The sequence below is a fragment of the Micromonospora hortensis genome (genome assembly GCF_022230935.1).
GTDB lineage: Bacteria > Actinomycetota > Actinomycetes > Mycobacteriales > Micromonosporaceae > Micromonospora > Micromonospora hortensis.
Map to the genome: position 1 here is coordinate 401,004 of NZ_JAKKFE010000012.1, position 115,343 is coordinate 516,346.

General features: G+C 69.9%; 92 protein-coding genes and 1 pseudogene (2 of these 93 cut by a window edge). 45 read left to right on the forward strand and 48 right to left on the reverse strand.

Translation table 11 applies throughout. From position 1 onward, the window contains the following. On the reverse strand, positions 1-803 hold the 5' portion of the coding sequence (locus tag NIE111_RS10415) for a low temperature requirement protein A (RefSeq protein WP_238684183.1). The gene continues 406 nt to the left of window position 1, outside the view; the window shows 803 of its 1,209 coding nt (coding positions 1-803); the start codon lies at positions 801-803; the stop codon falls past the left edge of the window. Between the two features lie 291 nt (positions 804-1,094). Between NIE111_RS10415 and NIE111_RS10420 the strand changes: the two genes are divergently transcribed. Together NIE111_RS10420 and NIE111_RS10425 are read left to right on the forward strand one after the other, a co-directional pair. Next, positions 1,095-3,305: a hypothetical protein gene (locus tag NIE111_RS10420; RefSeq protein WP_238684184.1), complete on the forward strand. Its 2,211-nt coding sequence runs from the start codon at positions 1,095-1,097 to the stop codon at positions 3,303-3,305. A gap of 205 nt (positions 3,306-3,510) precedes the next feature. Continuing rightward, positions 3,511-4,596 carry a hypothetical protein gene (locus tag NIE111_RS10425; protein WP_238684185.1) on the forward strand — a complete coding sequence of 362 codons (1,086 nt, stop codon included), beginning with the start codon at positions 3,511-3,513 and terminating at the stop codon, positions 4,594-4,596. 192 nt (positions 4,597-4,788) lie between these two features. On the opposite strand, the gene NIE111_RS10430 is transcribed toward NIE111_RS10425, so the two are convergent. The 4 genes from NIE111_RS10430 to NIE111_RS10445 form a co-directional block, all read right to left on the reverse strand. Further along, positions 4,789-5,331, reverse strand: coding sequence for a hypothetical protein (locus tag NIE111_RS10430; RefSeq protein ID WP_238684186.1), 543 nt, complete (start codon positions 5,329-5,331; stop codon positions 4,789-4,791). 186 nt (positions 5,332-5,517) lie between these two features. Further along, positions 5,518-6,345: a helix-turn-helix domain-containing protein gene (locus NIE111_RS10435; RefSeq protein WP_238684187.1), complete on the reverse strand. Its 828-nt coding sequence runs from the start codon at positions 6,343-6,345 to the stop codon at positions 5,518-5,520. Between the two features lie 103 nt (positions 6,346-6,448). Then, on the reverse strand, positions 6,449-6,802 hold the full coding sequence (locus NIE111_RS10440; RefSeq protein WP_238684188.1) for a hypothetical protein: 354 nt from the start codon (positions 6,800-6,802) through the stop codon (positions 6,449-6,451). A 198-nt stretch (positions 6,803-7,000) separates the two neighbouring features. Then, positions 7,001-8,194: a glycosyltransferase family 4 protein gene (locus NIE111_RS10445; RefSeq protein WP_238684189.1), complete on the reverse strand. Its 1,194-nt coding sequence runs from the start codon at positions 8,192-8,194 to the stop codon at positions 7,001-7,003. 68 nt (positions 8,195-8,262) lie between these two features. Here NIE111_RS10445 and NIE111_RS10450 point away from each other — a divergent pair, with 68 nt between their 5' ends. Then, complete coding sequence (locus tag NIE111_RS10450) at positions 8,263-9,987, forward strand: tetratricopeptide repeat-containing protein (protein WP_238684190.1); 1,725 nt, start codon at positions 8,263-8,265, stop codon at positions 9,985-9,987. A 258-nt stretch (positions 9,988-10,245) separates the two neighbouring features. Here NIE111_RS10450 and NIE111_RS10455 read toward each other — a convergent pair whose 3' ends face one another. The 5 genes from NIE111_RS10455 to NIE111_RS10475 form a co-directional block, all read right to left on the reverse strand. After that, positions 10,246-12,141, reverse strand: coding sequence for a CocE/NonD family hydrolase (locus NIE111_RS10455; RefSeq protein ID WP_238684191.1), 1,896 nt, complete (start codon positions 12,139-12,141; stop codon positions 10,246-10,248). Between the two features lie 121 nt (positions 12,142-12,262). Then, entirely contained in the window at positions 12,263-12,841 is a 579-nt protein-coding gene (locus tag NIE111_RS10460; RefSeq protein WP_238684192.1) for a TlpA family protein disulfide reductase, read from the reverse strand. After that, positions 12,838-13,272 (reverse strand): hypothetical protein, encoded by a 435-nt coding sequence (locus NIE111_RS10465; RefSeq protein WP_238684193.1) that lies wholly within the window; start codon positions 13,270-13,272, stop codon positions 12,838-12,840. Before NIE111_RS10465 ends, NIE111_RS10460 begins: the two co-directional genes overlap by 4 nt. Positions 13,273-13,357: 85 nt before the next feature. After that, a complete protein-coding gene (locus tag NIE111_RS10470; protein ID WP_238684194.1) occupies positions 13,358-15,403 on the reverse strand; it encodes a M6 family metalloprotease domain-containing protein in 2,046 nt (681 codons plus the stop codon). A gap of 178 nt (positions 15,404-15,581) precedes the next feature. Then, positions 15,582-16,499: a dihydrodipicolinate synthase family protein gene (locus NIE111_RS10475; protein ID WP_238684195.1), complete on the reverse strand. Its 918-nt coding sequence runs from the start codon at positions 16,497-16,499 to the stop codon at positions 15,582-15,584. A 241-nt stretch (positions 16,500-16,740) separates the two neighbouring features. Here NIE111_RS10475 and NIE111_RS10480 point away from each other — a divergent pair, with 241 nt between their 5' ends. Then, positions 16,741-17,970 carry a PucR family transcriptional regulator gene (locus tag NIE111_RS10480; protein ID WP_238684196.1) on the forward strand — a complete coding sequence of 410 codons (1,230 nt, stop codon included), beginning with the start codon at positions 16,741-16,743 and terminating at the stop codon, positions 17,968-17,970. A 54-nt stretch (positions 17,971-18,024) separates the two neighbouring features. On the opposite strand, the gene NIE111_RS10485 is transcribed toward NIE111_RS10480, so the two are convergent. Both NIE111_RS10485 and NIE111_RS10490 read right to left on the reverse strand, forming a co-directional pair. Then, entirely contained in the window at positions 18,025-19,110 is a 1,086-nt protein-coding gene (locus NIE111_RS10485; protein WP_238684197.1) for a branched-chain amino acid aminotransferase, read from the reverse strand. 594 nt (positions 19,111-19,704) lie between these two features. Continuing rightward, a complete protein-coding gene (locus tag NIE111_RS10490; RefSeq protein WP_238684198.1) occupies positions 19,705-21,051 on the reverse strand; it encodes a PP2C family protein-serine/threonine phosphatase in 1,347 nt (448 codons plus the stop codon). Positions 21,052-21,469: 418 nt separating this feature from the next. Here NIE111_RS10490 and NIE111_RS10495 point away from each other — a divergent pair, with 418 nt between their 5' ends. Further along, the gene (locus NIE111_RS10495; RefSeq protein WP_238684199.1) at positions 21,470-25,363 is read left to right on the forward strand and encodes a Pls/PosA family non-ribosomal peptide synthetase; all 3,894 of its coding nucleotides are present in this window, start codon (positions 21,470-21,472) and stop codon (positions 25,361-25,363) included. Beyond that, positions 25,360-26,700 carry a M1 family metallopeptidase gene (locus NIE111_RS10500; protein ID WP_238684200.1) on the forward strand — a complete coding sequence of 447 codons (1,341 nt, stop codon included), beginning with the start codon at positions 25,360-25,362 and terminating at the stop codon, positions 26,698-26,700. Before NIE111_RS10495 ends, NIE111_RS10500 begins: the two co-directional genes overlap by 4 nt. A 105-nt stretch (positions 26,701-26,805) precedes the next feature. Here the strand turns inward: NIE111_RS10500 and NIE111_RS10505 are convergent, their stop codons facing one another. Continuing rightward, the gene (locus NIE111_RS10505; RefSeq protein WP_238684201.1) at positions 26,806-28,077 is read right to left on the reverse strand and encodes a CehA/McbA family metallohydrolase; all 1,272 of its coding nucleotides are present in this window, start codon (positions 28,075-28,077) and stop codon (positions 26,806-26,808) included. A gap of 319 nt (positions 28,078-28,396) precedes the next feature. Between NIE111_RS10505 and NIE111_RS10510 the strand changes: the two genes are divergently transcribed. From NIE111_RS10510 to NIE111_RS10540, 7 genes are all read left to right on the forward strand, one after another. Then, the gene (locus NIE111_RS10510; RefSeq protein ID WP_238684202.1) at positions 28,397-29,737 is read left to right on the forward strand and encodes a carbohydrate-binding protein; all 1,341 of its coding nucleotides are present in this window, start codon (positions 28,397-28,399) and stop codon (positions 29,735-29,737) included. A 172-nt stretch (positions 29,738-29,909) separates the two neighbouring features. Then, positions 29,910-30,452: an RNA polymerase sigma factor gene (locus tag NIE111_RS10515; protein WP_238680895.1), complete on the forward strand. Its 543-nt coding sequence runs from the start codon at positions 29,910-29,912 to the stop codon at positions 30,450-30,452. Continuing rightward, positions 30,449-31,276 carry a hypothetical protein gene (locus NIE111_RS10520; RefSeq protein WP_238684203.1) on the forward strand — a complete coding sequence of 276 codons (828 nt, stop codon included), beginning with the start codon at positions 30,449-30,451 and terminating at the stop codon, positions 31,274-31,276. The genes NIE111_RS10515 and NIE111_RS10520 overlap by 4 nt, the downstream gene beginning before the upstream one ends. Further along, on the forward strand, positions 31,273-32,145 hold the full coding sequence (locus tag NIE111_RS10525) for an ATP-binding cassette domain-containing protein (RefSeq protein WP_238684204.1): 873 nt from the start codon (positions 31,273-31,275) through the stop codon (positions 32,143-32,145). The genes NIE111_RS10520 and NIE111_RS10525 overlap by 4 nt, the downstream gene beginning before the upstream one ends. Further along, positions 32,142-33,752, forward strand: a complete 1,611-nt coding sequence (locus NIE111_RS10530) for a hypothetical protein (protein ID WP_238684205.1) — start codon at positions 32,142-32,144, stop codon at positions 33,750-33,752. Before NIE111_RS10525 ends, NIE111_RS10530 begins: the two co-directional genes overlap by 4 nt. Then, a complete protein-coding gene (locus tag NIE111_RS10535; RefSeq protein ID WP_238684206.1) occupies positions 33,740-34,483 on the forward strand; it encodes a hypothetical protein in 744 nt (247 codons plus the stop codon). The genes NIE111_RS10530 and NIE111_RS10535 overlap by 13 nt, the downstream gene beginning before the upstream one ends. A gap of 110 nt (positions 34,484-34,593) precedes the next feature. Next, positions 34,594-35,805: an esterase-like activity of phytase family protein gene (locus NIE111_RS10540; protein ID WP_238684207.1), complete on the forward strand. Its 1,212-nt coding sequence runs from the start codon at positions 34,594-34,596 to the stop codon at positions 35,803-35,805. Between the two features lie 49 nt (positions 35,806-35,854). Here the strand turns inward: NIE111_RS10540 and NIE111_RS10545 are convergent, their stop codons facing one another. Continuing rightward, complete coding sequence (locus NIE111_RS10545; RefSeq protein WP_238684208.1) at positions 35,855-36,124, reverse strand: hypothetical protein; 270 nt, start codon at positions 36,122-36,124, stop codon at positions 35,855-35,857. A 415-nt stretch (positions 36,125-36,539) separates the two neighbouring features. Between NIE111_RS10545 and NIE111_RS10550 the strand changes: the two genes are divergently transcribed. Next, complete coding sequence (locus NIE111_RS10550; protein ID WP_238684209.1) at positions 36,540-37,667, forward strand: hypothetical protein; 1,128 nt, start codon at positions 36,540-36,542, stop codon at positions 37,665-37,667. A 23-nt stretch (positions 37,668-37,690) separates the two neighbouring features. On the opposite strand, the gene NIE111_RS10555 is transcribed toward NIE111_RS10550, so the two are convergent. Both NIE111_RS10555 and NIE111_RS10560 read right to left on the reverse strand, forming a co-directional pair. Further along, positions 37,691-38,701 carry a mechanosensitive ion channel family protein gene (locus tag NIE111_RS10555; RefSeq protein ID WP_238680915.1) on the reverse strand — a complete coding sequence of 337 codons (1,011 nt, stop codon included), beginning with the start codon at positions 38,699-38,701 and terminating at the stop codon, positions 37,691-37,693. Positions 38,702-38,943: 242 nt separating this feature from the next. Further along, positions 38,944-39,861, reverse strand: coding sequence for an NADP-dependent oxidoreductase (locus NIE111_RS10560; RefSeq protein WP_238684210.1), 918 nt, complete (start codon positions 39,859-39,861; stop codon positions 38,944-38,946). Between the two features lie 466 nt (positions 39,862-40,327). On the opposite strand from NIE111_RS10560, the gene msrA reads away from it, so the two are divergent. Together msrA and NIE111_RS10570 are read left to right on the forward strand one after the other, a co-directional pair. Further along, positions 40,328-40,834, forward strand: a complete 507-nt coding sequence (msrA, locus tag NIE111_RS10565; protein WP_238684211.1) for a peptide-methionine (S)-S-oxide reductase MsrA — start codon at positions 40,328-40,330, stop codon at positions 40,832-40,834. A 238-nt stretch (positions 40,835-41,072) separates the two neighbouring features. After that, positions 41,073-41,729 carry a TetR/AcrR family transcriptional regulator gene (locus NIE111_RS10570; protein WP_238684212.1) on the forward strand — a complete coding sequence of 219 codons (657 nt, stop codon included), beginning with the start codon at positions 41,073-41,075 and terminating at the stop codon, positions 41,727-41,729. Between the two features lie 59 nt (positions 41,730-41,788). On the opposite strand, the gene NIE111_RS10575 is transcribed toward NIE111_RS10570, so the two are convergent. The 3 genes from NIE111_RS10575 to NIE111_RS10585 all read right to left on the reverse strand — a co-directional run bounded on the left by NIE111_RS10575 (position 41,789) and on the right by NIE111_RS10585 (position 47,012). Further along, positions 41,789-44,974, reverse strand: a complete 3,186-nt coding sequence (locus tag NIE111_RS10575; protein ID WP_238684213.1) for a penicillin acylase family protein — start codon at positions 44,972-44,974, stop codon at positions 41,789-41,791. Between the two features lie 293 nt (positions 44,975-45,267). Continuing rightward, positions 45,268-45,756 (reverse strand): MarR family winged helix-turn-helix transcriptional regulator, encoded by a 489-nt coding sequence (locus NIE111_RS10580; RefSeq protein WP_238684214.1) that lies wholly within the window; start codon positions 45,754-45,756, stop codon positions 45,268-45,270. A gap of 8 nt (positions 45,757-45,764) precedes the next feature. After that, complete coding sequence (locus NIE111_RS10585; RefSeq protein ID WP_238684215.1) at positions 45,765-47,012, reverse strand: FAD-dependent oxidoreductase; 1,248 nt, start codon at positions 47,010-47,012, stop codon at positions 45,765-45,767. Between the two features lie 90 nt (positions 47,013-47,102). On the opposite strand from NIE111_RS10585, the gene NIE111_RS10590 reads away from it, so the two are divergent. Both NIE111_RS10590 and NIE111_RS10595 read left to right on the forward strand, forming a co-directional pair. Next, entirely contained in the window at positions 47,103-47,762 is a 660-nt protein-coding gene (locus NIE111_RS10590; protein ID WP_238684216.1) for an MSMEG_1061 family FMN-dependent PPOX-type flavoprotein, read from the forward strand. 212 nt (positions 47,763-47,974) lie between these two features. Then, positions 47,975-49,129, forward strand: coding sequence for a serpin family protein (locus NIE111_RS10595; protein WP_238684217.1), 1,155 nt, complete (start codon positions 47,975-47,977; stop codon positions 49,127-49,129). Between the two features lie 36 nt (positions 49,130-49,165). Here the strand turns inward: NIE111_RS10595 and NIE111_RS10600 are convergent, their stop codons facing one another. Then, positions 49,166-49,561: a VOC family protein gene (locus tag NIE111_RS10600; RefSeq protein ID WP_372488303.1), complete on the reverse strand. Its 396-nt coding sequence runs from the start codon at positions 49,559-49,561 to the stop codon at positions 49,166-49,168. Positions 49,562-49,710: 149 nt separating this feature from the next. Between NIE111_RS10600 and NIE111_RS32405 the strand changes: the two are divergent. Continuing rightward, positions 49,711-50,037 (forward strand): annotated as a pseudogene (locus tag NIE111_RS32405) (DUF7003 family protein); the annotation flags it as partial. Between the two features lie 120 nt (positions 50,038-50,157). Beyond that, on the forward strand, positions 50,158-50,640 hold the full coding sequence (locus NIE111_RS10605) for a GNAT family N-acetyltransferase (protein ID WP_238684219.1): 483 nt from the start codon (positions 50,158-50,160) through the stop codon (positions 50,638-50,640). Positions 50,641-50,684: 44 nt separating this feature from the next. Here the strand turns inward: NIE111_RS10605 and NIE111_RS10610 are convergent, their stop codons facing one another. From NIE111_RS10610 to NIE111_RS10630, 5 genes are all read right to left on the reverse strand, one after another. Further along, positions 50,685-51,266: a dihydrofolate reductase family protein gene (locus NIE111_RS10610; protein ID WP_238684220.1), complete on the reverse strand. Its 582-nt coding sequence runs from the start codon at positions 51,264-51,266 to the stop codon at positions 50,685-50,687. Positions 51,267-51,333: 67 nt separating this feature from the next. Next, positions 51,334-52,248 carry a helix-turn-helix domain-containing protein gene (locus tag NIE111_RS10615; RefSeq protein ID WP_238684221.1) on the reverse strand — a complete coding sequence of 305 codons (915 nt, stop codon included), beginning with the start codon at positions 52,246-52,248 and terminating at the stop codon, positions 51,334-51,336. A gap of 229 nt (positions 52,249-52,477) precedes the next feature. After that, positions 52,478-52,681, reverse strand: a complete 204-nt coding sequence (locus NIE111_RS10620) for a ferredoxin (RefSeq protein ID WP_238684222.1) — start codon at positions 52,679-52,681, stop codon at positions 52,478-52,480. Positions 52,682-52,701: 20 nt separating this feature from the next. Then, on the reverse strand, positions 52,702-53,931 hold the full coding sequence (locus tag NIE111_RS10625) for a cytochrome P450 (protein WP_238684223.1): 1,230 nt from the start codon (positions 53,929-53,931) through the stop codon (positions 52,702-52,704). A 229-nt stretch (positions 53,932-54,160) separates the two neighbouring features. Beyond that, positions 54,161-54,934 carry a hypothetical protein gene (locus NIE111_RS10630; protein ID WP_238684224.1) on the reverse strand — a complete coding sequence of 258 codons (774 nt, stop codon included), beginning with the start codon at positions 54,932-54,934 and terminating at the stop codon, positions 54,161-54,163. 297 nt (positions 54,935-55,231) lie between these two features. Here NIE111_RS10630 and NIE111_RS10635 point away from each other — a divergent pair, with 297 nt between their 5' ends. Further along, complete coding sequence (locus NIE111_RS10635; RefSeq protein ID WP_238684225.1) at positions 55,232-57,508, forward strand: glycoside hydrolase family 44 protein; 2,277 nt, start codon at positions 55,232-55,234, stop codon at positions 57,506-57,508. Positions 57,509-57,619: 111 nt separating this feature from the next. On the opposite strand, the gene NIE111_RS10640 is transcribed toward NIE111_RS10635, so the two are convergent. From NIE111_RS10640 to NIE111_RS10650, 3 genes are all read right to left on the reverse strand, one after another. Continuing rightward, a complete protein-coding gene (locus NIE111_RS10640; protein WP_238684226.1) occupies positions 57,620-57,970 on the reverse strand; it encodes a DUF1801 domain-containing protein in 351 nt (116 codons plus the stop codon). Positions 57,971-58,272: 302 nt separating this feature from the next. Beyond that, positions 58,273-58,890 carry a hypothetical protein gene (locus NIE111_RS10645; protein ID WP_238684227.1) on the reverse strand — a complete coding sequence of 206 codons (618 nt, stop codon included), beginning with the start codon at positions 58,888-58,890 and terminating at the stop codon, positions 58,273-58,275. Positions 58,891-59,111: 221 nt separating this feature from the next. Beyond that, positions 59,112-59,612: an LURP-one-related/scramblase family protein gene (locus tag NIE111_RS10650; protein ID WP_238684228.1), complete on the reverse strand. Its 501-nt coding sequence runs from the start codon at positions 59,610-59,612 to the stop codon at positions 59,112-59,114. A 193-nt stretch (positions 59,613-59,805) separates the two neighbouring features. Here NIE111_RS10650 and NIE111_RS10655 point away from each other — a divergent pair, with 193 nt between their 5' ends. Then, complete coding sequence (locus NIE111_RS10655; RefSeq protein ID WP_238684393.1) at positions 59,806-61,305, forward strand: protein kinase domain-containing protein; 1,500 nt, start codon at positions 59,806-59,808, stop codon at positions 61,303-61,305. 128 nt (positions 61,306-61,433) lie between these two features. On the opposite strand, the gene NIE111_RS10660 is transcribed toward NIE111_RS10655, so the two are convergent. Together NIE111_RS10660 and NIE111_RS10665 are read right to left on the reverse strand one after the other, a co-directional pair. Continuing rightward, positions 61,434-62,333 carry an AraC family transcriptional regulator gene (locus NIE111_RS10660; protein WP_238684229.1) on the reverse strand — a complete coding sequence of 300 codons (900 nt, stop codon included), beginning with the start codon at positions 62,331-62,333 and terminating at the stop codon, positions 61,434-61,436. Positions 62,334-62,394: 61 nt separating this feature from the next. Next, positions 62,395-63,153, reverse strand: coding sequence for an SDR family NAD(P)-dependent oxidoreductase (locus NIE111_RS10665; RefSeq protein ID WP_238684230.1), 759 nt, complete (start codon positions 63,151-63,153; stop codon positions 62,395-62,397). A gap of 271 nt (positions 63,154-63,424) precedes the next feature. Here NIE111_RS10665 and NIE111_RS10670 point away from each other — a divergent pair, with 271 nt between their 5' ends. Then, positions 63,425-63,880, forward strand: coding sequence for a nitroreductase/quinone reductase family protein (locus NIE111_RS10670; protein ID WP_238684231.1), 456 nt, complete (start codon positions 63,425-63,427; stop codon positions 63,878-63,880). Between the two features lie 44 nt (positions 63,881-63,924). On the opposite strand, the gene NIE111_RS10675 is transcribed toward NIE111_RS10670, so the two are convergent. The 3 genes from NIE111_RS10675 to NIE111_RS10685 all read right to left on the reverse strand — a co-directional run bounded on the left by NIE111_RS10675 (position 63,925) and on the right by NIE111_RS10685 (position 65,520). Continuing rightward, positions 63,925-64,422 (reverse strand): hypothetical protein, encoded by a 498-nt coding sequence (locus tag NIE111_RS10675; protein ID WP_238684232.1) that lies wholly within the window; start codon positions 64,420-64,422, stop codon positions 63,925-63,927. Further along, complete coding sequence (locus tag NIE111_RS10680) at positions 64,422-64,940, reverse strand: SigE family RNA polymerase sigma factor (protein ID WP_238684233.1); 519 nt, start codon at positions 64,938-64,940, stop codon at positions 64,422-64,424. The genes NIE111_RS10675 and NIE111_RS10680 overlap by 1 nt, the downstream gene beginning before the upstream one ends. A gap of 121 nt (positions 64,941-65,061) precedes the next feature. Continuing rightward, on the reverse strand, positions 65,062-65,520 hold the full coding sequence (locus tag NIE111_RS10685) for a hypothetical protein (protein ID WP_238684234.1): 459 nt from the start codon (positions 65,518-65,520) through the stop codon (positions 65,062-65,064). A gap of 598 nt (positions 65,521-66,118) precedes the next feature. Between NIE111_RS10685 and NIE111_RS10690 the strand changes: the two genes are divergently transcribed. The 6 genes from NIE111_RS10690 to NIE111_RS10715 all read left to right on the forward strand — a co-directional run bounded on the left by NIE111_RS10690 (position 66,119) and on the right by NIE111_RS10715 (position 74,207). Further along, positions 66,119-69,091, forward strand: a complete 2,973-nt coding sequence (locus NIE111_RS10690; RefSeq protein ID WP_238684235.1) for a CHAT domain-containing tetratricopeptide repeat protein — start codon at positions 66,119-66,121, stop codon at positions 69,089-69,091. A gap of 183 nt (positions 69,092-69,274) precedes the next feature. Beyond that, on the forward strand, positions 69,275-69,835 hold the full coding sequence (locus NIE111_RS10695; protein WP_238684236.1) for a hypothetical protein: 561 nt from the start codon (positions 69,275-69,277) through the stop codon (positions 69,833-69,835). Between the two features lie 298 nt (positions 69,836-70,133). After that, a complete protein-coding gene (locus NIE111_RS10700; protein WP_238684237.1) occupies positions 70,134-71,381 on the forward strand; it encodes a S1 family peptidase in 1,248 nt (415 codons plus the stop codon). A gap of 28 nt (positions 71,382-71,409) precedes the next feature. After that, positions 71,410-71,970 (forward strand): hypothetical protein, encoded by a 561-nt coding sequence (locus NIE111_RS10705; RefSeq protein WP_238684238.1) that lies wholly within the window; start codon positions 71,410-71,412, stop codon positions 71,968-71,970. Positions 71,971-72,320: 350 nt separating this feature from the next. Continuing rightward, entirely contained in the window at positions 72,321-72,524 is a 204-nt protein-coding gene (gene cspE, locus NIE111_RS10710) for a transcription antiterminator/RNA stability regulator CspE (RefSeq protein ID WP_013283833.1), read from the forward strand. Between the two features lie 168 nt (positions 72,525-72,692). After that, positions 72,693-74,207, forward strand: a complete 1,515-nt coding sequence (locus tag NIE111_RS10715) for a cellulose binding domain-containing protein (RefSeq protein ID WP_238684239.1) — start codon at positions 72,693-72,695, stop codon at positions 74,205-74,207. A gap of 61 nt (positions 74,208-74,268) precedes the next feature. Here NIE111_RS10715 and NIE111_RS10720 read toward each other — a convergent pair whose 3' ends face one another. Further along, the gene (locus NIE111_RS10720) at positions 74,269-76,779 is read right to left on the reverse strand and encodes an ATP-binding protein (protein WP_238684240.1); all 2,511 of its coding nucleotides are present in this window, start codon (positions 76,777-76,779) and stop codon (positions 74,269-74,271) included. Between the two features lie 547 nt (positions 76,780-77,326). On the opposite strand from NIE111_RS10720, the gene NIE111_RS10725 reads away from it, so the two are divergent. Further along, positions 77,327-78,370, forward strand: a complete 1,044-nt coding sequence (locus NIE111_RS10725) for an NAD(P)-dependent alcohol dehydrogenase (RefSeq protein ID WP_238684394.1) — start codon at positions 77,327-77,329, stop codon at positions 78,368-78,370. A gap of 183 nt (positions 78,371-78,553) precedes the next feature. Here the strand turns inward: NIE111_RS10725 and NIE111_RS10730 are convergent, their stop codons facing one another. Next, complete coding sequence (locus NIE111_RS10730) at positions 78,554-79,783, reverse strand: trypsin-like serine peptidase (protein WP_238684241.1); 1,230 nt, start codon at positions 79,781-79,783, stop codon at positions 78,554-78,556. A 232-nt stretch (positions 79,784-80,015) separates the two neighbouring features. Between NIE111_RS10730 and NIE111_RS32230 the strand changes: the two genes are divergently transcribed. Next, on the forward strand, positions 80,016-83,099 hold the full coding sequence (locus NIE111_RS32230) for a hypothetical protein (protein WP_238684242.1): 3,084 nt from the start codon (positions 80,016-80,018) through the stop codon (positions 83,097-83,099). A 173-nt stretch (positions 83,100-83,272) separates the two neighbouring features. Here the strand turns inward: NIE111_RS32230 and NIE111_RS10740 are convergent, their stop codons facing one another. Beyond that, the gene (locus NIE111_RS10740) at positions 83,273-83,446 is read right to left on the reverse strand and encodes a hypothetical protein (protein WP_238684243.1); all 174 of its coding nucleotides are present in this window, start codon (positions 83,444-83,446) and stop codon (positions 83,273-83,275) included. A gap of 191 nt (positions 83,447-83,637) precedes the next feature. Between NIE111_RS10740 and NIE111_RS10745 the strand changes: the two genes are divergently transcribed. The 5 genes from NIE111_RS10745 (at position 83,638) to NIE111_RS10765 (ending at position 90,903) form a co-directional block, all read left to right on the forward strand. After that, complete coding sequence (locus NIE111_RS10745; protein WP_238684244.1) at positions 83,638-85,011, forward strand: serine hydrolase domain-containing protein; 1,374 nt, start codon at positions 83,638-83,640, stop codon at positions 85,009-85,011. Between the two features lie 132 nt (positions 85,012-85,143). Further along, on the forward strand, positions 85,144-85,863 hold the full coding sequence (locus tag NIE111_RS10750; RefSeq protein ID WP_238684245.1) for a DUF8817 family protein: 720 nt from the start codon (positions 85,144-85,146) through the stop codon (positions 85,861-85,863). A gap of 278 nt (positions 85,864-86,141) precedes the next feature. Continuing rightward, complete coding sequence (locus NIE111_RS10755) at positions 86,142-87,032, forward strand: ABC transporter ATP-binding protein (protein WP_238684246.1); 891 nt, start codon at positions 86,142-86,144, stop codon at positions 87,030-87,032. Beyond that, complete coding sequence (locus NIE111_RS10760; RefSeq protein ID WP_504858721.1) at positions 87,029-88,630, forward strand: ABC transporter permease; 1,602 nt, start codon at positions 87,029-87,031, stop codon at positions 88,628-88,630. Before NIE111_RS10755 ends, NIE111_RS10760 begins: the two co-directional genes overlap by 4 nt. Before the next feature lie 284 nt (positions 88,631-88,914). Further along, the gene (locus NIE111_RS10765) at positions 88,915-90,903 is read left to right on the forward strand and encodes an acyl-CoA dehydrogenase family protein (protein WP_238684248.1); all 1,989 of its coding nucleotides are present in this window, start codon (positions 88,915-88,917) and stop codon (positions 90,901-90,903) included. Positions 90,904-91,087: 184 nt separating this feature from the next. Here the strand turns inward: NIE111_RS10765 and NIE111_RS10770 are convergent, their stop codons facing one another. From NIE111_RS10770 to NIE111_RS10805, 8 genes are all read right to left on the reverse strand, one after another. Further along, positions 91,088-92,437 carry a cytochrome P450 gene (locus NIE111_RS10770; protein ID WP_238684249.1) on the reverse strand — a complete coding sequence of 450 codons (1,350 nt, stop codon included), beginning with the start codon at positions 92,435-92,437 and terminating at the stop codon, positions 91,088-91,090. Continuing rightward, positions 92,434-92,985 (reverse strand): flavin reductase family protein, encoded by a 552-nt coding sequence (locus tag NIE111_RS10775; protein ID WP_238684250.1) that lies wholly within the window; start codon positions 92,983-92,985, stop codon positions 92,434-92,436. Before NIE111_RS10775 ends, NIE111_RS10770 begins: the two co-directional genes overlap by 4 nt. Beyond that, entirely contained in the window at positions 92,982-93,422 is a 441-nt protein-coding gene (locus tag NIE111_RS10780) for an acyl-CoA thioesterase (protein ID WP_238684251.1), read from the reverse strand. The genes NIE111_RS10775 and NIE111_RS10780 overlap by 4 nt, the downstream gene beginning before the upstream one ends. Further along, entirely contained in the window at positions 93,419-99,184 is a 5,766-nt protein-coding gene (locus tag NIE111_RS10785; RefSeq protein WP_238684252.1) for a type I polyketide synthase, read from the reverse strand. The genes NIE111_RS10780 and NIE111_RS10785 overlap by 4 nt, the downstream gene beginning before the upstream one ends. After that, entirely contained in the window at positions 99,181-100,176 is a 996-nt protein-coding gene (locus tag NIE111_RS10790; RefSeq protein WP_238684253.1) for an RnfABCDGE type electron transport complex subunit D, read from the reverse strand. The genes NIE111_RS10785 and NIE111_RS10790 overlap by 4 nt, the downstream gene beginning before the upstream one ends. A gap of 5 nt (positions 100,177-100,181) precedes the next feature. Beyond that, positions 100,182-102,146, reverse strand: coding sequence for a CRTAC1 family protein (locus NIE111_RS10795; protein ID WP_238684254.1), 1,965 nt, complete (start codon positions 102,144-102,146; stop codon positions 100,182-100,184). A 361-nt stretch (positions 102,147-102,507) separates the two neighbouring features. Further along, on the reverse strand, positions 102,508-103,563 hold the full coding sequence (locus NIE111_RS10800; protein WP_238684255.1) for a carboxymuconolactone decarboxylase family protein: 1,056 nt from the start codon (positions 103,561-103,563) through the stop codon (positions 102,508-102,510). A gap of 46 nt (positions 103,564-103,609) precedes the next feature. Next, positions 103,610-104,656: a carboxymuconolactone decarboxylase family protein gene (locus NIE111_RS10805; protein WP_238684256.1), complete on the reverse strand. Its 1,047-nt coding sequence runs from the start codon at positions 104,654-104,656 to the stop codon at positions 103,610-103,612. A gap of 236 nt (positions 104,657-104,892) precedes the next feature. Here NIE111_RS10805 and NIE111_RS10810 point away from each other — a divergent pair, with 236 nt between their 5' ends. Beyond that, positions 104,893-105,462 carry a hypothetical protein gene (locus NIE111_RS10810; protein WP_238684257.1) on the forward strand — a complete coding sequence of 190 codons (570 nt, stop codon included), beginning with the start codon at positions 104,893-104,895 and terminating at the stop codon, positions 105,460-105,462. Between the two features lies 1 nt (position 105,463). Further along, positions 105,464-106,021 carry a copper resistance protein CopC gene (locus NIE111_RS10815; protein ID WP_238684258.1) on the forward strand — a complete coding sequence of 186 codons (558 nt, stop codon included), beginning with the start codon at positions 105,464-105,466 and terminating at the stop codon, positions 106,019-106,021. Positions 106,022-106,149: 128 nt separating this feature from the next. On the opposite strand, the gene NIE111_RS10820 is transcribed toward NIE111_RS10815, so the two are convergent. Together NIE111_RS10820 and NIE111_RS10825 are read right to left on the reverse strand one after the other, a co-directional pair. Then, positions 106,150-107,112 carry a DUF1702 family protein gene (locus NIE111_RS10820; protein ID WP_238684259.1) on the reverse strand — a complete coding sequence of 321 codons (963 nt, stop codon included), beginning with the start codon at positions 107,110-107,112 and terminating at the stop codon, positions 106,150-106,152. After that, the gene (locus NIE111_RS10825) at positions 107,109-108,107 is read right to left on the reverse strand and encodes a DUF1702 family protein (protein ID WP_238684260.1); all 999 of its coding nucleotides are present in this window, start codon (positions 108,105-108,107) and stop codon (positions 107,109-107,111) included. The genes NIE111_RS10820 and NIE111_RS10825 overlap by 4 nt, the downstream gene beginning before the upstream one ends. A 161-nt stretch (positions 108,108-108,268) precedes the next feature. Here NIE111_RS10825 and NIE111_RS10830 point away from each other — a divergent pair, with 161 nt between their 5' ends. From NIE111_RS10830 to NIE111_RS10850, 5 genes are all read left to right on the forward strand, one after another. Next, positions 108,269-108,820 carry a DUF5987 family protein gene (locus NIE111_RS10830; protein ID WP_238684261.1) on the forward strand — a complete coding sequence of 184 codons (552 nt, stop codon included), beginning with the start codon at positions 108,269-108,271 and terminating at the stop codon, positions 108,818-108,820. Next, a complete protein-coding gene (locus NIE111_RS10835) occupies positions 108,817-110,451 on the forward strand; it encodes a GMC family oxidoreductase N-terminal domain-containing protein (RefSeq protein ID WP_238684262.1) in 1,635 nt (544 codons plus the stop codon). The genes NIE111_RS10830 and NIE111_RS10835 overlap by 4 nt, the downstream gene beginning before the upstream one ends. A gap of 350 nt (positions 110,452-110,801) precedes the next feature. Continuing rightward, positions 110,802-111,593: a helix-turn-helix domain-containing protein gene (locus NIE111_RS10840; RefSeq protein WP_274530878.1), complete on the forward strand. Its 792-nt coding sequence runs from the start codon at positions 110,802-110,804 to the stop codon at positions 111,591-111,593. Between the two features lie 121 nt (positions 111,594-111,714). Then, on the forward strand, positions 111,715-112,368 hold the full coding sequence (locus NIE111_RS10845; RefSeq protein ID WP_238684264.1) for a MerR family transcriptional regulator: 654 nt from the start codon (positions 111,715-111,717) through the stop codon (positions 112,366-112,368). 377 nt (positions 112,369-112,745) lie between these two features. Then, complete coding sequence (locus tag NIE111_RS10850; RefSeq protein WP_238684265.1) at positions 112,746-113,180, forward strand: SgcJ/EcaC family oxidoreductase; 435 nt, start codon at positions 112,746-112,748, stop codon at positions 113,178-113,180. 70 nt (positions 113,181-113,250) lie between these two features. Here the strand turns inward: NIE111_RS10850 and NIE111_RS10855 are convergent, their stop codons facing one another. Then, positions 113,251-113,688, reverse strand: a complete 438-nt coding sequence (locus NIE111_RS10855; protein WP_210780586.1) for an SCP2 sterol-binding domain-containing protein — start codon at positions 113,686-113,688, stop codon at positions 113,251-113,253. 229 nt (positions 113,689-113,917) lie between these two features. Here NIE111_RS10855 and NIE111_RS10860 point away from each other — a divergent pair, with 229 nt between their 5' ends. Then, positions 113,918-114,721, forward strand: coding sequence for a TIGR03084 family metal-binding protein (locus tag NIE111_RS10860; RefSeq protein WP_238684266.1), 804 nt, complete (start codon positions 113,918-113,920; stop codon positions 114,719-114,721). A 16-nt stretch (positions 114,722-114,737) separates the two neighbouring features. Then, on the forward strand, positions 114,738-115,166 hold the full coding sequence (aroH, locus tag NIE111_RS10865) for a chorismate mutase (protein WP_238661001.1): 429 nt from the start codon (positions 114,738-114,740) through the stop codon (positions 115,164-115,166). On the opposite strand, the gene NIE111_RS10870 is transcribed toward aroH, so the two are convergent. Beyond that, positions 115,101-115,343: the end of an SDR family oxidoreductase gene (locus tag NIE111_RS10870; protein WP_238684395.1), read on the reverse strand. It continues 534 nt past the right edge of the window; only the last 243 of its 777 coding nucleotides appear in the window; its start codon lies beyond the right edge, outside the window; the stop codon is at positions 115,101-115,103. The two genes, aroH and NIE111_RS10870, sit on opposite strands and share 66 nt — an antisense overlap.

Consider the following 115,343-nt stretch of genomic DNA (forward strand, 5'->3'; position numbering starts at 1 on the left):
ATGGCTTCGGGCAACAACTGGCCCGCCCTGAAGACGTAGACGCGAAACAGCAGCACGGTGGTGATGAATGACACCGCGAAGGCTGCCGCGGCTCCGCCGTGCCGAAACGAGGTGTCGCTGTAGGCCGAGCCGGTCGTCAAAATAAGTTCGCCGAGAGCGATGATGAAGAACTGTCGGTAGCGCTCAGACAGGTATTCGGCCAGGACGGGCCACTGCCGTTGCGTGGGACGGGACCACGGCGCGGGATAGAACAGCAGCAGTGCCGCGCCGTCGATGGCGATCGCGAGCGTCCACAACAGGCTGCGGGCCAGATCCGTCACGATCGCGCCGGCGATCCACGGCACTGCCGACAACGTGAACCAGAAGAACACCCCAGCCGCTCGGCGCTGAGCTTCGTGGCCACGCAGCAGCGGCACGATGACCAGCCCACGAATGATGTGGACGGCGACGTAGGCCCCAGCGAAGGCCAGACCTCTGTCCCCGAACGCGTGCGGCACCGCGACCGCCATCACCAGCGCGCCGAGCATGGCCGTGTAGACCAGCACCTGAAGCTGCGGCCGCTGCGGATCGTAGAGGTCGGTGACCCACGCCGTGACGAACCACAGCACGATGAAGGCCAGCAGCAACAGGAGCGTCTCGCCGACGTCGATGAGGACGACGCGCTGCTCGGTAAGCTCCGCGACCAGTCGCTGTGAGACCCGATTGAGGGCGAAGATGAAGACGAGGTCGAAGAAGAGTTCCAGAAGGCTCGGACGCTGCGGTTGCCCGGGTTTTCGAAGCAGCGCTGCTGCCCTTGTCGACATGGGCCGCCCATTCCTGCCGGCTTCGCCTATCCGGGTATTGGTACCACGCCGGAAGGGTCGTCGAGTCGATACCCGAAGAATGCCGGTGGGCCACAACCTCTTTTGGTAGGCGTCGCGATCCCCATTCCTCCGACGGGTTGGTCCGCCACCTCTAATGGGCACGATTCGGCGCGCTACGAGCGCGGGGTTGTATCCCCCTTCGAGGGGTACGCCCGTTGCGCCACGCGGGCGCCGTCGGATCAGCCGAGCGGGTCGGTGTGAGCCGCGTACGCGCCGGAGGGCCGGTACCGGATGGATCAGCGAGACGCTGGCGGGCGCGCCAGGGCCGACGGCTTCGTGGAACTGCGGGTGCACGGGGTCTCCGCCACCGGACCGGACGACCTCCTGGATCGACAGCACGTGCAGCAGGTGGCGGGGGACCACAGGGGCGGCTTCTATCGACCCCGGCCGGGAAACCACGAGGGCGCCGAGACGGACGGGGTGACGCTGGAGGCCTACCGCTGGAACAACCTGCCCGCCGGCAACGCGGTGCGAACGCTGTCGATGGTGATCCTGTTGCCCTTCATGCTGATCAACCTCGCCATCTGGATGCGTCCGGCCACAGCCGGCTCCGACCCGGTGATCAAGGCCCTGTGCCGGTTGTTGGCGCTCACCCTGACCGGGATGTACGTGCTGAGCATGGTGGGCATCGCGCTGGATGTGATTGCGTGGAAGTGCATGTCCTCACCGGAGTGCCTGGCGGGACGCAGTTGGCTCTCCTGGCTCGGGGGGCGTCCTGCCGGACTGCGCCTGGCGGTACTCGCGCTGGTGCCGGCTGCGGCCATCAGCCTGGTGTGGGGGCTCAGCGCTCGCCCGGCACTCCCGTCTCACGTCTTCCGCTCGGCCGACCAGCCTCTTGCGTCGAATCGGCTCACCGCCGTCGGCCGGTGGGACAATGAGCCGCTGGTCGGTCGACTGCGCTCGATTCACGTCGCGGCGGCATTTGCCACGCTGGACCTCAGCCTGCTCGGTGCCCGGGCCGCACAGGGTTTGTCGATCGGCACCGTCGCGCTGGCGGCAACTTGCGGACTCCTGCTGATCATGAGTGCGGTTCTGCTCTGCATCCCACCCCTGACCAGGCCAACGGAGTGGCGGCTCGACCGGTTGGTCAGCGCGCTGCGCACGATCGCCCTCGGTCTGACCGTGCTGGTCTGGATCCACGTCCTGACCAGTTCAGCCTCCTGGCCGGAACGGAACGGGCTGCCCGGCTACAACCTGACCGTCGTCGGGCTGTTCATCGGTCAGGCGGTGCTGCTGGCTGCCCTGGGGGTGGTGCTGTTCTGGCATCGGCGTCGAGAGCCGGGTGTCGCGCCCGCGCTCGGATTCGGCGCCCTGGCGACCTCCGTAGCCGCGATCAGCCTGGCGCTCACGTTCTCCGCCGAACTGGTCTATCGGGTGTCCGACGTCCTGAACAGGGGGGCGCCGACCGCGGAGGCGTTGATTACCAGCCCACCGCGTGCCTGTATCTGGGCGATCCTCGGCTTCTCGCTGGCGGTGCTGGTGACGCTTGCCGTCGCCGGTGTGGTGTCGGTGGCATCACGACCGGGACGGATCCGGGCCGCGTCGGCAGTCGTTGCTCGTGACTTCCCGGACGCGCCTGCCGATGCCACGCCGCGGCTGCGGCAGGTGCGCAAGAGCATGGCCCGCGCCCGGTTCACCGAGCGGCTGGTGCCGCTCGCGGTTCTCTACGCCTGCCTGGCCGGGATCGGCATAGCAGCGGTCGCGCTCGGCCTGCTGCCGACGCCTCCCAGCGAACTGGTCCAGCGCTACGTCGGGCTGCCGGCCGGCTTCGTCAACTTCGGCATCGGTGTCGGCAGTTATCTGATCGCCGCCCTCATCGTCGGCCTGGTCGTCGGCGGAATCTTCGCCTACCGCACCCCCGGATTCCGCCGGTACGTCGGCGTGCTGTGGGACCTGGGCACCTTCTGGCCGAGAGCCGCGCACCCGTTCGCCCCACCGTGTTACGCCGAACGGGCCGTTCCCGAACTGACCTGCCGGATCACTCACCTCGTCGACTCCGGCAACGCTGTGGTGCTCACCGGGCACAGCCACGGCTCCGTCCTGCTCGCCGCGACAGTGCTCCAACTGCCGCCACGGGTCACCGACCGGGTCGCGCTGCTGACCCACGGTTCGCCGCTGCGTCGGTTGTACGCCCGCCTCTTTCCCGCATACGTCAGCGACGAGGTGATCCACGAGATCGCCGACCGGGTGGACTGGCGGTGGGTGAATCTGTGGCGGGACACCGACCCCATCGGCGGCCGCGTCTTTCCGCCGCATGGCCCCGACGAGACGCCCGCGGCGTACGACCGAGAGGCGACTGTGGACCGACGGCTTCGCGACCCGTACGGCGTCACGCCTCCGTCCGGCGACATCTTCCCGCCACCGATCAAAGGGCACCGGCCCTGCGAATCCGAGGAGTCGTTCACCGAGGCGGTGCGTCACCTGGCCGACCACCTCCGCTGAGGGCACCGATCGCAGGGTGCCTGGGTCTCGGTGTGATGCGGTCAGCGACAGCAGACCCGAGACGTCCCCCATGTGCTCGCACTGCGCAGAAGTGCGGTCACGAGTAGCGGACAGCCGACACCAGACCACGATGTAGCCGACTGTGACCATCAGATCACTACGCGCACACTCCTCTTCGACATGTTCCCGTCGACTGGAGGAACAGATGCGTCTCCGATCGTTCGTCACCACGGCGCTGGCCGCCGTCCTGGCCGCCAGCGCACTCGCGCCGCCGGCACCGGCGGCGGCGGCCACCGCCGACCGCTGGGGCTTCGCGTACGTCAAGGACCCCACCGTGTCGGTCTGGACCGTGCTGGACACCAGCCGGCAGTGGGGTAGCTGGAAGACCGCGTTCCCGGCCGCCTGGGCCGACGGCATCAAGCTCGCACCGGGCCGGTTCCAGGTCCGTTTCCCGCAGATCGGCGCCGGTTCCCGGGGCGTGCCGCACGTGACCCCGGTGAACCGGACCGGTCACTACTGCGAGGTCGTTCGCTGGTTCCAGTCCGGCGCCGACGAGATCGTCGACGTGCAGTGCCACAAGCCGGGCGGCGCGCGCGATGACTCTCCGTTCACAGTGCTCTGGACGACCAGCTCGGGCGTGCTTCCAGCCGGCACCGCCCACGCGTACGCGCAGTGGAGCAGCGGCCTGGTGGCGCAGTCGTACAACTCCACGGGTGCGGTGAACACTGTCGGGCCGCTCGGCGTCGGGCAGTATCTGGTGCGGCTGCCCGGGGTGGGACTGGCCGGAGTGCTCGCCGGCAACGTGCAGGTCACCGCCGTGCAGCCGAACGCCGGTCCGCGTCGCTGCAAGGTCTACTCCTGGAGCGCGGTCGGCACCGGCGTGCAGGTGTACGTCTTCTGCTACGACCAGGCCGGCGCGTTCGTCAACACCGACTTCGCGTTCTCGTACCACCGTCGGCGGCCGGTGATCGGCTCGCTCGGACCGCCGTCGTACTTCGGTTATCTGGGCACCGCCGTCGGCGGGCCGACCAACGACAACTCGGTGCTCGGCGTCGGCGCGAACACTGTGGCACCGCTGGCGCCCGCCGGCCGTTACCTGGCGACCTTCCCGCAGGTCGGCCTCAAGGAGACGCACGCCCAGGTGGTGGCGCAGGGCACCGGTAACAACTACTGCCACCTCACCCAACCCTGGCCGTACACCACAAACGCCGACGTCGACGTCATCTGCTTCGACAACGCCGGCGTCGTCACCCCGCACCGCTTCCTGGCCACCTTCACCTCCCGGCTGTGATGTCGGGCCGCGCCGGCGGTGACGGTTTCCGTTGCCGCCGGCGCGGTCAAGGGCCAGCAATCGTGGTAAGTCCGCTGAGTCTTCGAGATCCGGCGGACCCGAGTGTCTAGAACCCGGTGCCGTGCGCAGCCCGCCTGGCCGTCCATCGAAGCGTCGCGGTGCTGGGGTCACGCTCCATTCGTGGCCGCCAGATCATCGTCCTGCCAACTCGAGACACCCACGACAATCCTCCCGCTCGGACCAGCTTCGTCGGTTCAGGTCGGCTGGCTCCAATCGGGCCTGGTCGAACTCTGAGCGCACCGCCATCCGGAACTGCCAGATCGCCTCGGCGAACTCGTGGTAGGCGCGGTGGTACTCCTCCGACGAGAGCGTCACGCCGGAGCGGATCGCGTTCCGCACCCCGATCAACCCCTGGTAGGCCATCTCCCCGGCCTTGACGATCTCTTTGGTACCGGCGACGAGTAGACGTTCTCGCGCGGTAAACACGTTCGCCTCGTGGACGACGCGGCTGGCGGAACGGAGACCATGTGACGCGCCCTCACCGCTTTGGGCGATCTCCCGAAGCGCGCTGTGGGCGGTGTCGAGCGCCACGGCAAAGTCCAGGTAATAGCCGATGCGCTCCCCCTCACGGCCGCGTCGACGCTCGGCACGGTTGCGCTGTACCTCGACGCTCACCGCACTGGCGAGGGCAATAGCGGCTCCGCAGATCGCACCGACGAATGGTATCCATTCCACGTCTTCAGTATCCGCCGACGATGTGTCCGGCCAACCATGTGTTCCTGTCTCCGGTATGACTGGGGTCAGGAAACACCGGCGGAGGGTGTTACCGGAATCGTGGCGGGATTACCGGCGCGTCCAGACGACACAGAGACCCGCCTTACTGGCCTCTCTGCGCGTCGCCCAATGCCGTCACCACCGGGTCTACGCGGAGGGAAATCCCTGCTGCTCACAGTCGCGGCACCGTTCACGGTCCGACCAGTCTCGCCGGCCGATCGCATCCGGGGTCAACGGCGACTGCCCCAGGTCGGCCCGCAAAGCCATCCGGAAGGTCCACAGCGCCTCGGCAAACGGGTGGTAGACCTGATGGTAGGCCGCCTCCTCCAAACGCGCCCCGGTCCGGATCGCGTCCCGAACCGCGATGAGCCGCAGGAACGCCGCTTCGGCCGCGCTCACCAACGGCACGGTGCCGAGCACGAGGAGCCGCTCACGGAGCGCGTACACCCGTGCGTCATGGAGCACCTCATTGGCTGGGCCACGTCGGGCCGAGGGCGGCAGGTCGGCACGGGCGACGGCGCGCAGGGCGTTGTGCGCTTCGTCGAGAGCGAGCATGAACGCGACGGCTGTGGCCGACGAGACCGGCAGCTCAGCCTCGGCGAATGGCTCGTCGGTGCGGTGCCGAGATGTCGCGACGTCGCGGCGACGCTGGCGGGGCCACCCGAGCGGCGAGTCCGGCGCGGGATCGCGTGGCCCCGTCCGTTCGGGCGGGTGCGGGTCACGCAGCTGCGCCCGCGCGAGCTTGGCCAACGCGCCTCCGGTCCCCAGCGCCTCGTCGCAACGCTCCGCCAACTGGATGTTGCCCGGTGCACGGCCTGTCTCCACCTTGCTGAGATAGCCGCGGCTGTAGTTGACTTTTCGGGCGAGCCCGGATAGCGACAGCCCGGCGGCCTTACGGCGTCGGCGGAGGCACTCTCCCAGCCGTTCCACGGTGTCGTTAGGCGGTTCGCATTCCTCGTCGCGGGCGGCCATCATGGCGCAGCGTCGCCTTGGCAGGACACATCGTAACTGTATCAAGGTCAACCTTCGCACGGCGGTGGTCCGGCGGCCGGAGGTGACCGCCGGACCACCGCCACGATCAGCACACGGGCGTCGACACCTGGGCCGCGACCAGCGAGGAGTGGATGAAGCCGCCCGTCGGGGCACTGACCCTGAACCAGCGGTTGGACGCGTAGTTGGAACTCGGCGGGTAGACCCACTGGGTGTCGGTCCAGCAGACCATCGTGACGGACGTGCCGTTGCCGTAGTACCCGTTGGACGAGCACCCGGTGTAGGCGCAGCTTCGGATGTTGGCGCCTCCGGAGTTCGAGCTGATGTATGGACCGGCGGCGGATGCCGGCACACTCGTCGCCGCCACGAGAGCCCCAGCCGCACCGACGATCGCGGTCATCCGCCCGAGACGGCGGTGGAAGGCAACCCTGGTTTCTGACATCGCGCACTCTCCCCTGCACTCTGGACTGGTAGGAGGACCAGCCGACTGCCATGAGCGTCAACCGTCCGAACCTCTTTCCGGAACGTGTTTCCTGTTGCATCCGACAGGAGGAGACGGCGCACGTTCATCTCCGCCGAAGCCTGGCCAGACGTCTCCCGTGTGCGGCCGCACGCGAGAACAGACGTCGGTCGTCCAGGTTCAGTCCAGGTCTGGCAGTTGTGCTCGGATCGCGGATCCGAGCGTCGCGACCGCCGCTGACCAGGAGAAGCGGAGGAGCAGCCGCTCGCGCAGGCGGTGGATCTCCGCGAAGGCGGTGGGCAGGTCGTCCAACACTCGCTGCACCGCGTTTGACCACGTCCGAATGTCACGGTCGCGGTCGTCGGTGATGTCGACAATCAAGCTGTCAGCGGAGGCCCCCAGTTGTTCCCGCAGCAACTCCGCCAGCCCGCTCTGCGCGCTGACGAGGATCGGGGTGCCCACCGCGAGCGCCTCCCACGCCGCCAGACCGAAGCCTTCAGCCCGGGAAGGCATCAGGCACAGCGCCGCACGCCGAAGGTCCCGGCGCACCGCCACGCCGTCCTCCGAGAACGGGCGTACGTCGACTCGACCTCGGGCCAGGTCGGTAAGGCCGACGAGCGTGGCGCGCACCTGCTCGCACTGCTCGGCTGGGGCGCCGCGAACGTACAGCAGCGGAGCCAGGCGGTCGGGCCTGTCTGGCAGGGCGGCGACAGCGCCAGCCGCGATGTCGAGGCCCTTGAGTTCTATGTCTCCGGTACGGCCGAGGACCATCACATTCGCGCGTACCGGAATCCGGCGTGCCCGGTCGAGGGGGTCCGGGTCCAGCCCTGGGTCGAGGCGGAACACAGGGCGACCCCCGTAGCCGTCGTCGAGGAGGTGTGTGGCGTACCGGGCCAGACGGGGCCCCACGCCGACGACGACGTCAGCCTGCCCCGCTAGATCAACGGTGTATGCCTCGCGCGCCTCCACCCGGGCAGACGCCTCACCGCTACCCTTGTACGGTTCAATCTCAGCAGGGGCGGTGTGCACTATGTGGACCATCGCGGCGGCACCGAACTTACGGGCATAGAGCCAGCCGATGTGCCCGGTCACGCGGTCATGCCCTACGACAACGTCGGGTTGCCGTGCGACGACCTCAGCAACTGGCAGGTGGAGGTCCGGACCCGCAGGCGTGCGGTCGGCGACGAACAGCCGGACGCCATGTCGGGCAGCGTCGGCGCGCTCGGCATCCGTGGCCTGCGCGACAAGGCACAGCACAGCGTCGCCGCACCCGGCGAACGCGACGGCCAGGGCTCGGTTGAGCACGGAGATGCCACCTTTTGCAGGCGACCACTCGTCGCAAACGAACAAGATGGTCAGCGGTGTCTCGGTCATGGCGGCAGCCGACCAGCACAAAAGAATGAATTCAACACCGATCGAATGAAGATCGTTTGGAGTCACTGATGCCGGATGAGGCGGCGTGGCGGACGATGGCCACCGGGCTGGTGACCGTCCGAGACGTCATTCGCAAGGTCAACCGCGGTTGCACCCGATCGGTCGAGCGGGCGGCGCTGGCCAAGGTCGCCGACAGCGCCGCGTTCGTGGGGCTCGGTCCGTCCTCACCGAACCGCGCGAGTTGGATCGTCGGACGCATCCGAGGCTGCCTCCTCGACCTCGAACGCGCCGTCGCCGGGGCAGCCGCGGACCGGGCGATCCGCTGCTGGGCCCGATACATCGACGAGGGCCTGACCCCGGTTGAGCTGTACGGCGCGTATCCCCACCTCATCGTGAACGACATACCCACAGACAGGGCTACTGCCCAACGTCAACGCGTGCAGAGCCTCATGTGGGCTGGCGGCGCACGGGGGGACAAGGATTCCCTCCCGGGCGTCCTGAGGCTCGCCGCCGAACTGCGCACCGCGCTCTCCACGGATCTACCCGACGGACCCCGAATGGACGCCACGACCTTCGAATACGAGTGGAAGCGCCTCGCCACCGCGGCACCGAATGGCCGTGACCTACTCCAGGTGCTGGCCCGGCTGGCTCCGGCCAACCCGTTCCCGAACTCGCTGCTGCGCGAGGCGGGTGACTGTCTACCCGGCCGCGCCGAGGTCGCATGCGCTTCCCCCACCGCGCTACGAGAGGCGTGCACAGCGCTGCGGACCCGGGGCCTGCTGGACATAGATGGCGGTCACGTATCAGTGCCGACGAATATCGCCGTCCATGTGAGAGAGCAGGTGACGCCTCAGCAGGATGCTCACTGGACCGCTGCCGTGCTGCGTTTCCTCACCCATGCGCTGCGGTCCGATACCCACCACAGCGACTCATGGACGGAGTGGGAGTCCGGGTACCCCCACGTGCTGGCCGTTTGCCGGGCGGCGGAGCGGCACCAGGTGCAGTTGGGTGATGTTGCCTACCTACTCGACCGTGCATCGGTGTACGTGCGCGAGGGTGTCGAGGACCCGGACGCGGCGACCGTGCTCGCGGAGCGCGCCGTCGCGATCGCCCTGGCCGTGCAGGATCGCGAACTGACTGGCGACAGCTTGGGAAATCTGGCACTGGCACACCGCGCGGCCAACCGGACAGCAGATGCCATCCGTACCTCGACAGAGTCGCTGGACCACGTCGCCGCGGCGTACGGCACCGGCTGCGAGACGTACGCCGAAAGCCTCACGGTGCATGCCAACATCCTTGCCGCGGCAGGACGCGCTGCGGACGCCGCCGCGGCTCACGAGCAGGCGGTCGGAATCCTACGGACGTTGTACGGGACATGTTCGACGGACCACATTCGTGGGCTGCTGGTCGATGCCCTCAACGACCACGCGGCGCACCTGCTGTCCAGCGGTGCGCCTACCGCTGCCGCTCGGAAGCTGCTGGATGAGGCGAACAAGCTGGTGCGACACGGCGATTACGGCTGGACGCAGATCACGTTGAACCTCGCCCGGGCATGCCGTGCGGCCGGTGATCTGACTGAGGCGCGGGACTACCTTGAATCTCTGCGGGAACACTGCGTCAAGACCAGACTCAGTGTGTCGACCACCCATGTGTGCACAGTGGTGGACCTGGCCGAGGTCTACAGCGATCTGGGCGACCCCCGCGCCGACGCCACGTTGCGCGAGGCACACCGCCTCGACAACGCGCTGGCGAACGCCTTGAATCGGCCGCTGCGCCACGGCCGGAGCAGGTGAGACACGCCAGAGCGACCCGGCGTCCGGCCACCAGGTGTCCCATGACCAACAGGCCGGTCCCCTGACCATCGCCGCCAGACCCGAGCAGCATCCCGGCGAAGGTCGTCCGGTGTCGTCAGTGACCTGCCGGTCCAGGCGACCTTCGGGTGCAGGCCGTTCAGGCAGCGGGGCGGCCCGGCGATCGAAGCCCTCCGTGAGGGATTGATCGCCGGGCCGCACCGGTGACGAGCCGCGCGCGGCGGCCCGCCGGTCAGCCGGTCAGAGGCCGGCGGCGTGCGCGGCGGCGGTGCCGCCGACCACGGGGAGGACGATGTTGCTGCTCTTCAGCGCGACCTGCAGGTTCGCGGCGGCCGTGTCCGCCTGGCTGGAGTACTGCGGGTAGCTGGCCACGATGATCACGCCGATCCGGTGGCCGGGCTTGAAGACGTAGTCCTCCGGCAGCAGCGGGAAGCTGAAGTTGTACGACTCCCCCTGCACCAGTGGCACGGCGACGCGGATCGACTGCCGGTTCTGGGCGTCCATGATGCCCTTGGTGACCAGCTCGTAGTCGGCAGTGGCCACCCGCTTCGTCGTCTGCTTGTAGCAGCCGTCGTCGGTCGGGCTGCTCTGGCCCCAGCAGTCCTCGGTGGTCAGGGTGATGATTCCCTCGCCGGAGGCCCGGTGCGCGACCCGCTCGTCGGTGCCGTAGTCGACAAGGATCGCCCCGAGGTTGGTGTCGGTCTGGTCGGCGGAGGCCCGCAGTTGCACTGTGGGTGTGCCGGAGATGTGCAGCGGCGCGGTGAGTGGCGCGGAGAGGAAGGCCAGCCGGTTGGGCTGCACCACGTCCGGGTTGAGGATCATGGTGTTCTGGCTCTGCGTGCGGCTGTCCTGGAACGCGCCGGTCGCCGGCTTCGTGGTGGGCACCAGCCCGAGACCGCCCGCGCCGGTGGTGCCGGGCTGGAGGAACACCTCCGTGTCGGCCTTGCCGGGGATCGGCCAGTCGGCGTGGGTCTCCCACACGTCGGCGGAGCGTTCCAGGTCCACCCGCGGCTCATCCATGATGCCGTTGGCGACGTTCTGCAGCCAGAAGTCGAACCACCGGTGCAGCGTCGACACCCACACCGCGCGGCGCGAGTCGAACGGGTCGACGTGGCCCTCCTGCGACAGCCACAGCTTGCGCGGCACGTTGTTCTCCGCCAGGGCGTACCAGAACTTGCTGAAGTGGTCCGGCCGGACGTTGTCGTCGTTGAGGCCGTGGTAGAGCAGGACGCTGGCGGTGACGTTGGGGACCTTCTTGACGTAGCTGCGCTCGTTCCAGAAGGCCGTGTAGTCGCCGTGCTCGTCGCCGTCGGCGGCGCCTATCGCGTCGCGCACCGGCTTGCAGTAGTCCCGGCGCTCGGGGTTGGTGACCGTGTTGGCCAGCGAGGACACGTAGCTGTTGCCACGGGTGACCACGCCGTTGCTGCGCACGTAGTCGTAGTACTCGGTCGGTCCGCTGATGGGCACGACAGTGGTCAGGCCCTTCACGCCGGTCACCGCCGTGGCCATGGCCAGCGAGCCGTCGTACGACTTGCCGATCATCCCGGTCTTGCCGTTGTGCCAGTCCGCCTTGACGACCTCGCCGGCGGCGTTACGGGCGGTGGCCCGGCCGTTGAGCCAGTTGATGGCCTGCTTGGCGCTCAGGTTGTCCTGGTTGGCGTTTGTGGTCGGGCAGCCGGTGGAGTTGTTGGTGCCGACCATGTCCAGCAGGATGACCGCGTAGCCGCGCGGCACGAAGTAGTTGTCGTAGAACAGCGGCCACTTGTCGAGCAGCCCGTCGCCGTCGAGGTCCGCCTTGCACTCGGACTCGTTGCCTCGGCAGACCGTCGAGTAGTAGGGGCTGGCGTCCATCACCACGGGGGCCTTGAGCCCCTGCGCGGTGGCCGCCGGCCGCATCAGGTCGAACGCGATGATGTCGCGCAGACCATCGTTGTCGCTGTCGAAGGTGGAGTCGATGAACAGGCGTTCCCGAATGGCGTCGGCGTAGCCGAACACCGGCTGGGTGACGCCGTCCTGGACGACGATCGACGGCGGGCCGTCCGCCGCCTGCGCCTGCGGCGCCGCGCCGAGGGCGGCGAGCACAGTCGCGGACAGTACGGCCACGCCTGTGCGCCAGCGCGTTCCCACTGTAGGCATGCAGTCTCCTTGATGTGTCCGAGGCTGCGTACGCTACGAGCCGGTGGCCTGCGCCACCACCTGCACCTGTAGGAACTTCGCCGGGTGTGCTTCGACGCGGGCCGTACCCGGGCGACGGGACTTACGGCGTGTCGGCCAGCACCAGTTCCCGCAGCCGCCGGTCGAGTGTCGGGGCGTCCAGACCGCCCGGCCAGCCGCGGAGCAGGGCGCCACCCTTGGCCACCAGCACAACGGTCGGCGGCTCCCGCACCGCGTACGAGCGCCAGATCGTCTGCTGGTCGTCCAGGACGACCGGGTACTCCACCCGGTGAGCGCGGAGATAGTCCTGGACCTCGTCGGCCTGGTCCGCGCCGGCCACGCCGACGAAGACCACCCGGTCCCGATAGCTGCGGGCCAGCTCACCGAGGGCGGCCTGGCTGCTGGCGCAGGTGGTGCACCAGGAGTTGAAGAAGGTGAGCACCACGGGTCGCTGCGCCCACAGCTCGGCGGCGACGAACGGTGTGCCGTCGGTCAGCGCGCCGGTGAACGCCGGGGCGGCCGGGGCGGTGCCGGGCGCCGGGCGCAACGCCAGGTCGGCGGGGACCGGCCCGGGCAGTGTCGCCGCCCCTCCGGCGGGCGTCGGCGCGGGCGCGGGCTCGGGCGTGCTGCATCCGCCCAGCAGCGCCGCCGCCAGCACCAGCGGCAGGAACACCCGCCTCATGACGGCACCACCGCCACCAGCGCCGGGCCCTCGCTGCTGTCCGGCGTCAGGTCGAGCGCCGGGCGCCCATCCACCTCCAGCCGGTAGGAGGTCCGCTGCGGCACACGCACTCCGACGGCGAACTCGCAGTAGGTGGGCAGGCGCTCGACCCCCAGATCCTCGGCGAAGGCGGCCACCGCGGTCCCCGCCGGCAGCTGCCCGCTGGCCAGCGCCACCCCGTCCGGGTCGAGCACGCGGAACGGCGCCCGGTTGTGGAAGTGCTGGTACGGGCCGGTGCCGGCGCAGTCCACGCCCGCGGCCCGGATGTTGATGTCACGAACCAGGACCCGGACGGTCGTCGGATCGCCGGCCTCCTGGGCGGCGCCGACGGTGCCGCAGCCGGTCGCGCCGGCCAGCAGCAGGGAGAGCAGAGTCACGATGCTTCGCCGCACGTCATCCTCCTTCCGTCCGCCTGCCGGGTCCGTGGCGGCCTACCGCCGCGGACCCGGCAGGAACGGGGTCAACCTCGGACGCCGGTCAGGACTTCTCGACCCGGCACTGCTTGGTCACCGTCTTCGTCGGGTCGCTCTCCGAGGTCGCGATGAGCTTCACGAAACCGGTGTTCGCGGCGGCGGCGGTGGCACCCACCGACACCTTGACCGTGGTGGCCTTGCCGAACTGCGCGGTGGCGAGCTGGTTGGGCAACCAGGTTCGCCAGCCCTTGCCGGCCACCTCCGCCGACAGGCGATAGACGTCCGACTTCAGGTACGCGCTGACGTCCTCCGGGTGCTGCTGCCCGCCGGCCGAGTAGGAACCGGTGTTGGTCAGCTCGAACGAGCAGGTCACCCCGCGGTTGGTCGGCTTGCCGCCGCCGGTCACCTCGCCCTTGCCCAGCAGGACGTCGTGGCTGCTCGGCCCGCCGGTGCCGTCCAGCGAACGCACCGCCACCGTGTAGGAGAGCGAGCCGGCCGAGTCCCGCTTGAGGTCGATGATGTAGAAGTGCAGTCGGTTGGCCTCGTCGACGTACTCGTACTGGCTGCCGGTGTCCGCGCCGGCGTGGAACAGCGCGTCGGAGAGCTGCCGGTAGTCACCCATGGTGATCTTCTGCGGGGTGCCGTCGGGCCGATAGAAGTCGATCATGTCGATGTCCTGCGGGTTGGCGTCCACCACCCACTGGAACGGCGCGCTGTCGGCGTTCTTCGTCTTGCTGACCAGCACGCCGCTGTCCGGGGTGAAGGAGTCCGCGCCCATCCGGTCGACGACCTCGACCGTGTAGTTGTTGAAGCTGCCACCGTCGCACAACGGGTCGGTGGTGACACCGCATGTCGGCGACAGGTCCTTGTTCAGCGCGATGTTGACGCCGCTCAGACCCTTCGGGCCGGCGTCGACCGCCCGGGCCGTGACCTGCGCGACCACCAGGCCCGAGGAGGCCAGCGACTCCCGCGAGAGCCGCAGCACGTGTTCCTCACCGAGTAGGCCGATCTTGAGCTTGTCCCGCACCGTGTGCAGCGAGCCCATCGAGCCGCCGTTTGTCGGCGGGATCTGCCAGCGGGTGTGCGGACCGCCCGGGCCGTTGAACGACCCGCGCGACATCATGCTCCAGATCCCGGTGTACGCCCTGCGCAGCGGCTCGCCGTACGGGTTGTTGTAGTTGTCGCCGATGCCCAGCAGGTGGGTCAGCTCGTGAGCGTAGACGCCCATGCCGGAACTCTCCCCCTGCGTCGAGGAACCGCCGCCGGCGTTCGGCCACAGTGTCGCCGCAGCCTTCCACGAGGTCCAGTCCACGTAGCGGGTCTTCGCCCAGTTCGGCAGGGTGGGGTCCGGCGGGCCCCAGGCGTCGGGCACATCCTCCTTGTTCTGGAAGATCATCTGCCCGAACTCCTGCCAGGTCGACGACTCGTCCTGGCCGGCGCTGAGGATGAACACCAGCTCGTACTGGTTGGCGACCTCCTCGCCGACGGCAGCCCGCCAGGCGCCCAGGCCGTCGGTGCGGATGTTCTTGCCGCACACGTCCCCGCTCGGGCAGGCGCCCGGGTTGAACCCGTTGTCCAGCCCGTACTGGTAGGACTTGGCCGGCATCTGGTACGGCCCGAACCCGGTGAGGTCGACGCCGTAGCGACCGTTGGAGTCCTGCATCCAGTACTCGTGCAGCGTGTGGCCCTTGTTGAGGGTGTTCGGGGTGTTCAGGAAGTCCTGGTAGAACGTCGGCACGTCCGTCCGGGGAATGTTTGTCGCGACGGACTGAGGGTTGCCGAAGACCGTCGAGCGGGCCCGCTGGGACACCGCGAACGTCTCGTCCGGATAGTCGAGCGCCACCAGGGCGATCTTGAAGTTGCGGACCGAGCCGGACACGCTCGGGTCGGCCCAGTTCTTGCCGGGCACGGCCTTGTAGTCGTTCCAGGTCATCGTGTCCGGGTTCTGCCAGGCCTGCGGATCGAGGACCTGGAACGGCGCGGTGCCGCCGGCCGGGTTGGCCGGGGCCGCGGCGGCCTGCGCCGCGCCGGTCGCCACGAGCGTGGTCACCGCGGCTGCGGCCAGCACGGCCCGCCTCAGCCGGGTGCGGTGGGGGGTAGCACGGTGCACGGAACCACCTCTCGTCGGAGGAAACGCGGCGCCGGCGTTCCGGTGGGGGTGGAGGGGAACACCTGTCAGCAGGCCGCGCAGCGAATCTAGGAGTACGGGCCGGTGCCGGTCACTGTGCAGATGTCGGCAGGTGGGCCGGCGACTTCCGACACCTGAATGACCGGCGCCCACCGGAGGATCAGCCAGGGCCCGTCCCGGAAGCCGGATCGGCAGTTGCCGCGAGGGCCCGCAGCACGTCGCGGCGCACCCGGTCGGCGGCAGTCCCGGACAGCGGTCCGCGCGGTGGGCGGCACCGCCCACCGAACCGTCCGGCGCACTCCATGGCGAGCTTGACGGCCTGCACGGCTTCCGGCCGGGAGGCCCAGCCGAGGATCGGGTGCAGCTCGGCGTAGAGCGGCAGCGCCCGGCCCAGGTCGCGGGCGGTGCACAGCTCGTACAGGCGCACGGCCTGGCGGGGCAGCGCGTTGGGCAGGGTGGCGACCCATCCGGTGGCGCCACACAGCACCAGTTCGAGCACCACGTCGTCCGCGCCGACCAGCACGTCCACGTGCGGGCAGAGGTCCCGCAGGCGGTGCAACCTGCGTACGTCGCCGGTGACCTCCTTGACGGCGACGATCCCGTCGATCTCGGCGACGGTCGCCAGCAGGTCCGGTGTGAGGTCCAACCGGGAGTCGTACGGGTCATTGTGGGCGACGACCGGCAGGCCGACCGCCGCCACCTCCCGGTAGTGGGCGACCACGTCGGCGGCGCGAGCGGCGGGTCCGTCGGGTGGCCGCGCGAGCACGCCGTGGGCGCCGGCCTCGGCGGCCTGCTCCGCCCAACGGCGGGCCTGCCTGCTGCCGTAGCCACCGACGCCCGGCACCACGGCGCAGCCGGACGGCGCGGCCTGCACCGTCGCCCGCACCACTGCGGCCCGCTCATCGTCGGAGAGGGCCCGGTACTCCCCCATCGACACGCACGGCGCGAATCCGTCACACCCCTCGGAGGCGAGCCAACTGACGTGTTCCTGGAGCTTGTCGAAGTCGACCGACAGGTCGGCGCGAAACGGCGTGGCGATGGCGACCAGCACGCCCCGCCAGGGCCTACCAGCTCCCACTCGGCGATCCCCCGCCCGTCATCCCACCCGCACCGTGCGCGGCGGCGCTGGTGCGGTCCGTACCGGAACCCTAGGAACGCCCGTCGCCCCCGGTCTTCGGACAGATGCCGGAACAGTCGGGGCGACGTCCGTCTTTTTGTCGTGACTTCGACAGTGGACCTTGCGCGATGACCCACCGGCACCGGAGGGTAAGGACTGGCGGTCGCGCGATCCCTGTCAGCAGCGCAACCTGGGGAGTTACATGCACGGTGAGCTCCAGCGAATCGTCGACGCCGTCGCCGCCCGGGTGGGGCGACCCGCCCTCATCGAGGACCGGCGGCAGCGGGTGGTCGCCTACAGCGAGCACGACGGCCCGATGGACGACGTCCGCCGGACGTCGATCCTGCGCCGGCAGACGACGCCGGAGGTGATCGCCTGGTTCCGGGACAAGGGCGTGCTCACGGCGCACGCGCCGGTCCGCACCCCCGCGTGCGCCGAGCTGGACCTGCTGGCGAGGGTGTGCGTGCCGATCCGGCACGACGACCTGCTGCTCGGGTTCGTCTGGTTCATCGACGCGGACGGTTCGATGACCGACGCCGACATCGCCACCGCGACCGGCCCCTTCACCGACCTGTCGTTGGCCCTGTACCGGGAGAACCTGCTCGGTGAGCTCGCCTCACAGCGCGAGACCGAGGCCACCCGCACCCTGCTGGTGGAGAGCCGGCAGGCGCGCGAGCACGCGGCGCGGGCGCTGGTGGAGGAGGGGGTGGTCATCGCCGACGGGTCGACAGTCGCGCTCGTCGCCCAGCTCGTGCCGGCTCCCGGGCGGCAGCCCGACGAGGTGGCCCGGATCGCATTGGAACAGGCCCTGGTCGCCACCCGCCGATGGATCGGCGTGCGGGAGACGCTGCACCTGGTCTGGCACGACCACGGGGTGCTGCTGGTCTGCGGCGACCGGGTCGCCGGCCGCCCCTCGGCGGAAGCCTCCGCCGGGCACCTCAACGACGCGTTGGGCACCGCGACCCGGGGCCTGGCCTCGGTGGGCCGGACGGTCACCGGGATCGGCCAGCCTCGCGCAGGGCTGTCCAGCGCTGTGGAGTCCTACCAGGAGGCTGCGCAGGCCGCCCGGGTCGGTGTGCAACTGCCCGCGTTGGGCGGGGTGGTCTCCTGGGCCGGCCTGGGCATCTACCGGGTGTTGTCTCAACTGGACAGCCAGCAGCTCGACGTCGCGGGTGTTCATCCCGGGTTGGAGCGGCTGCTGCGCGACGATGCCCACCAGGTGCTGCTGGAGACCCTGGAGGCCTACCTTGACCTGGCGGGCAACGCGCACGCGACCGCCGAGAAGCTCCGACTGCACCGGACGACCCTCTACTACCGGCTGCAACGGGTGGAGCAGCTCGCCGGGACCGACCTCAAGGACGGCAACGAACGGCTGTGCCTGCACCTGGCCATGAAGCTCGGTCGGCTCACCGGTCACTACCGCACGCCGTGAGGCGGCCGCCCGCCCGTGGTGCCACCGCGGACAGCCGGTCGCGGGCGTTCCTCGTCAGACGAGGCGGGTCATCCAGCCGTACGGGTCGGCGGCCCGGCCGTACTGGATGTCGAGCAGATGGCGGCGCAGCCGCATGGTCACCGAGTCCTCGGCGCCGGCCTTCGGGGCCGTCACCTCGCCGCCGTCCCAGACCAGGCGCCCGACCGGCGTGACCACCGCGCCGGTGCCACACGCGAAGACCTCGGTGATCGCGCCGGAGGCCACCCCCTCCTTCCATTCCCTGATCTCCACCGGGCGCTCCTCGACCTCCAGGCCCAGGTCCTTGGCCAGGATGAGGATCGATCCCCGGGTGACGCCCTCGAGGATCGTGCCGAGTTCCGGGGTGATGATCCGGCCGTCGGCCGTGATGAAGTAGACGTTCATGCCGCCGAGCTCCTCCACGTAGCGGCCCTCGGCGGCGTCCAGGAAACAGACCTGCTCACAGCCGTGCTCGGCGGCCTCGACCATCGGCGCCAGGCTGGAGGCGTAGTTGCCGCCGCACTTCGCCTCGCCCGTGCCGCCCCGCGCCGCCCGGGTGTACTCGGTGGAGAGCCAGATGGAGACCGGCTTGACGCCACCGGAGAAGTACGCGCCGACCGGGCAGGCGATCACCATGTAGGTGATCTCCTTCGCCGGGCGAACCCCCAGGAACGGCTCGGAGGCGAACATGAACGGCCGCAGATAGACGCTGTATTCGTCCTCGTCCGGCACCCACACCTGATCGGCACGGACCAGGCCCTCGACCGAGGCCATGAAGTCCGGCACCGGCAGTTCGGGCAGTGCCAGCCGCCGGGCGGACCGGGCGAAGCGCTCGCCGTTGGCCTGCGGCCGGAACGACCAGATCGAGCCGTCACGGTGCCGGTACGCCTTCATCCCCTCGAAGATCTCCTGGGCGTAGTGCAGTACGGCAGCCGCCGGGTGCATGAGGATCGGACCGAAGGGGACGATCTCGGAGTCCTGCCAGCCGCCGTCCGGCCTCCACACCGCCCGTGCCATGTGGTCGGTGAAGTGCCTGCCGAACCCCGGATTCGCCATGATCTCGGCTCGCCGCTGCGCGCTCGCCGGGCTCGGATTCTGGTGCAACGGGAACGACAGGCTCATCGCCGGGTCCTCTCAATGGCCGCATCCCTGGGCGCTCAGGTCACCGAGAACGAACACGCCGGGGGGGAAGGTTGTCGGATGACCGGTGCAGAATACCGACCGTAGTGTCTCCGGCCGTAGACCGCCGAGCCGCCGCCCCACTTCGTCGAGATCGCGCATCGCACCGGCGTCCAACTCGACCACGAGGCCGCCGCCGAGGTCACGAAATTCTGCGCCGCGGTCGTCGCACGGCGAATGGTTGGACGCGGGCGTCCTTGCCCGACTGCTTGACCGAGGACACCCGCCGGATCACCCTGGCAACGGCGCGAGCGGCGATCTACCTGCTGCATATCCGCGGCCGGGGCCCTAGTCCCTTCGTCGGTTCGGTCTACACGGGTGACCTACCCGGTGCCGGCCGACGAAACCGTGCGAGCTCGACCCGCGCGCCCTTTCAGGCGGTGAGGGAAGCCGTACGACGGGAGGATGGTGTTCTTGCCGTGGGCGGCCACTCTCGACCCTGTGATGGACGGCCAACCTGGCGTCGAGGCAGTGTCGCGGGAGCCAGCATGGGCGGCATGGGTTTTCGGGAGGAGGCGGACGCGATCTGCTGGATCGCTATCCGCTGGCGGGTAGGTGGATGACGAGGATGACGGTGTCGTCGTGAACGTGACCGGCGGTGAAGGTGGTGACGGCGTTGTCGATCGCGTCGACGAGCCGACCGGCGGAGGTGGCGCCGTTGCCAGCGAGGACGTGGTGTAGTCGCTCGATGCCGAACAGTTCACTGCTGTCGGCGCGGCGGCCTTCGGTGACCCCGTCGGTGTAGAGGATGAGGCTGTCGCCGGGGCGTAACACGGTGCGCTTGTCCCGTAGGACGGGGTGGTCTATGAGGCCGATGGCCACGCCGTGATGGCCGAAGGACTCCACCCGGCCGTCAGCGCGGCGGATCAGGGCGGGTTCGTGTCCGGCGCAGCTGATCTGGGCGCTGATGCCCTCGGGGTGCAGGCGCAGGGTGGCATAGGCGGCGGTGAGGAAACGAGGATCCTTGGTCTGCCAGGCACGCAGTGTGGTGTTGAGGGTGGCGAGGTTGCGGCTCGGGGTGATGAAGCGACCCGCTGTCGCGCGCAGGGTGTAGCGGGCCAGTGCGGTGGTCTTGGCCGCTTGCGGACCCTTGCCGCACACGTCGCCCACGACGACGGCCCAGGTGTCGCGCGCCGATGGGAAGACGTCGTAGAAGTCGCCGAGGACTTCGGCGGTGCCGCCGGCGCCGCGCCGGTAGCGGACGGCGATCTCGACGCCGGGCACCTGTGGCAGGTGTGGGGGCAGCAGGCTTTCCTGCAGCGTGTCGGCCAGTTGTTGCGCCTGGTCGGCGGCGGCGCGCGCGTCAGCGGTCGCCTCGTTGGCCCGGGTCGTCGCGGCCTGAGCGTGGATGGTCGCCGTTTCGGCGTTCTCGACGGCTTCTCGCAGTGCGATCTCGCCGGCTGCCGCCAGCGCGAGAGTCTTGAGGACTTCGATGTCGTGGGGGGTCCAGTGCCGTGTCGAGGTGTCGACGGCGCAGAAGGTGCCCAGCACGTGACCGTCCGGGGAGCGCACCGGGAAGCCCGCCCACGCGGCGACTCCCATCAGCTCGATGGAAGGGTTGTCAGCGGTCCGCGGATCCACGCGGGCGTCGTCGACGATGAGTTCGGCGTCGGCCTCGATGACGTATCGGCAGAACGACTGCTGCACGCTGTTCTGCCGGTCGGCGAGGTGGGTGCTGCTGACGCCGATGCAGCTCTTCCAGAATGATCGGGTCTCGTCGACCAATGTCACGAACGCGAATGGGGTGCCCAGCAGGGTCGCCGCCAGACCTGTCAGCCGGTCGAACGCCACTTCCGGCCCGGTGTCCAGCAGCCGGGTGCGGTACACCGCGGAGATGCGGGCCGGGTCGAGGACACGGGGGTGGTCCTGCGTCGACCGGGTCACCGGCCCGCCTGATTCACCACTGCGAGCTGCGTGACCAACGGTGCGGGCAGCGGGCGGTCGCGGCGCTGCCGGTGTCAGCATGATCAGCTTCCGGCATGGGGTCATTGTGACCACACCGCCGCCACTGGTGGTAGCGGCCGATCGGCTCTGCCGCTGAGCGATCTGTCACCGGTGTCGCCGGAAGTTGCCTGACCCGTACCGGCGGCTCAGGCCGTGGGCCGTGTGGGGCACTGTTCGGTGTTCTCGGAACGCATCGTGTGGTGGTGGACACGAAGCCGATGCTTCGCCGTCAAATTCGGCCGGTGCGACGTAGCGTTGAGGGCTGCCCGGGGCGGGTCCGCTTGCCGCACGCCTGGTTGACGCTGATCCGCGAGCTGAAGATGGTGAACGCCCGGTGCCCGTAACGAGTGATCCACAGATGGTCGCGCTACCGCCGACAGCTGCCGCACCGGTGATCCCGGCGGTGTTCCGATCCTCCACGGCCCCGCCCCGCCGCACGCTGGTCGACATTCTCGACGACTCCGTGCGCGCGCATCCTGAGGCTCTTGCTCTCGACAACGGTGCTACGGCGCTGACGTACCGCGACCTGGCCGATGAGGTCGAGGCCTTACGGAGGTCGCTCGCCGGGTACGGAATCGGTGTCGGCGATCGGGTTGGCGTCCGGATCTCCTCCGGTAGGGCAGAGCTGTACCTGGCTATCCTCGGCGTTCTCGCGGCGGGCGCGGCCTACGTGCCGGTCGACGCGGACGATCCCGAGGAACGCGCCGAGCTCGTGTTCGCCGAGGCGGGGGTCGTGGCGGTCCTCGGTGACGGGCTGGCGGTGTCGCTGCGCCGTACCCCCGCGGGTCGATGCGGCCGGCCCGGCCCGGACCACGACGCCTGGATCATCTTCACCTCCGGTTCGACGGGCACCCCGAAGGGTGTGGCGGTCAGCCACGGCGCGGCGGCGGCTTTCGTGGACGCCGAGGCGCAGTTGTTCCTCACCGACGAGGCCAGTGAGCCGATCGGCCCACAGGATCGGGTCCTGGCCGGGCTGTCGGTGGCATTCGACGCGTCCTGCGAGGAGATGTGGCTGGCGTGGCGACACGGCGGGTGTCTGGTGCCGGCCGCGCGGTCACTCGTCCGTAGTGGCGTCGACCTCGGTCCGTGGTTGGCCGAGCAGCGCATCTCGGTGGTGTCCACGGTGCCGACGCTCGCTGCGCTGTGGCCGGTCGACGCGCTGGAGGAGGTCCGGCTGCTGATCTTCGGTGGGGAGGCCTGCCCACCGGAGCTGGCGCAGCGCCTGGCCGTCGAGGGTCGCGAGGTCTGGAACACCTATGGACCGACCGAGGCGACGGTGGTCGCCTGCGCCGCGCGGTTGACCGGCGAGGAACCGGTACGCATCGGGCTGCCGCTGGCCGGCTGGGAGCTCGCCGTGGTCGACGGCTTCGGTGTTCCGGTCGAGATGGGTGAGACCGGTGAGCTGGTCATCGGTGGGGTGGGACTCGCCCGCTACCTGGACGAGGCCAAGGACGCCGAGAAGTTCGCGACGCTGCCCGCGCTCGGCTGGCAGCGGGCGTACCGCAGTGGGGACATCGTCCGGGCGGAGCCAGAAGGGCTCCTGTTCGTCGGTCGCGGTGACGAGCAGGTGAAACTCGGCGGACGTCGGATCGAGTTGGGTGAGATAGACGCCGCACTGCAGGCGCTGCCCACCGTCGCCGGTGCGGCTGCGGCGGTGCAGCGCACCGCCGCGGGCAATCAACTGCTGGTGGGGTACGTGGTTCCGCACGACGGCGCCGCATTCGATGCCGCGGCGGCGGCGCTGCGGATCCGTGAGCAACTGCCGGCCGCGCTCGTGCCGCTGCTGGCCGTGGTGGATGCGCTGCCGACCCGGACATCAGGCAAGGTTGATCGAGCCGCGCTGCCGTGGCCGCTGGCCACCGCGGGCGCCACGGTGGCTGAGCTGACCGCGACGCAGGAATGGCTCGCCGGCGGTTGGGCGGAGATCCTGGGCGTACGCCCCACCGAGGCGGACGCGGACTTCTTCACCTGTGGCGGCGGCAGCCTGAACGCGGCGCAACTGGTGGCGTGGATCCGGCACCGGCACCCGCGCGTCTCGGTGGCCGACATCTACCTCCACCCGAAATTGTCGCGGCTCGCGGCCGTGCTCGACGCGCTCGACAGTTCGGCGGTGACGCGCCGTGAGGTCCGGCCGGTGCCGAGGCGCGCCGGGCTGATCCAGGCCGCGATGATGGTGCCGATGCTCGCGCTGGTCGGGCTTCGCTGGTTGACCGTTCTGGCCGCCCTCGGCAACGTCCTCGCCCTGTTCGCTCCGGCACCTTGGGCACCGGTCGTTTCCTGGTGGTGGGTGGCCCTGGGCTGGCTTGTGCTGTTCAGTCCGCCGGGCCGGATAACCCTGGCCGCCGCGGGAGCGCGACTGCTGCTTCGTGGGGTCCGCCCCGGCAGCTACCCGCGCGGCGGCGGTGTGCACCTGCGGCTGTGGGCCGCCGAACGCCTCGCCGAGCTGAGCGGCGCCACCAGCGTCGCCGGAGCATCCTGGATGATCACTTACGCCCGGGCCCTTGGCGCGCAGATCGGGGCCGACGTCGACCTGCACTCCGCGCCGCCGGTGACCGGCCTGCTGAAGCTCGGCCGAGGCGCGGCGATCGAGCCGGAGGTCGATCTGTCCGGCCACTGGGTCGACGGCGATGTCGTCCGCATCGGCAGGGTTCGCGTCGGGGCCGACGCCCGGGTCGGGTCCCGCAGCACCCTGATGCCGGGCGCTCGGGTCGGCAAGGGTGCCCGGGTCGCTGCGGGCTCGACGGTGGCCGGCGCCGTACCGCCGAACCACCATTGGGCCGGCTCACCGGCCGCCGCCGCTGGCAAGAAGGATTCGAACGGGTGGCCCGGCCGGCGTCCCCCTCGATCGCGGATGGGCGCACGCCTCTGGCCGCTCGCGTATGGGATGACCGCCCAGGTGCTGGGGCTGGTTCCGGTCGTGGCGGCCCTGCCGGCGCTCGCCCTGCTCGGCTGGACGCTCGCCGTCCGACCGACGGTCGGCGCCATGCTGGGTGCCGTCGCGGTGGCGACCGTCGCCTACGTGGTGGGCTACGCGCTGCTGGTGCTCGGAGCGGTCCGGGCGCTCAGCGTCGGTCTGCGCGCCGGCTATCACCGGGTGCAGGGGCGGGTGGCGTGGCAGGTCTGGACGACCGAGCGGCTGATGGGGATGGCCCGGGTCGGACTGTTTCCGCTCTACGCCAGCCTCTTCACACCGGTGTGGTTGCGGCTGCTGGGCGCGAAGGTGGGACGCGGAGTGGAGGCATCCACAGTGCTCGCGCTGCCGGCGATGACCACTGTGGCTGACGGGGCCTTCCTGGCCGACGACACAATGGTCGCGACCTACGAGCTGAGCCACGGGTGGCTGCGGGTCGCCCCGGCCCGCATCGGTAAGCAGGCGTTCCTCGGCAACTCAGGAATGGCGGCGCCAGGGCGTTCGGTGCCCAAGCGTGGACTTGTCGGCGTGTTGTCGTCGGCGCCGTTCAAGGCGAAGAAGGGCTCGTCGTGGCTCGGCGCACCGCCGATGCCGCTGCGCCGGACCGTGGAGGCAGCCGACACCAGCCGCACCGTCGACCCGCCGGTCCGGTTGAAGCTTGCCCGGGCGGCGATCGAGTTGTGCCGGATCGTTCCGGTGATGTGCGCCGGTGCCCTGGCGGTCGGCGTCCTGGCCGTACTCGCGCTCGTGTGGCGCGCTGTCGGGTGGTGGGCGGCCGCGCTCGGGGCCGGGCCGGTGCTGCTGGGTGCGGCGCTCGTCGCCGCCGCCATCGCAACGGCCGCGAAGTGGCTGCTGGTCGGGCGTTTCCGGGTGGCCGAGCGCGCGCTGTGGACCTCCTTCGTGTGGCGCAACGAGCTTGCCGACACGTTCGTCGAGGTCCTCGCCGCGCCGTGGTTGGTGCGCTTCGCGACCGGCACGCCACTGCTCGCGGCGTGGCTGCGCACGCTCGGCGCGAAGATCGGCCGGGGTGTGTGGCTGGAGACCTACTGGCTGCCCGAGTACGACCTGGTGCGCCTCGGCGACGGCGCGACGGTGAACCGCGGTTGTGTGGTGCAGACCCACCTGTTCCATGATCGTGTGATGAGTATGGACGAGGTGACACTGGGCGCGGGAGCCGCGCTGGGCCCACACGGCATCATCCTGCCGGGCGCGAGCATCGGCGCGCGGACCACCGTCGGGCCCGGTTCGCTGGTGACCCGCGGTGACGCCGTGCCGTGCGACAGCCGGTGGTTGGGGAATCCGATCACCACCTGGCCGGCGCCAGCGGCACGGTCGGCATGAGTCCGAAGGCGTCGGCGTCGAGCGGCGCAACGTCCGGCGCCAGCCACTCCGGCGACTCCTACCTGCCCGAGCACGGCAACGGCGGCTACCGGGTGCTGCACTACGACCTCGACCTCGACTACCGGGTCGTGTCGAACCGCCTCGGCGGGCGGGCGGACATCACCGCGGTGGCCGTGCAGTCGTTGTCGCGGTTCACTTTCGATCTCGGTCGGCTCCGCGTCCAGGACGTCCGGGTGGACGGGCGACCGGCGAAGTACCTGCACCGGCCGGACAAACTGCAGATCAAACCCGAGCGGCCGATCGGTGCCGGGGACACTTTCCGGGTGGAGGTCCGGTACGCGGGAAAGCCGGTGCCCATCTCCGGCCGTTGGGGCGAACTCGGGTGGGAGGAACTCACCGACGGGGCGCTCGTGGCCAGCCAGCCGAACGGATCGCCGTCCTGGTTTCCGTGTGACGACCAGCCGGGCGCCAAGGCCACCTTCCGGGTGGCGGTCACGACCTCCTCCCCGTACACAGTGCTGGTGACTGGCGATCCGGTGCTCCAGCGCCGGGGCGCGGGCAGCACGACCTGGCTGTACGAGCGACGCGAGCCCACCTCGCCGTACCTGATGAGCGTGCAGATCGGACGCTACGAGGTGGTGGACCTGACCGTCGGTGCGGTGGTGCAACGCGCCGCGATCCCGCCCGCGCTGCGCAGGAACGTCGCCCACGACTTCGGTCGGCACGGCGAGATCATGTCGGCGCTGCAGCGGCTCTTCGGACCGTACCCGTTCCGCGAGTACGTCGTCGTGGTCGCCGACGACGACCTCGACGATCCCGTCGAAGCGCAGGGCATGGCCGTCTTCGGCCGGAACCACGTCGACGGGCGGCGCACACACGAACGGCTTGTCGTCCATGAACTGGCCCACCAGTGGTTCGGCAACAGCCTGACGGTGGCGGACTGGCGGCACATCTGGCTCAACGAGGGCTTCGCCACGTACGCCGAGTGGTTGTGGTCGGGCGTCTGCGGCGGCCTGCCCACTGACGCCCTTGCCGCACAGTGGTACGCGTGGGTCGCGGATCGTCCGCGCGAGGTCGTCGTCGCGGATCCCGGCGTCGACCGGATGTTCGACCCGCTGGTCTACAAGCGTGGCGCGCTCGCGGTGCACGCCCTGCGGAAGAGGGTCGGTGACGACTCGTTCTTCGCGTTGCTGCGAGCCTGGGTCGCCGAGCACCAGCACGCGACGGTGACGACCGAGCAGTTCCGGCTGCACGCCCAGCGCTTCGCCCGCGAGCCACTGGATGATTTGTTCGCTGCCTGGCTCGACAGCCCGACGCTGCCCCCGCCACCCCGCTGACCGGGGCCGAGACGCGACCGCCTCGCGAAACCGAATGCCGGTCCCGCAACGACCGACGCAGCCGCCCGCGGCTGGCCGGCTGGGCCGGGACCGGCACCTCGACGGTCACTGCCGGAGCCACCAGGGGCTGGTGTAGGCCACGCCGAAGTCGTTACACGGGTGGCCGGCTGGGCCGGGGGTGCCGTTGGGCACTGACGGGTCGGAGATCCGGAGCACCACCCAGTCGCCGTCGGTGACGTTGAGTGGCACTGTGAAGTCGGTGACCTGGCCGTTGACGGTGTCGATGACGTCGACGACGGTCGGCGCCGAGGTGCCGGGGCGGAGGACCTGGATCCGCAGGGGTTTGCCGTCCCACGCCGAGCCGCGGTCCAGGTCCAGCAGGAACCGGACGTCGCCGGAGGCCACGTTCAGCACCCCGCCCATGCGTACGCCGTTGGCGGTGGCGTCCACCCGTAGCCCCGAGACGCGGGTGGCGAAGGAACGGCGGGAGGCCATCGCCTCGAACACCGCCGCGCGGGTGTTCTCGGCGACCCACAGGCCGCTGCGGCCCTTGCCCTCGTGGAAGCCCCACGTGGTGCCGTGCTCGTCGGTGACACCGGTCAGAGCGGGCCGCCAACCGGCGTTCAGGCAGGCCACCAGCGGCGACGCCACGCCTGACGACCAGCCCTCGAACAGGAAGTCGTCGGTCCGGTTGAACATCTCCAGCCCCACGAGCTGATCGCGGACCGAGGCGTTGAGGGAGAAGTTGTTGAACCGGCCCGCCTCCCGACCGGGGTGGTTGAAGCTCGCCAGACCCCCGGGCCGGCCGGCGAGCCAGTTGTACAGGCTGCCGGGGCTGCCGGCCCGCAACAGGTCGGCGAAGTCGGAGGTGTTCCAGACGTTGATGTGGCCCTGCAACGGATGCGACCACTCGAATCCGCGGATCGCTGTGAACTGACCGGGGTCGTTGGCCGCGTTGGCCAGTTCACCGGTGGTCCGCCACTCGGACGAGCTGAGCCCGTCGATGGCGAAGAGGGTGGCGTGATCGGTCAGCGCGGCGACGTCCAGGCCGGCCTCGCGCATCGAGGCGAACGCGGCCTCGGCGCTGCCGTCGCCGTCCGACATGACCGTGTGGTTGTGCATGTCGGCGTGGACCAGCGTGGTGCCCTGGGTGATCAGGGACGACCGGCCGGCGCCGACCGCAGCGGTCGGGGCGCCGGCCATCGTCGTGTTGGTCGCCCTGGCGGCGGTCGGCAGCGCGGCCAGCATCAACGTTCCGCCGGCACCGGCCAGGAGCGCCCGTCGGCCGAGGCCCGCGGGAATCTCCACCTGGCCGTACGGCACGTCGTCGTCGGATCCGTTGTCGTGGTGGCAGTGGTGTGGGTGATGTGCGGTCATGGCTATATGGATGTAGATGGATCTGGCCGAGACGTCAAGCCGAGTCGTCGGTCAGGCGAACACTGCGGTACGCGTCGTGTTGCTGGGTGAGGGTTGGTCGCCGGACCAGGTCGGACGCCGTTCGTGCGTCCCGGGGCTCCCTCGACCGGCCGGTGGACGCGACGACCGGCCCCCGCGAAGAGTCGCCGCACGCAGGTTCGTGGCCACGAGGGTCGGCCACTCCCCCGACTTCCCGGCATCTGTAAACAACCCTTGATATTAACTCTCATGAACGTCAATATGTGGAGGTCGCGGGTCATCGAAGCCTGGGGAGTGAGCCATGAGAAGCCGTCGAATATTCGCAGTGGTAGCCGGGGCGGCGATGACCGTCACGGCCGCCGTCGCCTTCGTCCCCAGCAGCATGGCGGCCGTGCCCTCGGCCAACGCCGTCCCGATGGTCGCCTGCACCGCCCCCACCTGGGCCGAAGGCCCCACTTACCAGACGGGCACCCAGGTCACCTACGGCGGCCGGCTCTACCAGGCGCTGGTCACCCACACCGCACACCCCGGCGCCGGCTGGAACCCCGCCTCGACCCCATCGCTGTGGCGTGACCTCGGCGCGTGCTCGGGAACCACGCCACCGCCCACCACCCCACCACCGACGACCCCGCCGCCCACCACCCCACCACCAACCACACCTCCCCCCACCACACCGCCGCCGACCGGTGGGACCTGTGCGGTGAAGTCGCGGCCCACCGGCAAGGTGTTGCAGGGCTACTGGGAGAACTGGGACGGAGCCTCCAACGGCGTACACCCCGGCCTCGGCTGGATCCCGATCACCGACAGCCGGCTCAACCAGCACGGCTACAACGTGATCAACGCGGCGTTCCCGGTGATCCGCTCGGACGGCACCGTCCTCTGGGAGAACGGCATGGACGTCGGCGTGAAGGTGGCCACCCCGGCCGAGATGTGCCAGGCCAAAGCGGCCGGCGCCACCATCCTGATGTCGATCGGCGGAGCCGCAGCGGGCATCGACCTGAGCTCCGCCGCCGTCGCCGACCGGTTCATCGCGACGATCGTGCCGATCCTGACGGCCTACCACTTCGACGGCATCGACATCGACATCGAGACCGGCCTGACCGGCAGCGGCAACATCAACACCCTGTCCACGTCGCAGGCCAACCTGATCCGGATCATCGACGGCGTGCTGGCCCGGATGCCGTCGAACTTCGGCCTGACCATGGCACCGGAGACGGCCTACGTCACCGGCGGCAGCGTGGTCTACGGCTCGATCTGGGGCTCGTACCTGCCGATCATCAAGAAGTACGTGGACAACGGCCGGCTCTGGTGGCTGAACATGCAGTACTACAACGGCAGCATGTACGGCTGCGCCGGCGACTCGTACCCGGCGGGCACCGTGCAGGGCTTCACCGTGCAGACGCAGTGCCTGAACAACGGGCTCACCATCCAGGGCACCACCATCCGGGTGCCGTACGACAAGCAGGTCCCGGGTCTGCCGGCGCAGATTGGGGCGGGCGGCGGCTACCTGCCGACGTCGCTTGTCACGCAGGCCTGGAACTCCGTGCCCGGCCTCAAGGGCCTGATGACCTGGTCGGCGAACTGGGACGGGTCGAAGGGCTGGACCTTCGGCGACAACGTGAAGCGCCTGCAGGGCCGCTGACGGGTGACGGCGCCGGGCCTACCGCCAGCCGGTCTTTCCGGCGGGCGGTAGGCCCGGCGCTTCGAATGGTCGGCACACCGGAATCGCACTCGGTCGTGCGGCGCGCCGACCAGGAACGAGAAGTCGTGCCACCATTGCGAACCAAAGTTCGGTGCCGCTGCGATAGGTAGGCATGACCGTCCAGGACGACGTCGGCCTCCTGGCCCTGATCGCAGGCGGCGACCGGAACGCGTTCGAGGCGTTCTACCGCCGGCACGCGCCGTGGCTGCGTCTGCGCCTGTGCTACCGCTGCGCCGACGACGCCCTCATCGACGATGTCGTGCAGGAGACGTTCCTCGCCGTGTGGACCGGCGCCGCGGCTTCCTTCCGCCCTCGCGACACCGACGCCGCTGCCTGGCTGTGGCGAATCGGGTCGCGCCGGCTCATCGACGCGCTGCGTCGCCGCACGTCCCGCGACCGGCTCGGCCGGCTTCTGGCCCGCCTGCGCGGCCGCGACGAGTCGTCCGCCGAGGAGCAGGTCCTCATCGGTCTCGAGCACGGCGACCTCGGCGGCGCCCTCGCCCGTCTCTCCCCGGAGCTACGCGCCGTCATCCGCGCCACCGTCCTCGACGGCCTCTCCACCGCCGAGGCCGCCGTCCTGCTCGGCATCCCCGCCGGCACCGTCAAGACCCGGGCGATGCGCGCCCGCCGGCAGCTGCGAGAGGAGTTGACATGACCTGGCATCTACTCGACGAGGACCTACGGGCCTACGCCACCCGTACCCTCGCCGCCCCTGGTCTGTGGTCCACGGAAGCGCACCTGGTCGCGTGCGGTGAGTGCCGCGAACGCCTCGCCGCCGCCGCGACAGTCGACCTCCGGTGGGCGGTCGACGGCGGCTGGGCCCGCCTCGACGCCACCCTGGACGCGCCGCGACCGGGGCCTGTCGAACGCTTGATGACCACGGTGGGCGTGCCTGACCACACCGCGCGGCTGCTCGCGGCGACGCCGGCGCTGCGACTGTCGTGGCTGCTGGCGATCGCGGTCACTGCCGCGTTGACGGCGACGGTCGCCGTGTTCACCGACCCGGTCGTCTTTCTCGCCGTAGCCCCGCTGTTGCCGCTGGTCGCTGTCGCGATGTCCTTCGCGCCCGGCATCGACCCCACCGACGAGATCACTGTGGTCGCTCCGATCCGCTCGTTCCGGTTACTGCTGTTGCGGTGCCTCGCTGTCCTGTCCGCGACCACCGCGCTGTCCGCCGTGGCCAGCCTCTTCATCTACGAGTACGGGCTGCGCGCGACCGGCTGGTTCCTGCCCTCGCTCGCCCTGACAGTGCTGTCGGTGCTGCTCTCGCCTCGGCTCGGCGCGGTGCCGGCCGCGGTCGTCGTCGGCGTCGGCTGGGCGGCGGTGGTCGCCGTCACCGTCGGCGACCGGCTCATCTTCACAGTGGCCGGGCAGGTCGGCGTCGTGATCGTTGGCGGGATCGCCGCGGTGGCGCTGTCCCGTCAGCGCGGCACCTACGACCGCTACCACGTCCCCAACTTCATGAGGAGGGTTTCATGACTGCCGTTCAGGCAACCGGTCTGGCGCTGCGGTACGGGCGCACCACAGCGCTGGAGGACGTGTCGTTCACGTTGCGCACCGGGGTGACCGGGTTGCTCGGCCCGAACGGCGCGGGCAAGACGACGCTGCTGCGGATCGTGGCGACCGCCCTGCCGGCCGACGGCGGATCGCTGCGGGTCTTCGGCCACGACCCGAGCACACCACCAGGGCGGCTCGCGGTCCGGCGGCTGCTGGGCTACCTGCCGCAGGACCCGGGCTTCCACCCGTCGTTCACCGCGTTCGAGTTCGTCGACTACGTCGCGATCCTCAAGGAGCTCACCCACCGGGCTACGCGGCACACCGAGGTCGCCCGGGTGCTCTCCGCCGTCGGCCTCGACGACCGACGGCGATCCCGGATCCGGACCCTGTCCGGCGGCATGAGGCAACGGCTCGCGCTGGCGGCCGCCCTGGTCGGCGACCCGGACCTGGTCATCCTCGACGAGCCGACGGTCGGCCTCGACCCGGAGCAGCGGCTGCGGTTCCGGGAGCTGATCGCGGACCTCGGCGAGCGCAAGACGGTGCTGCTGTCCACCCATCAGACCGAGGACGTCATGTCGCTGTGCCAGGAGGTGATCGTCCTCGACCGGGGCCGAGTGCGGTTCGAGGGCACCCCGGTGGAGCTGGCCGGGCTGGCCGCCGGTCGGGTGTGGACGAGCGCGGCGCGCCAGGCAGGGGCGTTGGCGTCGTGGCGGACGGGCACGGGGCTGCACCGCCACGTTGGCGACCCACCACCCGGGGCCGCGCTGGTGCAGCCGTCGATCGAGGACGGCTACCTGACGCTTGTCGGCGTCGTCACCGAGGCATCGGCGGTCGCGGGCGGCACGCGATGACCGCGACCCTGACGGTGGCCGCGTCGGCCCGTCCGACGCCGTCGTCCACGCACGGGCGTCGGCGAGCGATGCTCGCCCTCACCCGGTTCGAGTCGGTCCGGATGTTGCGACACCCGCTCACCATCGCGGCCGCGCTGCTGTTCCTCGGCCCGTGGCTGTGGGGCTCGTTGTCCGGCTCGGCCAACCGATATCCGGTGCTCCCCGACGAGCTGATCACCATCCAGCTGCTCGCGTTGCCGGTCCTCGGCGGGTCGGCGCTGATCGTGGCGAACCTCGTCACGCTACGGGCGCACCGACACCACGTCGACGCGTCCTACGACGTGCTGGTCCTGCCGCCGGCCTGGCGGGTCGGCGGGTTCCTGCTGGCACTGCTGCCGCTGGCCGGCCTCAGCCTCGTGCTCGTCGGCGTCCGGGTCGGGGTCTCCGCGGCGCTCCCGGGCGCTGCCGGGTCGGTCGACGTCGCCACGTTGCTGACCCCGTCGGCGCTGACGCTGCTCCTCGGCGCCGTCGGGGTGCTCGCCGGGGTGCTGATCCGCTCCGTGCTGGTCGCCCCCCTGCTCGCCCTGCTCGTCCTCGTGCTGGAGTACGCGGCGATCATGGTGACCACCCTGATGCTCATCGGGACCGGCTGGCGCTTCCTGTTTCCGGTCTACATCAGTGAGTTCCCGGCTCCGGTGCCCGCCGGTGTCTCCGACCGGCCCGCGGCCCGGCACCTGGTCTACCTGCTCGGGATCACCGTGCTGCTCGTCGCGGCCGCCGTGGCTCGGGCCCACGCACGGCGGTCGGTCGTCGCGGCCGGGCTCGCCGTCGGGCTGATCCTCACCGTCGGCGGCGGGCTGGCCCAGTCGCGACCCGACCCCGACATCGCGGTGGCCCGCGCGACCGTCAGAGACCGGCCGGCGAGCATCCAGTCGTGCACCATGCGAAGCGACGTCACCTACTGCTACTTCGACGGGTTCGACGGGTTCGTTCCCGGGTGGGAGTCGGTGGTCACCGCCGTACGCGCGGTCGTGCCGGACAGCGCCGCCTCGTCCGGGCCACCGCTCGCGGTGCGGCAGCGGGCCCTCGCCGAGGAGATCTCGGCCGGGGGTTCCGGGTCCGTCGCCGAGGCCATGCAGGCGGTGGCCGCTTGGAAGGTCGAGGACGCGGCGGCGGGCACCCCGGAGGCGGTCCGGGTCGACACCGCGTGGGGCGACGATCGGGCAGCGGCCGCCCTGGCCGCCGAGGTTGCCTACCGGCTGATGGCCGCGAAGGCGTACGACGGGGGGAACTTCCTCTGCGGGGCGCGGGCGGCGCTCCTGGTGTGGCTGGTCGGGCAGGCGTCGCCGACCACCCTGGCCGGGATGCGTTCGCTGGACGAGACGAGCACCGGTGCGCTCGTCTTCAGCGACATATCGGGCTTGTACGGCATCCTGGCACCCGACCGGGCGGCGGCACCGGCGTTGGAGTTGCTGAAACGGCAGTCCGACGAGGTGCCACCACTCGTCGAGCGGCACTGGGCCGAGCTGACGGCGCCCGACACACCGTTGGAGCGTTTCGGCGCCATCTTCGGGGTGCCGATCCAGCCGCTCGCGCCGGACGACGAGGCGCCGCCGTGCGTCCCGTGAGCGACGTGCCCGCCGTCAGCGCGTCGGGGCCGGCGGCCGGTGGGCCCGCGCGGCGGCGGGCCGGGCGACTGCGGACGGCGGCGGCGCTGCTCTGGCCGACGCTGCGGGCGACGCGCATCTCGCCGCTGCTGGCGGCCGGGGTCGTCGGCGCGGCGATCGTGACCCCACCGGCCGTGACCGGGTCGGTCCTGCCTCCCGACGAGCACCTCACGTTGCTGCGGTTGGTGATGGCCTGCATCGGCCTCGGCGTCACGTTCACGCTCGACGACCCGGCGAAGCCGACCACGGAGACCGTGCCGGTTCCGGCCTGGCTCGGCGCGCTGATCCGAGCGGCCCTCGCCGCGGTCGTCGGCGGTGCGTGCTGGGCGGCAGCGCTGCTGGTGACACGGTCCGGGCCAGAAACGGCATCGCTGCCGTACACGGACCTGACCCGTGAGGCCGCGACCGTCGCGGCGGTCGCGTTCCTCGCGTCGGCAATCGGCTGGCGGCGTTCGCCGCGCGGGATCGGCAGTCCACTCGCCGCGCCGATGCTGCTGCTCGGGATGGCGGTGGTGGCACTGCTGCCGACCCCGGTGGCACTACTCGTCGGCGTGGGCGACGGCTGGGGCGCGGCTCACGACCGCTGGACGTACCTCCTGGCGGGGACGCTGGTGGCGAGCGCCGGGGTGCTCACCGTCCGCCGGTACCCCCGGGTGCGGCTGACAGCCGTGCGGCATTCGCCGGCAAAGTGACAGCACGGTTTGAGCGCGCATTCCCCTGTGGCCAGTTCGAATTCACCACGTCGCTCTACGGTGCCAGCGGACCGAGAACACCCTGCTCGTACGTGGAGAGATGAGGATTGATGGCAGTAAGCAAGCGGGTGGGACTGACCGCTGCGGTGGTCGCCCTGACCCTGACGCTGCCGGGCGCCGCGACAGCGGCCGCGGCCGAGCGGAACACGTGGGGCCAGGCCGAGTTGTTGAGGTTCGCCGCGCTGCCAGCGGCAACCTTCGTTCCCGGCAGCGAACCGTCCGGCTCGTCGCTCGGCAGTGCCCCCGTCAATGGGATCACCCCGCCGTTCGCCGACCAACCGATCCAGGGGTTCAGCGGCGTCCTGCGCAACACCGACGGCACCTTCGACGTGTTGTCCGACAACGGCTTCGGCAACAAGGCCAACAGTGCCGACTTCGTGCTGCGCGTTCAGCGGGTCGCGCCCGACTTCGGCAGCGGCGCCGTGGACGTGCTCGGTGGCATCAACCTGACCGACCCGTATGGCAAGGTGCGCTTCCCGCTCACTCGTGCCGACCGCGTGCTCACCGGAGCCGACTTCGACGTCGAGTCGATCACCCGGACGGCGGATGGCACGTACTGGCTCGGTGACGAGTTCGGTCCGTACCTGCTGCACTTCGACCGGGCGGGCCGCTTGCTACAGGCACCGGTGCCGCTGCCCGGGGTGTTCGCCCCCGAGAACCCAGGCCGCGGTGCGACCCCGGCCAACCTCGCCAGCAGCAAGGGCTTCGAGGGCATGGCCCAGTCGCCAGACGGTCGCACGCTCTACCCGCTGCTCGAGGGCACGACCACTGGGGACCCGGCCGGCACCCTCCGGCTGAACGAGTTCGACACCCGGACCAACACCTACACCGGCCGGCGCTGGGCCTACGCGCTCGACTCTCCCGCTCACGCGATCGGTGACGCCATCATGGTCGATCGCGACCGCTTCCTGATCATCGAACGCGACAACGGCCAGGGCGAGACGGCAAAGGTCAAGAAGATCTATCTCGCCGACAAGCGCGACCGGAACCGCGACGGACTGCTCGACAAGACGCTGGTCGCCGACCTGATGGCAATCGGCAACCCTCGGCACGTCGGCGGGTTCGGTGACCCGTTCACATTCCCGTTCCAGACGATCGAGGACGTGGTAATCCTCGACGACCGCACGCTCGCCGTCCTGAACGACAACAACTTCCCGTCATCGGCGGGCCGGACGGCCGGACAGGCGGACAACAACGAGTTCATCGTGATCAAACTCGACCGCCACCTGGACGCGGACAAGCGCGTCCTGCGTCGCTACTGACCCGATGCCAGGGGTGGGCAGCCGACCGGCTGTCCACCCCGTCCGTGGGTCATCCCTCGGCAGTGGGCCGGCTGTGCACCACCAACTCGTCGATCTCCAACCGGCCGACGCGCAACTCCCGCACGACCGCCCGGCGGATCGCCAGCCGCCCGATGACCAGCGCCCCGACGGCCACGGCTCCCACAGCCAGCGCCCCCACGGCGAGGGCACCGAGCGACGCCGCCCCCGCAGCCCTGGCGCCGGTAGCCGCCGCGCCCGTCGCCACCGCGCCGTTGGCGCGCGTACCAGTCAACCGCATCAGGCTCACGTCTCGCTTCATCGCCCCATTGTCCGGTGGTCTCCCCCCGCCGGCCTCAGCGGCACACTGCTGGGTGCCGATCAGGCCACCGTTGGCCATCAGCATGAGGACAAGGTCGTCCAGGACCACATCGGGCCGCAGGTGGCCCATGGGCCAGGCGCATCAGTTCGGCGAGCGAGGCGGGCGGTGGTGGCGGCGGCGGAGCCCTTCAACTGAATCCGCTGCACCGATCGGGGCGGTCTCTTAGGCTGCGTGGGCGGGGTGCCCGGTTCGACGAGTGCGGTTCGCGGTGGCGCTGTACGGGCTGGTCGGGTGCTCCTCCCGGCGGCCTGGCGGTACCGCTACCTCAGTCGACACGGGAGCCGCCGCGACGGCGCCTGAGGCCCCGGTTTGTTCGCCGTCAGCGGCCGAGCCTGGCTACCGGTGAGGAGCACCGATGACGCAGAGTGAACAGGACCGCCCGGAGATCGTCGTCGGACTGGTGGCAACCCCGCCGGACCACCCGGCCCGGGTGGCCGCGCGGCTCACCGCCGAGCTGACCAGCGGGCTCGCCGAGCGGGTGAACGCGGACGTGCGGTGGATCGTCCGGGAAGGCTGGGGCGACGTGGCGCCGCGCCGCGACGGCGGCGTTGAGGCGCTACTCGATGATCTCGCCCAACGGCGTGCCGACGACCAGTGGGACGTCGCCGTCTGCCTGACCGACCTGCCGCTGCATGCCGAGCGGGTGCCGCTGGTCGCGCAGACCTCCGCTCGGCGTCGAGTCGCTGTGGTGTCCCTGCCCGCGCTGGGACTGCACCAGCTGCGAGCGGCCCGCGCAGCCGTTCCGGATCTGGTGAGCCGGCTGCTGACCGACGCAACCGACCAGCGAGTGCCGCCTGGCGGCTGGGCACCGGCCGAGACGGCAAGCCGGGTTCCCGCCGTCCACCGGGTCGTCGGCGAGGCCGACACCGGTGAGCGGCGCTACGTCGCCTCGCGGCTCATCGGCCGGTTACGGCTGTTGATCGGCATGGTTCGCGCCAACCGTCCGGGGCGAGCCCTGCTGGGCCTGTCGAAGCTGCTGGTGGGCGCGTTCGGCACTGCCGCGTTCGCACTCACCACGGACACCATCTGGCAGATGGGCGCTGCGCTCGGCGGACTGCGGCTCGCCGTGATCATGGTGCTCGGGCTGACAGCGTTGGTGGCCTGGTTGATCGTCGCGCACGACCTGTGGGAGAAACCGAGCCGCGAGACGCCGACCGAGCTGGCACGGCTGTTCAACCTGGGTACGATCCTCACCCTCACTCTGGCCACGGTGCTGTCCTACGTGGTGTTGTTCGTGGGAACGGTGCTCGTCGCGGCGCTGCTGATCGACACATCAGTCCTGGAACAGACCTTGCAGCGGCCGGTCGACGTCACCGACTATCTGACGCTCGCCTGGATCACCAGCTCGCTGGCCACCGTCGGCGGCGCGATCGGCTCCGGGCTCGAGAACGAGGAGACGGTTCGGGCCGCCGCTTACGGCTATCACCCGCAACCCGATGGCTGGCGGGACGAGAAGAGCGGGCAGTCCCGCGGCGGGAGGTAAGCGGGCCGTCGGGCCCGCCCTACTCAAGGCTGATACTGACCGCGGGTGCGGGGCAACCACTGCGGATGATGGTCGCGAAGGTAGCTGACCAGCCCTTCGCGCAGATCGCAGCGCAGGTCCCAGGCGCTGGCGCCGTCGGCGGCCGAGGCCTGCACCTGGATGACCGCTGTCTGTGGAGTGGAGTCGACCATCTGGAGCACCCACTGGTCGCGATCCCACAGCGGTGAGGACTCGACCAGCCGGCGCGCCTCCCGGCGCAGGTCGTCCAGGTCGGCGGTGTGGTCGACATGAATCTGGATCTTGCCGACAACCCGGGACTCGTTCCGGGTCCAGTTCTGGAACGGCCGCTCGGTGAAGTACGTGGTCGGCAGGATGAGCATCCGCTCGTCCCAGAGCCGGATCACCACGTTGGTCAGCTTCACCTCCTCAACTCGGCCCCATTCGCCGTCCACCACCAGCACGTCGCCGACGTGCAGGCCGTCGGCGAAGGCGACCTGGACACCGGCGAACGCGTTGCCGAGCGCGGTACGGGCCGAGAGGCCGATCAACGCGCCGACCACGCCCGCCGACGTCAGCACGGAGACGCCGAAGAGGCGTACCGGCCGGAAGGTGATGAGGATCAGGCCGATCGCGACGATCGTGACCACGGCGACCGTGAGCCGCCGCATGGGCCGAATCTGCGTCCGGGCCCGCCGGACCCGCCGGCTGGCGACCGCGTCACCAGGCAGTCGACTGAACGCGACCGCCTCGGCCACGTGCAACGCCTTGTTCACCAACCATGCCCCGGATATCACCAACGCCACCCGGGCGACGTGCCGCAGATGAGGCTGCCATTCGGCCGGACCCAACGGCAGCGCGTAGTACAGCGCCCCGACCAGCAGCAGCGCCGCCGCCGGGCGGCGGCAGGCATGCCGCAGGGGCTCCAGCAGCCACCGGTAACGGCCGCGGGCTACCCGGCGGACGACCATGCCAGAGACCAGGTCCACGACCACCGCCGTCGCCAGCGCGGCCACTACGATCAACGCGGTACGCATCAGAGGCCGCTCACCGTAGTCCCGATGCCAGCTTCCCCCGGCTCACTGCCCAGTCCACGTGCTCAGGGTGCCACCCCGTCCAGTGGCAGGCGGCCAACATCGGCGAACAACAGCTGACCGCAACCGCGTCAGCCGCTCGACGATCGCTTCACCGGAGCAGTTGCACTCGTGCGGCCGGGGAGCCGGCGCCGGCAAGCGGAGTGGTGGCGAGGCGCTGACCGCGACTGTCGCTGTGCCCGAACCTAGGAGCGAGCGCGGATGATCGTCTTTCCGGTGATCCGCTTGGTCGGGTTGAGAGCGGCGACGGCGTCGTCGAGGTCTGCGACGTTGCCGATGTTCGTCCGCAGTCGCCCGTCCCGTACCCGCTGGACGATTTCCCCCAGTTGGGTGCGATCGGGCATCACGACGAAATCTATCGCCAGGCCGCCCGCCGGCCGCGCCTCGGACGGTCCGACAACGGACACCAGTGTTCCTCCGGCTCGAATCAGGCCTGCCGACCGCTTCCCGATGTCACCGCCGATGACGTCGAAAACCAGGTCGACCCCACCGACGTCTTCCACTGCCTCGTTGCCGAGGTCGACGAACTCGTGTGCGCCGAAGTCGAGCGCCCTCTGACGGTCGGCGGCGCGCCCGGTGCCGATGACGTAGGCGCCGAACTCCCGGGCGAGCTGCGTCACCATCGACCCGACTGCGCCGGCCGCGCCGTGCACGAGGACGCTCTGCCCCGCCTGCAGGCGGCCGTGCTCGAACAACCCCTGCCAGGCGGTCAGGCCAGAGATCGGCAGGCTCGCTCCCACAGTGAAGTCGACGTCGCCGGGCAGCGGCGCGAGGTTGCGCGCCTCGACGGCCACGTATTCCGCCAGGGTGCCGTCGCGGGTCCAGTCCGTCAGGCCGAACACCCGCTGTCCCACCGACAGCCCCGTGGTGCCATACCCGAGAGCGCTGACCACCCCGGCCAGCTCGTGCCCGGGTATCGACGGAGTCCGGTCACGGCCGAGGCGATCGGTCCAGGTCGAGGGCCACGCCATCTCGGTCGGGACGAACCCCGACGCGTGAACCTGAACGACGACGTCGTTGAGTGCCGGTTCCGGCTCAGGCCGCTCCACCAGCGTCATCCCGGCCGTTCCCGCAGCCTCGTCCGTCACCACTATCGCCTTCATCAGATATCTCCCTGCATCCAGCCCTCGTCTGCACTGGCACGAGGAGCGCATGTCCGTTTCCCCGCATTGACGGCGCCAAGCCTCGACGCCGTGCACACCACGCTGATCGGCAGTGGTTGGGGCGCGAGGACATCGCCGAGAGGGGCGGGGACGTGTGTCGAACTGACGCCGACGGGTAAGTCGGGCTCCTCGTCGCTACCGGAGCCGCCCGTCGGTCATCCCGAACCTAGCTACGGTAAAACTGGTCTGTCAAGTCCACTATTGGGGCGCGGGGTTACTGCTGTGGCCGAGCAGGAAGTGCCAGTTCAACCTCATCAGCGGCGCGGGCGCCTGGCACGGCTGGACAGGATCGTTCCTGGACTCAAGAGTCCAGATAGAATCGAGGGTGCGGGAATATGACCGACCAGGAGAGCGTCTGTACCTACGTGTCCAGGTGGGCTGGCACGACGACAGGCAAGGAGACGACGTGAACACCGAAAAGGCAATCCTCGCCGGCGGCTGCTTCTGGGGCATGGAGGAGTTGTTCCGCCGCCAGCCCGGCATCGTGTCCACGCGCGTCGGCTACAGCGGCGGCGACGTCCCGAACGCCACCTACCGCAACCACGGCACCCACGCGGAGTCCATCGAGGTCGTCTACGACACCGACAAGACCGACTTCCGCGCGCTGCTCGAGTTCTTCTTCCAGATCCACGACCCGTCGACGAAGAACCGCCAAGGTAACGACATCGGCATCAGCTACCGCTCGGCGATCTTCTACACCAGCGACGAGCAGAAGCGGGTCGCCGAGGACACCATCGCCGACGTCGACGCCTCGGGCCTGTGGCCCGGCACTGTCGTTACCGAGGTCACGGCGGCAGGCGACTTCTGGGAAGCAGAGCCTGAGCACCAGAACTACCTGCAGACCTACCCCAACGGATACACCTGCCACTTCCCCCGGCCCGGGTGGAAGCTTCCGAAGCGGGCGACGGCCTGACACCTCCGGCGCGCGGACCCCGGTCCGCGCGCCGGTCCGGCGAGCCCTTCGCGCTCTAGGACCGAAGGGTCCAGGTGAGGTCGTACCAATGATTGATCTGGGGATAGTGGTGCCCCCGTCCACCAAGCCATGGGAACGCGTGCCCGCCCTTCACCAGCACGCAATGCGCCATGACGCATGATGGACTCCGAGGTCCAACTCCACCTAGATCATCTGGTGTGCCGGATAGACTTGACAGATGAGCGACGAGCAGCTGGCTGCGCCGACGAACAGGCGGCGGATCAGTCAACGGGGCATCGCGACGCGAAAGCGGATCCTCGAGGCAGCGAACCGGCTCATGCTCGTGCGCGGAGTGAACGCGACGACCCTCGACGACATCCGCGAGGCAAGCCAGACGAGCAAGTCTCAGCTCTACCACCACTTCGCCGACAAGCAGGAACTCGTGCGCGCCTTGGTCAAACATCGAGGCGCGCTCGTGCTTCAGCGTGAACGCGCGGGGCTCGAACGACTCAGATCGTTCTCAGGGCTGGTCCGGTGGCGTAACGCGCTGGTCCAGGCCAACTCGCTGAACAACGGCAAGTACGGGTGCGGCCTCGGGTCGATGACTCTGGAGCTGTCTGATCAAGATGAGCAGGCTCGATCGTCCCTGTCGGAGACGTTCGCGGCATGGGAAAAGCTGATCAGTGATGGTCTGCACCGGATGCGCGACAGCGGCCTACTGCGCCAGGACGCCGACCCGGAGAAATTGGCCACGGGATTGATGGCCGCTCTGCAGGGCGGCTACCTGCTGGCGAACGCCGCACACGACGTCGCTCCCATGGAAGTCGCTCTGGACATGGCGCTGGAACACATCAGATCGTTCCTGGTGCCGCCGTCCGAGGACCCGACGCGCTAGGGCCCCGCTGTGCACCGAAAGGGCCGGCGAGTGATTCCCGCCGACCCCTCCCGGCACTGTCACTTTCCGTACAGCTCGAATTCGTAGAGCGAGAACCCGTACGAGGTGGCCCGCTTGACCCCGTACACCCGCACGTAGCGGGCGGTGACCGGGGCGAAGGTGGCGTTGTCGACGCCGCCGTTGCCGGCGGTAGTGGCGAACACCGGCGTCCATGAATTGCCGTCGCCGGAGACCTCGATCCGGTACGAGGTGGCGTGAGCGGACTCCCACCGCAGCACCGCCCGGTTGACGCTGCGGGCCGCGCCGAGGTCGACCCGGAGCCACTGGTTGTCGTTGTAGCTGCTCGCCCACCGGCTGCCGAGGCTGCCGTCGACCGCCTTGCCCGGGGTGTGGCCGGTCAGGAACTGTGTGCTCGACGCGGTGGCCGGGCGGCCCTGCGCCAGGTTGGTGACGTCGTCGCCCCGGCGCGCCGGGAACGAGACGACCTGCTGGTAGGTGGGGCGGTTCTGCCAGGCGATCACCGGGTGGGTGATGCCGCCGAGCCCGGACTGGGCGATCGAGTCGGCACACCACTGGTCGCCGGCACCGCAGGACTTGTCACCCGGGTAGACAGTGGTGACCGGCACCACGGCGGCCTGGCCGAGCGCGTCGAGCAGCGCCTGCCGGCACGCGGCGAGGTTGCCGTTGCCGCAGTACGCGCGGCCCAGCCCACCGGCCACCGGGTCGCCGAGCACGGTCCGCAGGTCCTTGTCGACGTAACCCCACCAGCCGTGCTGGAACGACGAGCCCTTGTGCGCCTGACCCTGCAACGCCCAGCTCACGGCGCCGTCGCGCCCCCCGTTCTGGCCGCCCGACGGCGCCTCGTTCACCTCGATGGCGTCGACCAGCGCGGCGTAGAGATCCGGCCCGAGGCCGGGGCGGAACTGCGCCGAGGCCAGCAGCGGCCACCAGGCGTCGAAGATCCGGATGGCGTCGGCGTGCTGGTAGACCTTCGAGCCGGGTGACGTCTCCACCCGGCGGGTCCCGGCCTGCTGCCAGGCGCGCAGCTTGCCCACCGCGTCGACCAGCGCCGGAGCGGTGACCGGCGTGCTGTCCAGCACCCGCAGCAGGTCGCCGAGGACCTGCTGGCCGCGCAGGTCGGTCACCGCCGCATCCGCCGTGATCGTGACGACGTCGGCGCGGCCGAGCTTGCGCTGGGCGATCGCGGCGCGCACCGGGCCGTCGAGCAGCTGAGCCCGGTGTACGGAGCCGAAGCTGAAGTTGCCGTCCGCCGCCCCGAAGTCCCGCGCCTGCTTGTTGTTCCAGCTGACGTAGTAGTCCTGGTTGACCGACTGCGGATGCGCCGACGCCGGGGTGTAGGTGGCGTCGTTGGTGTCCGGGTTCCAGCCGGCCCACTCGTACGCCGGGTCCGCCCTGGTGGGCAGGTTCGGGTCGGCGGTGGCCGGACGGACCGGGTTCGAGCCGGAGTTGTAGTACGCCGCCTCGGTCGAGTTGACGTAGAACCAGTTGAACGCGTACCCGACATCGGCCGCGGACGCCTGGAAGGCCGCGGCGCTGCCCATCGCCGACGGGTCGTTGAACGCCTGGAAGCCGATCGCCGAGTCAGCCTCGTGCCGGTAGGTCGAGCGCAGTTTGGTGAACGCCGTCGGCTGCCCGTTCACCAGGCCCCGGTGGGCCACCAGCCCGTACTTGGTGCGCAGCGCGCGCAGTGTGTACGAGCCGGCCGGGGTGGAGTCGGCCAGCGTCGGCGTCCAGGAGTTGCGCTGCTCCAGCGCCTCCATGGCGAGGCACTGCCCGTGGTAGAGGTAGCGGTTGGTGCGCAGCGTCGGGGCGCTGCCGTCGGTGGTGCACAGCGGCACCGCGTACGTGTCGGTGAGGTCCTGGGAGGCGGAGGTAGCGCTCCACGCGTAGTCCTGGCCCCGGCCGAGCAGCACGTAGAGGTTGAGCCCGGCGAACGCGGCGCCCCGAGCGCTGATGCCCGGGCCCTGCAACTCCTGGAGCATCAGCAACTGCGGCGCGAAGTAGCCGGTCTGCGGCCCGAACACGGCCACCGGGTTGCCGGTGGTGGTGTGCCGTCCGGAGACCACCACCGCGTTGGACATGCCGTGCGCGCGCAGGTTGGCCAGGCCGCCGAGCAGTTCCTTGGTGGCGGTGCTGGCGCCGGTGCGGGCGGCGGCCCCGCCGGTGGCGTCGTAGGCCAGGGGTTCGGCGACCACCGAGCCGGCGTCGGGGAGCACCGCGCTGGTCGCGCCGGGCGACGTCGCCCCGTACGGGAAGCTCTGCCCGTCGTGCAGGGTGAGCATGGTCTCCGGGTCGTTCTGCGAGCGGAAGGCCGCCCACACCCGGTCGCCCTCGGTCGCGCCGTACTTGGCGCGGGCGGCCACCCGGACCAGCGCGGACTGGATCTCGCTGCCGCCGCCCCCGCCGAAGAGTCCGCCGATCACGCCGGCGGTGGCGATCAGATCGGTCATGGTGAAGTGCTTCGGCTTACCGGCGCCGGCGAGCACGTACTCACCCGGGTAGTTGTCCTCGGCGATCGACCTGTCGATGTAGGCGTTGATGCCGGCGATGTAGTCGACCACGTCGGTGTAGAGCTGCTGGCCGCGGGCGCCCTTGGTGCGCAGCGCGTCCACCTGGGCCTGGAGGTCCGCCTCGGTGTACGGCGAGTTGGCCCAGACGCTCTGCTCCAGCTCACGGTTGCCAGGGGCGCCGCCGGCGAACGAGGTGACGTTGCCGCGGCCGACGTGCCGCAGCAGGTCCATCACCCAGAGCCGGTCCTGTGCCCCGGCGTAGCCGGCGCCGAACATGGTGCCGGCGCGGGTGGTGCCGGTGACGTGCGGGACGCCGGTGGCCTTGTCCCGCACGATGGTGACGTCCGCGCGCGGTGAGACGGTGCTCTCCACCTGTGCGGCCGGGACACCGAACGAGGCGTCGTTGTAGAAGTGGGCGATCTGTTCGTCGGTCAGCCCGGCGTAGTTGTAGACCAGGTTCGCGTACTCGTCGAGTTGGTCGCTGGAGTGCGCCGGGCGGGTGCCGAGCGCCTGGTGCGCCAGGATGGCGACCAGCGTGGCGTTGCCGTTCTGCCCAGGGGGCAGGATGTCGGCGCACTGGCCGAGGCAGTAGTCGTTGGCGGCGAACGTCGTGGCGGCCAGCGCCGGTGACGGCGGGGTCACCGTCAGGACGCTCGCGGTCAGGACTGCGGCGGTGAACGCCGCGAGCCGGTTACGGAGAGCGGGACGGGGCATGGCGATCCTCCGGGGACGCGGAGTCGGGCCGTTCGGTCACGCCCGGCTTCCGGTGCCGACGTCTCGCCCTCCGCGCCCGGGCGTTCCGCCAGGAGGTGAGAGTGACTCGCATCTATCTTCGGGCAATGATCGACGCAGGACCCCCGCGCGGGATACCCGTCGTTCACCACGCGCCAATGCCGACGTTTCACCGCCTTTCGCCAGCGGCAACACTGTCACCCTGTGGGTTCCCGACACGATCGCGGGTGGGAGGCCTCCAGCGTCGCCAGCGGCGCATCAGCCGCGACGCCGGCTCAGGCGGTTCGCTGCGCGGTGTCGCCACCGCGGAGGCTGTCCAACTCGGCGAGGTACATCGCCTGCATACGGTCATAGTGCCGGACCAGGAGCGTGACCTCCTCGACGCTGTAGCCCTCGACGAGCCGCTCCGCCCGCTCGGCGAACCGCTCGTACGGTCGCTCCAACTCGGCCATCCGCTCCGGCCGCAGAGCGACGATCAACCGCCGCCGGTCCGCCGGATCGCGCTCGGCCGTCACGTAGCCCGCCTGCTGGAGCCGGCGGAGCATGCTGGTCACGGCCCCAGTGGTGAGGTTGGTCCGCTCGGCGACCTGCCCAGCGCTGGCGGACCCGACGTCCGCCAGGTAGTCGAGGCACTCCAGGTCGCTCACGGTGAGACCCAGCCGCTCCGCGATGGCGTACCGGAACACCATGGACAGCCGCGACGTCTCCCGTCCGGCGCGCATGAGGTCGTCGATCACGGACGCACGGGCCGGCTGGTGGGACATGCCCGCAATCATCCCTCCGGGACGGTGACTCGGTGCAGCCGAGGTAGCACGCGGGTCAGCACCCAGTGGGGTGCGGCCGCTCCCCCGGTGAGGCGGCGCATCAGCCTGGCGGCGGTGTCGACGGCGCGGAAGGCGTAGGGCACCATCTCGTCCTGGTAGCTGGCTATCGCCGCCTCCACCGGCGTGCCGCTGGCCTGGGCCTCGACCAGCCTGCGGCCGAGCAGGGCGGCATCGCGCAGCGCGGTGTTGCCGCCGTGAGCGCCGAACGGCGGCATGACGTGCACGGCGTCGCCCATCATCGTCGCCCGGGGCACTGCCCACCGGCGCGGACGCTGGCCGGTGGCGAAGAGGTTGAGCACCGTGGCGTCCAGCTCGGCCGTGCCGACCAGCCGCCGGATGACCGTGTGGAAGTCCATGCTCATCCGGGAGGCCAGTCGCCACAGCGCCAGCAGGTCGCCCCGGATGCCCACGGGCACCTCCTCCTGCCGGAGCAACAGTCCCCACATGACGTAGTCGTCGCCCGTGGGCGCATAACTGCCCGGGGCCAGGCGCGCGAACGCCTCCGGCGGGCTCTCGCCGAACCGCATGGAGGTGAAGAAGAAGGCGCGGCCCGGCTGGTCGGCGATGGCCAGGACCCCGCTGGTACGCAGCGCGTCCGGGATGACGCTCTCGCCGTTGCGCCGCAGGGGCGATCGGCCGTAGATGCCCGCCATCGGGGTGTTCGCGGGGTCCGCGTCCGGCATGATCTGCGCGCGCAGCGCCGAGCCGACGCCGTCCGCGCCCACGACGACGGTTGCCGCCGCGGCCCCGCCGTCGGAGAACAGCAGCCGCGGCCGTGTCGGGTCGCCACTGTCCACCGCGACGGCGTCCTTGCCGTAGTGGATGCGCCCGTTCAGCCCGGACTGCAGGATCGACCGCAGGGTCAGCCGGTCGACCTGGCGGGTCGCGTGCGGCTCGTCCTTGAAGGTGATGGCGAACGCGTCCCGCAGCCGGCCGTCGGTAAAGCGTAGCTGCCCACCGGGCTCGTCGCCGGTGGTCAGCGCCAGGTTGTACAGCGAGCGTGGCAGGCTCTCGCGCAGCGCCTCGATGCCGTACCGGTCGAGAATGATCCGGTAGCCCTGCCGCCGGACGAAGGGACCCGAATCCCGCTCGTAGACGTGCACGTCGATGCCGGCGCGCATCAGGTACTGGGCGAGGCAGAGGCCGGAGAGGCCGGCGCCGGCGATCGCCACCGAGAAGTCCGTCGATGTGACCATGCGGTTTATCTTAATGACTAAGATGATTTCGGCAAGGCCGTCGCCGCGACGATGGCTGGACCGGTCAGCTTGGTCGATTAGTGTCGATGCATGACGCCAGCCCTCGCCACCAGTGCCTTCGACTCGCTGCGCCTCGACGCCGTGCCCGACCAGGAGTCGCTGCGCCGGGCCTACGAACTCCCCAGTGACGCGGCCGTGCGGAAGCAGATGACCGAACTCACCGAGCAGACCCGGCGGTTGATCGGCTGTTCGTCGCTGGTCCTGGTCGCCACAGTCGACGCCACTGGCAACTGTGACGTCTCCCCGCGCGGCGGCCCCGCCGGCTTCGTCGCCGTCCTGGACGCACGGACGGTGGCAATACCGGACGCCACCGGCAACAAGCGTCTGGACAGTCTGCAGAACGTCGTCGCGACGGGGCGGGCCGGGCTGCTGTTCATCATTCCGGGGCGTACCACGACGCTCAGGGTGAACGGCCGGGCCTGCGTCTCCACTCGCCCCGAGCTGCTGTCGCAGCTGACCGCCGTGGGCAAGCCACCGGCCAGCGCGCTGGTGCTGGGGATCGATGAGGTCTACCCACACTGCCCCAAGGCGCTGTTGCGCAGCGGGGCCTGGAAGCCCGAGCAGTGGCTGCCGGCGGACGCCCAGCCGACCTCGGCCGAGGTGACGCTGGCCCAGCTACGAATGCCCGAGCTGACGATTGCCGACATCGAGAAGGCCGAGGCGGACTCGCTGAAGTACCGGTACGAATGACAGACATAGCCGAGTTTCGATGAAAGTGGGTTTACGCCTGGTGGGTTTCCGTGGGACTGCTCTAACCTCAAGACATGGTCTCGCGTCGATCTCTTCTTCGGGCGGTCCCGCTTGCGGCCGCTGCCCTTACCGCCGCCCCAGGTGATCTCCGTTGGACCGGCACGCCGTCCACCGCGACGAATGCGGTCCGCGTACCACCCGACCCGGCCACGATGCAGGCCGCCGCTACCGCCGTTCGCGGCTTCACGGCCGACCTCTACCGCACCGTGGCATCGACCCGGGCAGGCGACAATGTGGTGTGCGCGCCGTACTCGGTCGCGATCGCGCTCGCGATGACCAGGGCGGGCGCCGGCTCGACCACGGCAGGCGAGATGGACACTGTGCTCCACGCGCCGCATCCGCGCCCTCGCGCACTCGACAGCGGGCTCAACACCGTCGAGCAGGCGCTCGCCGGCCGCTACCAGGACGGCGACGGAGTCAAGCAACCCCGGCTGACCACGGCCAATGCGCTGTGGACACGACTCGATCTGTGTCTGCGGCCCCGGTTCCGGGACGCCCTGGCCGGCTACTACGGCGCCACGCCGCGACCGGTCGACTTCCGCGGCGCGCCGGAGGTGGCCCGCCAGGAGATCAACACCTGGGTGTCCGATCGGACCAACGCGAAGATTCCGGAGCTGTTGCAGTCCGACGCCGTGAGCCCCAACACCAGCCTGATACTGACCAACGCGATCTACCTCAAGGCGGCCTGGAAGTACCCGTTCACCGCGGCGGCAACGGCGGTAGGACCCTTCACAAGGGATGACGGAACCGTTGTCGACGTCCCGATGATGCGCGGGCCGTTCGACAGAATGGGCTACCTCGAGGGGGACGGGTGGCGCGCCGTCGACGTGCCGTACGCGGGCGACGGCCTTGCCATGGCCATCGTCATGCCGACCCGGGACGATCTCAGCGCTGTCGAGGCGAGCCTCGACGCGACCTGGCTGGGAGCGTTGCTGGCCGGGTTCCAGATCACCGACGTCGAACTGCGCCTGCCCCGGTGGACGTTCCGCCTGCCGGCCGAGCTGGGTGCCGCGCTGAGCAGCCTCGGCATGCCCACGGCATTCACGTCACAGGCCGACTTCACCCGCATGAGCACCGAGCCCGCCCTGTGCATCGACGACGTGGTGCACGAGACGTTCATCGGGGTGGACGAGAAGGGTACCGAGGCGGCAGCCGCATCGGCCGTCATCGTCCGACCGCCGTCGATCCCGCAAGGGCCGCAGTTCTTCGCCAACCGGCCATTCCTGTACGTCATCCACGACCGGCTCACCGGCGTACCACTGTTCCTCGGCCGCGTCCACGACCCGCTGGTCAACGGCCCAGCCTGACCCGACGACACCAGACGACATCGTCGGTGCGCGACGTCAATTGGCCCCGAGCAGGTCCCACCGGTTGCCGGCGATGTCGAGGAAGACCGCGACTCGGCCATAGGGCTCGGTCCGCGGCTCCCGGACGAAGGTGACATCGGCCTCGACCATCCGTCGATAAGCGGCGTCGAAGTCGTCGACGCGGAAGAAGAACCCGACTCGGCCGGCTACCTGGTTACCGATTGCGGCGCGCTGGTGTTCTCCGTCGCCGCGAGCGAGGAGGATCCCGGTCTGAGCGCCCGGCGGCCGAACGACGACCCACCGCTTGGCTCGACCGTCATTGGTCAGTGCTGGGGAGTCCTCGACGAGGTCGAAGCCGAGGACGTCGATGAAGAACGCGATCGCGGGGTCGTACTCGTCGACAATCAGCGCAACCAAGTCGATCTGCACCACGGCAGCGTACCTGGGACGAGGTCCTGCTGGCCTGCGGCGAGAACGGCCGGTCGCACCTGCGGGACGAGCGCCTGGTTCATCCGTCGCAGGCTCGGCGGCAGTTGCGCGCACCCGAACCTCGTGGATAAGCCGTCTCCTACCGTGACGCGCAGCGGTGGGCGCTCATCGTCGAGGCGTTGGGATACTCCCCCAGGGCCGACAACCTCACCGACGTCCTTCACGTCTTCGGCAACTGTCTGACCGAGGGCGAACCAGGCTACGCCAGCGAGGACTTCCTCGACCGGATCGACAACTGGGACGAGATCGAGGACGTTGACCAGCCGGAGACTTATGACGGAGGGTCGATTGTGGTGCGAGGCCGGCGGGTGTCCACGCGATGTGATGGCGGCTGCCCTCTGAGATCTGTCTCCCGCGGCCTTGGCGGACGCTCTGTGCCAGGAATGCGGTTGCGGCGGCCCGTAGGATTCCTGCCATGAGTTGCTTCGCCGCTTGGCGCACGCGCCACTGAGGGTCGGCTCGCCGCCGTTCCGGCCGCCGGCTGACCACCTGACGCCCGATTTGTTGGCTTTCAGGATCTCAGCTCGAGAGGCACTCTCATGCGTATCCGCTCGTTTCTTCAGCATGACCTGGCCCAGCTCACCGAACTGACCATCGAGACGTTCGGACCGTTCTACGAAGACTCCTTCCGCCCTCTCGTGGGCGAGGCCGTCTTCGCCAACCAGCACGGCAGGTGGCGCGACGACTACGTCGAGCAGGTTGCCGAGCTCCACGACCCCGCCAAGCACCGGTACGTCGCGGTAGCCGAGATCAACGGCGCCATCGCTGGCTACGTGGCCTGGACGGTCGAGCCTGAGCGCCGAAACGCCAGCGTCACCATCCTCGCTGTGTCCGCCTCGCATCGCCGGCTCGGCACGGGCACCGTGCTGTGCGAGCATGCGTTCGCCGCGATGCGGGACCTCGGCGCCGAGGTCGTCACGATCGGCACGGGCGGGGACGGATTCCATGCGCCCGCCCGAGCCCTGTACGAAGCACTGGGCTGCACGCCGCTGCCGGTGGCTGTCTACTACCGGCAACTCTGATCAGATCCGGGGCGGGTTGCGGCGACGCAGCCCGCCCTGGTCAGTCAACGGCGCACCCGATAGCGCAGGTGAAGCACCCGGTTGCCCTGAATCACCACGTCAGGATCCTCCAACAGGTGCTGCGGGCGGACCGACCCGAAGTAGCGCTTGCCGGACCCGAAAACCACGGGTACGACGTCCATGCGTACCTCGTCGACCAGGCCGGCGGCGAGCGCCTGGCCGCCGACGTCGCCAGCGGCGACCTCGACGACGCGGTCACCCGCGAGCTCCTGCGCCCTGGCCACGGCTGCCGTGACGCCGTCGACGAAGTGAAACGGCGCCTCGGGGTCCCAGCCCTCGGGCTTCGGCCGGTGCGTCACGACGACCACGTGGTCGATCCCGCTCGGAGGCTTTCCATCCCAGCCGTCCGTCATGTCGAAGACGTGGCGGCCGGCGATCGTCACCCCGATCTGGTCCCAGTACGGCCGGATGTAGTCGTGGGACGTCTGTGACACCTTCAACACGCCGCTCTCGTCCAATGGGACGTCGCCGCTGGTCAACCAGTCGAACAGGGGTCCGGGCTGGTCGTTCTCGTCCGCGATGAAGCCGTCCACCGACACTGAGCCGTACATGACGACGCCGCCCATGAGCGTGCTCCTCTGCTTGGGGATGCCCTCAGGTTAGAGTTTCGTGGGCTGTCGTTCTTGTAAGAAATCAATCGGTCGGCAGCGGCCAGCCATCCAGCACGTGGCCGGGATGTTCGCGCAGGAACCGCCGCCTGACCTCGACGTACCGGGTCGGTGTGAGCCCGGTGAAGGCCCGGAACTCGTGGCCGAAGTGGGCCTGGTCGAAGTAGCCGGCGCCACCGGCGAGGTCGGCCCAGTCGATCGGTTCGGCGGGGTTGATCGAGAGCACTGTGGCGGCGAAGCGGTAGGTGCGGGCCAACCGTTTCGGCGTGACGCCGATGAGCTCCTTGAATCGCTGTGCCAGGTGCGTGCTGCTGACACCGGCGGAAACCCTCAGGTCGTCGATCGCCACCGCCCCGCTGGTCGCGGCGATGATGCGGCTCGTATGTCGGACCAGCCCCAGGCCGGCCGCATCGCTCAGCCGTCGCATCAGCTCCCCCTCGAGCAGCGTCAGCATCTCGTGAGGTCCCTCGGCCGTGGCCAGCCGGTCTCGCAGCTCGGCAGTGGCGGGCCTCCCCCACACCTGCTCTACGGTCGCCGGCCGGTCACACAGCTCCGTCGCGGGCATCGGCAGGAACGGTGCCGGCCCCCACGGCTTGAAGTGCACGCCGACGGACCGGGTCCGGAGTGGGTAGCCGAATTCGAACGCGCGGGTGGGCGTGGTGACCACGCAGCCGTCGGCGTACTCGGCGGTCTCGATGTCAGTGCCGGCACGGATGCGAAACGGTGCGCCGAGGTTGACGATGAGGAACGCCGCCGGACTTGCCGGAAGCGTCAGTCGGGCGTACGGCGGCGCACCCTCCAGGTAGTAAAGGTCGTCGATCAGCCCGTCCAGTGGCGGTCGCGGCACTCTGGACACGTACTCCACGCCGACAGTATCGTCGACGTGGCCGCTGACCGGGCAGTCGCCGCTGGGTGAGGTGCTGGCGAGTCCTCCGGCCACCGAGATCGACGGGATCGCGTCGTGCGTGCTGGACGCACGGCAGGCGTACGGCGCCGGAGCTGTGCTACCGGTCCAGCCACGGCGCCGCCGGTTGGCAGGGGTCGACGGCTTGCGGTGGTGGTGACTCGGACCGGCCGAGGGTTCCGAGGGTGGTGTCGAAGGTGGTTTGCCAGCCGTACTCCAGAAAGTCGGTGATCACCTTGCCGAGACGGCCGGGCTCGATCTCGGGTTACTCCTGCGGCGCGATCAGCCGGTCGTCGGTGACGTCGTGGACCGTGATCGCCTCCACCGGGCACGAGTCGGCGGCGTCGAGGATGACGTCGGCCGGGGCGACGACGTCCGCCAGCGGCGCGGACAGGCCGCCGACCAGGTGGAAGTGCTCGGGCGCGGTGCCGGCGCAGATGCTCGTGCCGATGCAACGGCGCGTGTCCACCCCGATTCGCCAGGCGGCACTCACCAGGCCACCGGCATGCCGAGCAGGCCCCGCACCAACATGCCCCGCTTCCACTCCAGCTCGGCTTCCGGTACGGCGAGCCGCAGTCCGGGCAGTCGAGTCACGAGGGTGGCTACGGCGACCTGCAACTCCATGCGGGCCAACTGCGCGCCGACGCAGTGGTGGACGCCGTGCCCGAAACCCAGGTGCGGGTTCTGCTCGCGCTCGAGATCCAGCCGGTCCGGGTCGGCGAAGACAGTGCCGTCCCGATTCGCCGATGACAGTGAGCCGAGAACCGGCTCACCTGCCCGGACAAGCACCCCGCCGACCTCGACGTCCTCCTTGGCGTACCTGGCGAAGGAGGAGCCGACGCCGAGCGGCACGTACCGCAGCAGTTCCTCGACCGCGGCCGGCGCCAGCGACGGGTCGGCCCGCAGCCGAGCGAGCTGGTCCGGATTGTGCAGCAGGACGTAGACGAAGTTGGGGATCTGGGTCACAGTGGTTTCGTGGCCGGCCGCGAGCAGCCCTCCGGCAAGCTCCACCAGCTCGGTCTCGCTGAGCCGATCCTGATTCTCGTCGCGGGCCCGCACCAACGCGCCGAGCAGGTCGTCGATCCCCGGCTCGCGGCGGCGCTCGGCGACCAGACCACCGATGTAGCCCCAGAGGTTGTTCAGGTACTCCTGGATCGTTTCCATGGGCAGCGAGGTGGTCGAGACGATCGCCTCGGACCAGATGTGGAAGCGGTCGCGGTCGGCGTACGGGACCCCGAGCAGCTCGCAGATCACCTGGATCGGCAGCGGCGTGGCGACGTGCTCCACAAGGTCGGCCGGAGGACCGAGCCGGACCATGTCGTCGACCAGTTCGTCGGCGATCTCCTGGGTTCGGGGTCGTAGTGCCTCTACCCGACGTGCCGTGAACGCCTTCGCCACCAGCCGGCGCAGCCGAGTGTGATCGGGCGGGTCCAGGGTCAGCATGCCGCTGTTCTGCTGGCGTGGGGTGAGCCTGGGCTCGTCGCGGTGGACGGCCGGGGCGCGGCCGAACCGCACGTCGCCGAGGACCGTGCGGACGTCCTCGTACCGGGTGGCGAGCCACGCCTCCTCGCCGTAGGGGAGCTTGACCCGGGTCATCGGCTCGCTCTCGCGCAGCTCGCCGTAGGTCGGGTCGACGACGAGGCGGTCGGGCACACTGAACGGGTACGACCGGGCCGGCGGAACGGTTCGGCTATCGGTGGTCTGCGCGCTCTCCGTCATCCGAGTTCCCTTCGTCGAGACGGCGTGATCCTCAGGCCGGCACCTCGTTCGTAGCGGCGCCGGACTGCCAGCGTCCGGGACGTGCCGACACACACATCAACGCTCAGTAGTCTGTCGATGTCGGATCGTAGCGGCAGATATCGATGATCGCCATGGAGGCCGGTCCGTCGCCGGGGTGCGGCAGCAAAGCCACACCCCGGCAGGGACTTTCATCGGGACTGGCCCCGGATCAGCAGCCGAGCCGCTTGCTCGAAAGGGCGATGTCGTCGATCCAGAGGTCGAACTCGCCCGGTGTCGTGCCGCCCTGGTAGAGCTGCCAGCCGATCTTCACCGTGTCGACGGTCGGCAGGACGAAGGGAACGTCGTTGCCACCGTGGTCGCTCGTGGAGGCTGTCAACTCCGGGTTCGCCACGCCATCGATCCATACAGCGACGCGGTTGTCCGCCGGGTCGATCTTCCACTCGAAGCACTGCCAGGTGTCCTCGACGACCGGGGCGGACTCCCGCCAGTTGGTCCAGTCGCCGGTCGGACCGCCGTCGGCGCCGACGCCCCAGAAGGTCCCGGGGACCGTTGGCGCGTACTGCCCACCGATCGGACGGACGACCTCCGTGCTGCCGGTGCCGGTCGCTTCCACCAGCGTGAAGTGCGCCCAGTCCGGTGCCGTGGGGAAGGCGTCGACGCGCAGGCGCATGCGGCCGTAGAAGCGGTTGCCCGGCGCGGCGAAGTCGTCGACGCGCAGGAAGGCGCGTCCGTTGTCAACGGTGTGGACGTGCAGCACCTGGTTGCCACGACGGGCACGTTCGACGGTGAGCGTGCCGTTCCGGGTGTCGACACCCCAGTTCAACGTGCTGGGCCCCCCGAGAGGCAGTCGCTCGAAGTCCTCACAGAAGAGCAGGCCACGGGGGCACGAGGGCGGGGAGGCCCCCGCTGCCCCGGCCGGAACGCTGCCGACCGCGGCGCCGAGGATCAGGGCGGCGCTGAACACCGCCAGAACACTGCGCATTGTCATCCTCCAAGACGGCTGGTCGCCGACCACAGGGGCCGGGCCAGCAGGAACTGTCCGGCCATGCGACGCTGGGTGCTCCCGCCTGCCCCGTTGCGGCGCGGTTGCCTCCGCGCTGCGGCGATCCGAGCCATTCCGGCACGCCGCATCAGCTACAGCCACATTGATGAACGTCATCATATGTGAAGAGGTTGGCTTCGGTCGGCCGGCAGCGTACCGCCCTGCGGCATTGACTCGGAGACAGGAAGACGTAACGCTGTGGAAGCGCTCCCATCGTCGAGCTCCTCTGCGAAAGGAATGCTCGTGCGTCCCACCACAGCTCTACTTCCGGTCGTGCTCGCCACGGCCCTCGGCGGTCTGGTCCTGCCGGAGCCGGCCCTGGCCGCAGCCGGCCCGGCACTGGCCGTGGACACCACTGCCGCCCGGCACCAGATCAGCCCGTACGTCTACGGCATGAACTTCGCCGACCAGGCCCTCGCCCTCGACCTGCGGTTGCCGGTGCACCGCTACGGCGGCAACGCCACCACCCGCTACAACTTCCGTGCCGACACCACCAATCGCGCGTCGGACTGGTACTTCGAGAACATCCCCAACGACAACCCGAGTCCGGAGAACCTCCCGGAGGGCTCGGAGTCCGACCGGTTCGTGCAGCAGAACAAGGCCATCGGCGCCGCCACGGTCATGACGATTCCGATGCTCGGCTGGATCGCCAAGGATCGGTCGCGGGCGTGTGGCTTCAGCGTCGCCAAGTACGGCCCGCAGCAGTCCACCGACCAGTGGGCACCGGACTGCGGCAACGGCATCAAGCCGGACGGCTCACCGGTCACCGGCAACGACCCGGAGGACACCAGCGTCGCGGTGGGTCCGGAGTACGCCACCGACTTCGTCAACCACCTCAAGGGGCAGTTTGGCGCTGCCGCCGACGGTGGGGTCCAGTTCTACAACCTGGACAACGAGCCGGACTTGTGGCACTCCACCCACCGCGACGTCCGCCCGACCGGGCTGGGCTACGACGAGCTACGCGACCGCACCTACGAGTACGCCGCCGCGATCAAGGCTGCCGACCCCGGCGCGAAGACGCTCGGCCCGGTCGGCTGGGGCCTGAACTCGATCCTCTATTCGGGACTCGACCAGGACACCTGCTCGCGCACCGGCTGCTGGTCTAACCCGCCGGACAAGGCCGCGCACGGCGGCCAGGACCTCGGCCCGTGGTACCTGGACCGGATGCGCGAGTACGAGCAGCAGCACGGCACACGCATCCTCGACTACTTCGACGTCCACCTCTACCCGCAGCAGTCGGGTGTTCTGGGCGAAGCGGCCGGCGACGCCGACACCCAGGCGCTGCGACTGCGCTCGACCCGCCAGCTCTGGGACCCGACCTATGTGGACGAGAGCTGGATCAACAGTCCGGTCCGGCACATCCCGCGCCTGCGCGAGTTGGTCGACCAGCACTACCCGGGCACGAAGATCGCGATGACCGAGTACAACTGGGGTGCCTTCGGGTCGCTCAACGGCGCGCTCGCCCAGGCTGACGTTCTCGGCATCTTCGGCCGCGAAAGGCTCGACCTGGCCACCCTCTGGACCGCACCCACGGCCGACCAGCCGGTGGCCAACGCCTTCCGCGTCTACCGCAACTACGACGGCAAGGGCGGCGCGTTCGGCGAGACTTCCGTCGGGGCGACCAGTGCCGACCAGGGCAAGCTGGCCGTGTACGCCGCCGAGCGCAGCGCCGACAAGGCGCTCACAGTGGTCGTCGTCAACAAGACCGGCGACGACCTGACCAGCCCGGTCGCCCTCGCCGGCGCCTCCGCCAGCACCGCCCAGGTCTACCGTTACAGCGGGGCGAACCTCGCCGGCGTCGTCCGGGAGGCCGACCTGCCGGTGACCGCCAGCGGCCTCACGGCCACGTTCCCGGCCAACTCGATCACCCACCTGGTGCTGCCGCGCAGCACCACGCCCGGCGACACCCAGGCACCGACCGCCCCGGGTAAGCCGACCGCCGGCACGATCACCGGCGACACCGTCGCGCTGACCTGGACGCCGTCCACCGACGACACCGCCGTCACCGGCTACGACGTGCACCGGGTCGACGCCGCCGGCCCCGTTAAGGTGGGCAACGCCACCGGCACCACGTACACAGTGACCGGACTGACGCCGGACACCCCGTACACCTTCGTGGTGACCGCGCGGGACGCGGCGGGCAACGTCTCGGCGGCCTCCCCCGGCCTGACCGTACGGACCGCGCCCACCGCCCCGACCACCGTCTGCGCGGTCGGCTACACGGCGAACAGTTGGCCGGGCGGCTTCACCGCGACCGTGACGATCAAGAACACCGGCACCACCGCGATCAACGGCTGGAAACTCGCCTTCGATTTCCCCACCACCGGCCAGAAGGTCGGCCAGGGTTGGTCGGCCACCTGGAAACAGAACGGAACGAGCGTCACAGCGGACAGCATGAGTTGGAACGGCACACTCGCCCCCGGCGCGTCCACCAGCACTGGCTTCAACGGCACGTGGAGCGGCACCAACCCGGCACCGACCGCCTTCACCCTCAACGGTCAACGCTGCGGGTGAGCGAAGAGGCCCCACTCCGTACCTGACGGAGCAGGCCTGAGGGGTCCGGGGCGCAGCGGCGCCCCGGACTCCTCACTCCCGAGCGAGGGGGCCGGGGCGGGCGGGCTGCGCCTACAGGGCCGCCGTGGTCTTGCTCAGGAAACTGGCAAGTTGGCCATAGTCGACGTCTTGCCCATCCGTGATGTCGACAGTCTTGCGTTCACCGTTGCCCATCGACCGCAGGAATCCCTTGACCTCGGGGATGTCGGTCGCGTTGAAGACCATGAACGAGACCTTGGCCTTGGCTACCGCGATGACGGCGGCGTAATGGCCGTTCTTGAGGTAGTGCGGCTTGCCGTACTGAAGCCGCTCCTCGACACCTGGAACAGTTTCGTCGATCATCGCACGCAGCTTTTGGCACACGTCGATCTGCCACGGCTGCGTCTTGTTGATGTATTCGGTGACGTCGTCGTTCACGGTCATCCCCTTCATGGTGCTCAGTAGATATCGCGTGTGTGGTGGACAAGGGTGCGGTGCCGCCGCGCTCCCACCCTTCACCACTTGGGGGCCTCGGGCTCCTGACCCGCCCGGCGAGCTCCTCCCCGGCCGGAGCGTAGGCCAGCAGGCCCACTCCGCGTTCGCCCACGGGCTGAGCCGCGAACCTAGGCGTGCTCGCCCCGGCGACACTCGACGCACTGCGACAGTTCATGAGCGGCGGCGCCAGGTAGGCGAGATCCGCGCTCAAGACCCCACGTTCCCCGGTCGGTCCTCGCACCGCGACATCATCAGCGAGTGCCCCTGAGTCGGAGTGTCCGACGAGCGATCAGCACGGCGGCGACCACTGCCGCGGCCCAGACGCTCACCCGCACCGGCCAGGCCATCGCGCTCTCCGGCGGCGGGGGCAGCAGCACCATCTGCAACGCCGCACCGGCGGGCACAAGGAGGACAGCGAGCGTTCCGACCGGACCAGAGCGCTGGATCAACGCCCCGACAGTCCCGAGCGGAGGGCCGAGACACACACTAGCGATCAGCCAGTACCGGGTCGCCATGTCCCACCAGATGCCGCCGTCGAAGATCACGTCCACGCCGTAGTACGCGATGGTGGCGGAGATCAGCGTGCAGCCGCCCGCGAGGGCGCCGCGCAGCATTCCCGCCGCCAGTCGTACGCCTCGACTCACCAGCCAGCCCACCAGCACGGCCATCGCCGCCCAGGCCCATCCGGCGTCGAGGATGAGACTGGCGAACTCCGCGGCCTGTGACCAGCCGCCCCGCTCAGCACGCGCGGTGCCGACCTCGCCCCGCAGCACCGGCACATGGTTGACGATCGAGTCGACGGCACCCAGCGCCACACCGGCCACCGGACCGACCACCACCCACCACAGCCCATCACGCCACGAGATCATCGCGATCATTGTGCCGGGACCAACGCTTGTCGTCGGCCCGATTCCAAGCCACGATCAGGTGGTCGCGCCGATCAGGCCCGATCTAGCGCCGTACGGTCGCTGGCCACTCCCGGCAGGCGGCCCTCGACGTCGCGACGGCCACCTGCCCCACAACCAGTAACGGGGCCGGCTGCTCCTGCCCAGCCTGGGTTAGGGCTGTTCGCGGCGCAGGGCCGAGGGGGTCAGTCGTCGTCGTCCTTCTTCTTCTTGTCGCGGTTCAGGGCCAGGTCGAGCGCGAGCACGCTGCCGATGATGAGCAGCGGGTCGACGCCGGCGGTGACCTGCACGGCGTAGGTGTCCCGGATCGTCAGCCACCGCTTGGAGACCGAGGCCACCTCGGTGCCGCCGCGCTCGATCACGTACTCGTGGTCGAGCAGGTCACCCTTCATCTCCAGGTCATCAGGCCCCGGCACGTCGATGGTGAACTTGTCGCGGAACGGCGTGAGCAGCTTCTTACGGACCTCTGCGGCCTTCTCCCCGCCGATCCGGATCTCGTAGGTGGGACGGAGCGCCACCAGGTGTCGGTGCAGCGTGGCGACCTCATGGCCGGAGGCGTCTTCGATGACGACCTTGTTGCGGACGCTGAGCACCTTGCCGTCGACATGGAAGACCTTGGTGCCGTGCTCGTCGAGCACGTCGAAGTCGTCGCCGATCGAGAAGAACCGCTCCTTGATGACAAACATGATTCGATTCTCCCCCACCGCACGCGGAAGTGCCGGCCGAGCACGGCCGACCGTTACCGCCACTCTCTGCCGCTGTCGTCGCGGTACCAACCCGGTCGGCGGGCCATGACGAGGACACGGCCGGCGGCCGGGGACCAGCACCAGATTGGACCGCCATGCCGCTGCGGGTCCACTCTGGCAAGCTGTCCCAGTGATGGTCGGTGATCTATTGGACGACAGGTATCAGGTCGAGAGCCGTCTCGGTACTGGTGGCATGTCGGCCGTCTGGCGGGCCCGGGACCGGGTCCTCGAACGCGCGGTGGCCGTCAAGGTCCTGGCCGGCGCGCAAGCTACCGCCCGAGGCGCACGGCAACGCATCCAGGCAGAGGCCAGGGCCGCGGCCGGCCTCTGGCACCCGCACGTGACGAGTGTGTACGACTATGGCGAGCACACCGATGCCGCCGGCCGCCAGGTCTCGTATGTGGTGATGGAACTGCTGCCCGGCCAGACCCTGTCCCAGCGGCTTGCCGCCGGTCCGCTGCCGCCTGCCGCCGCGATGCGGACGTGCGCACAGGTCGCCGAGGCGCTCGCCGCCGCGCACGACCGTAAGCTGGTGCACCGCGACATCAAGCCGTCCAACGTGATGCTGACACCGGCCGGTGTGAAGGTGGTCGATTTCGGTATCGCCACCACTGTCGGTCGGCCGGAGCTGGAGGCGGACGGACGGCTGTTGGGCACCGCGGCCTACCTCGCACCCGAACGGCTCGCCGCTGGCACTGTTCTGCCCGCCTCCGACGTCTACGCGCTCGGACTGTTGCTGTACCGAACGCTGACCAACGAGCTGCCCTGGTCGGCGGAGACCCCCACGCAGATGTTGACCGCTCACGTGTACGTCGATCCGGCACCGCTGCCTGACATCGAGGGAGTGTCACCGGAGGTCCACCGTCTCCTCGACCGTTGCCTCGCCAGGGATCCCGCGGATCGGCCGGACGCCACGGATGTGGCCACGACCCTGCACGGTTTGGCTGATGACGCCGAGCGGCGGGAGAAACAGGCGGCGCAGTCGGCATCCGTCTCGCCCGTGTCGGCCCCGACCACCCCCAGTTCCCCTCCCGGTCGGCGTCGCCGCATCCCCAACGCCGTGTTGATCCCCGTCCTCATCGTGACGGCGGGGACCGTTTCGCTCCTGCTCCCCCAGCTCATACCCGCCGATGGCAGATCCGGCGGGGTGGCCACGCGTGACGGTGTCACCCCGCCCAACGCCGCCTTCGACGTGTCTGCCACTGAGGCACCTGCTCCCCGGCAGACGTCCGCGGGGCCCGCACCAGTCTCACGACCAAGCCGTACGGTGACCGCTTCGGCTGGGCCGGCTGAGCCGACTGCCAGAGCCGGTTCCACGGCCGGCCCTGGCAGTAGAACGTCCCCCAGTGCCGAACAGCCGACGGGGCCGCCGAGTGCCGCGCCGACGCCGACCTCCCCAAAGCCAGGTACATACATTCGGGCACTCGGTGGCGTGGTGACTGTGCTCTGCACCGGCGATCAGGCTCGCGTGGTCGACGTCGCTCCTGCCCCCGGGTACCGCCTCAAAAACTACAACCCCGGGCCCGTCAACGAAATCCAGGTGGTGCTGCTGTCCGCGGGCAACAGGAGCGAGATCAAGGCGCGGTGCGACGACGGCACGCCATTGCCGAAGATAAAGGAGAGCCGTCAGTGAGCGGACGGCCCGCGCTCGCGTCCCCCACTGACACCTCGGTAACTGCATTGGCCCTCGAAACAGCCCCGAGCATGTCCGCTGGTCATGCTGCCGTACCGAAAACACCACGATCCCCGACAGGGTCTGGTTCAGGGCAGCGCGGTGACGAATTCCGCTGGCGTAGTGCGGAGTTGGGTGTCCCTGCTTGGCGGCGTGCCGAACATGCGGCGGTATTCACGGCTGAACTGGGAAGGGCTGTCGTAGCCGACGCTGAGGCCCACACCGGTGATGTCTGAGGGGCGGCTGGCGAGCAGGAGCCGAGCTTCTTGCAGGCGGATGCGTTTTTGGAACTGGATGGGGCTCATTCCTGTAACTGTGTGAAAGTTGCGGTGGAAGGCGGAAACGCTCATGCCAGCGATTTCCGCCAGGTCCTCCACACGAAACGCGGTGGCGTAGTTCTCCCGGATCTCATGCACAGCGCGGTTGATGTGGGCCAGTCCGCTGTCGGCGAGACCGAGCTGACGGATGGCGACGCCCTGCTCGCCGCGCAGGAGATACCAAAGGATTTCCCGCTTCACCATGGGAGCGAGGATCTTGCGGTCTGCAGGCTGCTCCAGCAGCCGCAGCAGGCGCACGATGGCGTCCAGCAACGTAGGCGAAGCTGTGGAGACGGCGATGCCGGGTGATGCGGTGCGTGGGGTGGCCGACAGGTCTCGGGGGTCGGCTTCCAGGAGGAGTTCAGCAAGGGCTGAGGGAGCGAGAGTCATGCCGAAGCCGAGGGTGGGCTGCCCGGTGTCCAGGACATGGCCGGTGACGGGGAGGTCGGCGGAGGCGATCAGGTACTCACCGGGCCCATATTCGTAGAGGTGCTCGCCCAGGGCGAGTCGTTTGCCACCCTGGGCGATGACTGCGAGCACGGTCCCGGACATCCCGGCCGCCGAAGCATTCGGATGGTTGAACTTGCATACCTTGATGCCCTCGATCGCCGTGCTCATGTCGGGCCGCGCGTGCCGGTTGAGAAGCTCACGCATTTCGTCCAGGGCAGACATGATTCTATTCATGCACAAAACTCCACGAGGTGATGTCGGCTTGGCATGATTGGGCAGACATTCAGAGGTTCTGGCCTCCGGAGACTTCGATGTCCTGGGCGGTGATCCACCGGCCTTCCTCGGAGACCAACATGGCGATGACCATGCCGATGTCGTCGGGCTCACCGACGCGGCCGAGAGTGAAGGTCTTCGCCAGCTCCGGGATGATCTGCGGGTTCTTGCTGAACGCGTCGTCGGCGAAGCGGGTGACGGTGGCTCCCGGTGCGACCGAGTTCACGCGGATGCCGCGGGGACCGAACTCCTTGGCCATGTAACGGGTGAGCACCGCCACGGCGCCCTTGAGAGCCGCGTAGACGGAGTATCCCGGCGCGGTCACCTGGGGCAGCGTGGAGTTGCTGGTCAGGTTGACGATGGCGCCGCCGTCGGCGAGGAGCGGCAGCAGGGCCTGGGTGAGAAAGAAGGGCCCCTTGAACAGGCCGTCGGTGAGCCGGTCGAATTCCTCTTCGCGGGTGTCCTCGATCATCGCCATGCCGGCGAATCCGGCGTTGTTGACCAGGTGATCGAAGGAGTACCGCTGGAAGGTATCGCGCAGCACCTCGGCTACGGTCTGCCGGAAGATGGTGAATCCCGCCGTATCGCCGAGATCCAGGTGGAGCGCCACGGCAACGCCGCCCTGCTGCTCGATCCGCGCGACAGTGTCCTTGGCACCCTGTTCGTTGGAGCTGTAGGTCAGGATGACGCCGGAACCACGCCGGGCGATCTGCCGGGCCGCGCTCTGGCCGATGCCGGAGCTTGCACCGGTGACGACGGCTACCTTCATGATGTGCCTCCTGGGCCTGAGGATTCGTCGGAATCCGTGCGAAGTGTGTCCCTTCCAGGAGAGCGCTGTGCCGAGCCCGCGAAAAGAACGATCCTCTTCGCCTCATGCCCAATCCTCTTGGATGGCCGGGCATGGACCGCGTCGGCCGTGCCCGCCACTGCCCGCGCAGAATCGTGCAAGGATCCGTCAGGATGTCCCTAGCAGCCCTTCCGGCGTAACGGTTGACTTGCCCCAAAGCCATTTCCGTAAGGCACGAGTGAGGCAGCCGACCATGATCGACACCGCGGACAGCAGCTACGACGTGGGCGCGGTCAGGCGCGCTCTGGCAATCGGCCCGGGCTCGCCGCGCGAGGCACGCACCATCGACATCACCACCCTGGGCCGGCGCACCGGCCGCCCGAGGCGCATCGAGATCTGGTACCACCATGTCGACGGCCGTTGGTACCTCAGCGGGATGCCGGTGCCCCGAAGCTGGCACGCCAACCTGTCGGCGCACCCGCACTTCACCTTCCACCTCAAGAACGGCGTCCGGGCAGACCTGCCGGCCACCGCAGTGCCGGTCAAGGATCCCGCGGTGCGCCACCGCGTACTGTCTGCGGTCGTCGCCCTGCAGGACGAGCCCGGTTTGCGTGTGCGCGTCACCCAACGCCAGCGCCTGGAGGATTGGCTCGAGCACAGCCCGCTGATCGAGATCATTTTCGACGACGAACGGCTGAGCCCCCGCTGAGCTGACCACCCGGGCGACATGGAGGGGATTTCCCAGGCAGGCGGTCAGGAAGTGCAGAACGACGCCGGCTTGGTCAGGCCGAGGTCCTCGCAGTCCCATCCGGTGCCCTGGTCCTGGAATCGCCAGCCCGTGCCGACCGTGTAATGGAACAGGTAGATGACGCCGCTGGCGTCCGGACGCTGCACGTCGGCGGCCGCCCACGTCTCGACGCACTCCACTCCCCTGGAGGCGAAAGACCAGCCCGTCGGCAGCTCGACCAGGGTACCGAGGGTCTGCGTCGACGGGCAGGTGGGATTTTGAGGTCCGTCACTGGTCTGGGTGGATCCGGGTGGCGTCGGAGGGTCGGGCCGGTGGCGGGTGGCGAAGGCGACCGTGCCGCCGATGGCGAACACCACCGCCGCGGCCGCTGCGCCGGTGGTGAGCGCTGTGCGCCGTTGTGACTGCCGCGACTTGCGCAGGGCGCGCTCGTACATGTCGGCGGTGCCGCCGTGCTCGCTCAGATCGGACATTGCCTGACGCAGGGGCCCGAGGTTGTCGGTCATCAGGCCTCCTCCATCACGGCCGAGAGCAGCTCGGGTGCTATCTCCCGCATGCGGGCCAGCGCCTTGCTGGTCTGGCTCTTGATCGTGCCGACTGAGCATTGCAGCAGATCCGCGGTCTCGGCCTCGCTGCGGTCCTCGAAGAACCGCGCCACCAGCACGGCCCGTTGCCGCTGGGTGAGTTGGGCGAGGGCCTGGTGCAGGGCAAGCTTGAGATCGGTACGGCGAGCATGGTCGCTGCCGGGCTGAACCACGTCGGCCAGTTCGCCGGGCAGGGACTCGGCTACCTTGCGGCGCCGCCACCAACTCACGTGCTGGTGGTACATGGCTGTGCGGGTGTACGCCTCGAAGTGCCCGGGATCATTCAGCCGGCGGCGGCCCCGATGCGTGCGGGCCAGCGCATCCTGCACCAGGTCCTCGGCGAGGTGCCGGTCGCCGGTCAGCAGGAACGCCGTCCGCAGCAACGCCGGGGAGCGGGTCCGCACGAACTCACAGAAAAGATCGTCTATGGAGTCCGCCATGCCGCGCTCGTCCCCCCACGTACCCGAAGTCCTTCAGGCAGCGGCGGCGTCGATGCGGCCGGTTGACTGTGGCGCACACCATAGCTGGCGTGCGCCACAGCAAACGACTGAGGTCACCTCGTCAGGAGATGCAGAACGGCGCCGGCTCGGTGAGGCCGAGATCCTTGCAGTCATATCCGCTGCCGTCGCCGTAGTACTTCCATCCCGTGCCGGTCACGAAGTGGAACAGGTAGACGCCGTCACCGGCCTTCGGGCCCTGCGGGTCAGCTCCCGCCCAGTCCTTGACGCACTCGACACCGCCGAACGTCCAGCCCTTCGGAAGCTCGACAAGGGTCTGCAGAGTCTTCGCCGAAGGGCACTTGGCACTCGTGGCCGCGCCGGTCACCGGCTTGGCCGTCGTCACCGGGTCCGAGATGCAGAACGGCGCGGACTCGCTGAGGCCCAGATCCTTGCAGTCCCATCCGCTGCCCTGGTCGTAGTACTTCCAGCCCGTGCCGGTCACGAAGCGGAACAGGTAGACGCCGTCACCGGCGGTCGGGCCCTGCGGATCGGCAGCCGCCCAGTCCTTGAAGCACTTCACTGTCGTGAGAGACGAGCCCTTCGGCAGTTCGACCAGCGTCTGGAGGGTCGTCGCCGTGGGACAGTCAGCCGCCGGGGCAGCCGCAGCGGACGACGCGCTGGGGGTGCCAGTGGCCGCAGCGGCCGACGTCGCAGCAGATGCGGTCGGGCCAGGCCCGGGAGCCGGCGAGGAGCTGCAGGCGGACAGTCCGAGAAGGACAGCGGCAACGGGCAGCAGCAAACGAGGACGTGCAGACATTTCCGGGCCCCTATGGCTCGTGGTGATCGTCGCTTACATCCGGGTACATGCGATCCACCGCCCGTAGGTTGCCGCCGACCAGAAAAATTCGTCGAGATCTCGCTGGAGCGCCCTGATACCTGGCCGCCGCTAGGCGGACCGATCAGAGCGGTGTGGGCGCGCCAGTCCTGACGACTCACGTGAACGCTGCGCTGTGTCGCATCACGCGTGCCGGATCCCTGGGGTGAATGCAGGCACTGGCGCAGCACTGCGGGTCGGTCGGACCTGGACACCCGCCCATACTGTGCCGTCTATGGGTGACCTGAGGGCGGACTTCGCCGAATGTGGCGTGTTCTTTCGAGACACCAACCTGCCGAGCGCGGTGCTGGCGAAGTACCGACCCGGCTTGTTTCTTCGGGAGCCGACGTTCTGCGACGCCTCGGGGCGACCGGGTGGTTTCGTCGCCCGGCATCGTTATCTGATCTTCTCCGCGAATGCGCGGACGCTTCCGCTGATGCTTGCTGATTGGGGCCTGTGTCTGTGGCCGAGGGACCGGCTGTTCAAGATTCTCGACAGGGTGACCGACGGCGTCCGTACGCAAATCACCCTGCTGGAGGTCCCGGACCGCCATATCGCGGTGTTCTCGGACGAGGAGCCCAACGGCATCGAGGCCGCGTACGCCGCGCATGGTCGGGAGCTGTTCGACCAGCTTCGGCTGGCAGCTGTGGTACCCGAGCTGGACACCGACCGGTGGCGAGAGCGGCTGGTGTACCCGGTGGGTGTCGACGACGAAGCCGGCTACTTCCCGCTCTACAAGCCCGCGGAGTACACCGACGGCGCACCCCTTGCTCAAATGGCGCACGCGGTTCGGTATCAGGCGCAGCGCCTTCTGGAGGCCGGTGCGTTCGGCGATGCGCGGGCGCAGCTTCGCTCGAGCGTCGAGCCGCTGCGGCCGTTCGCCTCCCGGTTGCCTGAGGCGCTGGCGGGTCTGCTGGCGGTGCGCGCGGAGCTGCACGCGCAGTTGGGCGACGGCAACGCGGCGGAGGCCGACCTGCACGAGGCGTTCAGGTTGTGCAAGCAGCTCGACAACGATCGGCTACCGGTAGCTGCCATCCTGTCCCGCCTTGGCCATCTCTATCAAAGCGCCGGCCAACTCGACGCTGCTGAGAAGCACTACCTGCACGCGCTGGCGATCAAACGACGAGTGGCTGGGGATCGCAGCGCGGAGGTGGTCCCGACGCTCGTGTCTGTCGCCGTCCTGCACGAGCAGCGCGGCGAGTACGCGCGGGCGCAGGAACTACTCGATGACGCACGCGCCATCGCGCGGGAACGTGGTTGGGACGACGACCCGGTGATGCTGAGCAACCTTGCACGGCTGCAGCAGGCGCAGGGCCGATTTGACGACGCATCCGACAACTATCGGGCTGCGCTGGCGGCAACCCGCCCCTCCGCGATCGGGGGGCACCAACACACAGCGCTTTTGGGCAATCTGGCCGAGCTGCACGCGGCGCACGGCGACGCGGACGAGGCCCTGCGGCTGCTGACCGAGGTACTCGACCGGCAGCGCGAGATGTTCGCCGAGCTCAGTGCCTACGGCTCGCAGGAGCAGCTTGTGCAACTGCTGAGGGCGTCACGGGTCCGCGTCGGGCAGTACGTCGCGCTGGTGATGTCACGGTTCACGGACTCACCGGAGTGTGTCCGCCGGCTGGCGGATCTGGTGGTGGACCGCAAAGGGTTGGGTATTGATTCGTTCGCGCAGCGGCGTGCCGCGGCCGCTGCGGATCCTGATCTGCGGGCGCGACTTGATCAGTTGGCTCAGCTACGCCGGTGGGTAGCCGAGCAGCAGCTCGCAGGCGCCGGCCAGAACAGCGAGGCAGGCTCCCACCGAGAGCTCCGTCGGGCTCGCCAGGAGTGTGAGGTGTTGGAGGCGGAACTGGCGCGGGACCTGCCGGGATTCGATACGGGCCGCCTTGCCCGACGGATGGACAGTGCGACGGTGGCGAGGGCGACGCCAGCCGGCGCGGCGTCGGTGGAGCTGCTGCGGTACGGCGACTTCGACTTCGCCGCCATTCGAAGTCGGGGCGAGCAGCAGTGGCGGCCCGCACGGTACCTCGCTGTCGTCCTGCGACCCGAGCGGCCCGATGAGCCGGTGCTGGTCGACCTTGGGGTGGCCACGGCAGTGGACGAGCTTGTCGCGGCCGTGCGGGCCCAGGTCACCGGCCGACGCGACCAACCCATCGGGGCGCGGCAGTCGATCAGCCCTGAGGCTGCGCCCCGGGACGCGTCGCAGCGCCTCCGGGCCGTCGTGTTCGACCCGTTGTGCGCTGCGGTCGGCGGCACCCGCCGGTTGTTGATCGCACCGGACGGCGACCTGCTGCGGCTGCCATTCGAGATGCTGGCGACCACTGACGGCCGGCAGGTGATCGACGACTACACCATCTCCTACCTGACCGCGACACGGGACCTGCTCCGGCTTGGCGCACCGGCCCGACGGTCGTCTACGCCGCCGCTGGTGGTGGCCGGCCCCGACTACGACCTCGGTTCACCCGGCGGGCTGGGTGGGCCCCTGGCACCCCTGCCAGGGGCCGTCGAAGAGGGCAAACGCGTCGGCAGGCTGCTAGGTGTACTCCCCAGACTCGCCGGTGAGGCGACGAAACCGGCTGTTCAGGACACTCACGCACCGGTGGTCCTACACATCGCCACGCACGGTTTCGCCCTCAAGCGCCAACCGCCCCTGGCACCGCACGAGATCGCCGTCGGCATGACCATCCGCTTGGCTGGCCCGGATCAGATGTCGCTCGTGCTCGACGGTGTCCTCGCCACTCCGGGTCCGTTGGTGGCCGCCGACGAAGACTTCGCCCGCATGGCCGGCAGCCGGTTGGCGAACCCGCTGTTGCGATCCGCGCTCGCGATGGCCGGCGCGAACACATGGCTGAGCGGCGGCGAGCCACCCGACGGTGCCGGCAACGGCATCCTCACGGCGTTGGAGGTGACCGACCTGGATCTGAACGGCACGGAGCTTGTGGTGTTGTCCGCGTGCGACACCGGTCTGGGCGAGGTGGAACCCGGCGAAGGCGTCTTCGGCCTACGCCGTTCTTTCGTGCTGGCCGGCGCCCGCACCCTCGTGATGAGTCTGTGGAAGGTCCCGGACGAGCAGACGGTACAGCTCATGGCGGACTTCTATCAGCTTCTGAGAGAGGGGCAGCCCCGCGCCGAGGCGCTGCGCCAGGCACAGTTGCGCACCCGCGAGCGGCACCCCGAGCCCCGTTACTGGGCGGCGTTCATCTGCCAGGGCGACGGCGGTACCCTGTCGACATTGGCCTCACCCGCACCGGATCTGGAGCCTGAGCGTTGACCGACCGCGGCGCATTCCCGATCGACGACTTCTGTCCCGAGTGTGAGCTCACCCGTGGCAGGCACGAGACGTGGTGCTCCGCCCACTACGCAGGCGATGCCGGCATGCCACCCGAGGGCGACTCTGGTCCTGCGACGCCGGTGTGCGCCGATCCGCCGCCTGCCGACACCGAATAGGCCCGCCATGTCGAACGGACCTCGCTGGCTGGTGCGCTACCCCTTGGGCACTACCGACGCCTTCCGGTCCATGGGCACCGTCGCCGCGCCGCTGCTGGCCGGGTTCGCCCTCGCCACGCTCGCGGTGCTGCTCACTAGCGATGTGAAAGTGCGCCTCGCCGGACCTGCCACGTTCGCGCTCGCCCTCGCCGCGGCCATGTTCGTCTTCTGTGTGCAGTTCACCGTCGCCGGGCTGCTGTATTCCGCTTCCCCCGCCGAACGCTCCGGCTGGCAGCCCACCGCCGACGACACGGACGTGGCGGAGCGGATGCGGCGAGTGCAGCGCAGGGACTACCTCCTACAGGGGAAGTACCTCTTCCGCGCCCGGCTGACCTACGACGTGGGAATCGTCAGCCTGCTCGCCGCGCTCCTGGCCTTGGTCACCCCCCAAGACTGGCTGTCCTGGCGCGGCGCCGCGTTCGCGGTGGTCGCGGCGGCCCTGACGGTCGAGTTCGTCTGGGTGATCGCCGGTCGCACCCGCTACGCACCTGGCTGGCTTCTCCCCTCCTACCGCCACACCCGCCAGTAGCTTCTGGTGCGGTCGAAGACGGCAAGAGTCGGCTGACGTTCCCACCTGGCACAGACCGGAGTGTGGCATCCCCCAGACCGGCTGGGATGCACCGATTCCGGGTCCACCAGTGGCGGTACCCGAGGTCGGCATCATCGCCCAGCACCCCCGGAGCCAGGCGTCCAGCCGTGTCCAGCCGTGTCCAGTCGCGTCCAACATCGCACTCGCGGCCCCCTCCCGATTGCGAGGATTGCCGTCCCGGTCCGGGCCGTCCGGCTCCTGACCTGGCCGACCAGTCCCCTCGTGATGGGAGCGGTGAATGTCAGAACCTGTTGTCAGCCACCCGCGTACGACAAGACCAAGCCGCAGGTCCCTGCTCGCGATGGCGCTCGCCGTCGTGGCGTCGGTGGCCTTCGTTCCGACGGCCGCAGCGGCCGGGCCGGTAGACCGACAGGCCCGACCCGGGGGCGCGGCGGATCCGGTCCGCACCGATGGTCGGGCAGCCCTGGCTTCCGTCGGCGGCGTCGCCAGGGACCGGGCGGGCGGGGCGGCGGACATGGCCCAGGCGATCGCCGCACAGCGGGGTATCAGCCGCGATGCCGCCGAGAAGCTGATCAGCGCCGAGAGCGCCAATGTGCGACTCGCCAACCAGTTGACCGCCGAGCTGGGTGCCAGCTCGGGTGGCGCGTACCTGTCCGATGGCGACCTCGTCGTCGCGGTCACTGACGCCGCGGCTGCCGCGAAGGTGACGGCCGCCGGTGCGAAGGCGCGCGTCGTCGCTCGTGGCGAGCGGCAACTCCAGTCCATCCAGCGGGCGCTGGAGGCCGCGGCGAGTGAGCCGAACACGACCTGGGGGGTGGACCCGGCGACCAACCAGGTGGTGGTGAGCCTGCCGGCGTCGGGGGTGAAGAACGCCGTGCAACGCTCGGTGGCGCGCAAGTTCGGCGCGGCGGTGCGGTTCGAGACCAGCGCCGGCCAGATCCAGCCGAACGTCGGGATCTCCAGTGGGGACTCGTTGGGCGGCTGCTCGGCCGGGTTCACCGCCACCGACTACACCTTCAACTACATCATCACGGCCGGCCACTGCACTCAGGGCTACCCGCACTGGACACTGCCCAACGGGCAGGACGTCGGGCCGTCGTTGGAGAGCAACTATCCGGAGAACGACTACGGCCTCATCTGGATGAACGGTTCGTCGGTCTGGGCGACCGGCGTCATCAACCTGTGGAACAACACAAGCCGCAGCATCCACGGTTGGGCGACGGCCGTGAGTGGGCTGTCGGTCTGCAACTCGGGCAGGACCACCGGATTCCGGTGCGGCTCGGTGCTCAAGACCAACGTGACGGTCAACGGCGCCGGCGGCACCGTACGCCAGATGGTCGAGACCAACATCTGCACCCTCGGCGGCGACAGCGGTGGGCCGCTCTTCGCCACCAACACCGCGTACGGGCTGAACTCGCACGCCAACCGGAACGGCAGCCAGTGCAACTCGACGCCGCGCACCTGGCATCAGCCGGTGGGAGAGGCGATCAACGCGTACCAGGTCGTCATCTATGGCGCGCCGTGACGAGCGGCGACGAGCGAAGGAGACAGGGATGAGAACCGCATTCACCAGAGCCGTACGCCTCACCGCCGCGGCCGTGATGGCGACGGCGGTGGCCCTGACCGTGGCCGTCGGCCCCGCTCAGGCGGACCTCTGGCAGCACACCGACGGGTTCGAGGGGAACCCGGCAGCCGTGTGGGAGTTCCATCGATCCGGCGCCGGGAGCGGAGCCTTCGAGTTGGGCACGGGAACGGCCCGGTCTGGTTCGAACAACGCCATTCTCACGACCTCGACCGGTGGCTGGTCCGGGGTGGGCAAGCTGCTCACAGTGGGGCCGCGTACGGCCGGGCACTCCACGACCTGTGGCGGCGGGTTCTTCGTCCGGGCGGTCAGCGGGCCGGCGGTGCTCAACATCGAGGTGATCGATCCGGCGAGTTGGACCTACCTCGCGCTGCGGACCGTCCGGATCAGCGACACCACGTGGCGGCGGCATGACGTGGCCAGCTACGCGAACGGTCCAAACAAGGTGTTCGTCCGCGTCTCCCTGCTCGGTGGCAGCGGTGCGGTGCGGGTGGACGACTTTGCCTTCCAGTGCACCTTCTTCCGCGCCTGAACAGGTCGACCACAGCGGGGCCGGCGCTCTTGGCGCCGGCCCCGCGACGCCGGCCGCCCGGTCGTCGTCGTGGCGGCGGACGGTCGACGTTCGCTTCACGGTTGTGCCAGGGCCGTATCGGTGAAGCAGACACGTGACCAGGTTCCCCCACCCAAACGGGATGGACGGAGGATCATCTGCTACGGTAACCGCGTTGCAGTTTTGATTTCCGTAGACGTTTTTCAGCGCCTGATGGGTCATCTGAACCCACCCGGCGCTTTTTCGTTTTCGTGTCGTTTCGACGCGGGTGATCAACGCGGCGGCGTAAGGGTCCGCACAGTGCGGTCTCTAACAGCCTGCGAGGAGCAGACATGACTACAGGTACCGTGAAGTGGTTCAACGCCGACAAGGGCTTCGGCTTCATCAGCCCGGACGACGGCGGCGCCGACGTCTTCGCCCACTTCTCCGCGATCTCGGCGAGCGGCTTCCGCAGCCTCGACGAGAACCAGAAGGTGGAGTTCGACATCACCCAGGGCCAGAAGGGCCCGCAGGCGGAGAACATTCGCCCGCTCTGATCCACACTCTGCGAACGGCGGCCCGACTGATTCAGCGGGCCGCCGTTCGGCGTTTCATGCGATCACCACGGCAGACCACGCACGACTGCCGGCAGGACCGCCGGCATGTTGACTCCTGCCGGGCATCCTGCCTGTCTCCCGGCAGCGCACGTTGCTTGACTCAGCGGCATGACATCAATACGGAAAGCGATCACCCGCACGGTGGTCGTCGGGGCACTGGTCGGCGCGACCGCGCTCACCGGTCCCACCTCCGCGTACGCGGAGTCCGGCCAACCGGGGGCCGCCGGGGCCGCCAACTCCCTCCTGGACATCATCCCGGCGCAGGCCCTGGACCAGATGGTCGCCCAGGCCCCACTGGTTGACGCGGCCAATGTCATCCGCACCGCTGTGGAACGCTCGCCGGCACGCGGCTACGCCGGCATCGGCTTGGTCGACGACCACGTCACCCTGTGGTGGAAGGGTGCGCTACCCACCGACGTCGCCGCAGCCGTCACCGCCGCCCGCCGCAGCGCGCCGATCCAGGTAGCCAAGGCCACCTACTCCCGCGCCGAACTGCGCAAGGCGGCCGCCGCCCTCACCCCGGTAGTGAAGGCCGACCCGGCGGACGCCAGCCACTCGGTCCGACTGCGCACCGACGGCACCGGCATCGACATCGGCGTGGACTACACCGCGGGCGCCAAGCTGCCGAAGCTGCCGGCCACCAGCGTCCGTACCAGCCTCGTCCAACGTGACCGGATGGTCGAACGGTCACGGGCCAACGACTCCGCGCCGTTCGACGGCGGAGCGGGCATCGGGTTCACCACGCCCGGGTGTACCGCGGGCTTCGGTGTACGCAACGCGGACACCAACGCCGGTTACGTCCTCACCGCCGAGCACTGCGGAGCCATCGGCTCGCCCTGGCACGTGGGCTGGAACACGACCACCGGCACCGGCACGCTGGTCGGCTACGCGGTCGACAGCAACGACGACCACGACACGATGATCATTTCAACGTCCGCGCCCGGCGGCCATCTCTACGTCGGTGGTCAGCATGACGAGGTCCGCGCCCAGGTAATCGGCTGGACCGAGGTCTTCCCCGGCCAACTGCTGTGCCAGTCCGGTTACACCTCCGCGGGGGAGATCGGCGGTCCGGTCTGCAACCTGCGGGTCGACTTCCACTACGACGACATCGAGGACCTCGTCGAGGCCACCCAGCTCGACGGCGAGGAGGCCGCCCGGGGTGGGGACAGCGGCGGCCCGGTCTACTCCGTCAACGCCAACGGCACGGTGCTCGCCGCCGGCACCACCACCCGATCGGCCGGTCGGGGCTTCGGCTTCCAGGACTTCGCCACCGCCCGCGACGACTACGGCAACATCGTGCCGGCGACGCCGATCGCCAGCACCTGCCGAGTTTCCTTCGTCGTCACCAACTCGTGGAGCACCGGCTACAGCGCCAGCGTCACCGTCTACAACGACGGCCCGGCCACCAACGGCTGGTCGCTGGGCTTCGCCTTCCCGGGTGGACAACTCGTTCAGGGCCACTGGAACGGCGTCTTCCAGCAGACCGGCGCGGCGGTGACCGTCACCAACGAGAACCACAACGCCAGCATCCCGACCGGCGGCGCCGTCAACGTCGGCTTCACCGCTAACGGCTCCCCCGCCACCCCGGCGCCGTTCACCCTCAACGGCACCACCTGCAACTGACCCCTGTCCATGCACACCGGGCCCCGCCGCATCGCCGGCGGGGCCCGGTCCGTGTCCGGGATCAGGACTCGGCCAGTTCGCGTAGCAGGGTGGCGCGCAGGGTCCGCACCTCCGGTGCGTCCAGTTCGCCGCACCGGTCGAGCGCCCGCTGGCGCAGCAGGCGGGCGTCGGTGGCCCGGCCCGGAGTCGAGCCGGCCAGCGCCGCGAGCGCGGACAGAGTCTGCGCCTCCCACCACGGGCAGGACAGCGCGGCATACAGGGCCAGCGCCGACCGAAGCGCCTCGGCCGCCGCGTCGACCTCACCCAACGCCTGAAGCGCGAGCCCGTACCGGTGGATGGCGTTGGCCTCGCTGAACGTCGCGCCGCACCTGTGGAACACCCGCCGGGCGCGGGAGTACTCGGCGGCGGCGGCCCTCCACCGGCCCATCCCGGCCAGGTCCGCACCGAGACTCATCATCGCCCCGGCCCGGGCCACCGCCGCGCCAGTAGGGCTGAGGCCGTTGCCCTGGACGTAGAACGTCAGCACGTCGCGGTGCAACTCGGCCGCTTCGGAGAACCGGCCGAGCGCGGCCAGCGCTCCGCCCAGCGCGCTCGCCGCGCTGTGCTCGCCGAGGGCGTACCCGATCTCGCGAAACAGGCTGACGGCCCGGCGGCAATGGTCGATGGCCGGCCCGCCGCGGCCGATCCGGATGAGGATGGCCGCGGTGTAGGTCAGCGCCCACGCCTCTTCCCGGCGGTCCCCGATCCGCCGAGCCAGTTCCAGCGCGCGGGCCAGGGCGGCCAGCCCGTCGGTGTTGCGGTCCCGGCAGAAGTACCGGGCCCAGCCCAGGAAGTTCAGCAGTACGGCCTCGTCGCGAGGGCTACCGGCGGCCCCGGCCGCGGCCACCCCCAGCGAGAAGATCTCGTCCCAGGAGTGCCGGTGACTGTTGGCGTCCGAGTACCAGTGCAGAGCCCTGGTGACGGCGACCACGTCGGCGTGCCGACCGCTCCGGGCCGCGTCGCGCAGCGCCGCCAGCCAGTTGCCGGACTCCCGATCCAACCAGTACGCCGCCGCCCGATCGTCGTCGAACGGGGAGTCGACCCGACAGGCGACGGGTTCGAACATCAAGCCGGCCTGCCGGGTACGCCGCAGCAGCCAGCCGACCATCTGATCGTGCGCCCCCGTCCGGCAGGCCTGTTGTTCCTCGGCGTCGAGGCGTTCCTGGGCGTAGAGCCGGACCAGGTCGTGGAACTGGTACCGGTCCCCCGTGGTCAGGAGGACACCGGCTTCGACCAATTCCTCCAGGGCCGCCGCTGCGGTCTCCTCGCCGGTGCCGGCCACGGCGGCGACCAGCGCGGGTTCGAAGTCGGTGCCGGGAATCAGCGAGGCCCGCCGGAACACGCGCGCGGTCATCGGGTCCAGCTGCCGGTAGGAGACCTCGAACGCCGACCGGACGCCCAGGTCTCCAGCGGTCAGCACGGTGAGCCGTCGACGCTGGTCGCGGAGCAGGTCCACCAGCCAACCGACCGACCATTGGGGTCGGCTGGCGAGGCGGTTGCCGGCGATCCGGACGGCCAGCGGCAGCCGGCCGCAGAGTTTGACGAGTTGATCGACCGCGGCCGGCTCGGCGGCGATCCGGTCGGCACCCACGATCGCCGCGAGCAGCAGTCGACCGGCCGTCGGGGCGAGCAGGTCGAGCGGCAGGCGCACCGCACCGGCAAGACCCGTCAGCGGACGCCGGCAGGTGACCAGTGCGAGGCATCCCCGCCCGGCCGGCAGCAGTGGGCGTATCTGTGCCTCAGTCGCGGCGTTGTCCAGGACCACCAGCAGCGACCGGTCCCGGGTGAGGGTGCGAAAGAGACCACCGCGCTCAGCGGTTGACACCGGCACCCGGCTGTCCGGGACCCCGAGCGACCGCAGCAATCCGGCCAGCGCCTCGGCCGGGTCGACCGGGCCGTCCGGCGAGGCGCCCTGCAGGTCGACGAAGAGCTGTCCGCCGGCGAAGGCCGGGCTGAGTCGATGTCCAGCGGCGACGGCGAGGCTGGTCTTGCCGATCCCGGGCGGCCCGTGCAGCACCACCACCGAGGCGGTGTCCGGTCGCCCCGCGGTGATGTCGGCGGCCAGCGCCGTGAGCTGTTCCAGGATCCCCGCCCGCCCGGCCAGGTCCGGAACGGCGGCGGGCAGTTCCCCGGGTACGACCACCGCCGGGCGGTCGTGTGGCACCTCCGCGCGGTGGCTGAGCACCGGCACGCGATCGTGCGGCACCTCCCTGCGGTCGTCCGGCACCGCGACGCGGTCGTCCGGCACCGCGACGCGGTCGTCCGGCACCGCCGCTCGGTCGTGCGGCTGCCGCTCGGCCCGGGCCAGGGCGACGAAACGGTCGCGGTCCGCCCCGGCCAGCCGCAGGGCGTCGGCGAGCAGCACAACCGTCCGTCGTTGCGGGCTGCGCACCCGGCCGCGCTCCATCTCCCGGATGCCGCGGACACTGGAACCGGCCGCCTCGGCAAGCTCCTCCTGGGTCAGCCGCCGCTCCAGGCGGAGGGTCCTGAGGAGGCCGCCGAACTGGTCACGCCGCACCTGACTCCTGGGCATGCTCCCCCAACCACCCAACGCCCACAATCACGTAACGTGCATCGATGCTCGCATGTGCGTGACGAGTTGCGGGCCACTGTGCAGCGAGTGTGAGTATCACCATGGCGAATCCTCGACGAGTCACCGCAATCCCGGTGGCGATCGGCGGGCCATAACCCCGCAGATCGCGCACGCCATGGCAACCGCCGCGCCCATCCGGGCCGCCGCGTGGAAGCGGCACCGGTGACGGGCGGATGACGGGTCGACCCTGGCTGGGGGCAACCTCGACCCGGCCGGGGCGGGGACGCCCTCGCCCGCGTCCGCCACCGGAGCCAGAAATGGGGTGTTCTCGTACAACAACCTAGACCAGGGCGTTTATCACCGGTCGCGCTGCCTGCCAGCCGGTGTTGCCAGGAAAGTGCGCGCAGCAAAGAAGTAGCCTGATCGGCCGGGGCGACACCCGGCGCTCCCGAGGGGTACCAGCAGTACGCGCCTTGACAGAGACTCGCAGCGCCGCCACGGCTGTGGTGAGTGCGGGCAGGTCAGCATCACGTCACCGGAGGACATCATCTTCACCGTCAACGCCATCGCCGCGCCTTCTGCCACCGAACCGCTCGTGCGCACCACTATCGAACGGCGGGACCTGGGCCCGCACGATGTTCTCATCGAGATCCGCTACGCCGGCATCTGCCACTCCGACATCCACACCGTGCGCGGCGACTGGGGCAGCGTTCCCTACCCGCTCACCGTCGGCCACGAAATCGTCGGCCGGATCACCGAGATCGGCGCCGACGTCACCCGCCACGCGGTCGGCGACCGCGCTGGTGTCGGCTGCATGGTCAACTCGTGTCGCGAGTGCGAGAACTGCCGCACCGGAAACGAGCAGTACTGCCTCAAGGGCAACACCCAGACGTACGCGGGCGTCGACCGGGACGGCACCGTGACCCAGGGCGGGTACTCGACCCACGTCGTCGTGAACGAAGACTTCGTACTGCGAGTGCCGGACAGCATCCCGTACGAGGCGGCCGCGCCGATGCTGTGCGCGGGCATCACCACGTACTCGCCGTTGGCGCACTGGAACGCCGGTCCCGGCAGGAAGGTCGCCGTGGTGGGCCTGGGCGGTCTGGGTCACATGGCCGTCAAGATCGCCGCGGCGATGGGTGCCGAGGTGACAGTGCTGTCCCAGACGCTGTCCAAGAAGGACGACGGCCTGCGCTTCGGCGCCGAGCACTACTACGCCACCAAGGACCCGGCGACGTTCGAGGTGCTCAAGAACAGCTTCGACCTGATCATCAACACGGTCAGCGCACCGATCGACATGGCCAGCTACCTCGGTCTGCTGCGTCTGGACGGCACGCTGGTCAGCGTGGGTGCCCCGCCGGAGCCGCTACCGGTGCCCGTCTTCGCGTTGTTCGGCAACCGGCGTTCGTTCGCCGGCTCCAGCATTGGCAGCATCGCCGAGACGCAGGAGATGCTGGACTTCTGCGCCGAGCGCGGCATCGCTCCCGAGGTCGAGGTCATCGGCGCCGAGGCGGTCAACGACGCGTACGAGCGGGTGCTCGCCTCGGACGTGCGGTACCGGTTCGTCATCGACATCGACACCCTGCGCTGATCTTCTCCGAAGTGCCAGGGTCCGCCGAACGGCGGGCCCTGGCGCGCAGCCGGGCCGGGGCGACCGGTGGCCGGCGCTGATCCACCTTTGACGTCATCGACGCGCGGCGTCGTCTGGCGACGCGGTCGGCGAGGATGCCGATGGGCCGCCGAGGCGCAGAGCGCGCATCGGCGGCCCACCGTCTCAGCCGTTGTCGATCAGGCTCGCGATCTCGTTGTAGATCAGGTGCGCCTTCGCGCCCTGGTTGGACGGACAACCGCCGAGGTGGTGCAGGGCGATCACCCGGTGGCTGGCGTTCAGCACGGGTGAACCCGAATTGCCGCCGGAGGTGTCACAGCTGTAACTGATGTTCCAGGTGTTGTAGTTCGCGTTCCGGACGGCGCAGGTCGCGCCGTTCTGGGTGTCCTCGTAGATCGACAGCCGCTTCGCGGTGCCGTCGCCGTGCCCGGGGACATAGATCCGGGTCCCGTTGCTGGTGGCGGTAGTTGCCAGGTACAGCGTGCCGAACCCCTGGATGGCGGCGAAGTTGTTGACCGAGAACAGGGTGTAATCCAGCTGGTTGGAGCCGCCGCTGCTCACCCTGTAGAGGGTGGCACCGCTGACCTTGGTGCCGGCGCCGGGATTCGCGCCGCCGCAGGTGGCGCACTGGTAGTTGAACTGCATCTCGCTGCCGCTCACGGCGGACTGCGTCGAGAAGCAGTGCTTGTTCGTCAGCATCCGGTTGGTGTTGCCGACCCGCCAGGTGGTGCACAGTCCACCGCCGCTGATCAGCAGCCGCGCCACCGCCCTGCCGCGGGCGTACTCGGTGGGGTGGCTGTTCTGGTAGCAGACCACGTCCCGGCGGGCGTCGGTGCTGCACACGGACTGGGTGGAGAAGTTGTGCGCGGCGATTTCCGTGCGGTCGTATCCGCGCCAGAACCGGTCGATGGTGGCGGCGCTGCCACGTGAGGGGCGGCTGCTGTGCAGTGTCACCACTGCCGTGTCGCCCTCCACCGACATCGCCCAGAAACCCGGCTGCCCGTCGGTGGTGTAGTCCGAACCGGTCGCCCGGTTCAGGTGGCGGTCGTACCGGTAGCTCTCCTTGCCGTCGCGGCTCGACACTGTGACGTAGTCGCCTTCGGCCAGTCGCAGTGCGCTGAAGTGCACCTTGACGTAGGTGGCACCGGGGTGCTGGATGATCTGTGTCCCGCCGTTCGGGGCGTAGGACAGGGAGCTGTCGACGGTGCGGAGTTCACCGATCGTGGTCACACCCTCTGCCGAGAACTGGTTCGATTCCGGTGCTCGTTCGGATTGTGGCGCGAGAGGGGCAACCGAGTACGCCTCGGCGGCGGGTACCGACAGTAGGCTCAGCCCGAGTGTGCAGGCGGCGAGCGCGACCGCCCCCGTTCGTAAGCGGCGCAGGGCATGTTTCATCTGTCGCTCCTTCTCAGGAATCAGCACCGAGACGTGCCTTCGGTCTTCCTACCTGAATTCACGCAAGACATGTAATCCCATCTATGTCATAACTGCCTGCCGCGTCGCTTCGTCCGCCTCGTCTCCGGATGACAGTCCTGACGGGCAGTGGCGCCCTGCGCCACCGCATCCCGGCCCGATGACTGCTCCGCACGTCGAGGACGAAGGCCGGTGAGGCCACTACCATGCGAGCGTGGCTCACGTTGCCCAGGTCCGCAGGCCGTACCCGCTGCTCGTCGCCGCGGCGGTCCTGGTGGCGCTCGGCGCGGCAGCGGCCTGGGGGGTCGGCGACACGCTGGGGCTGAGCCACTCCCCCGCCGCCGTGCCGCGCGAGGACGCCCTCGCCGCGCCGGCGCGGACGCCGGCACCGGTCCCGCCGTTGGCGTCCCTCGTCGTGCCCGACGAGCTTCGTGTCAGGAAGGCCGCGACCGCCGTCGCCGACGCTGTCGTCTTCCGCGGCCTGCCCCGGCCGGCGCTCGTCCCGGCCACGTCGAGCCCGGCCGGGTCCGCGACGGCCGCGCGCGCCGGCACGGCGCCGGATCTGTCGGCGGTGAGCACGCTGCGGGCGGGCGTGCTGGCCGCCCTCAGCGGGACGCCCGAGTCCTACCGGCTCGACGTGCGCGGCACCGAGTTGACCGTCCAGGGTGGCGACGTCGCGGGCGTGGCGGCCGGAATGTACTGGTTGGCCGACCGGATCCGCTCCGGTGCCGAGGTGCTTCCCACGGCGGACACGGGTCGGGTGGTCATCCCCCGGCTCGGCCTGCGGCTGACCGACGCGGGCTCGGTGGGGCGCGAGCCCGACCCGGCCGTCTTCGCCGCCGGCGACGACTATGGCCTGAACACCGACGTGGTCGGGTCGGCGGTGCTGCCCCGCGCGCCGTGGGTGGACGCTGGTGCGGTGGCCCGCATCGACGCGCAGTTTCGACAGTTCGTCGATCACTCGGTGGCGCAGGGATTCAACGGAATCGTCGTGCCCGGCTTCCTGGAGTACGTCACGTTCACGAAGGTCGGCGACGGGCGCGCGGTCTACCCGCCCGGCGACTCGCACGTCGAGCGCGCGCGGGCGATGGTCGCGGCGTTCGGCCCCGTCTTCCGATACGCCGAGGACATGGGCGTGCGGGTCTTTCTGCTGACCGACATGCTCGCGGTGTCGCCCCCGCTGGAGGCATACCTGACGCGGACCGTCGGCGGCCTGGACGTGGCCGACCCTCGGCTGTGGGCGGTCTACCAGGCCGGTCTGGCCGAGCTGTTCGAGAGCATGCCGTTCGTCGACGGCCTGATGGTCCGCGTCGGCGAGGGCGGCGAGGTGTACGCCGCATCCGGCTGGGACTACACGTCAAAGCTCGCGGTCACCACGGAAGCGTCGGTGCGCGCGATGCTGCGGGCGCTGCTGGACACCGCGGGCACAGCCGGGAAGGAGATCATCTTCCGCACCTGGACGGTGGGCGTCGGCGCCGTCGGCGACCTGCACACCAACCCGGTGTCGTACGCGCAGGTCCTCGGCGGGCTCGACGAACCGCATCTGATCGTCTCCACCAAGTACACCCTGGGCGACTTCTACAGCCACCTACCGCTGAACACCACACTGCTGGACGGCGGGCACCGCCGCATCGTGGAGTTCCAGGCCCGGCGCGAGTTCGAGGCGTTCGGCTCGCTGCCCAACGACCTCGGCCCGCTGCACCGCCAGGCGCTGCGCGCATTCCTTGCCGCCAACCCGAACGTCGAGGGTGTCTGGAACTGGACCCAGGACGGCGGGCCGTTGCGCGCCGGGCCCATGTCGCTGTACCTGCGCGCGGGATTCTGGCAGCTCTACGACCTCAACACGTACGCCGTCGGCCGCCTGGCCTGGGACCCGCACGCCGACCCGGCGCAGCTCACGGCGGACTGGGCGTACCGCACGTTCTCCGACGACCCGGGCACCGTCGCCGCGATCGGGCAGGCCATGGCGCTGTCCCGGCAGGCGGTCACCAAGGGCCTCTACATCGGTCCGTACGCCGACCGGTCGGTGCGGGCGCTCGGGCTGGAACCGCCGCCCATGATGTGGATCTTCGAGTGGGACATCCCGACCGGCGATTCCGCCGCGCTGGACAGCATCTACGCGGTGACCGGCGGCCGCGTCGACGAGGCGATCGAGGAGGGTACGCAGGCCGTCGTGCTGGCCCGGCGCATGCGCGACCTGGTCGCCGCGACCGAACCGGCGACCTGGCGCGACGCCGAACTGCGCGGGCGCTTCGCCGCGACTCTCGACTACCAGGTCGACCTGTTCGAGACGCTGAGCGCGTACCGGACCATGGTGCTGCGGCACGCGCAGTGGCTGGACACGGGTGCCCCGGCCGCCCACCGTGACTGGCGGCTGGCCGCTGCGGAGTACCACGACGCGCGCGACGCGCACCGGCAGCGCTACGGCGCCGACCTGGACCTGCCCGCGTACAACTTCACCGCCGCCGACCTCGGGGCGCTGCGCGCCAACCGGGACCCGGCGATGGCCTGGGCGGCCCGGGCGCTGCTCGGGTCGATCCTGCTGGTGGTGCTGCTCGGCCTGTACGGGCGCGGGTTCGGCGCAGCCGCCGCGCGCGGGTTGCTGCTCGGCGCGCTCCGGCCGTGGCGGGTCGCCGCGCTGCCGACGCCCGTGACGCGGGCGGACCGAGTGTTGGTGTGGTTGGTCCCGGCCGTGGTGCTGGTGGCGAGCCGGCTCGTGTTGACCTGGTTCGCCGCGCCGGCACACCTGCTGGTCACCCTCGGTGGGTGGGCGCTGTTCGTCCTCGTCGTACGCCTCGTGGTCGGTCGCCGGGATCCGTTTCACCTGTGGGCCGTGGTCGGCGGCGTCGCGCTGCTGCGCAGCGTGCTGCTGCTGGCGGCGCTCGCCGGGCGAGGACCGGGCGGTTACTGGTTCGCCTTCTGGACCGCGCCGAGTCTGCGCGCGGCGTACGTCACCGTCGCGTTCGCGGCGTTCTGCTGGCTGTTCGTGGCCGTCGCGGTGCTCCTGCGGGACCGGTACGGCCTGCGTCGCCGAAGCGCCGTCGGGCTGACCCTCACCGCCGTGGGTGTGCCCCTCGGCGTGCTGTCCGCCCTGATGTCGGTAGTGGGCCTGGAACGCGCGCTGACGGTGTGGAATGACCAGCTCGCGCTGCTGCCCTGGGGCCTGTCCCGCATCCTCGGTATCACCGTCCACCTGGGCATCCCCGCTCAACTCCCCGCATACACCGCCGCCGCCGGAATCGCCTTGGCCGCCGGCGGCCTGCTCCTGTCACTCGGCCGCCGCCGGCATGCCGCCTGAGCGCCCAACCCAACCAGCAGGCCAACCGCCGCAGACGGGGCATCCGTGGCGGCCGACCCGGCGTCTCGAGCGCCCTGGGTGTCGACATCGGCGGTCCAGGCTGGTGTCGCGCTCGTTCACCGACTGGTCTACTGCCTGTTTCACAAGAACTGGCCGCCCTTGTGAAACAGGCCTTAGGCCGGCTCGCGCACGCCGCCGGCGTTTCCACCGTCGTCCGGCATCGGTTCGGCCGGGGCTTCTGGCAGTTCGTTCGGCGCGTCGGGCAGGAGGACCCCCGCGTCGTCGGGCACCGGTTCGCGCGGGTCGATGGGCGGATACTGTTCCGGGTCGAGATCGGGTCCAGTCATCAGGCGAGTATCCGTCGTCTTCCGAGCTGCCGCTCGTCGGGCCGCGAGCTTCAAGGTCGATCACTACATCGTCAAGAGCGCCCGTGGCGTCATCCTGACCCACAGCCACACGAGGGGTTCACCCGCCTTGCGGCAGATCCGGACGTGTCGGATCGTTACGGGCGGTGCGGGTGCCCGGTAGGTTTGCCCGCATGTCACCGATCCCGACGACGCTGTTACCCGAAACCCGACGTGCGCTGGTCCACCGGCTGGCGACTGGTCAGGTAGCGGGTCGGGCGCCGTCGGTCGTCGCTGCCGTGGTACGCGATGGTCATCCTGTGTGGATGGACGGGTGGGGAACGGTGGACGGCAGGGTGCCGGATGGCAACCTCCAATACCGGATCGGATCGATCACCAAGACTTTCCTGGCCGTGCTGGTGCTGCGACTGCGCGACGAGGGGCGACTCGCGCTCACCGACCCGCTGGCCGAGCACCTGCCCGGCACGGCTGCGGGCCAGGCCACTGTCGGCGCGCTGCTGGCGCACACCGCCGGGCTGATCTCTGAGGCGCCCGGCCCATGGTGGGAACGAACCCCGGGCACGCTGCGACCCGACCTGGCCGACGTGCTGGGCAGCGATCCGCAGGTGCATCCGCCCGGACAGCGCTTCCACTACTCCAACCCCGGCTACGCGCTGCTCGGCGCGCTGGTGCAGCGGGTTCGGGGTCAGGCGTGGGGCGAGGTGCTGCGGCGCGAGGTGCTGGAGCCGCTCGCGATGACCCGCACCACCCTGCTGCCGGTCGCGCCACATGCCACCGGCTGGGCGGTGCATCCCTGGGCCGATGTGCTCCTTGCGGAGCCCGCCGTGGACACCGTTCTGATGGCGCCTGCCGGACAGCTGTGGTCGACCGCAACGGACCTGGCCAGGTTCGCCGCGTTCCTCATCGACGGCGACGACCGGGTGCTCCATCCGGACACCGTCGCGCAGATGCGCAACCCGGCGAGCCCGCCGGAGGCGACGGACTCAGACAGTGGCTACGGGCTCGGCATGCAGTTGCTGCGCCGCGACGGCCGACTGTTGGCCGGGCACACCGGCTCGATGCCGGGCTTCGTCGCGACCGTGTGGGTCAGCCCCGACGACGCGCTGGGCGCGGTCGTCATGGGAAACGTGACCGCCGGCCTCTCCGCCGGCACCCTCGCCGCTGATCTACTGCAGACGGTCGCCGAGCGGGAGCCGCGGATCCCTGCGCCGTGGCGACCGCTGCCCTCAGTTGACCCACAGCTACTGGACCTCGCCGGCCCGTGGTACTGGGGGCCGGCACCTTATGTGCTGCGCCCGCAGGCTGATGGCTTCGTGGAGTTGGCCCCGCTGTCCGGCGGGCGCGGCACCCGCCTGCGCCCCACCGGCGACGGCGTCTGGGAGGGGATCAACGGCTACTTCGCTGGCGAACGGCTGCGGGTGCGACGCGACGCGGCTGGCGCCGTCAGCCACCTCGATCTTGGCACCTTCATCTTCACGCGGCAGCCCTACGACCCTGCGGCGCCACTGCCCGGCGGTATCGACCCCGCTGGCTGGCAGGCCGGCTGACCTCCTCAGCTCCCCACCTGCCCCCAGCCGGTTGGCAAGTGCGTTCTGAGTCATCAACCGATCGGACGACCGACGGCGATGATCGGCTATTTCCATGTGCGATGGACACCGTGCGACGCCTAGGAAGGAGGCATGACCAACGAGGTGACCGTTCCCCTGCTGCCGTGCGCATCCATCGACGACATCGAAACCTTCTACGGAGTTCTCGGTTTCCGCACCACCTACAAGCAACGCAAGCCCTACTCGTGTGTGGGGGTGCAACGAGAAGACCTGCGTCTGCAGTTCTTCGAGATCGCCGGATTTGACCCGGAGCAGTCCTATGGCTCGTGTCTCGTACTCACCGCGGACATCGAGGGACTACATCGGGCATTCGCGGCCGGCATGCGCGCCGCGTACGGCAAGGTACTGGTGTCCGGAACGCCGCGGATGACCCGGCCCAGGGCACGGAAGAACGCCGACGGGTTGGGCGGATTCAGCGTCATCGACCCGGGCGGCAACTGGATCCGCGTCTTTCGGGACGCCGCCACCGCGCCCGTGCCGGCCGCCGGGCCGGCCGGGCGACTCGCCAAGGCCCTCGCGAATGCTGTCGTGCAGGCCGACTCCAGGGGAAGCGTCGGACAGGCCATTCGGATCCTCGACAGCGCGTTGGCCCGTCCGAAAGCCGACGACGACCCTGTCGAGCAGCTAGAGGTCCTGGTCTACCGCGCCGAACTCGCGATGGTGCTGCACGATCCAAAGACCGCGGTCGAGATGCTGGACCGCGCCCGGTCCGTCACGCTCACGGAAGACGAATCCGTCAGGGCGGCGTCCGCGTTCGACAACGCCGACGAACTCGCAGCAGCACTGCGGTGACTCACCAAACGAGCGCCTCCCCCTCGACCCCGACAAACGGCCGTAGCGCGACCGCATCAGCGTCGACACCCCCGCCGGGGCCCGCTGTTTGGCAGGATGCCTCAGTTATCGGTACGCCAGTCCGATACACCTCGTGACGTGAGGGGATGCTCGGAAGGTAGTAGCCCGAACGCCAGCCCGGGCGGCGTACGCGCCGCAGCCGCCGGGAGTACTCTCACCTCAGGTGCGCCGGGAAGTCTGGTCGGCAGTCATGTCGTGCTGCGGCTCTGGAGGCTCCGATGGGCGTTTCTGCCCTGCGCACCGACCATCTGTCCAAGCGTTACGGGCGACTGCTCGCCCTCGATGACCTCACTCTCGACGTCGCGGCGGGCGAGGTATTCGGGTTTCTCGGCCCCAACGGCGCCGGAAAGTCAACGACGATCCGGCTGCTGCTCGGCCTTGCCCGACCCACCTCCGGACGGGCGTGGATCTTCGACACCGACGCCGGCGACGTTGCCGCGGCCCACCGCAGGCTCGCCTATGTGCCTGCGGATGTGGCGCTGTGGTCACGGATGACCGGCGCCGAGGTGCTGGACCTGCTCGCCCGCATCGGCCCCGGCACGGACACCGCCTACCGCGACGAGCTCATCCAACGATTCGCGCTGGACGTGTCCAAACCTGCTGGCACCTACTCGACGGGCAACCGGCAGAAGGTCGCTCTGATCGCGGCGTTCGCCACCCGGGCGCCTCTGCTGGTGCTCGACGAGCCAACCAGCGGCCTGGACCCACTCATGGAACTGCAGTTCCGGCAGGCGGTCGACGTGGCCCGCGACAATGGGCAGACGGTGTTCCTCAGCTCGCATCAGCTTGCCGAGGTCGAGGCCGTCTGCGATCGCGTCGGCATCCTGCGCGCTGGTGAGCTGGTGGAGGTGGCCTCCGTCGCGCAGCTGCGCCGACTGCACCACACCGAGGTGGTCGCGACGTTCACCGGGGCGCCACCGGACCTCGCCGGCGTCCCCGGCGTCCACGGCCTGCACACCGACGGTGCCGCGTCCGTGCGGTTCACCCTGAGCGGCTCCCCCGCCGCGGCGCTGCGCGCCCTGGCCGACGCTGACGTGACGACGATCGTCGTCCGGGAGCAGAGCCTGGAGGAGATCTTCCTCGCCTACTACGGGCAGAACGCCCGATGATCGCGACCACGACGGCAGCAACCCGCCCGCAGTGGGTACTGAGAGGGCTCGCAGTGCGCCAGGTGCGCCGTGGCGCCCTGGTCGTAACCGCTGTGTGTGCGGGAATGTCCGCCCTGGTGGTGGTCGGCTACCGCAGCGAGGCGCTGGATCCGGCGGCCTTGGCGGCGCTGGCCCGCAACCCCGCGATCCGCACCCTGTTCGGCGAACCGGTCGCGCTCGACCAGGCGGGCGGATTCACCGTGTGGCGCACGGGCACCGTCCTGGCGGTTCTCCTCGGTGTGTGGGCGATGCTCGCCGCCACTCGGATCACCCGTGGGGAGGAGGACGCTGGCCGATGGAGTGTGTTGCTGTCCGCCCGCATCACCCTTCCCGAGGCTGTCCGCCATCACCTCGGTGTCCTGGCCGCCGTCCCGGTCCTCGTTGGAGCGGCGACCGCAGCGGCGATGATCGCTGCGGGAGTGGACGCCACGGGTTCTCTGGTGCACGGAACCGGGCTCGCTGCCGCCGGGCTCTTCTTCGTCGCCGTCGGCGGCGTCACCGCGCAGCTGTTCGTCAGCCGGTCGGCGGCCAACGGTGTCGCGGCGGCCGTCCTGGTCGTCGGGCTCCTCATGCGGATGGTCGGCGACGGTATCCCCGCGCTGGCCTGGCTTCGATGGCTGTCCCCGTTCGGGCTCTTGGCGCTGACCCGCCCGTTCGACAGCAATCGAGGGCTGCCGGTGTCGGTGCTGACGTTCACCGCAGTGCTGCTACTGGCCGTCGCCGGTCGGCTCGCGGCTCGGCGTGACGTCGGCGCGGCGATTCTTGCTACGGCCGGCAGCCGGCGGGCGCGTACCGCGTTGCTCGGGTCGGTGCCCGCCTTCGCCGTACGGCGCACCCTGCGGCCGCTCGCCGCCTGGTCGGCCGGGATCGGCGCGTATTTCCTGCTCCTGGGCCTGATTGCCCGGTCCATGACCGAATTCCTGGCCGCCAACCCCGAGTTCGCGACCATGGCGGCCCAGGCTGGCTTTCCGGCCCTCGGCACGGTCGAGGGTTATGCGGCCACCCTGTACGCGCTGCTTGCCGTTCCGGTCGGGGTGTTCGTCGCCGTGCGGTTCGCCGCCGTCGCTGCCGACGAGAATGCTCGGCGTCTCACACTGCTGCTGGCCGCACCGGTAGCCCGGGTACGGCTGTTGGCCGCCGAAGCGGCCGTCGCTGGCTGCGCCGCGCTGACCCTGACAACGGTGGCGGGTGTCGCCATGTGGGCCGGCACGGCCAGTGTCAGTGCCGGCCTCGGAGTCGGCGACGCGCTCACCGGCGCCTGGAACGTCGTGCCGGTTGTGCTGCTGTGTCTGGGAGCTGCCGTCCTGGCGCTCGGATGGGCGCCGCGCGCCGTCGCGGCGATCGGTGCAATGCCGGCCGCGGGTGGATTCCTGTGGCAGGTCCTTGCCGACAGCATCGACGCGCCCTCCTGGATCCGCGCGCTGTCCCCGTTCGCGCACCTGGCCGCGGTGCCGGCCACCGCACCGGCATGGCCACCAGCGTTGGTGATGGTCGGCATCGCCGCGGCCGGCATGGTCGCCGGCACATTCGGCTACCGCCGCCGTGACCTGTGTGCCTGAGCGGGTCGCCGTCGCAACCGCTGTTCACCGCTCCAACGGGCCCAGCCGATTGTTGACGTCGTGCACTCCCGGAGTGCCCCAGGCGCGGGCGTGGCCTCAGTGCGCACATCAGCGCACGTGAGCCGTGCCGGCTGGCCGTGCCCGTCCCTCCCGCAGGGCGGGGGTGCGGCTAGCGGATCGCCGACGCCGAAGGGGGTGGCGCGGTCGCCGTCATCGCTCACTGGCGCCGCTATCCTTGATCGAGTACGACCTGTACGCATATGTCCGCTAGCTGAGGGGGAACCGTGCGCTATCAGATCGACCTCGCTCGCCTGCGGGACGTGCTCGACGGACCGTGGGCCGCAGTCCGCAACGCGCACCGGGAGCACCTCGACGCACGCTTCCTCCCGGTCTACGGCGAGACCGGTGACCAGGCACGGGAGCGGATCACCCGGCTACTCAGCGAACTCCCCGCCGAGCTGGGTATGGCCTCGGCCTTCCCCACCGAGTACGGCGGCAGCTCCGACGTCGGCGGCTCGATCATCGCCAGCGAGATGCTGGCGCAGGTCGACCTGTCACTGATGGTCAAGGCCGGAGTGCAGTGGGGCCTGTTCGGCGGCGCGGTCGCGGCCCTCGGCACCCGCCGCCACCATGACGCCTATCTCCGGGACATCGTCTCGGGCACGATCTTCGGCTGCTTCGCCATGACCGAGACCGGGCACGGCTCCGACGTCCAGCAACTGCGCACCACCTGCACGTACGACCCGCAGACGCAAACTTTCGACCTGCACACCCCGCACGAGGCTGCCCGCAAGGACTACATCGGCAACGCCGCCCGGGACGGACGGATGGCGGTGGTCTTCGCGCAGCTGATCACGAACGGCCAGCGGCACGGCGTACACGCGTGGTTGGTGCCGATCCGCGACGCTCAGGGCAACGCGCTGCCTGGCGTGCGCATCGGCGACGCCGGGCCCAAGGCCGGCCTGCTCGGCGTGGACAACGGGCGGCTCACCTTCGACCACGTACAGGTGCCGAGGGACATGCTGCTGGACCGCTATGGTCAGGTCGCACCGGACGGGACGTACTCCAGCCCGATCGAGAACGACTCCCGACGCTTCTTCACGATGCTCGGCACCCTGGTCCGCGGCCGGGTGAGCGTCGGCGGCGCCGCGTCGGCGGCCACCAAGTCGGCGCTGACGATCGCGGTGCGCTACGGCGACATCCGCCGCCAGTTCGGCACACCCGACGCCGACCGGGAGGTGCTGCTCAACGACTACCTGGCCCACCAGCGCAAGCTGCTGCCCGCCCTCGCCACCACGTACGCGCTGCACTTCGCCCAGACCGAGTTGGTAGCCGCACTCAGTGAGGTGCAGGGCGGCGACGGGCCGGTCGACGAACACCAGCAGCGGGAGTTGGAGTCCCGGGCCGCCGGTCTCAAGGCCGCGCAGACCTGGCATGCGACCCGCACCATCCAAATGTGCCGCGAGGCGTGCGGCGGCGCGGGCTACCTGGCCGAGAACCGGCTACCCAGTCTCAAGGCCGACACCGACGTCTTCACCACCTTCGAGGGCGACAACACGGTGCTGTTGCAGTTGGTGGCCAAGGGACTGCTCACTGGCTACCGGGACGAGTTCGGCTCGCTGGACGGCTGGGGGCGTGCCTCCTTCGTCGCCGAGCAGGTCCGGGAGATGGTGCTCGAACGCACCGCCGCGCGGTCGCTCATCGAGCGGCTGATCAGCGCCGTACCCGGTCGCGACGACGAAGTCGCCGTCACCGATCGAGGCTGGCAGCTCAAGGTCTTCGAGGACCGCGAGAGGCACCTCCTCGACGGCGCGGTCCGCCGCCTGCGCAACGGCGCGGCCACCAAGAAGGACCGCCCCTTCGACATCTTCAACGACGTCCAGGACCACGTCCTGACCGTCGCCGCCGCGCACATCGACCGGATCACCCTGGAGGGGTTCGTCGCCGGCATCGAAGACGCCGCCGATCCGGCGGTCCGGGCGCTGCTCTCCCGGGTCTGTGACCTGTACGCGCTCAGCGTCATCGAGGCGAACAAGGGCTGGTTCCTGGAGCACGGCCGGCTGACGCCGGCGCGGGCCAAGGCCATCACGGGCGTGGTCAACGCACTGCTCAAGGAGCTACGCCCGCACCTGCGAACGCTCGTGGACGGTTTCGCCATCCCGGACGCCTGGCTGCACTGCGCGATCCTGAGCGAGGAACCCGGCCGGCAGGACACGATGGCCACTCATGACGCCGCCGGACACCCGCCCGGGCTTGACCTCACGCGCGCTTGAGCTTGCCGGCTGGGCCCTGACGTTCCCCGGTCAGGTGGGCCGGCGCTGTAGTGCCGCGGGCGTGCAGGTTGATCCCGGCCGCGGGTCGGACGGGGCTCACGCCAATCGGGCTGCGGCTCCGCGAGGGCCACCACGGTGAAGGGGACGCCCTCGCGGAGCCGCGGTTTGCTCCGATCCGAGCCCGCTATGCCTCGTGCACGGTCATCGGCAACCCGCCGCGAACCCGCAGCGACAGCATCGGCTCGGGCACCACCCGGTATCCCGGCACCTTGGCCAGCCGCAGTTCCCGCGCGACCATCGCGACCACGAACGCCGCCTCCATCATCCCCAGGTTGTTGCCGACGCAGAACCGCGGGCCGGCGCCGAACGGGATGTAGGCGTACCGGGGTCGCGAGGCCGTGCCGTCCTTGTCGAACCGCTCCGGGCGGAACCGTTCCGGCTCCGGCCAGAACTCCGGGTTACGGTGCAGTGTGTACGGGCAGATCAGCACATCGACCCCGGCCGGCACGTCGTACCCGCCGATGGTGTCCGCCTTCTGCGGTATGCGGGAGAGCATCCACACCGGCGGGTACAGACGCATCGCCTCCTCGATCACCGTTGCCGTGTACCGCAGGCGGTGCAGGTCGTCGAACGTCGGCTGTCGGTCTCCGAGCACCGACAGCGCCTCCGCCCGCAGCCGCTCCCAGACGGCCGGGTTCTCGTCGAGGAGATGGAACGTCCAGCTCAGGGTGCTGGCCGTCGTCTCGTGGCCAGCCAGGCAGAGCGTGACCAGTTCATCGCGCAACCGCCGCTGCCCGACCGCGGCGTCGGGCTCGGCGTTAGTCGACTGGATCAGCCGGCTCAGGGCGTCGTCGCCGTCGAGCCGGCCGCCGCGCGCATCGACCAACTCGTTGACAACCGTCTGCAGGTGACGACGGGCGCGGCGGAACCGCACCTGGTGCGGCAGCGGCACCCACATCGGCACCGCGCTCATCGTGACCATCTCGAACATCGCCTGGTCCTGCATCGCCTCGAAGGACCCGCCGACGTCGCCGAGCCCGCCGAGATCCGCGTCGAGCAGGGTACGGCCGAGCACACCGAGGGTGAGCCCGGTGGCGGCGCCCGCGATGTCGACCGGACCCCGCCCGACGTGGCCACGCAACCGGTCCACGAACCGACCGGCCTCCTCGGCCACCACGTCGGCCTGCCGGGCGATCCGTTTGGGCTGGAACACCGGCTGGATGACCCGTCGCTGCTTGCGCCACAGATCGCCCTCGCTGGTGAGCAGCCCGTCGCCGAGGGCCCGCTTGGCCTGGGCCAGCCCGACGCCCTTGTGGTAGTTGTCCGGGTTGTCGGCGAGCACGTGCTTGGCGTGGTTGGGGTGGTTGAAGAAGAAGAGAACCTTCGGGCCGATCGCGATGCGGGCCGCGTCACCGAAGGCGTCGGCTGCCGACGACATCAGCCCGAGCCGGTCCCGTCCGAGCTTCCACAACAGCTTCGGCGCCGCCCAGAACGGTGGTCCGGGCGGCCGCCGCCGCGACGCGGTGAGTGTCATGTCGCCGCCTCGCTCGGCTCCGGCACCGACGCCGGCTCGGTCATGCCACGGAATTGCCCGTTGACGAAGACCAACACGTCACCGCTGCTCTCCCAGCGCAGCGACACCACGCTGCTCAGGAAGATCGTGTGATCACCACCGTCGTACGTCCGCCAGACCCGGCACTCGAAGTGAGCCACCGCGTCGTCGATCAGCGGGGCGCCGGTGACGGTGCCCGGCGTCCACTCGACCGAGCCGAACTGCGCCAACCCCAGTGGCCGCCACCGATCGGCGAAGTGGCGTGCCACCTTCTCCTGCCGGTGCCCGAGAACCGAGATGCCAAGGGTGCCGGCCTCGGTGAGGATCTGATGCATGATCGCGTCGCGGCTGACACAGACCAGCACGAGCGGCGGGTCCAGCGAGACCGACGCGAACGAGTTGGCCGTCATGCCGTGTGGTGTGGCGCCGCCGACCGTTACGACGGTGACGCCTGTCGCGAACGTCCCGAATGCCCGCCGCAACAGCTTTGATCCGGCCACCTCGCTCGGAGTGAGCAGTTCGCCGCTCATCTCGCCTCCCCGTGTGCGTACGGTTCGAGTGCACGAGCCAACGCCTCCGGCACCCGCGCCGGCAGTGTCCGGTTGTTGGGGCCGCGCATGCACGCGACCCGTTGCCGACCTCGGGCGACGAGCGTCTCGCCGCCGTCCGGGTCGAGCCGCACGTAGTCGAAGCCGAACTCGATCTGGGTCTGCGCCAGTTCCACGAGCCGCATCCGGACCGAGAGGTCGTCGAACGCCGTGATCTCGGCGAAGAACTCGCAGTCGACCTTGAGAGTGAAGAGCTTGAGGTCGTCCTGCAGGTCGGCCAGCACGTCCGGTGCCCGTTGCTTGAGGAACATCTCCCGGCACCGCCCCTGCCAGCGCAGGTAGTTGACGTAGTAGACGTTGCCGACGAGGTTGGTCTCCTCGAAGCCGACCGTGTGCGGGTACTCGAAGTACTTGCTCATCGAAGCGACCACCCGTCGGTGAGCACCGCGACGACGACCGGGTCGGCGTGGTCGCGCAGCCGGGTCACGAGCACGGCGATCCGCAGCGTGCCGGAGGCCAGGGTGAGCCAGCCGTGGGGACCGACAGCGCTCAGCGTGAGCGGCGTCTGCACCGGCAGTCCGACCTTGCGGAGGCACTCGATCGCCGTCCAGACCCGGGTGCTCGCGGTGTCGATGTCCTCGTCGGTGTCCTTCGTGAGCTGGCCGACCAGGCCGTCGTGCGGGCCGAGCAACGCCGACCAGGTCTCCGCGTCGCGCTCGGAGACCGCCTCGATGTCGCAGCTCAGCACCCCCCGACCACCGACGCAGACGGTCACACCGGCGCCGTGTGCCGCCGAGACGACCCGGTCGTCGTCGACCTCCGGCCGGCCGTCGGGCCGGTAGCGCACCTCGACCGGGCGGCCGAACACCCGTCCGGCCGCGAGGCCGGTCATGGCGCGTCGGGGCGGGTCGTCCGAGCCGTGAGGCTCGACCGCCACCGCGACCCGGGCGCCGAGCAGGTCGTCGAGCGACCGTTCGAGGTACGGGCCGAGCAGCGGCGCCGCCCACGGGCCGCGCCCGTCGCCCTTGCGCACCGCCTGCAGGCGCAGGCCCTCCCACCGTTCCACCACCTCGCCGCCCGGCGTGCGGACCGCGATGTCGTAGAGGTAGGTGTCGCCGTCGCGGCTGCGCTCGGTCGCCGTGAACCGGGCCTCGCCCTTGTCGGCGAGGACCGGGCCAGCGGCGTGTACGCGTTCGATGCCGGCCGGCAGGAGCGTCGCGTGCGGTACGCAGACCTGCAGACCGTGCATGAGCGCGTCCCGCATTCCGGGGTCACCGAGCAGCAGGTCGCCGCCGAGGAAGCTGGCGAACCAGTCGTCGGTCGCGACCGCCGACACGTCCACGTCGACGTGCCGTGCCGCCGCGCGGTGGTAGCCGCGCAGCCGCTGGAACCGCTGTCCCTGGAAGAGGATGCCCCCGTACAGGTCCGTGGCCGGGTCGAGGGGCACCAGCGGCAGGCCGGCTCCGGTCTCGTCCGGTGGGCCGTCGAGCTCTTCGCGGTCGCCGAAGCGCAGCCGCGCGCGGAAGTGGTCGACAGCGAAGCCGGTGTCGCCGGCCCGGATGGCGACGTCGACGTCTCCGTCGCCGGTCACCACGGCCGCGATCCGGATCGTGGCGCTGCCGTCGACAGGTACCACGATCGGCCGGAGGAACTCGACGTCCTCCATAGCCGGCACGTCCGCGCGCCCGGTGAGCGCGGTGGCGGTCTGCGCCATGGCCTCCATGCCGAACACCGCCGGGAACAGCAGGTTGCCGTCGAGCAGGTGGTCGGCGAGATACAGGTCGGTACCGGCGTTGAGTTCGACCTCGGTCACCAGTTCGACACCGTGGTAGTGCACCAGCGGTGTGCCGACGAACCGCAGCAGCGGCAGCGTCGGCGTCTCCCGACGCACCGTGTCGATGCCCTCGGTGCGGCCACTGATCACCACCACCGGCGGGGCGTCGGGGTCGGCGATCAGGCGACGCATCAGGCGTACGCCCTCGTCGGGTGAGATCGGGACGATCCCGTCCCGCTGCAGACCCTCCACGACCGAGAGCCGCTCGCCCATACCCACGCCGGACCAGACCGACCACTCCAGGCAGAGCGTCCGGCATTCGGGGTACGCCGCCGCGAAGTCCGCGGTGATCTCGGCCAGCCAGTCGTTGGCGGTCGCGTAGTGCGCCTCACCGCGCAGGCCCGCCCGGCCGATGATGCTGCCGAAGGTGACGAGCATCCGCAGCGCGCCGGGCTCGATGGCGTCGAGGACGGCGCGCAGCCCGTCGATCTTCGGGGCGAACGTCGCCCGGAAGGCCGCCGCGTCCAGGTTGGCCAGCGTCGCCGGCTCGTTGCGGCCGGCACCGTGCAGAACCGCCGTCACCGGGCCCAGCTTCTGGCGTACGCCGTCGACCGCGGTCCTGACCTGCGCCGGGTCGGTGACGTCGGCGCGGGCGTAGTGCAGGCGCACCCCGGCGGCCGTCATCCGGTCGAGGTTGGCGGCCAACTCCGCGTCGGTCGCCGGGTCGCTGCGACCCAGCACGGCCAACGCCGCGCCGGTGTCCTGCGCGACGGCGAGTGCGCACTCGGCGGTGATGCCCTTGCCACCGCCGGTCACGAGCAGCACGTCCGACGCGTCGAGCGGCATGATCTCCCGGACCGGTCGCACCGGCATCGCCCGCAGGGTGGGCACCCGCCGCACGCCGTCGGCGTCGTAGCGCACCTCGTGGAACCGCCCGGTGGCGGCCACCTCCGCGACCAGCAACGCCGGGTCGTCGAAGTTGGCGGGTACGCGAACGATGGTGGTCCGGATCCGGGGCATCTCCAACCGCAGCGACTTGGCCAGCCCGGCGGCGCCCCGACCACGCTGCACGACCACGAACCGGTCGCGCTGCTTGTCGGCGATCGCCGCCTTGGCCCCGTCCAGTGCGAGCGCCAGGTCGGCCTCGGTGCAGTCGGCCGGCAGACAGACCAGAACCCCGCCACCGACGCCACCGTGCTCCAACGCCTGCCGCAGAGACTCGGCGAGCGAGTCGCCGTCTCGCGACCAGCGCCGCCAGGGGCCGTTGGCCTCCACCTCCACGCGCGGCGGCAGCGGCAGGGCGTCGAGGTCGACCGAGAACGCCCGGGACCAGGCGGCCGCACCGGCCACAGTGGCCGCCGTCAATGCGCCACCGTCCCCGACGGAGCCGGCCAGGTCCTCCAACGCCTGGGCCAGCTCCTCGACAGTGGCGACCGCGAAGTTCGTCGGCGTCTGGGCGCTCGGCACCGACAGCAGTTGGGCGGCCTGGTTGACCACCTGTCCCACAGTGATCGAGCTGAGGTGCAGATCGTCGAGGAGGTGGCTCTCGCCGCGTACCATCTCGATCGGAAGCTCGGCGCGGTCGGCCACCAACCGGCGCAGCAGGTGCAGCGGCGGCTCGGAGGCGTCCGTGTCGGCCTCGATCTTCTTCGCCTCGACGGCCCGCCGCACGGGCTGCACCGTCAGCGGCGGCGCGGCCTCGCAGGGGCTCGCGAAGAAGCTGAACTTCGCCCCGAGTTGCAGCGGCCGGGTCAGGCGACCCTGGAACAGCCCGTCGTCGACCCGGAACGCGCCGACGACGTACGCGGCACCGACGGCGTTGAGCAGACCGGCGACCGACTCGTCATCGGTGTCGAGGGACACCGACGGCACGTCCGTCGCCGCGGTCGCCAACGCTCCCAACACCCGACCGGGGCCGACCTCGATGAACAGGTCGAGGTCCTTCGCCGCGAAGGCCACCGCCTGAGTGAACAGCACCGGGTCGGTGATCTGGCGGCGCAGCAGGGCCGGCACGTCGGTGTCGGCCGGGAGGACGTCGCCGGTCACCGTCGACACCACCCGGCGCGACAGCGGGTCGAACTGCTCATCGGTCAACCGGTCGCCGAACGCGTCGGCGGCCGGCGCCACCAGCGGTGAGTGGAAGGCGTGCGAGACACGCAGCCGGGTGGTGGCGAAGCTCGCTTCGCCGGCGCGGCGGCAGGCCTCCTCGATCCCTTCGGCAGTGCCGGCGATCACCGTCTGTTGTGGGCCGTTGAAGCCACCGATGACGACCGGGAGGTCGGCCAGCAGGGGCCGGACCGCCTCGGGTGCCGCCGCGATGCTCGCCATCGTCCCCGACGAGCTGTGCTCGGCCATCGTCTGGCCGCGGACCATCGCGGTACGAAGCAGGGCGTCCTCGTCGAACGCGCCCGCCCAGTGCAGGGCGGTGATCTCGCCGAGGCTGTGCCCCACAGCGGTGGTCGCCTCGATGCCGAGCGCCGACAGCACGCGCAGGCCCGCCAGCGAGCCGGTGACGATCCGGGGCTGGGCCACCGTCGTGGCGACCATGTCGCCGGAGGTGGGCAGGGCCGCCTTGGTGTAGACCTCGTCGACGTCGGTGAACCGGCGGCGCAGGGCACCGCCACTCGTCCCCCGCCCCGAGCCCTGCCCGGGGAAGAGATAGCCGATCCGGCCCGGACCGCCGACGTGGCCGAGGAAGCAGCGCTCGTCGGCGCTGACCAGGCTCGTCTCGCCGGCGTCCAGTACGGCGCAGAGTCGTTGCAGCCGCGCGACAGCGTCGGCCGGTGACGAGACCACGACGGCCGCCCGGTAGGGCAGGTCGCGCAACTCCCCGTGCAGCGTCGCGGCCAGGTCGCCCAGCTGGGCGTACGCGACGCCGTCGACGAACTCGACGAGCCTGTCCAGCCGCTCCCGCAGCTTCTCCCGGGAGGCGGCGTCGATCAGCAGCAGCTCGACGTCCTGGCCGGAGGAGGCCAGCCGGCTGGTCCGGCTGTCGAACCCGCGCCGACGTCGGGAGGGGCCGCCCTCGAGCACGATGTGCGTGTTGATCCCGCCGAAGCCCATCGCCGTGACCCCGGCCCGGACGTTCGGCAGGTCGGGCCACGGCTCCGCCTTGCGCAGCGCGCGCAGCGCCGGGTCGTTGTCGTCGGCCAGGATCTCGTGCGGCATGACGCAGCCGATGGCCGGGGGCAGCACCTGGTGGTGCACGGCCAGCGCCGCCTTGATCAGGCCGGCGACACCGGCGGCGGCCTTGGTGTGCCCGATCATGCCCTTGATCGAACCGATTGCGGCCGGAGCGGCGGTCGGGTCGGCGGAACGACGGGCGAGGGACAGCGCTGTCAACTCAGTGGCGTCACCGACCCGCGTACCCGTGCCGTGTCCCTCGAAGAGGCCGACCGTCTCGATCCCGAAGCCGGCGCGCTCGTACGCCCGGTCGAGCGCGAGTCGGTAGCCGCTGACCTCGGGTCGGGTCATCCCGCCCTTGCCGTCGGAGGAGATCCCCCACCCGGCGATGGTGGCGTAGATGCGGTGGCCGGCGGCGCGGGCGTCGTCCTCGCGCATCAGGACGACCATCCCGCAGCCCTCGCCCGGCCAGAAGCCGTTCGACCCACGGTCGTAGACGCGCATCTCACCGGTCGCCAGCGCGCCGGTCTTCGCGAACCCGATGATCTCGAAGGGGTCGATCGACAGGTCGACACCACCGGCGACGGCCACGTCGACGTCACCGTCGATGAGGGTCTTGCTGGCGGTAGCGACCGACAGCAGCGACGACGAACAGGCGCCGTCGACGGTGTAGCCGCCACCCTTGAGGTCGAAGTGGTTGCAGATCCGGCCCGCGATGGTGTTGGAGAGCCCGCCGGCCAGAGTGTCCTCGTCGACCTCGGGGAACGGACTCTTGAAGGTCGCCTCGAACGAGTCGAGGAAGGTCATCAGGTGGTCGTCGTCCCAGTCCTGGTCCTTGAGCGCCGCGGCGACCATGCGCCGGACGAAGGGCCAGCGCAGCCGCAGCTGATTCGCGCGGGTGAACTCACCGGTCAGGGTGTTGCCGACCACCACGCCGGTACGGTCCCGGGGCAGTCCCTCGGCCATCGGGAAGCCGGCGTCGGCCAGGGCCATCGCGGCCATGTCGAGGGCGAGCCAGTGGGTCAGGTCCGTCGAGCGGTAGGTGCTCCCGGCGACCTTGTAGGCGATCCGGTCGAACTCGTACCCCTCGATGACGGCGGCGTTGCGGGCGTAGAACTTGTCGGGCGTGTTCGGGTCCGGGTCCCAGTAGTCCTCGAGCCGCATCCGCTCGTCGGGGAGACGGCGGAACGCGCGCCGCCCGGCGAGGGCGTTCTCCCACAGTTCCCGGGGTGACGTGGCGTCCGGATAGCGGCACGCCATGCCGACTATCGCTACACGAGTCATGCGGGGACGACCTCCTTGCCGGTGTGTTCCTTGCCGTTGCCGTTGCCGGTGCTCGCTGGCACCGGCATCGCGGCCGTGCCGATGCTGGGCGCACGGTCCGCCTTGGACTTCTCGATGAGGTGCAGGGTCCAGTGGAAGCCCCCGCGGATGAGGCAGACGGCGGCGGTGGCGAAGAAGATGCCGTACGCGATACCGAAGCCGGTGAGCAGGCCGTAGACCACGGCCACGCTGGCACCGAACGCCACCTGCGCGGCCGGCGCCGACGGTGAGGTGCCCGGGTCGGTGACCATGTAGTTGGTGAACAGCACGAACGCGACGCCGGTCATCATGCCCAGGGCCGCCGGGATCGACGTGTCGAGCAGCACCCCACGCACGATCGCCTGCAGAGCGAACGCGGACAGCCAGCCCATGATCAGCCACATCCGACCGGTCAGCTTGCCGTTGATCATCGTGCCGCCGACGATGATGATCGCCGGGATCAGCCAGTCCCAGAAGCCCGAGATGTACTCGGTGAAGTGGTAGGGCGGTGCGACGCTGGCCCAGGGGAAGACCATCAGGATCACCGCGATGCCGAAGTTCGACGGGTTCATGTAATGGCGCATCCGGCCCCGGATGGGGGCCTGCAGGACCCACTTGGCGCCGATGGCGACCGCGACACCGAAGAGCATCGTCCAGAGCTGGTCGTTGACGTAGATCAGCATGTTGAGCGCGAGGCTCGTAATGTGCGCCGGGTAGAGGAACTCGATCAGCCCGCGTAGCCCTCGGCCGCTGAATCGCGGGGCTCGGCCCTCGACGCGGGCACCGATGGCCTCCAGGGCGATCTCGATCGTGTAGCCGGCGAAGATCGCGATGAGGGGCCAGGTCCAGGGCTGTTCGAAGCCGAGGACCGTGAAGCCGAGGATGTTGAAGACGGTGATCGAGATAGCGAAGTTGCGAAGTGCGATGTTGACTTTCGGGTCGTGACGTGGCGGGGTTACGGTACTGATTGCCATGTCGCTCACCTCTCCTGGGCCTGGGCGCCGAGCTCGAGCGAGTGCCAGCCCGGGGTCATCGAAAGCTCCTGTTGATGCGACTGGCCGGTGCGATCACGCCAGTTCAGCTCGACCCGCACCGGGCCGGTCACGTCCTTGCCAAGTCCGATGTGGACCTCGCTGCTGCGCTTGCCGGAGTGGCCGCTGCCGCCGTCGACACGGCCGAGCAGCACCCGACCGTCCGCGGTCGTGACCTTGACCTGGGCGCCGACGACCGGCGAACCAGCGGTCCCGGTCGCGGCCGTCGCGCCGGCCGGGGCGGGATGGGTCAGGCGGAGGCCGAGGAAGGCACCGGGGTTCGGGCTCTGGTTGTGGTAGAAGACCGGCTCGTCCCACTGCCTGGCGACCGCGAAGTCGAGCCGTCCGTCGCCGTCGGCGTCGCCGGTCGCGATGCCGCGGGTCGGCACCGGCGCGTCGAGACCCAACCGCGGCGCGATGTCCACGTAACGGCCACTGTCGGACTTGACGAAGAAGTGCAACCGCTGGCTGCCGCCGATGTCGTCGCCGGGGCGCACGTGCGGCCACCAGGTCGTGTTGGTGAGCAGGTTGTCATTGGACATCGCGAGTTCCTGCAGCTGTGGCCACCTGTTGACCTCGCCCTTGACGAAGCCGGTCGTCTGCGCCACGACCAGGTCGCCGCTGTTGTTGAAGTCCGCCATCTTCACGTCCCAGCCCCACCCGGACCAGGCGAGCCCGAGCGGCGCGCTCTCGTCCTTGAACGGGGCGGTGCCGTCGTCGAGGTGGGTGCGAAGGTCCTTCTGGTCCTTTGCGGAATTGACGAAGGCGAAATGGCTCTCCTCCAGGCCGAAGGTGGTGGCGATGTTGCTGACGTACATGTCGTAGAGGCCGTCGCCGTCCAGGTCGCCGAAGTCGACGCCCATGCCCTTGAACGAGTCGGCGCCCACCCGCTTCGACTTGGGGACGAGCGGGTCACGGACGGCCTTGACCGGAGCGAAATCGATGTTGCCGGGGGTCGACCTGTTGTAGAGCATCCGGTCGGGGCCGAAGTCGTGGGCCACGTAGAGCTCCGGCCGAAGGTCCCCGTCGACGTCGTTGGCGGCCGCAGCGAGGGCCCAGCCCTTTGACGCGGCCCGCGGAAGAACGTCGCTGACCAGTTCGAAGGTCGCCGTCGGCTCGGCGCCGGCGGTGGCGCCGGTGCACCGGAAGAAGTAGTCCTCGCCGCCGTTGAACGCCTGCGACATCGAGTGGTTCATCGCGACACCGTCCTTCTTGGTGTCGTCGAGGACCGGGCCGTGCGGGAAGTAGTTGCCGACAAAGATGTCGACGTGGCCGTCGCCGTCGAAGTCGTCGACCGCGACGGTGTTGGTGTTCCACTGCGGGCCGTCGTAGCGGTCACCGGGCGACTGGGGCAACACCTCGACCGGTCGGAAGGTGTTCATCGTCAGGCCGACCGCGCCGGCCTTGGCGAGGTAGAGGATCGGCGTACGTCCCCAGAGGTAGACCAGCACGTCGGTGCGGCCGTCCTCGTTGAAGTCGCCGGGGACGCACCCCATCGGCGCCATCGTGTCGCTCATCGGCAGCGGTGCCGGATCGAGCGCGAACGGCGCGTAGCGGGGGGTGCCGGGGCGGGGCACGGGGGTGACCACCACCTGGTCGATGCGGGGATCGGTGATGCACAGGTCGTTGGGCAGCCCGTCCCCGTCGAGATCGTTCATCGCGACGCCCGAGCCGACCGACGAGATCCACGCATTGATGTCCTGGTACTTCTGGTTGACCTTGCGGACGGTCTGCTGCGGGTAGCCCCCCGGCATCGCGATCGAGGCCGGCTGGAACGCGAACCCGCTCGCGGTCCGCGCCAGCTCGGATGCCGAGGCGGAGGGCAACCGCCCCAGTTGGAAGAGCAGGGCGACCAGGGCCAGCGCCACGATTGCGGGTAGCCGCCGATGCAGCCATGAACCCTTCTGCGACATCTACTTGACCTCCGATTGTGACGGACGGGTGCGGGGCCGGGAATCCCATTACCATCGGTTTGGTAATGGCATTTCACCGATGCCTGGACGGCTCCACGGAACGGGCATCAGCACCGATAGCCGCGAGCGCGAGTTTCCAGTTCCGACCCCTCGAACAGGGAGTTTGGCGACGGCCTATCACCACACATCCCGACTCACCGATTTCGGTGAACGCGCTGGATAGAGCGTCGCAGGGGCCTTTAACGATGTCTTCTTCGTCTGTGCTGGGCGCTTCTTCCTTCGTGCGGTGCGCCCAATACCCGGGCATACGCCAGTATTTCTTGGGCACCGGCCCGGGCGATAATTGTGATCTCTTGGCCGACTACCGAAGGTGTCGTCGGCCGACCGCCAGCGCGGTGGCGAAGCTGGCCCAGGCGACCGTCTCGACCAACACGGCGTCGCCCTCGTGCCAGGCCCGGAACTCCGCGATGGTCTCCTCGTCGACCTGGTACGACGCGAAGGCCGCCAGCAGGGCGAGCCGACCCGCGGACCGGTCGGGCTCCGGCAGGTCGACGATCGCCCGCTCACACCACTCGCGACTCAGTCCGGTGTCGACGCCCTGCCAGGTGTCGAGGTGCGCGGCGACGAGCGCGCGCACCCGCGGCGGGACCGACCGCTCCCCGGCAGCGGTGAAGGCCGCGTTGGCGCGAGCCACCGCACCCGCCACCGCCTCACTACCCACCGCCCAGCCCGCCTCCGGCGGCAGGTCGGCCGCGGGTAGCAGGGGCAGTGAACGACCGGCCGGGTGCTCCTCGCGCAGAATGGGGTGCAGCAACCGGCTGACGCCGCGCTTCATCCTCCGTTTGGCCCGGGAGCCGAGCTGCGGCGGCAGCAGGAAACTCGACAGGAAGACGTTGACCATGCGGCCGAGGTAGTGGAACGCCACCACGACGCCCACCAACTCGGCGCGCTCCGCCGGAGTGAGCGTCAGGTCGAACGCCGGGAAAGCCGCCGGTTGGTGGGCGACCCGCGCCCAGCCGGCGAGCGTACGCACCCGCGGATCCACTATGTCCTCGACCCGGTCGGCGACGATCGCCTCGGCGTCATGCTCGGTCGACAGGTCGTACATCCCGGTGCTGTGCATGTCGACGCAGTAGGGGCAGATGTTGGCCACCGACACCGCCGACGCCACCGCCTCCTTGGCCAGCCGGTCGACGGCCCCACCGGTCATCAACGGCTCGCGCATCAGCATCCAGTAGGCGGCGAGTGTCCGGGGAGCCGGCGAGTGCAGCAGCAGTGGAGGTACGACCAGGCGCATCTCGTCGGTGGCCTGCCGGTAGACCTCGGCCACCAGACCGTCGGCCGCGGTGGGTGCGACAGGCGTCACGTACTTGACCTGGCGCTGAACGACCGACGAGACGACGCGGGCGGCGACCATGGTTACCTCCGTTGAGGGTGTGGACGTCGCACTAGCATCACGCCGGTTACGCCGCCGGCCCCACTCCGAGCGTGCCGACCCGCAGCGCCGCCTTCATCGCCGCCCAGGAGGTGACCTCGATCAGCTCCCGGTCGCCAGCTCCCGTCGCCCGCAGCGCGTCGAAGTCGGCGTCGATCGACTGGTAGGAGCCGAACGCCGCCAGCAGGGCCAACCGGCCGGCGGCTTGGTCGGCCGGCGCGAGCGCAGAGACCCCCTCGCTCAACCAGCCACGGTTGGCTCCGGGAGGCCGCCCGTCCCACGCGTCCAGCCGATCGGTGACCAGCGACCGCACCGGGCCGGGCACCGAACGCAGGCCCGCGCGGTCGGCGGCGGCGCCGGCCCGCGCGAACGCGTCGCCGATGCTCGGGCTGCCGACGGCCCACTCCGGCACCGCTGTCGCCGGCGCGGCGGGTAGCAGCGCCAGCGCCGCCCCCGGCTCGGGCCCGCTGCCGCGCAGATCCATCAACCTCCCGAACACCTTCCGGACCGTCGTCCGTGCGGCGCCGGGCAGCCGCGGCGGGAACGGCGACTCGGGGAGGAACAGGTTGACCATGCGGTTGATGTAGTGGAACACCACCGCCACGCCCAGCACCTCGGGGACCGCCGGGGCCCGCACCGGGACCGCCGCGGCGACGTGCCCGCTGTCGCGTGCCCAGCCCGCGACCGCCCGCAGGCCCGGATCGACGAGTTGGTGCAGGTTGCCCGAGGCGATCTGCGCCGACTCCCGCCCGCGAGCCAGGCCGTGCATCGTCGAGCTGTGCACGTCGACGCAGTAGGGACAGGCGTTGCCGATGGACACGGCGGTCGCCACCGCTTCCTTCGTTCCTCGGTCGACGGCACCCCTCGCGACGAGCGTCTCCCGCAGGATCATCCAGCACGCGGCGAGTGGCTCGGGGGCCGGTGAGTGCAGGGCAACCGGCGGGGCGAGCATTCCGAAGTCGCGTTCGACCTGCTCGTACACAGTGGCCACCAGCCCTTTGGCCACGGCGATCGGCACCGGCGTGACGTGCCGTACCGTCCCCGCGGCCCGGCGGGTGCCTCGAATCATGATCATGCCCACGACGCTCTCCCTTCGACCGCAAGCCCAAGGATGTCGATGCCGACGGGCCGGGGCCGTCTCCGAACTTGCGGTATCGGGTGGATCCGCCCGCGCACCAGGTGGTGGCCGCAGAAAATCGGCCGGCTCGCCCGGGCCCGGGTCACAGCACAAGAGCACGTCGAAAGAAATTCTTCCGTCACCCATTGACTACCGTAAGCGCCGGGCCACGCTCACCAACGAATGGAGTGTCCATGTCCGCTGTTGCGGCCCCACCGAGGTCGGGCTTCCTCGCGTCCCTCAACGGCCGGCACCACCGAGCCGCCCTGAACACCTTCATGGTGATCGTGATCGCGCACTGGGCCGAACACCTCGTGCAGGCGTACCAGATCTTCGTGCTCGACATGCCCCGACCCGCGTCGCGTGGCGTGCTCGGACAGTTCTGGCCGTGGCTGGTCACCTCGGAGTACCTGCACTACGGCTACGCCATCGTGATGCTCGTCGGCCTCTTCCTGCTCCGGCCGGGCTTCGTCGGTCGGGCACGCACCTGGTGGACGATCGCTCTCGCCATCCAGTTCTGGCACCACATCGAGCACCTGCTGCTCCTCATCCAGGTGCAGGCCGGCTTCAACCTCTTCGGCGCCGCGGTGCCGACCAGCGTCCTGCAGCTCGTCATGCCCCGCGTCGAGTTGCACCTGTTCTACAACTCGGTCGTCTTCATCCCGATGCTGGTCGCGGTCTACTACCACCTGCGGCCGAGCCGGGTCGAGGTCGAGGCGATGCGGTGCAGCTGCGCGCCGCGTCCCGTAGCGTCGCTGGCCTGACGTGGTCCGCCGAGGTGGGGCGCTGCTGCTCATCGTCCTCCTGCTGTCGAGCGTCGCGTCGTCGGCCTCCGCCGACGGCGGTCTGATCACCAGCGACCCTGCCGCGGGTGCCGCCGTCTCGGCGGCGCCCGCGGCCGTCGCGCTCACGTTCTCCGACGCGCCGGACCTGACGCTCTCCCACGTCGCCGTGCTCGACGACGCGGGCAACCCGATCCAGTCGGGCGACGCGCGACAGGGCCCGGAGCGCACCGTGACCGTGCCGATCACCGTCGTTCGTCCCGGCAACCTGACGGTCGCCTTCCACATGGCACTCGCCAACGGGGGCGAGGCCACCGGAAGCCTGCGGTTCAGCGTGGGCACCGGGGTGGCACCTCCGGCGCCGTCCGAGGTCGTCCGGCAGGCCACCGCCGACGCGCTCGCCGCGCACCAACACTCGATCGACCCGATGAGCGCCTTCCTGCTCTTCGTCGACGGCCTGGCCGTGGTGGTCGTGCTGGCACTGCTGTACCTCCGCCGGCCGTACCAGGCCGCGTCCGACGCGCCCGACCCGCGTCCGTGATCCTTCCGGCGGCGCCGACGACCAGCCCACGAGGCCACCGGCTGATCGCCGCCCCGCGATGGGTGATCGGCGGCTGACATCACAAGCAACAAGGGGCCCCGCCGGACGGCGGGGCCCCTTGTTGCAGGTCAGCTGCCGAAGTTGGCAGCCATGGCCGCCGCGATGCGCTCGCGCCAGACCGCGAACGCCGGGGTCTCCCCGTCGGCGGGCAGGTCGACAAGCGCCTCGTCGGTGACCTTCGAGGCGCTGGCCGGCGACATGCCGCAGAGCAGCTCGGTCGCCAGCTCGGTGTGAGGCTGGACGAGGTCGGCCTTGACCCGGGACGCCGCCGCGAAGGCGACGCCCTGCATGAGCTGAGGGCGGTACGGGCCGGCCAGGTCCCGCAAACGGCGCAGTTCGGTGTCCGACGCGCCGCCCGCGTACCCCGCGGCGAGGCCGGTGCCCGCCCACAGGTCGGGTCGCCGCGCCACGGGGAAGCGGTTGAGCAGACCGGCCACCGTCTCGGGGTCGGTGCCGCCGACGAACCACGACGCCCGGCCGATGCCCTGGTCGATGGCGTTGTTGGCGTACGCGTGGCCCGGCCACGGGAAGCGTTCGTCGCGGAACTGCTGGTGCACGTAGCGTTTGGTGACGAAGTAGGCCTGGTGGAATCCGTAGCCGTCGAGGACCAGCCAGCGCAGCAGCGGGTCCGGGGCGTACAGGGTGGACCAGCGGAAACGGGGAAGCCTGGCCATGGCCCAGCCCACCCCGACGTAGACCATGTAGACGTGGTGTCGGGCCCGCCCGTCGAGGAAGTCGGCGACGTGCCGGGTCCCTCCGCCGGGCAACCCGTCGCGCATCGCCAGGGCCATGGCGGCGCCCTCGTAGGCGAAGCCGCGATAGCCGGTCGGCACTTGTTCCAGCGACGGTTCGGCATCCGTGGGCCGCTTCGCCTCGGCCGCGACCGCGTACCCGGCGAGGAATGTGCTGCCGACGGTCTCCAACCGCTCCCGCCCGGCTGCGGACTTCACGTGGAAGCCGCGGACGTCCATCCTGGTGGCCGCGACGTCGGGGGTCAGCACCCTGCGTCGCAGGCTGCGCCAAACGCTCATCGAACCCTCCTGTCCTCATCGTGAATGTTGGCGAGGCGGGCCCGGATCCGGTGGCGCCACACCTCGTAGTCGGGTTCCTCGGTGTCGGCGAAACCCACGGCCGCGACGTCGTCGGCCAGCGCCGCGGCCTTCTCGGCGGGCAGGCCGGCGAGGATGGTGACACCCGCCTCACTGTGTTCGGGTAGGTAGCCGGCGAAGGTACGCGCCTTCGCGGCGAAGACCGAGCCCTGCCCGAGGTGGTCGCGGTGCGCACCGGCGGCGGTGCGGAGGTGCCGCAGCCCTTCGGGTGTGGTGCCGCCGGCGAACGTCGCGGCCAGACCGACCCCGCTCCACAGGTCGGCCCGCCGCTCCGGGGCGAACCGTTCGACGGCCGCCGTGACGTCGGCGGGTTCGCCGCCGTGGATGAACCACAGAGCACGACCGATTCCCTGGTCGACGGCCCGCGGAAAGTAGTCGGCGCGGCCGAGCCACGGGTACGGCGCCAGCCTGCGCTGCTGCCCCACCCACCGGTCGGTCTCGAAGTAGGCGCGGTCGAAGCCGTAGCCGTCGACAGCCAACCAGCTCATGGTCGGGTAGTAGGGGGTGCCGGTCAGGTCCGGTAGCACGTTTTTCCACAGTGGACGGGGCAGCCGGGCCATCGCGAAGCCGATCCCGATGTAGGTCAGGAAGGTGTGCGGCAGGCCGGGGCCGCTCAGCAGGTCCCGGGCCTGGTGGCGGCGCCCGCCCGGCATGGCGTCGCGGACCGTCAGTGCCATGGTGGCGCCCTCGTAGGCGAAGCCGCGCTGCTCCTGGTCGACCAGTTCCAGGCGTCGTTCCAGTTCCCACTGGTCACGCGCCTCGATACCCCACTCGAAGCCACAGATCACCGCCTGTGGGATCGCTTCCAGACGCTCGGTTGTCGGGCTCGGCCTGACCGGGAAGCCCCGGCCTTCGAACGTGACGTCGGTCAGCGACGGTGTCAGCGCCATCCGGCGGATCGCACCCAGCATCGGCATGTCGCTCGTACCTCCCAAGTTTTGTTCCATCGTGCGCGCGGGTGCCCCGGCGGTTCGTCTTCAGGCGTGCGCGGTCGACCGACGGCACGACGGAAGAACGGCACGGATCGCGACGGGAACACAATGTCCGCAGCGATGAATCTGCGGCCTGGAGGCATTTCGTGGAAGTTCCAGACAAGACCATCACGATCGAGGCTTTTGCCGACACGATCATTCCAGGAGAGAAACGCTGGCCGGACGATCGCGCGATCGCGGGCGCCGCAACCGGCGCCGGCGCGGTCGCGGCCGGCGCGCTCGCACTACTGGAGCTGCCCGCCGGAGGTCTGGCCGAAGCGCTCGATTCCCTCGCGGTGACCCTGAACGAGCACGCCGACGATTACGCGCACGAAACCGGGCTCAGCCTCGATGCGTCGGTGCCGTCGTTCGTGGCGCTGCCCTTCGACCACCGCACCGCTCTGGTGCGCATCCTTACCGACCCCGGCCATCCCGAGAAGCAGATGTGGGTGAGCCTTGCCCTCTTCTGCAACATGGCCTTTGACAGCGCGGCCCACATGAGCACGCCGACGGCCTTCGCGAGCGGCCATCCGGGGCTTCTCACCATCGGCTATTCCCAACCGAACGCCGACGGGGTCTACCGGTTTCCAGAGTTCAGCTACGGACGGCAGCTCGCCGACCACCATCCACAAACGACTGCGACGGGGAGCCCCGCATGACCGCTACGGAATCGACCGACATCCTCGTCATCGGCAGCGGGTTCGGCGGCGCGATCGCCGCCTATCACCTCGCCGCCGGTGGCGCCCGGGTGGTGGTGTTGGAGCGCGGGCCCTGGCTGCGCGCGGACGAGTTCGACCACGACTTCGAGCTCGGTAAGTCGTACACCCGGATCTTCGACTTCGTCGTGGGCGACGGGATGAGCATCCTGGGCGGCAACTGCGTGGGTGGCGGCAGTGTCGTCTACTTCGCGACGATGCCACGCGCGCCTCGGTTCGTCTTCGACCGGCAGGGCAGCATCGGCCGGCGGATGTGGCCGGCGGCGATCAACCGCGACACGCTCGACCCGTGGTACGACCGGGTGGCGGAGGCGTTGCCGATCACCCAGCAGACCTGGGACCGCATCCCCTATGCCGGCGGGCTCTGGGGGGCGGCGTGCCGGCACGCCGGACGGACCGCCAACCCGGCGCCGGCGGCGATCGACGTGGACCTCTGCACGAACTGCAACTGGATGATGGCCGGCTGCCGGTTCGACGCCAAACGCTCGCTGTTGCTCAATTATCTGCCGGCGGCTCTCGACCACGGTGCCGAAATCCGCCCGCTGCACGAGGTGCAGCATCTGTCCCGGAATTCCGACGGCGGCTACCGCGTGCATTACCGGATTGTTGACGGAGAGGACTACAGGATTCTGCACGAATCCGGCGAGATCGACGCGAAGATTGTCGTCGTCGCCGCCGGATCCGGCGCCACTCCAGTGATTCTTCAACGTTCGGAGCCACACCTCGGGAAAATGCCACACGCAGTCGGTCGGTATTTCTCGGGTAACGGCGAAAGGCTGAATACCGCAATTTTCGACGAAGAAAAGGTACGCGACGTGCTCGGCCTGAGCCGATCCGACGGACGCGCGTACTCCGCTTATCAGATCGGACGCGGCCCCACTGTCGCTTCCTGGGACAAGCTCGACGGCTCACTACCCGAATACGAACGTTTCTCGCTGGAGCAGCTCTACTTCCCGCCCGGGCTCGGCACGATTCTGGCGCAGGTTCCGGGCGCGACCGGGCCGAGCTGGTTCGGCCTGGAGAAGAAGGAGATGCTGCGCCAGTGGCAGTCGTGGTTGACGATCTTCACGATGTCGGAGGACGACAACGAGGGGGTCTTCGGGCCGCCACCGGAGACCGGCAACGCGCATCGGCTGTCGCAGCAGATGCTCGGGGTGGGCTCGCTGCGCTACGAGCCGACGAAGAACACGTGGCGCGGATGGTCGCTGTCCGACGCCGAGGTAAAGGACATTCTCGAGCGGGACGGGCTGGCCCGGGTCGCTCCCTGGACCAACGACCTGGTCGGCGCGTACACCGTGCATCCGCTCGCCTCCTGCCGAATCGGCGACGACCCTGCGACCTCGGCCCTCGACGACCGACACGAATTGCGTGACCACCCGGGCATCTTCGTCACCGACGGCTCGGCGGTGCCCGGCGCCCTCACCGTCAACCCGGCCCTGACGATCGCGGCGCTGGCCGAGCGGGCGATGCCGGGAATCGTCGCCGCGGCTCGGGCGCGAGGGGTTCCGGTCAGCTACAACGGCACGTTGCCCGCCCCAGCCACGGCGCCCGCCGTCGCCGCTCCCGCGGGTTGATGCTCAGGGCGAACATTGACAATGCGGAAGATTGAACTTTACGCACCCTTTGAGCTGTCTCGACTCCTGGGCGTGTATTGGAGACTATCACTATCTACCACGGAGCCGCCCCTACTCCACGATTGCGCTCCGTATCCAAGCAAATCTGCAGTGTTGCGGCCGAGGGCGGGATCGACTAACGTCGACATGGATCTCGGTGGATCACCAACCGGACACCGGCGGTGACCGAGAGGCGTATCTCAGAAATTGATTTACGCCTTTGGTGAGACCGGCAAGCTGTTCTCACGAATTGCTGGGGAGGAATCGTGGGGGACGCGGTTGAGGAAGCAGCGAAGCGCGCAATTGAGACAATGCGCGAGAACCTCAGCGAGCAAATCACCGTAAGCGACATGGCCCGAGCGGCGATGTTCAGCAAATTCCACTTCACCAGGATATTCCAACGCGCAACCGGAGTGTCGCCAGGCCGTTTCCTGTCGGCACTCCGGTTGCAACGCGCGAAGGATCTACTGGTCTCGACGTCGCTCAACGTCGCGCACATCAGTGTGCGAGTCGGCTACAACAGTGTCGGAACGTTCAGCTCGCGTTTCAGCAAGAGCGTTGGAATGTCACCGACGGCGTACCGCAAGCTGGCCGGATACGCCCCGCACATTCCGGTGGCGCCCACGCCGGCCGCGGGCACACCATCGACAGCCAGCATCCACGGTCAGGTCCACGCGTCCAGCCAGGCCAGCCCGGGTCTCGTGTTCGTCGGTCTCTTCCCGGACCGCATACCCGAGGGCCGGCCGATCCGATGCACCATCCTGTCCGGTCCCGGGTTGTTCCACTTCACCGGCGTGCCGCCGGGCACCTGGTACCTCCTGTCCCAGTCGGTCACCGGCGATCCCACGGAGATCGCCACCGACCCGCACAGCCGTCCCATCTTCGTCGCCACCCACGGGCCACTTGCCATCGCCCACGACACCGTGCTCACGGTGGATGTCAACCTTCAGCCCGTGACGGCCCTGGACCCTCCGGTCCTGCTCGCTCTCCTCGACGCCCGCAAGGTGGCGCTCAGCGTCGTAGCCGCCCAGGAGAAGGCTCGGGCCGCCACCGTCCTCTCCGCACGCTTTCCGGCCCGGTCGGTCGACCGTCCGGCCGCCTGACCGGAATCACCCACCCGTGCCCGTGCCCCCCGCTTCCGGTGTGCACGGGCACGCGGTCGTGATTCAACGACACCGGCTCATCGAAGAGTGGTCGACATGACGGGTCTACCTGGGGGAACCGATGCGCATTTCCTATCTGAGCAAAGAGACGGGCCTACCCGTCGCCACAATCAAGTACTACCTCCGGGAACGGCTCCTTCCCCCTGGTAGACCCACCGGTCGCAACCAGGCCGACTACGACGACCGTCACCTGCGCCGCCTGCAACTCATCCGTGCGCTCACCCACGTCGGGAAGCTCGACCTGTCGACCGTCCGGCAACTACTCGCGAGCATCGAGGACCGCCAGCTTCCCCTGGCCGGGCTCTACGAGGTGACGCACTCACTCAGCGGCGGAGCCGCCAATCTGTCCGACGCCACCGCCGACGTCGACCAGTTCATCGACGAGCTGGGCTGGGCGGTGCACCCCGACGCGGCCGGCCGCGCCCAGCTCGCGCAGGTCGTCGCCGCCCTGCGCCGGCTCGGCTGCGACTGCAGCATCCAGTTCTTCGCGCCGTACGCGGCGATGACCGAGCAGCTCGTGGCACAGGAGATGGCCCTGCTGCCCGCCGACCACGCCGACGTCGATCGGGCGGCAGCGGTGGTTCGAGCGGTGCTGCTGGAGGTCGCCCTGACCGCTGTGCACCGGATGGCGCGCGAGCACTACGTCCACCAGTGGCTCGGCAAGGGCTCATCCGAGCACCCCGCTCGCGCGGAGGCCGCCGCGGACCGGGCGTGAGCCGCCGCGATCAGGGCGTGGGCCACCGCAGACCGGGCGTGAGCGGCTGCGGCGTGCGGTGAGCAGCCCGGGCAAGGGCTGACCGGGTGGAGCGGTGTGGTTGTCGTCGCCCACGACAAGGCCAGAGATCACGCGACGGTGCCCGGACACGGGCTGTCCTCCTGTCGAAGTCCCCGATCGGAATCAACTGTGGTTGTCGTGGCCATCCGAGCATGCCGCTAACAGCGGTGCGCAGTCTTCTTTGAGAATGCCGAGTTGGACGCGACCAACGCGCACTCCAGGAGAACGGAACGGCCTCTGCCAGCACTAGCCTCGGCAACGTCGGGATGCAACACCGACCGACCTCCTCGCCACCATCCAAGAATCGAGGACCAGCGATGACCACCAGTTCCTCCGCACCGTTGGTGACTGGCATCTCCGGCGCCGACCAAGTGGCCATAGCGGCGGTACCCGGCCGCCTGGTCAAAGCGTGGGCGGCTCAGGACGCGCAGGCGTTCGCGGACATCTTCGTCGACGACGGGTCGATGTTGCTACCGGGTGTCTACCGCCAGGGCAAGGACAACATTCGCGATTTCATGTCGACCGCGTTCGGTGGCCCGTTCAAGGGCACCCGGGTCACCGGCACGCCGGTGGAGATCAAGGCGCTGGCCCCGGGTGCGGTCGCGCTGATCACGGAGGGTGGTGTCATCCCGGCCGGCGAGACGACGCTGCCCGACCGGGCGGCCATCCGCGCGTCCTGGATTCTCGTCAACCACGACGGTGAGTGGCTGCTCGCCGTCTACCAGAACTGCCCCCGCGACCGCGTCGCCTGACCCGACCGGCACCCCGAACCGAACGACGCCGATGACTGCCAAGAGTCATCGGCGTCGTTCTCGGCCCCGGTCAGCCTCTGGGCGGATCGAACAGGGTGGGGAACTTCGCGGTCAGGGCCAGGTCGCCCTTGGTCTTGAGGCGACCGCGCATCACCAGCGCCACCGCGTGCGCGTTGCCCGTGACGAGGTTGAGGAAGTCGACCCCACCCAGCGAGAGCGTGAGATCGGGGTGTCGACCGTTGCCCGGTGTGCTGACGCAGGCACCGTCGGCGATGACCATCTCGTAGACGTCGACGCCGCCGTCGGGCCGGTCGCCGATCCGCCAGTGGATCACAGCGGTGAGCGCGCCGGCACGATCGGCGCGGAACACCTGGGGCATGTTGGTGAAGATCTCGTCGATGACGTCCGTCCGCCGCGGGCCGTGCATCAGCCGGCGCAGCTCGCCGTTGGGGGTCTGCTTGACGAACACCGCGAGCTCGCGCGGGCTCATCGTGGTGGGGTCGCTCATAGGGATTAGGTTGGCCGATCAGCCACCTGACGGACATCTCCGAGAGTGCGTTCAGTGGCGGATCCGCGCAGGTCGCGCACGTAGCGAGACGACGGCGCGGGGGTGACCGTCCAATGATTGATCCGACCTGCTCCACAGGCGCGCACCGCGCACCAACCGTCCGGCCGCGGGAACACCGGTGTCCCCTTGCGCGGCACGACATGAGCCCTGTAGCGGAAGGAAGAACCACATGACAGCACAGCCCGATGTGTTCGCCGATCTGGTCAGCGAGGGCGACGCGTTCGACACGCTGATCGCCGACCTGGACGACGCCGGTTGGCGCGCCGAGACGCCCGCCGTCGGCTGGACGGTGGCCCACCAGGTGGCCCACCTCTGTGCGGTGTTTCGCCTGGCGGGGCTCTCGGCGTCCGACCCGGACACGTTCAGCCGGTTCCTCTCCTCCATGAGCGGCAGCTTCGAGTCCAACGTCGCCGCCGCGATGGCCCCGTACCTCGCCGCCCCACCGCCGGCGCTGTTCGCCAAGTGGCAGGAGGAGCGGTCGGCCGCGGAGAAGGCGTTGGCGGCGCACGCGCCGACCGACATCGTGCCGTGGCTGGTCCGTCCGATGCCGGCCGCCATCCTGGCGGGCGCCGGCATGATGGAGTTGTTCGGCCACGGGCAGGACGTCGCCGACGCGCTCGGCGTCGAGCGCCGCCACACCGACCGGATCCGGCACCTGTGCGGGTTCGCCGCACGCACCTGGGACTTCGGTTACCTGGCCCGTGAGGAGGACGTTCCGGATGTGGAGTTCGGCTACACTCTCACCGCCCCGTCCGGCGCCACGTGGACGTTCGGCCCGCCGGACGCGGACCAGCGGATCAGCGGCCCAGCTGTCGACTTCTGTCTGCTGGTGACCCGCCGACGGCACCGCGACGACCTGCGCCTGAGCGCGGTCGGCCCGGACGCCGAGCACTGGCTGGACATCGCGCAGGCGTACCGGGGTCCGGCAGGATCGGGCCGCCAGCCCGGCCAGTTCGCCGCCGCGACGCGCTGACGACTGGGGGACGACGATGACGGCACCGACCCTGCGGGCGATCCGGGGCGCGATCCAGGTCGACCGGGACAGTCCGGACGTGGTCGGGGCCGGTACGCGGCTCCTGCTCGACGAGGTCGTCCGGCGCAACGAACTGGCGCCGGACGACCTCGTCAGCATCCTGTTCACCGCCACACCCGACCTGGTGAGCTGTTTCCCGGCGGTCGCCGCACGCCAGCTCGGTCTGCACGACGTACCCCTGTTGTGCGCCGCCGAGATCGACGTGCCCGGCGCGCTGCCCCGGGTCGTGCGGATGCTGGCCCACGTGCTGACCGCACGGCCGCGAGCGGCCGTGCGGCACGTCTATCTCGGAGGCGCCGAGGTGCTGCGCCCCGATCTGTCAGCGATGCAGCTCGCCGGCGTTCACGTCGAGACACTGCCCGGTGATGGCGCTGGCCAGGTCTGACGCGAGGAAGACGACGGCGTTTGCCACCTCGTCCGCCTCGGGCAGGCGACGCAGGTCGAGGCTCGCCGCCGTCTCGTCGTAGACCTGCTTCTCGGTGATGCCGCGCTCCTGGGCCAGGTAGGCGAAGTAGCCGCGGAGCCCGTCGGACCAGACGTAGTTGGGCATCACGGTGTTCAC

Excerpts from the sequence above, each read along its gene's own strand:
- NIE111_RS10420 (WP_238684184.1), top strand. The coding sequence starts at position 1,095 with ATGGATCAGCGAGACGCTGGCGGGCGCGCCAGGGCCGACGGCTTCGTG.
- NIE111_RS10425 (WP_238684185.1), top strand. The coding sequence starts at position 3,511 with ATGCGTCTCCGATCGTTCGTCACCACGGCGCTGGCCGCCGTCCTGGCC.
- NIE111_RS10435 (WP_238684187.1), bottom strand. The coding sequence starts at position 6,345 with ATGATGGCCGCCCGCGACGAGGAATGCGAACCGCCTAACGACACCGTG.
- NIE111_RS10440 (WP_238684188.1), bottom strand. The coding sequence starts at position 6,802 with ATGTCAGAAACCAGGGTTGCCTTCCACCGCCGTCTCGGGCGGATGACC.
- NIE111_RS10445 (WP_238684189.1), bottom strand. The coding sequence starts at position 8,194 with ATGACCGAGACACCGCTGACCATCTTGTTCGTTTGCGACGAGTGGTCG.
- NIE111_RS10450 (WP_238684190.1), top strand. The coding sequence starts at position 8,263 with ATGCCGGATGAGGCGGCGTGGCGGACGATGGCCACCGGGCTGGTGACC.
- NIE111_RS10455 (WP_238684191.1), bottom strand. The coding sequence starts at position 12,141 with ATGCCTACAGTGGGAACGCGCTGGCGCACAGGCGTGGCCGTACTGTCC.
- NIE111_RS10460 (WP_238684192.1), bottom strand. The coding sequence starts at position 12,841 with ATGAGGCGGGTGTTCCTGCCGCTGGTGCTGGCGGCGGCGCTGCTGGGC.
- NIE111_RS10480 (WP_238684196.1), top strand. The coding sequence starts at position 16,741 with ATGCACGGTGAGCTCCAGCGAATCGTCGACGCCGTCGCCGCCCGGGTG.
- NIE111_RS10485 (WP_238684197.1), bottom strand. The coding sequence starts at position 19,110 with ATGAGCCTGTCGTTCCCGTTGCACCAGAATCCGAGCCCGGCGAGCGCG.
- NIE111_RS10495 (WP_238684199.1), top strand. The coding sequence starts at position 21,470 with ATGGTCGCGCTACCGCCGACAGCTGCCGCACCGGTGATCCCGGCGGTG.
- NIE111_RS10500 (WP_238684200.1), top strand. The coding sequence starts at position 25,360 with ATGAGTCCGAAGGCGTCGGCGTCGAGCGGCGCAACGTCCGGCGCCAGC.
- NIE111_RS10505 (WP_238684201.1), bottom strand. The coding sequence starts at position 28,077 with ATGACCGCACATCACCCACACCACTGCCACCACGACAACGGATCCGAC.
- NIE111_RS10510 (WP_238684202.1), top strand. The coding sequence starts at position 28,397 with ATGAGAAGCCGTCGAATATTCGCAGTGGTAGCCGGGGCGGCGATGACC.
- NIE111_RS10515 (WP_238680895.1), top strand. The coding sequence starts at position 29,910 with ATGACCGTCCAGGACGACGTCGGCCTCCTGGCCCTGATCGCAGGCGGC.
- NIE111_RS10520 (WP_238684203.1), top strand. The coding sequence starts at position 30,449 with ATGACCTGGCATCTACTCGACGAGGACCTACGGGCCTACGCCACCCGT.
- NIE111_RS10525 (WP_238684204.1), top strand. The coding sequence starts at position 31,273 with ATGACTGCCGTTCAGGCAACCGGTCTGGCGCTGCGGTACGGGCGCACC.
- NIE111_RS10530 (WP_238684205.1), top strand. The coding sequence starts at position 32,142 with ATGACCGCGACCCTGACGGTGGCCGCGTCGGCCCGTCCGACGCCGTCG.
- NIE111_RS10540 (WP_238684207.1), top strand. The coding sequence starts at position 34,594 with ATGGCAGTAAGCAAGCGGGTGGGACTGACCGCTGCGGTGGTCGCCCTG.
- NIE111_RS10545 (WP_238684208.1), bottom strand. The coding sequence starts at position 36,124 with ATGAAGCGAGACGTGAGCCTGATGCGGTTGACTGGTACGCGCGCCAAC.
- NIE111_RS10550 (WP_238684209.1), top strand. The coding sequence starts at position 36,540 with ATGACGCAGAGTGAACAGGACCGCCCGGAGATCGTCGTCGGACTGGTG.
- NIE111_RS10555 (WP_238680915.1), bottom strand. The coding sequence starts at position 38,701 with ATGCGTACCGCGTTGATCGTAGTGGCCGCGCTGGCGACGGCGGTGGTC.
- NIE111_RS10560 (WP_238684210.1), bottom strand. The coding sequence starts at position 39,861 with ATGAAGGCGATAGTGGTGACGGACGAGGCTGCGGGAACGGCCGGGATG.
- NIE111_RS10570 (WP_238684212.1), top strand. The coding sequence starts at position 41,073 with ATGAGCGACGAGCAGCTGGCTGCGCCGACGAACAGGCGGCGGATCAGT.
- NIE111_RS10575 (WP_238684213.1), bottom strand. The coding sequence starts at position 44,974 with ATGCCCCGTCCCGCTCTCCGTAACCGGCTCGCGGCGTTCACCGCCGCA.
- NIE111_RS10580 (WP_238684214.1), bottom strand. The coding sequence starts at position 45,756 with ATGTCCCACCAGCCGGCCCGTGCGTCCGTGATCGACGACCTCATGCGC.
- NIE111_RS10585 (WP_238684215.1), bottom strand. The coding sequence starts at position 47,012 with ATGGTCACATCGACGGACTTCTCGGTGGCGATCGCCGGCGCCGGCCTC.
- NIE111_RS10590 (WP_238684216.1), top strand. The coding sequence starts at position 47,103 with ATGACGCCAGCCCTCGCCACCAGTGCCTTCGACTCGCTGCGCCTCGAC.
- NIE111_RS10595 (WP_238684217.1), top strand. The coding sequence starts at position 47,975 with ATGCAGGCCGCCGCTACCGCCGTTCGCGGCTTCACGGCCGACCTCTAC.
- NIE111_RS10605 (WP_238684219.1), top strand. The coding sequence starts at position 50,158 with ATGCGTATCCGCTCGTTTCTTCAGCATGACCTGGCCCAGCTCACCGAA.
- NIE111_RS10610 (WP_238684220.1), bottom strand. The coding sequence starts at position 51,266 with ATGGGCGGCGTCGTCATGTACGGCTCAGTGTCGGTGGACGGCTTCATC.
- NIE111_RS10625 (WP_238684223.1), bottom strand. The coding sequence starts at position 53,931 with ATGACGGAGAGCGCGCAGACCACCGATAGCCGAACCGTTCCGCCGGCC.
- NIE111_RS10630 (WP_238684224.1), bottom strand. The coding sequence starts at position 54,934 with ATGCGCAGTGTTCTGGCGGTGTTCAGCGCCGCCCTGATCCTCGGCGCC.
- NIE111_RS10635 (WP_238684225.1), top strand. The coding sequence starts at position 55,232 with ATGCTCGTGCGTCCCACCACAGCTCTACTTCCGGTCGTGCTCGCCACG.
- NIE111_RS10640 (WP_238684226.1), bottom strand. The coding sequence starts at position 57,970 with ATGACCGTGAACGACGACGTCACCGAATACATCAACAAGACGCAGCCG.
- NIE111_RS10645 (WP_238684227.1), bottom strand. The coding sequence starts at position 58,890 with ATGATCTCGTGGCGTGATGGGCTGTGGTGGGTGGTGGTCGGTCCGGTG.
- NIE111_RS10650 (WP_238684228.1), bottom strand. The coding sequence starts at position 59,612 with ATGTTTGTCATCAAGGAGCGGTTCTTCTCGATCGGCGACGACTTCGAC.
- NIE111_RS10655 (WP_238684393.1), top strand. The coding sequence starts at position 59,806 with ATGGTCGGTGATCTATTGGACGACAGGTATCAGGTCGAGAGCCGTCTC.
- NIE111_RS10660 (WP_238684229.1), bottom strand. The coding sequence starts at position 62,333 with ATGTCTGCCCTGGACGAAATGCGTGAGCTTCTCAACCGGCACGCGCGG.
- NIE111_RS10665 (WP_238684230.1), bottom strand. The coding sequence starts at position 63,153 with ATGAAGGTAGCCGTCGTCACCGGTGCAAGCTCCGGCATCGGCCAGAGC.
- NIE111_RS10670 (WP_238684231.1), top strand. The coding sequence starts at position 63,425 with ATGATCGACACCGCGGACAGCAGCTACGACGTGGGCGCGGTCAGGCGC.
- NIE111_RS10675 (WP_238684232.1), bottom strand. The coding sequence starts at position 64,422 with ATGACCGACAACCTCGGGCCCCTGCGTCAGGCAATGTCCGATCTGAGC.
- NIE111_RS10680 (WP_238684233.1), bottom strand. The coding sequence starts at position 64,940 with ATGGCGGACTCCATAGACGATCTTTTCTGTGAGTTCGTGCGGACCCGC.
- NIE111_RS10695 (WP_238684236.1), top strand. The coding sequence starts at position 69,275 with ATGTCGAACGGACCTCGCTGGCTGGTGCGCTACCCCTTGGGCACTACC.
- NIE111_RS10700 (WP_238684237.1), top strand. The coding sequence starts at position 70,134 with ATGTCAGAACCTGTTGTCAGCCACCCGCGTACGACAAGACCAAGCCGC.
- NIE111_RS10705 (WP_238684238.1), top strand. The coding sequence starts at position 71,410 with ATGAGAACCGCATTCACCAGAGCCGTACGCCTCACCGCCGCGGCCGTG.
- cspE (WP_013283833.1), top strand. The coding sequence starts at position 72,321 with ATGACTACAGGTACCGTGAAGTGGTTCAACGCCGACAAGGGCTTCGGC.
- NIE111_RS10715 (WP_238684239.1), top strand. The coding sequence starts at position 72,693 with ATGACATCAATACGGAAAGCGATCACCCGCACGGTGGTCGTCGGGGCA.
- NIE111_RS10720 (WP_238684240.1), bottom strand. The coding sequence starts at position 76,779 with ATGCCCAGGAGTCAGGTGCGGCGTGACCAGTTCGGCGGCCTCCTCAGG.
- NIE111_RS10730 (WP_238684241.1), bottom strand. The coding sequence starts at position 79,783 with ATGAAACATGCCCTGCGCCGCTTACGAACGGGGGCGGTCGCGCTCGCC.
- NIE111_RS10740 (WP_238684243.1), bottom strand. The coding sequence starts at position 83,446 with ATGACTGGACCCGATCTCGACCCGGAACAGTATCCGCCCATCGACCCG.
- NIE111_RS10745 (WP_238684244.1), top strand. The coding sequence starts at position 83,638 with ATGTCACCGATCCCGACGACGCTGTTACCCGAAACCCGACGTGCGCTG.
- NIE111_RS10750 (WP_238684245.1), top strand. The coding sequence starts at position 85,144 with ATGACCAACGAGGTGACCGTTCCCCTGCTGCCGTGCGCATCCATCGAC.
- NIE111_RS10755 (WP_238684246.1), top strand. The coding sequence starts at position 86,142 with ATGGGCGTTTCTGCCCTGCGCACCGACCATCTGTCCAAGCGTTACGGG.
- NIE111_RS10760 (WP_504858721.1), top strand. The coding sequence starts at position 87,029 with ATGATCGCGACCACGACGGCAGCAACCCGCCCGCAGTGGGTACTGAGA.
- NIE111_RS10770 (WP_238684249.1), bottom strand. The coding sequence starts at position 92,437 with ATGACACTCACCGCGTCGCGGCGGCGGCCGCCCGGACCACCGTTCTGG.
- NIE111_RS10775 (WP_238684250.1), bottom strand. The coding sequence starts at position 92,985 with ATGAGCGGCGAACTGCTCACTCCGAGCGAGGTGGCCGGATCAAAGCTG.
- NIE111_RS10780 (WP_238684251.1), bottom strand. The coding sequence starts at position 93,422 with ATGAGCAAGTACTTCGAGTACCCGCACACGGTCGGCTTCGAGGAGACC.
- NIE111_RS10785 (WP_238684252.1), bottom strand. The coding sequence starts at position 99,184 with ATGACTCGTGTAGCGATAGTCGGCATGGCGTGCCGCTATCCGGACGCC.
- NIE111_RS10790 (WP_238684253.1), bottom strand. The coding sequence starts at position 100,176 with ATGGCAATCAGTACCGTAACCCCGCCACGTCACGACCCGAAAGTCAAC.
- NIE111_RS10795 (WP_238684254.1), bottom strand. The coding sequence starts at position 102,146 with ATGTCGCAGAAGGGTTCATGGCTGCATCGGCGGCTACCCGCAATCGTG.
- NIE111_RS10800 (WP_238684255.1), bottom strand. The coding sequence starts at position 103,563 with ATGGTCGCCGCCCGCGTCGTCTCGTCGGTCGTTCAGCGCCAGGTCAAG.
- NIE111_RS10805 (WP_238684256.1), bottom strand. The coding sequence starts at position 104,656 with ATGATCATGATTCGAGGCACCCGCCGGGCCGCGGGGACGGTACGGCAC.
- NIE111_RS10810 (WP_238684257.1), top strand. The coding sequence starts at position 104,893 with ATGTCCGCTGTTGCGGCCCCACCGAGGTCGGGCTTCCTCGCGTCCCTC.
- NIE111_RS10820 (WP_238684259.1), bottom strand. The coding sequence starts at position 107,112 with ATGAGCGTTTGGCGCAGCCTGCGACGCAGGGTGCTGACCCCCGACGTC.
- NIE111_RS10825 (WP_238684260.1), bottom strand. The coding sequence starts at position 108,107 with ATGCCGATGCTGGGTGCGATCCGCCGGATGGCGCTGACACCGTCGCTG.
- NIE111_RS10835 (WP_238684262.1), top strand. The coding sequence starts at position 108,817 with ATGACCGCTACGGAATCGACCGACATCCTCGTCATCGGCAGCGGGTTC.
- NIE111_RS10840 (WP_274530878.1), top strand. The coding sequence starts at position 110,802 with ATGCGCGAGAACCTCAGCGAGCAAATCACCGTAAGCGACATGGCCCGA.
- NIE111_RS10845 (WP_238684264.1), top strand. The coding sequence starts at position 111,715 with ATGCGCATTTCCTATCTGAGCAAAGAGACGGGCCTACCCGTCGCCACA.
- NIE111_RS10850 (WP_238684265.1), top strand. The coding sequence starts at position 112,746 with ATGACCACCAGTTCCTCCGCACCGTTGGTGACTGGCATCTCCGGCGCC.
- NIE111_RS10855 (WP_210780586.1), bottom strand. The coding sequence starts at position 113,688 with ATGAGCGACCCCACCACGATGAGCCCGCGCGAGCTCGCGGTGTTCGTC.
- NIE111_RS10860 (WP_238684266.1), top strand. The coding sequence starts at position 113,918 with ATGACAGCACAGCCCGATGTGTTCGCCGATCTGGTCAGCGAGGGCGAC.
- aroH (WP_238661001.1), top strand. The coding sequence starts at position 114,738 with ATGACGGCACCGACCCTGCGGGCGATCCGGGGCGCGATCCAGGTCGAC.